Source organism: Paenibacillus sp. FSL H7-0942 (assembly GCF_045040715.1).
In the GTDB taxonomy this organism is placed as follows: domain Bacteria; phylum Bacillota; class Bacilli; order Paenibacillales; family Paenibacillaceae; genus Paenibacillus; species Paenibacillus amylolyticus.
Genome location: NZ_CP150279.1, coordinates 3,402,611 through 3,517,953, shown reverse-complemented (window position 1 = coordinate 3,517,953; position 115,343 = coordinate 3,402,611). Strand labels below are relative to the sequence as shown.

The window sequence follows — 115,343 nt, the reverse complement described above, 5'->3', positions numbered from 1 at the left end:
GAAGCAACTGCGTACCAATTCCCTTGCCTTGGTGCTGTGGATGTACAACCAGATCTTCCACATAACATTCGCCTAATGTAGGAGTATGCTTCAGCAGATGTAAACCAGTTATTAACTGAAGCAGTTTCCACATGCCAACTCTATTGCACTGGCTCCACCAATGAGGATTGGCACGAACGCTTGTTATTGCTGCTCTGTTATCTGCTTCCTTCCATTTCAAGCACATGGTGCCAACAATCTCCTCATTTTCACGAGCAATGATACGAAGAGTACTTTGTTCCATGGGCGGATGATTGAGCAACTGTTCAAATACGTAAGCCAGATCAGTTATGGACAATGAAGTGATCTTTTGAAATTTGTGTCCAAAACCATAAGCCATGAGTTCAGCAACAGCTTGATGAAACTGGGGACAAACGGGTTCTATCTGAATGGAAGTTGTCACTGTGTGCCTCCCCTAATCGATCATTTGTAACAACAGCTCATAATGAAGCTTTTCTGGTGTAAATAAAGATAAATAAGATTTTTCTACCATAATAAGTGGACCGTGATAGGGATAGCCCTGGTGTTCTGCATAAGCATAGAATTCGTTGATATGTTCTTTGAGTTCAGCTTCAATTTGTACATATACATGACGAGAAAGGTATTTTCCTCTAGGCAAAACTAAATCGTTTGCTCCCTCCTTTTGTGTATAAATTCCTACGGTGTCCGTCTCATCGTACGCATAATGGATGTCGGCTTCAAATAAATTGGGAATGTTTTCTTTAAGTTGGATCAGTTGCCTTGCTTGCAAGTACTCTTGCGCTTCCATATGGAACCACAGGGATAAGTGAATCTCCTCACGAGTATCAATATAATAAGTCACTTGATCCTCAAGCGGAATATGCTCTTGCTCATGCAACAACTTGCTGATAAGGTGCTTTGTTTGCTGAAGCTGAGTGATGGCTGCTTCCGTGTCTGCCAACGCTTGGCGAAATAATGATGTGATTTGAACGGTTGTCAGATTACTCAAACATTCCTTGATCATTTGAACAGACAGTCCCATTTTGCGAAGCAACAAAATATGAGATAGACGGTAAATTTCATCTACCCCATACATCCTGTATTGGTTTTCTGCAATATAAGCAGGGGCCAACACCCCTTTTTCTTCGAAGTATCGAATTTGATGTACAGAGACTTTCATCAGCTTTGCCAGCTCACTAATCGTAATTTCATCACTCAACCAATTCACCACCTTTGCTGTTTTTCATATTACAAGCATAAACCTTAGGTCTGACCTAAGGTCAAGTTTTTATTTTAGCCTCTCCTGATAACAAAAAAACCACGGCACCAGATTCGGTACCGCAGTTTATTAATCAATCATGCTATTGGATTTGTTTCATGTAAGATTTGAATTCCTCGGCAATTTCTTTGTATTTCGTATGATGCAGGTAATGTGAACCTTCCATTGGGATCATTTTGCCCTGCGCGGATTGTTTGGCTTGTGCTTCATGTAACGGAATCCACTGCGGGTTTTTCTCGTTATTGGATTGAACAAAGAGAAGCACTGGCAGATCACTAGGATACGTGAGTTTTTCTCCATTTTTGAAATTGGAACCCAGATGTTTAAGCTCATTTACTAATGTCGGATTTGTTGAGACTTGATTCGAAATCAACTTCATCTGTTCTTTGGTATGTTCATCATAGTCAAGTGATGCATATGAATCACCACTCACTTTATTGAGTACTCTCATTAAGCCTGATTTTTGAAAGAATTTCATTAAGTTCAAAGGTAATTTAACATCCATGCCAGGTTGATTCGGAACACTGCTATCGATCCCGACAAAAGCAGAGACTTCATCCGGATACGTGTTCACATAAGTCGCCGCGTACAGTCCCGTGATGGAATGCCCCATCAGAATATAACGATCTATACCGAGCTGCTGTACAGCTTCATGAATTTCACTAACAATATTCTCGGTGGTTCTCTCCGTTTCGGTTTGGTCACTTAACCCATAACCGAAAGGCTCAATCGCCACAACTTTGTAATCGGAAGTTAATTCATCGATTAACAATTTGAAATCAAGTACTGGTGACGGTGTTCCTTGTCCGGGAAGTAACACGATGGTTTGTTCGCCGCTACCTTGAATGGATACATTCATATTCTTCCCATCAACATTGACATGTTGGCCGTACGATTCGATTTTCTTTTTCTCGGCCCCATTACTTATCGTATGAACGACAAACGTGATGCCCATGAACAGCACCAGCGCGCCGACAATACCACCTATTATTTTCAACCATAAGTACCGTTTTTTACGGCCCTTAGTCCCCGTTGTTGTTACATCCACTGCTTCTGCCATTTCCATCTTCTCCTGTCGTTTATATCTGTAGAGCCGCTCTTGCGACATAGGTATAGTGTAACCATGGAAGATGTCCCCTTCGTGACGGGAATATGAACGGAGTATGAACTACATAAAAAAAGAGAGCTGCTTGTTGAGAGCAGTTCTCCATAGGATAAGACAGTTTTAGTGGTCCAGGAACACAAGCTGAATGAAGAACAATACCGCAAAAATGTAGAAGATTGGATGAACATCTTTACCTTTTCCACGAAGCAGCTTGAGTACCGGATAAAAGATGAAACCTACGCCGATGCCTGTTGCAATACTATGCGTCAATGGAGTAAGAATGATAATCAGGAAGGCAGGAAATGCTTCTTCGAGATCATCCCATTTGATTTTGCTGATAACGTTAATCATAAAGTATCCAACAATAATCAGTGCCGGAGAAGTAATCGCCGGAATGCTTGATATTACACTTACGATTGGTGTGAAGAACAAGGTCAGCGCAAGCAGCACACTTACCGTTACCGCTGTCAGTCCCGTTCTTCCTCCTGCAGCTACCCCTGTGCTGGATTCGATGTAAGCCGATGTTGGACTTGTTCCGAGCAAAGCACCTGAGGTTGTTCCTACGGCATCTGCCAATAATGCGCCACGCGAGCGTGGGAATTTACCATCCTTAAGCAATCCTGCTTGTTCAGCAACGCCGAGCATCGTGCCTGTCGTATCAAACAGCGTGATCAACAAGAAGGTAAATATGATTGTATATAAACCATTCGAGAATACACCTGCCAGATCCAGTTGCAAAGCCGTTGACGCGAGGCCTTGCGGCATGGATACAATCGATTCCGGCATTTGGAATAGTCCCATGATCCAGGCAAGTATCGCTGTTACCACCATTCCGATGAACAGGTAACCTTTCACATTATAAGCCATCAGCACAACGGTAATAATCAATCCGATAATGGTCAGATAAGCCATTGGCTCAGCCAAGTTTCCGATCGTAATCAAATTCGATTCTGAATCGGCAATAATCCCGGCATTTTGCAAACCTACCGTTGTAATAAACAATCCGATCCCTGCGGTTATGGCATGTTTTAAGCTAGCAGGAATTGCATCTAGCAACATGTAACGGAATGAAGTCAGTGATAAAATAATAAACAAAATCCCTGCTATAAATACGGCTCCCAATGCAACCTGCCAAGATACGCCATACCCGGCAACTACGCTATAGGCAAAGAATGCATTCAGGCCCATACCCGGCGCAATGACGATTGGATAATTGGACCATATTCCCATAATCAGAGTTCCCACAATACTTGCAAGTACCGTTGCTATGAATACTCCGTTAAAGTCCATGCCTGTGCTGCTGAGTATTCCTGGGTTTACGATAACTATGTATACCATTGTGAAAAATGTTGTAACCCCTGCAATAATTTCTGTGGGGATAGTCGTGCCTCGTTCTTTAAGTTTGAACCATTTGTCCATGGTAAAGCCAGCCTCCAACTTTCAAATTATACTCCAAAGCTAAAAACAAAAAATCCTAATCTTCATATAGGATTGTAATATTCGCGCTCCTATATTCGTTGTTAGGATTTAAAGATTCAACAGCTAAGCTCTAAACTAAACATAAAGATACTCATATCTGTTTTCAACCTGAAGTCCATTTCGTATTCTAATTAAAATTACATGCAATGTCAATGAATTAACGATTTGTTCACAGTTATTTACGAACTATACAGACATTATCTCTTTTGTTCATTCGTTTTTAGGATAGAGTAAGTACGTATCGCTCAATGTCTGCGATATATGAAGAAAAGACTGCCAGCAATGTTCACTGACAGTCTCTTGCTTAATTCGTAGTAGGTTTCTCTTCATATTCGCTGGATAATTTTTTTAGCGATTTGATTTTGCCATGGGGATGCTGTTCTTGCTTTCGTGACTTCCAGGCAGCTTCTTTTCTTTTCTTCTGGTCAGCCATACAAGATATCCTCCTCTGGAAACTGAGATGTATACTACTTCTTTATGATGTCATTCCTGAACAACTTTATTCTGCTTGTATAGGTAATAAGAGAATTAGGCAAGCATATAAGACAAATTATAGAGAATTCAAAAGCTAATTGGCAGGACCCAGATTAATCAAGCTGACCTCGGATAATGAGACGGTTGTGTTGCCATCTTGCTCACCATCAATGTTACCCAGATCAAATGAAATTCGAGTATTCGCATAGCTGTCTTCTGTTGCATCAAATGTAAACGTGAACTCCTGTTCTTCTGGGGTCAAATCAACTCGTGCCCCAAAGAACCCATGCCATTCATAGTTGGCAGCTGCATCGACCCATCCAATCCCCAAACCCAATTTCCTGGACTTCTCCGCTTTGGCTTTAAACGTTAATTTATATTTAAAACCTTGCTGTATGCCGAATCCTTCATTGATGACTTGACGATCCCATGGATGCTGTCCTGCATGACCAATCTTGGCTTGAAGCTGTTGATTGCTAACTTGCATCTCAAGGTCCGCTGCATTACCGTCCGCATGGGTAAACCAACCTTCCTTACCTTTGGAGAAGTCTCCATTAGGAATAAGATTAACATGAGCAGGCTGCCCTCCTTGATCTGCATTCGGATTAACTTCATATAATTGGACGTTATTGATGTGAATCGAGTGTTCACCTGTAGAAAGCGGATATCCTAATCCAAATGCAAGCATAGCTGCCGAATCTGAGGTATCTCCCATGGTGAAGGTATAACTATACGACTTTTGATCTGCGGTTAATTCCACTTCTTCTTCAAAATACTTCACAAAATCCCCTGCATTCTGAGAAAGAACCGCTTGCATGGATTTAGGACTGGAAGCAGATCCCTCGAAGGTAAGTCGGTACGTTTTGTTTGCATCCAGTTTGATCTGACCTTGTTGCAACAAAGCATCCCACCAATGTTCACTTGTACCAGGCAATTTAACCATTAATCCTTCACCCTCGTCATGTGAGGCTGTCAGATCATTAGGAGTTAGCTCCCAATGATTCAGATCAGCTGTTAGCTCACTGTTCTGAATTTTGTTTTGTGAAATATCCACCCAACGTGTATTATAATCTGCTCCTTCAAAATTCACATAATAGGGTTTGCCTGCTGTCAAGTTGACCCCTGGAAAATACACCGTTTTATATGCTTGCCATCCACCCGTGTCTCCGAGACTCAGGTCTGATTGTGCAACGGTTGTACCTTGTTCATCCTGAATGCTGAACTGAACCTTGGAATCACTTTTTCCACTGGCCATTCGGGCAGACAGAACATATACTCCGTCGTGAGCTACATCGATTTTATATTGCAGCAGATCTCCCTGATCCATGTAACTGACATGTTTTCCTCCTTCTACGGAGTCCTCCAGTTGTAAGCCCTGCATCATCCAGGCTTCGGTTGCAGGAACATGTGCGTAGCCATTCACTGACAGAGGTTTGCCGCGTTTCGTCAGACGAACATTGTCCACATATACCTTACCTTTAGAACTGCCGAATAACAGTTTTAGCTCGGATTGTGCGATTGATGCTCCATCTCCAATGATGATTTCTCCGGTGTATGTTTTCATTTCTTGGTTCAAGGAGAGGTTTTGTCCTTGATGAACCTGTACCGTATGCCCATTACTGCTGACAACATCAATGTCGATACTTCGCGGTGTGTCTGCCTTGGCATCTAAGGAGAAACCATACGTTGTATTCGCTTCCAGTTTCAAATCCGGTTGGTTCACCGAAACTTGTTGTGGGTCATTATTCGTTTGAGTAACATCAACAACCAGCTGACGCTCCATAATTGGGAATTTCGAAAAGTTATTTACACTTATATTGGCTGCCGCACTGTCCTGAATGCTGCTTGACCAGAATCCCAGACGCTCCTTGCCTTGATCGAATGTGCCATTGTAAATAAAGTTGCCATCAGGTAGCGCGTTTCGTTCGACAGTTAACGGATCAGCTTCACCCACCTCGATCAGCCTGACATTGGCAAACCAAACGGTTGTATCATCCAACCCCAGATTAAATTCGAATCTGGCATTGTTATCCGTGCCATCCCGCATATTGAAGGTATAGTCATAGGATTGCCAATCTGTCGTGAGTGCAAAGGTGTTATCACCCGAATAATTGGTCCAACTTTTTTCGAATTGGTTCAGTTTGGACATGATCGTACGGTTAGCAGATGCTTTCGCATCAAATTGTATCTTGTACTTTTTGTTTTTCTTGATGTACATCGGCATCTGAGTGAGTTGAACCGAGTAGTTTTCAGTACCCGATGCATCAATGGTAACTTCTGCTGCTTTCCCTTTCTGCTCATCCGTTACAACTTTGACACTGCCAGCTCCATCAGCATTTGTGATGAATTTCCACTGAAGAGGCACTCCATTGTCTTCAGACCCTTCCGCAAAACGTTCATTGTATATTTGATTGCCATCGGCTTGTGGGTCACGCTGTTGCACAGGCTCGATGGGATTTGTTGTTACATCAGGCCATGTGTCTAGATTTTTGTAAGAATATACTCGCACAAAATCAACATTCATCTTTTCGGAAGTGAAGTTGCTTTCAGGTGCCCCCGGCCAGTCTCCTCCAACTGCCAGATTCAGAATCAGATAGAATGGACGATCAAATGGTGCAGGGAACGTATAATACTCGGGTTGGCCGGCGGCCTTCGTTTGCCAGTTGGTCACTTCATGATGCAGCTTTCCATCCACATAGAAACGAATCATACCCGGCAACCATTCCACCTGGAAATCGTGATAATCGTCAGCGAAAGTTTCTCCCTTCGGAAGAGTAAGACTTCCCTGATCATGTCCATGGGAGCCGTCAGGCTTCACACTGTCATAATGCAATGTGCTATATACCTTGTTATTACTCTCTTTGCCACCAATTAGCTCCATAATATCGATTTCTCCAGAGGCAGGCCATCCACCATAATGTGCTTCATCTGTTGGCATCATCCATATGGCAGGCCACATGCCTTTTTCAATAGGAAGCTTCGCACGTACAACTACTTTACCGTAGGTCCAGTCGCCTTTTCCCATGGAGATCAGTTTGCCAGAGCTGTAATCTTTACCGTTTTTCGGACCCTTTTTTGCTTCAATCTGCAACACGCTTCGATTCTGATCTTTTGTAATGCGAGTGTTATCGGGGCTATAATATTGCATTTCATTGTTATAAACGAGTCCTGTATCCTGCACGGTCCATTTGGAAGCATCAATCGAAGGCCCGTTAAACTCATCATTCCAGACCAGCTCCCATTGATCATGCGGAATCGTTGTTGCTGGAACCGGTTTTTCGCCCGCAGGATTGCTTGGTGTTGATGGTGTAGACGGTGATTGCCCGTCTGGAGAAGATGGTGTGGGTGTACTTGTCACATTTGTTGAACCACCAGGCTGCGATGAAGCAGGTGGTTGGGCTTCACCCACCATGGATGTGCGCAATCCTTGTTTTACTTTCTCTCCGTTGATCACAACATCATCGGCATCTACACTCAATTTTTGGATCGTACCTTTGGTATCCATTCGAGTCTGACTCGCTTCTGCATGAATATTCATGGAATCAATCAGGCTGTTTGAAGAGATCTCCAGAATGGATTTCTGCTTTACATGCATCTCCTGAATGTTACTTTCTTCCGTAATGGAGATTCTGACGGGTTCCCCACGTTTGTCAACGACTACTCGCTTCAGCTTGGAGTTGTTAATGTTGATGGAATGACTGCCTCCACCTTTAATGATGACACTTCCTGTGACAGTTACGCCCTGAAGAACAACAGATCCCTCGCCAATGCCTTCTGCCAGCAGCAGATTTCCATTAACAACCATATTTTTTAACGTGATATCCGTTGATTTAATAATCAAGTTGCCATCTACCCGGGACTCATATGTTCCAGGAGTGCTTTTTACATCTGTAATCATCGCTGACAGTAACTCTGCCGTCTCCGCTCGTGTAATCGGGGCTTTGGGATTTAATTTGCCTTGGAAACCTTTAAGAATATTTTCGTTCACCAGAAAGGTAAGCGCTTTCTTTGCATAACTAGAAATATCATCTGCATCCTGAAATTTCAATTGTTCACTATCTTCATTTGCAGCGGCTGAAAGTTGAAAAGCTCGATCTACCATAACCGCTGCATCTTGGCGTGTAATCGGTTGTTGTGGTGACAGATGTTCACGGTCTGTCCCTTCGATGATGCCAGAACCATTCGCTCGTACCATCACGTCATAGTACCAATCGTCTGAAGTCATATCCGCATATGAACCAGTCGCCGCATTACCGGTGAAACCAAAGGCCCGATCCAGAATCATGACGAATTCAGCTCGGCTAATGACCTGACTGGGCTTGAACGTACCGTCCGTATAACCTTTCAATAAATTCAAGTCTTGCAAACGTGTAACTGCAGATTGTGACCAATGCCCCGTCAGGTCTGTATAGGGAACAGAGAAGTGCAGGCTTTTCGCCTGCACATTTCCCACCTCCGCTTGACCCTGTACACTTTCTGCTCCAGCAGTTGCTGGATAAACGAGAGAAGCCATTAAACTCCATGCCACCATACATGCCAGTCCTTTTCTCATCCTTCTTCCTCCCTCAGCTCAGTTATCCTTGCATTTGCATAGCCTATTCCTTAACTGCTCCAATAACGATCCCCTTAACGAAGAAACGTTGTAAAAACGGGTATACCATCAGGATCGGAAGCGCGCCGATAAAGATCTGTGCTGCGCGTACGGTTCGCTGCGAGATATTCTCCAACATGGAAGGATCGACGTTGATTTTACTGAGATCTTGCTGAACAATAATGGTCTGTAATAGAGAAGCAAGTGGATAATTTTTAATATCAGACATATAGATCATGCCGTCGAACCAGGAGTTCCACTGATATACCATCGTAAATAAGGACAAGGTTGCGATAGCTGGAAGTGAAAGCGGTACGTAGACCAGAATCAACGTTTTGATATGACCTGCTCCATCCAAATAAGCTGCTTCCTCAAGTTCTTTGGGCAGACCGCGGAAGAAGTTCATCATGAGAATAACGTTCCACACGGACAGTGCGCCAGGCAGAATAAGCGCCCAGATTGTATTCATCAAGCCAAGCTTCTGGATCAGAATGTAACTTGGAATCAAACCTCCGCTGAACAAAATGGTAAATACGAAAAACCACGTATATAAGGAGCGACCTTTAAAACTGATATCTTCCTTCGACAACGGAAATGCGGTTAAGAGCATGATGACCATACCAATGATCGTCGCAATTACAGTCCGTTTAAGTGATACGATCAAGGAGTTGATGAAGTTTGAATTCCCGAATGTTTTCACATATGCGTCCGTTGTGAACCCGATGGGCCAGAAGGTAACCAGGTTTGATGATGCTGGCGCCATACTGCTGAATGAAACAGCCAATATATGAATAATTGGTAAAATGCAGAGTATCGATAATATCCCAAGAAAAGTATAGTTAGCGATGCTGAATATGCGGTATCCTTTTGTTTTATAATACAAGCCCTTTTCTCCTCTCTAGAAAACTCGATAATTAGCTAGTTTGTAAGCCATTCTGTAAGATATAACAATCAAAATGGTAGCAACCACAGATTTGAACAACCCTACTGCTGTGGCAAAACTCATCTTCCCGTTCAGAATCCCGAGTCGATATACAAAGGTGTCAATGATGTCGCCTTTGTCATACACAAGCGGATTGTACAAGTTGAACACCTGATCAAAACCGGCGTTCAGGATATTGCCGATAGAGAGTGTCATCAGTACGATTGTAATCGGCATTAATGCCGGAATCGTAATGTGCAGCGTCTGTTTAAATCGGTTGGCCCCATCCACCTCGGCAGCCTCGTAGAGCGCAGGATTAATTCCTGAGAGAGAAGCCAGAAATACGATCGTACCAAAACCAAATTCTTTCCACACATCACTGAGGATCAGCGTTATCCGGAACCATGTACCGTCTCCCAGGAAGAAGATCGGTTCTCCTCCAAAGGCTACGACAAGCTGGTTGACCATGCCGCCCTGAGGAGACAGGATATCGAGCAGAATACCACCGAGAATAACCCATGATAGGAAATGCGGTAGATACACAAGCGTTTGACTTACTCTCTTGAATGCCGTCAAGCGTACTTCATTGAGCAAAATGGCAAACAGGAATGGAGCGAATAGTCCTGCGATGATTTTGAAAAATGCAATGACCAGCGTATTCCAGATCACCTGACCTACGTCCGGATATAAGAATAAATATCGGAAATTGTCCCAACCCACCCATTTGGATTCAGAAAATCCCAAGTATGGTTTGAAATCCTGAAAAGCAATTACAATGCCGCCCATCGGTATGTACTGAAACACCAGTGCCAGCAATACAGCTGGAATGAGCATCATATGCAAGGTCCAGTTCCGTTGCATATTCCAGCGCTGTTTAACCCTGGTGGAGCGCCGTTTATGCGGCGTTTCTAACGTATGTTCCTTCACTCCTGCATCCCCCATGTTCTAAATTTTGTATTTTACAAGTCATCGTGAACTTGTATATTAAAATTATAGCAATGGAAATTTGTGATCTATATCCTAATATTGCAACAACGATATCAATATTTTAATAAGATTAAGGAGGTTGGACTTTGTTCACACGCTTGAATGTCTTTACCAAAATTACACTGTTGTTTGTGATGCTGCTTATTCTGGTGCTGTTTCTCTATACATACTCGAACCGGGAAAGCGTGCGTGTTATCGAACACGAGATTCAAAACAATACGATGAATCATCTCTCAACATTTGCTGATTCAGTAGAATCCAATATTTACCAACTGTCATTGTATGGGATGTCTATTGGGCAAGATTCGAGTATTCAGGAATATCAACGTCCCGACTACAAGGACATTCCCTATGAACGTGTGAAAGTTGGAAGCGCCATTCTGGAGAAAATGAATCTGTACAACGCAGCAAGCAAATGGCATTCGACCATCACACTATACTTCCCAAGGATGCAAAAAGTGATATCAACGGATTATTATGCTTACATTCCGTACAGGGATGATGAATTTAAGGAGCCTCTCTCGCAATCCTGGACCTATGCCGACAATCAGTTTATCTGGTACACCACCGATCCAACGACAGCGATGGCGAGACCTGGCAAAGCCAGATTGATTACCAAAATCAGTTTTCCAGTTCATCACTTAACTGCACTTCTTAATCAAAACAAGTTAAATAATAAAGGTGACCCGTTCATGTTCCATCCCGATTATGGATTAATTAGCAATAGTTCTGGAAAGGAAACCTTGAACGCAATCCTGCCTTCCCTGAAAGAAGCAAAACTGCAGGCCAGCGGTGGATTCAGTACAACGTTGAACAAAACGGAATATTACGTCTCTTATATTCAATCCAAGAGCCTCGGCTGGTATTATGTTGACTATGTGCCTATGCAGCAAATTTTGAAACCGATTACGAGCAGCCGGAATCTCTTTTACGCTTCAATTGCCGTTCTGATCGTGATGAGTGTTGTTGTATTATATACACTCTACCGAAGTGTGCAGCTTCCACTTTTACAGTTGGTTAAGGGGACAAATCGCTTGTCCACCGGGGACTTTTCCGTTCGGCTTCATCATTCTGCACGCAATGAGTTCAGCCTGTTATTTGCACGTTTCAACATCATGGCTCAACGAATTCAAGAATTAATCGAGAATGTATATGAGGAGAAATTAAGAAGTCGGGAAGCCACGCTCAAACAGTTGCAATCGCAGATTAATCCGCATTTTCTATATAACTGTCTGTTCTATATCAAGAACATGGCCCGAATGAAAAATGAAAAGGCCGTGGTAGCCATGGCACTGAATCTGGGGGAGTATTACCGATACATAACCAGGTCCGAAAAGGATCAAGCCACGCTTCGTGAAGAGCTGACAATGGTCAAAAATTATTTGGAAATCCAGTCACTTCGTCTGGAACGAATGCATTTTACAATCGACGTGCCCCATGATATTTTAGATAAAACAGTTCCCAGACTAACCCTCCAGCCTATTATTGAGAACGCTATTATTCATGGTCTGGAGCCCAAATCGGTAGATGGTGAGATTAAAATCTATGCGGACTGCGAGGATGATGTGTACACAATTATCGTGGAGGACAGCGGGCTTGGCATGTCTGAGAAACAACTTGATCATCTGAGAGATAATCTTCTTAAACCGCTGGATGAGAATATGGGATGTGGTACATGGAATGTCCATCAGCGTTTATCTTTTCTGTACGGTGAAGGATCTGGACTATCTTATGATCATTCTTCAATGGGTGGGATTAAAGTTAACATCACGTGGCACGACAATACAGACAAGTAGGTGAACGACCCATGCTGCAAATATTATTAGTTGACGATGAACGTTCCGTCGTGGAAACGCTGGCAGAGACCATTCCGTGGGAAAGCTGCGGGATCGGTACAGTTCATGAAGCCTTATCCGGTGCAGTAGCGCTGGAAATTATGGACAACCACGACATTGACATTGTAATTACGGATATACGTATGCCCGAAATGTCAGGTATTGCACTGATTACAGCGATTCATGAAAAGTGGCCTCATGTGCAGACAATTCTGTTATCAGGTCACGCCGACTTTGAATATGCGAAACAGGCCATTGCGCAGGAAAGCTTTGATTACTTGCTGAAACCCGTTAGTGATGAAGATCTGATCGAATCCGTGCAACGTCTTGTTCATCGAATTAAAGAAAAGTGGGAAACCGCAGCATCTCATCAAAGAGCCTTACACGCCTTTCAGGATCATCTGCCATTGCTTCAATCCACGATGCTGCATGAGTTGCTGACTGGAAAAGTCTATGATCAGAAGACGCTGGCAGACAAGCTTGATCTGCTGGAGCTTCCCTACTCCGTAGGAGAAGATCTCGGCATGCTGATTATTCGTATGGAGAAACATCTATCCGATATGGCACACGGCGACCTGGCCCTAATGGAATATGCGATATGTAATATCATAAGTGAAGTGATGCATAATCATTTTCATATCTGGCATACACGTGACGTTCATGATTACATTGTTGTTCTGGTAAGCATGAAACATTCCACAACGATGAGTTATAGCAGGAGTGAGACGCCTCAGACATTGCTTGAGCAGTATGCTGCCCAGATTCAAACCAATGTTCAGTTATACCTGAAAGGTGCAATCTCCATTTCCGTCTCCAGTTGGGGCAAGTTTCCCCACGAAATTGGAGAACTCTATGAGCGAACGGTTATGTCCATGCGTAAACGGATGGGTCAGGTGCAAGGTTTGTTTGTCACCGCTTCCGATGAAACGGATGCCAACCCTCTACATACGATCAGGTCGCTGTATCAGCCACCAACGTTGATTAGCCTGCTCGAAGCTGGTCGCTTTGAGGATGTGGAACAGAAAATCGAGCACATTTTTGAGGAACTGCTGCATTCCAATGAACATCATGATATTGCTGAGTCAACTTTTGAGGTGTATTTTGCTATTGCGGGCGCGTTTGCGTACATCATTCATAAAAATGGCAAACAAATCTCTTCTTTGATACCAGCAGAGTCCTATCGTTACTTTCAAGCTCCCAGCTATTCCACTGCGCAGCAGCTACAGGACTGGTCTGTGCGTACACTTCATTACATACGAGATGATGCTGAACAAGAGCTTAGAGACAATCACAGCACCATTGTGCGCAGCGTCAAAAGTTTTGTCGACCTTCATCTGGCTGGAGATGTATCACTGCCTGCAATTGCCGACCATGTGCATCTGCACCCAGTCTACTTGTCCAAGGTATACAAGGCGGAGACAGGTGAAGCACTTACTGCCTATGTGTACCGGTTAAGAATGGAGAAAGCAGCCTATCATTTGCGAACATCAACCGCCAAAGTGTTTGAGATTGCAGAACTTGTCGGTTACAACAATACCGCATATTTCATCCGAGTTTTCAAGAAATTTTATGATCTTACACCGCAAGAATATCGGGAAAATCTGCCGGTTTAAGAAAGCACACAGACTAGACTTGACGTTCTGGTATTTCTCTGGTTTCCCCTACTCCATATCAAATACAAAAAGGCATTGCCGGAGATCTTCTCCTGCAATGCCTTTTTGGTGCTTATGTGGCCGCGATGATTCAATTCAGCCAGCCCTGCGTCATCCTATTTTCCGCTTTTCACGGAATCATACCACTCGTTAACTTCTTTCGTAATCTGATCTCCACCTGAAGACTTCCACTTCTCAACAAATGAGTCGAACGCGTCCACAGAGGTTTTGCCATACACAATTTGAGAGAAGGTGTCTTTCTCCATCTTTGTCAAAATGTCATTGTTCATCTGCATCGTCATTGAAGGTGCACCGGTAAACATTTGATTGAACACGATATCTTTTTGATCCAAAACAATCTTGGCTGCATCAAGCATAGGTACTGGTACACCTGATTTGATTTTTTTCTCAAATGGTGTAGTTGCTTCTTCACCACTTGCCAGCTTGGCAAGTGTTGTCATACTTAGATTGGGAATACGCGCTCCATCAAAAGTCAACGTGTACTTCTCGGGAGCATAACCCCCCGTAAGACTTGCATCGGTTGATGGTTTCCCATCTACCATAACCCAATCGTATCCTTCCGCAAATCCATGCTCAAACTCATCGCCCTCTTTAGGATTTGCATAGTGATCAAAGAGATAGTTCTGATAGGTGAAAAAGGCTTCCGGATTTTTCATGTCTTTGTTAATTAGAACTACGCCATTTCCGTTTGACGTACCATGTCTTCCTGCTTGACCATTTGGACCAGAAGGAATTGGATACGCCTTGTATTCAGCCTCCGGATTGTTTTTCTTCACATCCTCCAGCGGCCAGGATGGCATCCAGTGAGGACCAACCACAATACCTGCTTTTCCGGCAGTAAATTCTTCAGCTGCTTTTGTCTCATCATACACGCCGGCTTCTTCCGGGATATACCCTTTGCTCATCCAGCTCTGTAATTTGGCCAAAGCCTGTTTTGCACCAGGTGTAACGGAACCGTATTCAAGTTTTCCGTCTGCCGTCAGATTCCATTGGTTTGGCATTGTACCATAAGCGCCAAATACCCACCCAGCTTCAGACATCCATGTGTTCAGCCAGTTCTTGAAGCCAATGGTGAGTCCGTAAGTGTCCTGCTTCCCATTGCCATCCGGATCTTGATTCGTAAACGTTTCCATAATGACTTCAAGATCATCTATCGTTTTAGGTGCTTCCAGATTGAATTTCTTCATCCAGTCTTCACGGATCCACATGACAGGATCACCATTATAGGAATAGTCCAGAATCGGAATACCGATCTTTTTGCCATCTTGCATGTATGGATACCATACGGAAGGATCTTCGTTTACGGCTGCTTTCCATGTGTCGCTGGCATATTTGTCAAACAACTCGCCCGCATCAACAAATTTTCCGGACTCAATCAATTCACGCACCAGATTGAATTCGCCGCGATATGAAATAATGTCTGGCATGTCTGCATTGGAAGCCAGTGACAGGCGCAGTTTCGTCTCAAATGCATTATTGGTAGAAGGAGATATCCACTGGTTTTTCAACTCAATTCCGAGTTTCTCCTTGGCCCATTTTGTATGGACATTATTATCCTGATCCTCGCCTGACTTAAACTTCACGTCTGGACCCCATGGTCGTAAATACGTAATGGATACTGGTGGATCATACTTTCCATCTTTGAGCTCCAACGTTGTCGCTGCTGTACTCGATTCTGTTTTCTTGTCGCTCCCGTTACTACACCCACTCAGGGCTGCAGATAGAGCCAATACACCGATCATGACCAAACTGCCTACTCGTCTCTTTTTACTTGTGTCCAACTTCGTTCCCCCAGTCTATGTAATGTTGCTTACAGGTTAATCATAATGAATTTTTGATATTTATGCCCATACTAATATTGCAACATTTATTGCATTAATTTAGGATATTGGATATTGAATACATATATTGAATAAATACAATGCCAGAATATAGAAAAAAGCAGCCGCTAACGGCTGCTTCAGTCTGCTTAATTACTCGTATATTTGACCCAATCGTACTCTGCATAGAGCGGATTGGCCCCGTTGTAAGGACCGAGCCAGCTATCTACTCCTGTTCCATTCCACAGGTTCATCATGATTTTTCCGGGTGTTTTAGGAATATTGCTGGTTGCCGTATGTTTCAATACACCATCAACATACCATTTGATATGTCCCGGCTGCCAGTCAAATGCGTACGTATGGAAGCCCTGGGATGCATCAAACCCTAGATTGATAATCTTCTCATGATTACCAACCCCATTGGTATAATAATTAAACTGCACTTTGGTTGTGTCTTTTCCTAAAAATTCGATATCAATCTCATCCCATTGGGTGCCATGTGCAGGGCCTGTGTATGTGAAAAATGAGGAAACTACACCTGTGTTCTTGGCAGGTTTCATACTGACTTCATACAAGCCGTACCCATACGTATTCGTGGTACGATACTCTCCGCAATCAAACTTGTTCTGTGCAGAGCTGGTCAAACCAAGCTTAAGCTTGCCGTCACTTGTAAAATTAACATTGTTAGCCCTCCACGTACAGTTAAACATGTTCCCATTGGAATACCCATCCGCTTTTTGCCACGTACTTGCGTTAAAATAGGTTAGAGGTTCCCAGAAAACATAACCAGCGAAAGCGCTTACCGAAAAAAACAAAGAGATGACACCAGTTACCGCCAAAGTATACCAAGACTTCCTCTTCATCATACACCTCCATGAATGATTCCAACATGTATAAGCAGCGCAATAATAGATAACGCTTACATGGTTGGTATTTCCATTTTATCTGGAAGTATAGTGGTACACTATAGCAAACTTCAAAGCAGAGATATTCAATTTTTAAGATCCTCGTTCTCGTATCTAATCATGTCATGTTAAGACTAAGCCAGTTTCATACACGTAAGATGGATTGAATGAAGCGCCTGCCCTTCAGCATAGAAGGAATCAGGCGCTCCATGAAAACCATTTTTACATATATCTCAACATGTTTGTTAATTTATTCACCCTAAAAGGGTTTTATTTCGCACCAGCTTGTACCAAAATGTCTTCAATTTCTTTAAAACCATTATTCTTCGCATGACTGAGCGGTGATACGCCATCACGATCCGGTATGTTCACGTCTGCTCCATGATCAATGAGTAATTGTATCGTCTCCTGCTGCCGAGCATTGCCATCGTTAAGAATGATCGCTTCGAGTAGTGCTGTCCATCCCAATTGATTCACATGGTCCACATCCACCGAAGTTTGAGTCAGTAGTTCTTGCACTACATCCACATATCCATGCTCCGAAGCTGGAATAAGTGCTGTCCCTCCATATCGATTCGTTATCGCTGGGTCCGCTCCCGCCTCGATTGTCAGCTTCAAAATATCCAAGTATCCTTCAGCGCCAGCATACAGAAACGGGGTATTTTGCATATCGTCCTGTATATTCACATCTGCCCCCGCTTCAATTAACACTTTAGCCGATGTTGGATCATTATTGTAAGTTGCAATCATTGTAGCGGTTCGTCCACTCTGATCTTGAGCATTGATATTGGCACCTGCTTGAATCATTTGTTCGATGCGTTCAGTATCGCTGTCCTCTACTGCCTTGAACAGCTGTTCATCTGCTGAAGTCATGGCCTTTACCTCCTCGTTAGAGTCGTTTCTCATTTCAGGCACGCAACCTTGAACGATCAACATACTGCTTATCAGGACAACGATGATCAGCGTTTTACTCATACTGCCTCCTTTACTTCAGTGTCAAGGTGACCGAAGAAGCGATACTCCAATCCCCAACTGGATTTATTGTATACGTAGTACCTGCAGTCAACTTCCCATCATTTGTTAGGTCAAATACACCCGTCGCACCTTTTCGACTTGAATATTTATAAGTGGCCGTCAGAACATCCCCGCTAGGTGAAGTTAACGTTACACTTCGACCAGAGAACAGTTCATCCCCAGGGTCCTGGTCAAGTGTAACTTCAATGGAGGTTTCGCTCACTGCTTGAGCACTTGCAACCACTAGTGGATCAAACGATTTCGCCGTAAATGAAGCATTTTCGATGTTGGCCCAATCCGAAGAAACCGTATATGTGACACCTGATTTCAGCGTTTGTCCCTCAGGCAAACGGAACTTCGGTTCTTGTTTACCGTCTGTGGATTGCGTGAACGGAACATATCTGGCAACGATAGGCTCGCCACCTTCTGGCGTAATTACAACTTGTCTTGCCTGCATGGAAGAGATGATCTGATACGTTTTGCCTCCTGCTTGCTCTTGATCATTCAGCACAAATGCATTAGCTCCTCGACCACCACTGTAAGCCGAAATGATGTAACCATAATCCACGACACTGTTCACTTGCAATGCTTTAATCTCGAATGTATCATTCGTTACTTGACTAACCGTTGTCATGTTTATTTTCGTACCACTGCCTTCAAAGGAACCAGCGTCTTGGCCTTTGTAAGTCAGGTTGTACACTTCACCAGCATCTTGTACGGACGTTGGAACGATGTAAGTCGCGATTGACCCTGTTTTCAAACGGGGCATATTGGTTAACGTCAACCCGCCACTAAACGCAAAGTCCGTTTGTGCCTTGGCAAAAGCTTCATTCGCTGCTGTCAGCGGCTTGTCAAAAGTTACAATTAACGTAATGGCATTCAGTGATCTAACGCTCTTGATTTGAGCTTGCTCCGAAGGAATAGCTTGGTGTGCAGTTTGCAACAGCACTGCTGTTTCGCCGCGCGTTGCTGTACCGTTCTCGGAGTAGAACTCGCTCATCCAATGGTGAACGGACTTTACATCACGTTGCATCGCTTTGGATACGACCTGTTCGAGTTCAGCATCCGACACTTGAGTTTGCGGATTGAATTGTCCATCGTTAGCCTGCATGATGCCAAGTTCAACAAGCTTTGACGCATATGGCGCATACCATGCATTCGGATTCACATCCGTCAATTCTACGGTTTCTCCCGTCTTGCTCTCCAAATTAAACGTTTTGAAAACCAATGAAGCTAACTCCGCACGGGTAATTGCTCGATGTTCACCCATAGATTGATCTGCATACCCGTTCATGATCCCCAAGCTATTCAGATCCTTGATAGCAGCTTCAATCTGTTGTTGATTAAGCTGTGTGGTTGTTGCCGCAATGTTAGTAACGTATGTAGCTGCATGTACTTGATTCGCAGTTAACGGGAACACTGCTGTACCTAATGCAGTTATGGTTAGAAATGTAGCGATTTTGCGGGTTGTAGAATTCATGGTTGAATTCCTCCTCTATAGGTTGTAATTGCCTGTATCTATAGAATAGAGGACAAAAAGAAACTCCCAAGGCTAAAGTTATTAACAAAATATAAACTGGCTCTAAATTTTCACGAAACTTATGCAGTAAACCGGTAGCCTGCACCCCAGACGGTTTCAATATACTCCGGATTTTTGGGGTCTGTCTCCAGCTTGCCGCGCAGTTTGCGAATATGGACAGTAACCGTTGCAATGTCTCCGGTGGAATCCATGCCCCAGATCCGCTCGAACAGATCGGATTTGCTGAATACACGGTTGGGATGACTCGCAAGAAATACAAGTAACTCGAACTCCTTGGTTGTAATCGCCACCTCTTCTCCATTAACAAAAACGCGCCGTGATCCTTTATCAATGTGAAGCCCGCGAATGTGGATTTCATCCTGCTCAGCTGGTTTGTTTTTGCCAAGTAGTCTCTCGTATCGGGTCAAATGAGCCTTTGCTCGTGCAACCAACTCACTTGGGCTAAACGGTTTTGTAATAAAATCATCCACTCCCAGATTAAATGTCCGGATCTTATCGATTTCTTCCTTTTTTGCGGAAACAACAAGGATGGGCACCTCTTTTACCTCGCGAATGCGCCTGCAACATTCGAATCCGTCAAGTCCCGGAAGCATCAGATCAACAATGATCAGATTATAGTCCCCCTCCAGTGCCTGCTTCAGACCTTCATCTCCAGTATGGCAGAGATCCACGGAAAATCCGTTGAGCTCAAAATAATCCCGTTCCAGTTCCGCAATCGTTGTTTCGTCTTCAATGATCAAAATGTTTGCCATTACTCATTAGTTCCTCTCTTCATTCAGCCGTTTCAGCTTGATATATATACTCGTGCCATCATTGGGCTGGCTTTCTGCCCAGATAAAGCCCCCATGTCCATCAATGATTTGGCGGGCAATTGCTAGCCCGAGCCCACTTCCTCCCGTTGAGGAATTCCGGGATTGTTCTGCACGATAGAAGCGTTCAAATATATAAGGCAGTGCCTCTTCAGGTATTCCCCTGCCATTATCTTTAAACGCCATCGTAATCCAGTTCTCATCAGCTTGAAGTGTAATCTCGAATCGTTTATGTTCATTCTCCATGTATTTGAGTGCATTATCCACCACATTAACAACGGTACGTTTTAACTTCTCCGGATCCACAGCAGCCATGGCGGGACCAGACACCTGGTTAATCCAATCCAGGGCAACACCTTTATCCTCCAGATCATATCTCAGCTCTTCAATGCTATCTTCAAGGAAATCAGCGAGATCAACTGACTTGAACAGGAAAGGCTCTTGGTTCAAGTCGAGCTTGGAATACAAAAACAGTTCATCCACCAGCTTATCCATGCTAACTGCTTTGGAGTGAATGATATTAACGTAACTCTCCATTTTCTCCGGAGTATTAGCCACGCCGTCACGAATACCCTCAATATACCCTTTGATATTGGTAATCGGCGTACGGAGATCATGCGAAATGTTGGAGATAAGCTCTTTGCGGTTCACTTCGTCCTGCTGACGTAACGCATAAGAGAGCTGTAATTGATTCCGCATGCTCTCAAACGCTTCGCTGAGTTGACCAACCTCGTCATTGGAGTTTAGCTGAAGTTTAAAGGATAGATTGCCATCCTTAATATGTTCGGCTGAACTTCGTAGTTGATTCAATGGTTTAATGAAGCTGCGCGTGATCCAGCGGAACAAGAGCAGATTTGCAATGATGAGGACGCCAATAAGCAGGAATGACATTACAGGCAGCAACTTGCGAGTAAGCTCCGCAAAGGGACTTCTCTCACGAATGACAAAGATACTCCCCCGTTCCCCGTCTGAATATTGAAAATCAAATTTTGCATACGCGTAAAATCGCTCACCAATATTGAAGGTGCTCCGAATCTGATAATTGTTAAGATCATAGGCAGGAAGTGCTTGCTTCAGTTCTGGCTGGTTGAAGGTCAGTGATTCGAAGATCTGACTATTCTCTCGTCTGATGTAGAGCCCTGACTTCTCAGCTCGAAGCTTCATGTCATATTCACGCAGCAAAACCTTGTTCTGCAGGTCGTCGGGGTCATTTTTGGCCAGGAACTTCATTTCTTGAAAGATCGATTCTCCCTGCTCAGTCAGGGGGTTGATCTGATAATGTACCTTGTATATATCACGGAAACTCTGTAGATCCCCCGTAGCCGCAATCGTATACAGACTTGCCGTAAGCAGGATGAACAGTAGACTTATAACAAGCATGCCCGTGAAGGACAGCAGCATTTTTATTCGAATTGACATGGGTTCCCCTTCTCAAGCAAACAATTGGATTAGTTAGTGCACATGTTAACACAAGATGGATTCTATTGCCCATATGTAAAAAAGAGCTTTCTTTTTCATTATATATGTTGACAGTGATAATCGTTATCAATAATGTTGGAGTAAGGTGCATAACGATTTATCTTAGAATGACCGGCAAACACTTTTGAAATGAGGTACGTAATGTGAAAGTAGACGTTAATCAGTTAGCAGCGCATTTTGCACACATTCCTTTTCAAGTTGAAGGCGTATATCGATATGCTAGAAATCCAGGGGTTCCCCAGGCTGACTATACCGATTCTTTTCCTGGATTTGTATTTCCTCTTACAGGAAAAATACAATTTCAATTTGATGGTACACCCTATATTTTTTCACCAGGAAAAGTTGTACATGGGGGCGCGAAAATGAAACTGGATCAAACCGTGTTTCATAGAACGGACTGGGAATATATCCTCGTTTTATACCGGATATGTAGTTCGGACCTCGAAGAGACAAGCTTTTCCCATCAGCATTTTGAATTATCAACGGGTCAGTCCCCACGTCTGATCGAATTAATCACGCGTCTTTGGCATGTGTATAATCAGCACGGAGGTATTTCAAAGTTTCAGACCGAGATGTTGTTTCGCGATGTACTGAATGAGACTTTAATATGTGTTGATCATAGGCAAAATAGTTGTGAATCAGATGTTTTATTCGAACGGGTCTCTACCTATATCCAAGAATACTATGATCAAAGTCTGACTGTCGCATCGCTTGCAGAACAAAATAATGTTAATCGAAATCGACTTTCCTACGTGTTTAGAAGACATGCAGGTATGGGGCCAGCAGAATATGTATTGAAATATCGTATAAACATGGCACAGCAAATGTTATTGGCAAGTGATGCGTCTGTACAACAGATTGCTGAGAGCGTTGGCATTGCTGACCCCTTTTATTTTAGCAGAGTGTTCAAGAAACAATGTGGTATTTCTCCTACGGAGTATCGTCTGAAGTTCATCAATAATCCATCCTGATTTCAATAGGCATCCATGTTATACCAGTGCTTAGATCAGTATACTGAACATATAGGATTAATACACAGGAGGAATGACGATGCACTATCAAGCTATTAAATTAAATGAGGAATTTTCGAAATTAAACGATCTTTGGTCTCCGAAACTCATTGGTGAAATGAATGATTATCAATTTAAGATCGTTAAGATTGCTGGAGATTTTGAGTGGCATGTTCATGAGGAGACCGATAAGTTATTTTTTGTGCTCGAGGGGGAAATGATAATTGATTTTCGTGATGGGCAAGTGAAGATTTCCAAGGGCGAGATGTATATTGTGCCTAAAGGAGTCGAGATCAAGCCTTCCGCCGAAAAGGAATGTCATATCATGTTGATGGAGCCTGGAAGCAAGTAAACACTGGCGGGACTAAGGCCGAATAAGCGTCAATTATTTGAACCAGGAAGTTAATTTGCAATATCAGAGAGCCGATAACCGCGTAATAGGGGTTATCGGCTCTGCGTTTGTACGGCTAGCTCATTGATATAAATTAATTGACATATATTAATCAGTAGTCTCTCGGTTATGTCACTTGTTGCTAGTCTTCCTGATCAATTCCACACCATCGTATGCCAGACTTTCCACACTTGTTGCCTTCTGCAGTATGTAATGATCAAAAAAGTTCTTCGCATAGTCTGTAACAAGATTTCGCATCTCCATAGCATCCCGTTCGCCTCTGTGTTCCTTATTAACACTGGTAAACACGATGTCACAGTAATCCAAATGTGCAACACGATCAACTGAGAAATAATAGGTTTCCATGCTATTGTTAGCGCCAATAACCGCATTCATATTATAGTTAGGTTCACAAAACAGGAACAAGAAGGGTTTCTTAAGATCGCTGTCAAGAAGTCCAAACGCACTGCTATCCAAGCCAATCCCGCAGGCGAACCGGTCGTCATCCCGGCAAACCATCGCCGTCGTAGGCCCTCCATAAGAATGTCCGACTATACCCATGCCGATGTCAAGCAGTAATCTGCCCTTAAAGATGGAATTCAGCTCTCCAGAGTCCAGTTTGTAAAGATAATCGGCTACATACCTTACATCTTCTGCCTGTGATTCACTATACTCTGTTATCTTGGAAAGTATCGGTAGTGCAAGCACGTTACGGCACATCTCAATGGCAGTTTCATCGTCAGGACGCATCTCCATCTTACCAGCCAACGCCAGCATCTCCGGATCTTCACCAAACGCTGTAATGACATCCGAAAAATCCTTGGATACATTAAACAGGCGCCCATCTTTACGTTTATACATCGTGCTATTCTGATGGCCGATGCTTACCACAACATACCCCATGCTTGCCAAGTCTGTACAAAGCACTGTACCCCATTCTGGAGATCCGCCCCCGCCGCAAATATAGAATAACACTGGATAGCGCTTTTCCTTCCCGGAAAGAGCAAGGTCGTCGTAACACTGGGTCTTGATATCTATAGAGAAAACATCCTTCAACGCGGTGACAAGTGGCTGCTCATTAAACATCTCGTAGACTTCAGGAAACATGTACGTTGATGTAGTCTTACCTTCGCTACTGTCAGACGGATAGTACACAAAAGCGGTCAGTTCTCTTTTGGAGTAATCTGATGCCGTGTACTCAAAATCCATCTGGGTTCGACCGACAGTATGGCCGCCAATTGGTTCTGGAAATGCATTATAGGTTTTCATTTTCTTTCCCCCTTGAGATCGCTAACCATTTCAGAATATTTATGATCTTCAAGCAGCCCATGACCCATAAATTCAGCAAAGTACTTGCTGATCTTATGTTGCAGCTCAGAGTCCTTAATATCGAATTCCCTAAAAAACAAGATTAAATTAAGCTGCATTGACTCAAACATAAAAGAAATCAGGTCGTCGTCAACATCCGGTCGGAGATATCCATCAACCCTCATTCGGCGTAAAATGTCTTTGATCATGGGGAATGACTCGCCCTTTAAGACATTCACATATACTTTCAGCAAAATGTCCTCAGGAATATATGAAAATGTTTTAGTCAGTTTGATTTCCAACTCATTCAGTGGCTCGGTCACCATGCCATTAACGTTACCAAATAAGCCAGTAAGGAAATAGCTGTAAAGGGAATCTTCATTACTGTTACTGAAGTATGCAGCTCTTTTCTGGGTCACATTACGTATTAAGTGACAATAAAGGTCATCTTTGTCTTCAAAATACCGATAAAATGTTCCGGGGTGCATGGACAAACTATCCAAAACCATCTTCATAGTTATATCCTCGTAAAGATTATCAACAAAAAGATGCATTGCGCTATTCGATATTTCCTCGCGCCTTGCTTCGTCTAAACGAAAGAAAGTATTTTTTGGCATAGACTACTCCTTAATGTATAGTGTGAACTGATTCACACTATACTGATAATTCATTCACAAGTCAAGCTATCTTGTTAGTTTAATATCATTATAAAAATTTAAAACCACTGTATTTAGATTTACAAAAGTTAGCCTAACTATTTTTGGTTTTGAAAAGATTCGGGAAGAAATATGCAAGAGCCGCTGATCACTCTGATCAGCGGCTCTTTGAGATGTTTGTATTAAAATCAGTTGGTGAGGGATGTAATTCATGAATATCGGATCAGATATCTATTCAACGAGAAAGGACTTCAAGTACTTTACCACTTTCATCTTCAATAATACGTATACTGTTGTCATCGATGAGTTGAATGGTACTATCTGAATTCAAAATTTCCTGCTGGCCCGTTACCCCGTGAGCAATGGATTTGCGAATCAGACCTTTATTTTTGAATACCAAGGTGTAAAGATCGTAGTCTTCCGTTTTTCGATTAGTGTGTTCAATGATGACAATAAGTAGATTTTGGGGACTCCTCTTAAAATTTATTTTAAGATCATGAGTATTCACATTCATGTCCTTTATCCCTAAGGGAATCGAACTCTTTTGTCCAGTAGAAGCATTCGTAATCTCAAGATCTCCTTTTGCAGTGCGAATGACATAGGTGTAACCCATGTTGCTGCCATAAAAAGTATCAGTATAATTGCTCAATCCAGTCACGGTTACCTTGTTCGTTTTCATATCTTGATGAGTCACTTCCCCGTCCAAAGCAGATGCAAGAAATCCTATAGGTACATAAAGGTGACTAATATACCACACAGGTTCTCTGCCCATATCTACTTTTTGACCATCAACCTCGGCAATGCTGCTTCCCAAGTGCACAACAATATGCTTCTGACTGCTCTTCAGTACGGCGGTATTATCATCTTCCATCCCCCACACTAGGCCTGCCTTAATACCCAGTGAGAAAAAACTTCCGTAAGTGACTCCATCCTTGATTAACGTCTGAACATGGTTAATTCGACCGTCTGCCCACTGAATTTCCAAATCAACATATTTGGATGCTGCTTCAGATTTTTGAGCCCCCAATGGTAATAACACCGACATCACTAATGCAACGACAACTACTTTTTTTAAGTGCTTCATTCTCACAGCGACTCACCCACTTCATGTAATTTTTAATCTTACAATAATAACGTTATATCCCAATAAAAGTTTGATCAGCTTTAGAAAGGAATTTGGTCCCTGATAAACAAAAAAAGCCGCTAAAATAGCGACTTTCATTGGTACTATGCTCTTGGCCCATGAAACGATCTTGAGGCACGAATGGTCATTAAGCCGAAATTTTCATTACAAGCCTAGATCATCAGCAAGTCCTTCAACGCCTGTGAAGATGGAATCTCCGTATCCCCAGAAGTTGTTGAAATCAATAATGTAGATTTTCTTGTTTTTAACTGCGTTAATGTTTTGCACCTGCTTGTTGGCAAGCAGCTTTTTAATCGTTTCTTCTGGATCAATACCACCTGCATACCTCGAAATAATCATTGCATCCGGATTAATCTCGATTAACTTCTCCAGGCTGAGTGTGCCAGTTTCATTAATCAGCATATTATGCATATTGATTAATGACATTGCACTTTCAATAAACGTATCACCATTTCCGTTGTAGATTCCAATGGTTCCATCACCATTATCCGAAAAGGATGCATAGTTGATCGTTTCAGCGCTAGCTCGGGCCGACAAGGCATTCTCGCGTGCTTTAAGCGTCTCAATATATGCCGCTGCATTGGCTTGTACGTTAAATATCTCACCTAATTCAGTAATATCTTGATACAGACTATCTAACGATGCATCAGGAACACTGGTGCTTTGTACATATGTTTTGATCCCCATATCATTCAAGCTGCTTACTGTACCAACACCCCAGTCCGCATCCTCAAACAATCCACCACGACCAACAACCAGGTCAGGCGTAGCCCCTATTGTCACTTCCTTGCCTACATAGCCTTCAGCTAGCACAGGAATTTGTTTAAACTCGTCCGCAATATCTTCAGGTACACTACCAAACAACGCAGCTACACCTACAAGTTTGTCTGTCAAACCAAGGCGAATCATCAGCTCGGCTGCACCTTGGGTATTGGCAACTACTCGTTCAGGTGCCTTGTCAAACGTTTGATCCTTCTTCACCCATGTGCCGTTCTCTGTTGTATAATTTGAAACGGTTACCGGGTAGGTTGTTTCGGCAGGTGCTGAAGCGTCTGCGTCGGTTTGTTCCCCATTTGTTGCTTCATTCGTGGCACTGCTCTCCGCAGCCTGCTGTGAGCTGCCATTTGCATCTTTGCTGCCACCATTGTTGCTTGAACACGCTGCGAGCACCAAAATCATTGCAGTAATTAAACAAAGAAACATCCCTTTTTTAACGGATACCAACATGTAAATAATCTCTCCCTTTTCAATTCTCTCTTGTCTTTTATACCAATATGTAAAATAACTATTGTCAGTATACAGTAATTGTCGAAGCGTGTAAATGAGAACAATAATCAATATCATTAGTCTGATGAATAAAAGGAAACCCTCATATGGTGCCTCAATTCATCGGATTATCGTAAAATTCATCTGTGACAGGTTCAAAGGCCATTCAGGTGTACCTGCCGTGATCAAGATGTCTTCAAACCAACTGTCTTTTGCGGTATCTTGGTTCGAAGGTTACGTTTCCTAACGATATATCCCGAAACGTTAGAAAAACCAAGTTCATGTCCTTTGGTTAGGATTGAACTTGGCTTTTCTTTTACTTAACTATTCATTACGTGCCTGATTAACCTTGGCGATAAGTTCATTAATAATTTCATCAGGTGAACGTTCATTCATCCATTGTTGACCGAACATTTGGAATACTTTGATCATTGGGAAATCTGCCCAGAATCCCACAAACTCCTCGTTAAGATATACCTTGTCCGTAACGTGCTCGTTCATTTCATTCAGGCAATGCTCCAATTCCTTTTTCGCTACAGGATCACTCATCCACTCACTGAGCAGACTGAATTTGTGGAACGTGATTTCTTCCTTACCAAAGTTACAATGCAGACGTTCCGTAATTCGGATATCTTTGGACGAGCTGCCAAGTGAAATTTGGAAAAACCCGGTCTCAGCCACCCAACGGTTATACTTGGTGTTGTAGTATGAAAAGTCTCTCTCTTCCAGTTCAAAAGTAATCTTGCGTTTTTCACCCGGCTCTAGTTCAACTTTAGCAAAAGCTTTCAATTCTTTCTCTGGACGGGTCCATGTGCACTCTTCATCGTGAACATACAATTGAACAACTTCTTTCCCCTTGCGCTTTCCGGTATTTTTCAATTGGAAGGAGACAGTAACACCGGTGTGGGTCTGAGACACTTCCAGATCCGTATAGGAGAACGATGTGTAAGACAATCCGTGTCCAAACGGGAATTGAGGTGCCAGTTCTTTCCGGTCATAATATCGATAACCCACGAACAGGCCTTCGCGATAATACAGCTTGCCGTTCTCTCCGCGAATTCGCATATGTGAAGGGTTGTCCGACAGTTTGACAGGGAATGTCTCAGACAGTTTGCCCGAAGGATTCGTCTGTCCGAATAATACATCTGCAATCACTTTACCCATGCCTTGACCAGACAACCAAGAATGAATCACACCAGGTACATGCTGTACCCATGGGCGCATCGCCAGTGCGGAGCCGCTGCTCGTTACGACAATACACTTGGGTTGAACTGCGGCAACCGCGAGAATCAATTTCACTTGATGCTCGGGAAGATCAATGCCTTGCAAATCATGCATCTCCGATTCCGCATATTCCGGTTGGCCAACAAACAGTACAGCAACATCGGAATTCATCGCTAATGAGACGCTTTCCTTAATTAGCTCATCATTGATGGAGTCATCCTCCGGGTACCCTTCTGCATAATTCATGGTCATGGCATCGCCAGCCAGATTTTTTATCTCATCCCATGGAATATCGACATTTGTAGGCGTTACCTTTGCACTGCCCGCTCCCTGAATTCTTGGTTTTTTGGCAAACCGTCCGATCACGGCAATCGACGAAATGGACTCCTGCCCTAGCGGGAGAATCGCGTTCTCATTTTTCAGAAGCACAATACTCTCGGCCGCCGCTTTACGTGCGAGTGCATGATAGTCCGAACTTGGAGAAGAATCCATGTCTTTCTTGCCCGTTACGCGCTCTACCAGCTTCAAAATCCGTCCCACGCTGCGATCCAACTGTTCTTCGGAAAGGCTTCCGTTCTGAACCGCTTCAATGATCGCCTTCGCATTGTAATTGGCGGGACCCGGCATCTCCAGATCAAGCCCGGCCTTCAGACCGCGTATGCGATCATTGACAGCTGTCCAGTCGGATAGAACAACACCTTCATAACCCCACTCTTCTCTCAAAATGTCATGCAGCAAATGTTCGTTCTCACTTGTATACGTTCCATTCAATAAATTATAAGAACACATCACCGTCCAAGGGTCGGATTTCTTAATAATACGTTCAAAGGTGCTCAGGTAAATCTCGCGAAGCGTTCGCTCGTCGATTTCCGAACTGGTTACCATCTTTTCAAACTCCTGGTTATTTCCTGCAAAGTGTTTGACAGAAGCGCCCACGCCTTCGCTTTGGATCCCGTTTATAAACGCCGCCCCAAGTTCCCCTGTCAAGTATGGGTCTTCCGAGTAGTATTCGAAGTTTCTTCCGCCAAGCGGTGTTCTTTTCATATTGACACCCGGTCCAAGCAGCAGCTCAACGTCCATGGTTTTTGATTCACGTCCCAGTGCCACACCAACTTCATATAACAATTCCGTATTCCACGAAGAACCGATGGCTGAACCCGTAGGGTAACAGGTTGCGGGTACATTTTCCGTTGTAATCCCCATTTCTTCATCGCTGTTTGTTTTACGAATGCCGTTTGTCCCATCATACATATGAACTGGCGGAATGTTTAACCGCTCGATTCCTTTTGTCATCCACATATTCAATCCTGCGCAGAGTGAAGCTTTCTCGGCCAGCGTCAATGCCGACAACAATTCATTGATTGATTTATCCATAGTACTCACCCTTCTGATATCAATTTTGTTCTTGTTCTTTCTTCAGTTCCTGTGCATCGTACAGTTTGAAAAACGGAAACCAGACAATAAATACAATCACCAGGACGACTGCCAGCAAGATAAGCCCATTGAATCCGGACATAATGTAGGTGGACAGGCCGATCGGCGTGTACCATAGCTGGAAGATCTGGCTCGGAATCCGCACCCAACCCCAGTCGAGAGCCAAGTACACAATCACCGGCGTGATAAGTGAGTTAATCCACATCGGTACCATGAGTAATGGATTAAAGGCAATCGGTGCTCCGTACACGACGGGTTCATTGATGTTAAACAAGGATGGGATAATAGTCGCCTTGCCGACTGATTTCAGTTTTTTCGAACGTGCCATCAGGAACCAAACAACTAACGGCAAGGTCGCTCCCATTCCTCCAATACCCAGCCATCCGGAGAAAAAGGTTTCAAACGTGTTGATATTGACGGGATCTTGTCCCGCTGCCACAAGAGCTGCATTTTCTTCGATTGCAGGTATCCAGATCGCGTACCAGATCGGTGTCATAACCCACGGGCTTACGCCGAAAGAATACAGTACAACACCAATGAAATTGAACAATAAAAATCCGGTTAAACTTTGCCCTACGGCATTGATCGGCTCAAATACGTTCACGATCAGTCCAAAAATATCAAAATGAAGCTGATATACAAGTAACCATCCTGTTGTTAATACCAGGGCGATCGGGACGAGAAAATCGAACCAGTCCATAATGAATTCGGGAAGTGAAGACCCCTTTTTGAAGAACGAAAATTTGTTGCACATGATCATTACAAGAGCGACAAATACACCTACCAGGAGTGCTGTAATCATCCCCGAGGGTCCAAATCGTTCAAGGATGAACTGAATGGTACCGTCTTCGTTTACCGTCGGGTTAAGCAGCATGACGAACAGAGATATCCCTGTCATTCCCGCTAGCAACTTGATTTTGTGTCGTTCTCTTTTTTCCATCACGACATAAGGTGTCAGAAAAGCAATAAACAACCCAAGCAAACCAAAACTGAATGTCGTGATAGGTGTCAGGTCCGGCATTCCCGGAATGAAATCCTGCAAAATCGAAATCAATGTAATAATCGAACCGATGAAAATCATCGGAATGGCGACCATGATGGCTTCTTGAATCGAAGAAACCCAAATATTATTCGTAAACGCCTCCAATCTTGGCGCAAACGAATCTGTCATCCATTTCATGAAACGCTTCATCCAAAACTCCCCCTGTCTTCCTCTAAGCTGCCACAACCATAGTATATCGATTTGTGTTAACGCTTTCTTGTTGGAACTTGCCGCATCATGGTTCGTTTTTTGCCCAATCCATCGCTATAGTTCTAGCTTGCCAGCCTGAACAAGAAATAAACAACAAAAAACATCCCTTCAAACTGAAAGGATGTCTTAAATGCACTTTTTTTTAATATTGTCTATCCAAAATGAGCAGCATTACCCCATGCGGTGGAAGCAAAATCTCTCTGCGCCAACTTTCATCTCTTACCATCTCTGTCCCCATCACGGGTCCACTCATCAAATACCGATCCATGCTCCCGATCCAGTTGATAACTGGTGCATTTATAAGGACCCTCGAGATTGCTCAGGGTAAGTTCATAAGCTTTGCTACCTTTTTCCTCAAATACGTCATAGCGGGTTGAGCTGGATAATTCCGACCAATCTCCACTTGCAAACAGCTGATCTACATGAACATAGTGATAGAACAAAAATTGCATGCTTCCATCCCTTTTTCGGGTTCCAACATAACCGTCTCCCTTGACCATCAGCTCATCCCCAAGCTTTTGCATAAGCTCAAATGCATAATAGCTGGGTTTCTTCAGCCCATCGCGGTTAATCAGGCCAAAACCTCCGTAGAAAGGAGAAGCGGGAACGATACTTTCTTCGAATACATCGGTAAAGGACCAGAAAGCCATCGCTTTCACGTCACCGAGTGTGTTCATGGTGTGGTAAATGACAAACGGAGCCATGAACATGGTATCGTGCAGTAAGTTCCGGTCATACAGCGAAAAGTTCCACTCAGTGACATGAAGTTCAACATGACCGTACGATGACGTATTCATTTTTTGCCGCATAAGCGCAATACTCTCTTTATAGAAAGCAGGCGGCATGATCCGGGTTAAACGATCGTCTTCAACTTTTAGCTTGGGATACTCCGAATAGATGTGAAACGAATAAAAGTCGAGAGCCACTTCACGCTTGCGGCAATAGGACAAAAATTCCTCAGCCCAGGTATCGTTCCAGAGAGAACCGTAACCCATAGCTGGCCCCCCCACCTTCAGTTCCGGCAAAATCGATTTGATGGCATGAACGGTCGATTCGTAAAACGCAAAGTATTCTTCCTTGCTTCCTGCCCAACAAACACCCGCCAGGTCAGGCTCGTTCCATACTTCGAAATACCACTGCCTCACTTCTTCCGCACCATAACGATTCAAACAATGGCGAACAAATTCACCAACAAGCGTCTGCCACTTGGCAGGGTCGGATGGCGGGCTAATATTCCCTCTCCACCAAAACAGCGTTTCTTTGGATCTCGCCAGCTGGCTCGGCATAAAGCTTAATTCCACAAATGGCCGAACGCCCTGATCCAGCAAGAAATCATATAATTTGTCCACATAAGACCAATTATAGAGGGGAGTGCCCTGCTCATTCTCGCTGTACACCATCATCTCGTCATTAAAGATGCCGTGAAATCGAATATATTGAAAAGGGATTTTTCCTTTCAGCGCGGAGAGCTGCTTCCGCCAATCTTCACGTAAACCTTCAATGGCTCTCCCTGCCGTCATGGTCATATTCCAGTGCTTTTCGTAGACAGACGACGTCTGATCCGCACGAATCTCAATATAAGTTTGGTCTGACAGATGTACAGACGGTACAGGAAGCGTGTCCTGATCGGCGTCAACCTTAACATCCAGATATCGATACAGTAAACCAATCGCATTCAGCGTTTCCATCTCGTAATAATCTCCGCTTGAAGATTCCTCATATGTTTTGGGTTTGCGGTTTACATTCATCTGATGGAGTTCCGGTGTACGAGAAGCTTCCCGATAGGAACCGGGCGTACAGCCGTACTTTTCCTTGAAGTATTTGTTAAACAGCTTCACATTGGCAAATCCGCAATCCAGCGCGATCTCCGAGATGTTTTTATCGTTGGCTGCCAGCTGAGCTTGAGCCTTCTCCAAACGAATGAGCGTCAAATACTTTTGGAAAGGTATCCCGATTTTGTCGGTGAAGAAGTGAGAAAAATAATGCAAACTTAAATGTTCGGAATGCGCCATATCCTGCAGTGTAATCTTTTCATTGTAGTGTAAATCAATATATGTGAGGACCCTGTTCAGTCTTTTATAGTCATAATCCCTGCTACCGTCTTCCAATGCGGAATTCGTTCCAATGGAAAAATACCTCTGCAGGCATCCGCATAACATCTGTAATCTGCCCATTGTGAAATTTTGATAACCTGGCGTTTTTTTGTTGATCTCCCATACCATTTGCGCAAGATATTGTTTAATAATTTGCAGGCGAGGAGCGTTTTGTTCCACGTTCATAGCAGAGTTACAGGAGATAAACGCATTATTGTTCATTAACTCGGGACCGAACTGCAATGTTAATAACACATTGTCCTGATTGGTTCGTTCGATCTTGTGGACGGACATACTGTTAACCACGATCACATCATCTTCATGCAGTGTATATTGCTGCTGGTCCAGATACATGATGATTGAACCGTGGAGAACATATACAACTTCCACTTCCTTGTGCCAATGAAAATCAATATGTTTTACCGAGTTCACGAAGAGTTTCATAGGCAGATCGTCCTGATGTTGAATAAACTCATATAGATAGCGAATTGTCTGCACCTTCCTTCATACCGATTATTATAGCCACAGCATTTTGAAGATATCAACAAGCTAAACAGTAAGAACAAAAAAGCCGATCAATTAAGGTTCAATTGATCGGCTCTTCTATATAAATGTTCAAACTACCTATTCAACTAAATGCACTGTTATCTTACCAACCGCGGTTGGACATGCGCTCTTCTGGAGCCAATTTAGAAATTTCAATCCCTTTCATCGGGGCGCCCAAGTTTTTGGATACTTCGGCAATCAGTTTGTAATCCGTGTAATGTGTTGTAGCTTCAACGATTGCACGAGCGAATTTCTCAGGGCTATCGGATTTGAAAATACCTGATCCTACAAACACACCGTCTGCTCCCAGGTGCATCATTAATGCTGCGTCCGCCGGAGTAGCTACACCGCCTGCTGCAAAGTTAACGACAGGAAGTTTTCCATTTTCATGAACTTCGCGCAGCAACTCATAAGCTACACCCAGATTTTTGGCTTCAGCGTACAGCTCGTCTTTGGACATGTTTTGCACTTTGCGGAGCTGGCTGTTAATTAGACGCATATGACGAACTGCCTCAACAATGTTGCCCGTTCCAGGCTCACCTTTTGTACGAATCATCGATGCACCCTCACCAATACGGCGAAGAGCTTCTCCCAAATCTTTGGCTCCACATACAAATGGTACAGTAAACTCATGTTTATCGATATGGAACACTTCGTCTGCAGGCGTAAGAACTTCACTTTCATCGAGATAGTCCACACCTAGGGATTCAAGCACTTTGGCTTCTATGTAATGACCGATACGTGCTTTGGCCATAACTGGGATAGATACAACCTTCATAACCTCTTCAACGATGGTTGGATCTGCCATACGAGCTACACCGCCAGCAGCGCGAATATCGGAAGGTACCCGTTCAAGAGCCATAACAGCTGTTGCCCCTGCCGCCTCAGCAATTTTAGCTTGCTCTGCATTCATAACGTCCATGATGACGCCACCTTTTTGCATTTCAGCCATTCCTCTTTTTACACGATCTGTACCTGTTTGCATGATTGTAGTCCTCCTAATTAACTTTTGGGTGATTTTCAATAAAGGCATCGCTCTAATCTATCATTTAGTATAGAATGAGAATGGTCATATAAAAAGATCCAATATTTTTGGTTTTTATTGTACCACTTCATTTATAAATCTGGAGGTCCTATGCAATTTCATGTAGCTTACAGTTCATATTTGAACCGAAAATATACGAAGATGAAGGCTCTCTATCATGCCATTCGTGATGCAATTCATGAAGGTAATCTTATACATGGCGAGAAGTTACCCTCTACTCGAGAGTTAGCCGCGACGTATCACATTTCCAGAGGAACCGTGAATCAGGTCTATGATACGTTGACTGCACAAGGTTACATTCATTCAGAGCATGGAAGAGGAACCTTTGTTGCTTACCAGTTGGATTTGAACAATAATGCGTCCACCGAGAAAGCTTGTACGCATCACTTATCCGCCTGGGGGAATCGTATTCAGCAGTTTGAACAGCAGTCGATTCAAAGAAATACACCAGCCAATGCTCATACACATGATTCCAGAATGAATAGCGACGAAGTGATCGACTTCAGCAAATATCAACCTGATTTCTCCAAGTTTCCTTACGATGAATGGAATAATCGATTGTATGCAGAGATAAGACACCGTGAGCATCACCTGAAAACAACCTCTGCCATGGTTAGTTCAACCGGGGATCCAAAATTGAGAGAAGCTATTGCTGCCTATCTGCGGAGGATGCGGGGCATTCAAGTCGATCCGGATCATATTGCAGTAACTGCAGGCTCCATGCAAGCTATAGCTCTACTCACTCAATTACTTGCAGATCCTGGGGATTATGTAGTGACAGAGAGTCCTTGTTATGTCGGGATTTCTAAAGCCATATTGGCTGCGGGTGCAAAGTTGATTGAAGCTAATCTCGATGGTCAGGGCGTTGTGCCCCAGGACTGGGAAGCACGTATGTTGTTTGTCACGCCGTCACGACAATTTCCTACTGGTGAAATGCTCAGTCTGGAACGCAGACAAACCTTGCTGGACTGGGCACAGCGAAATGATGCCATGATTGTTGAGGATGATTATGATAGTGAATTCCGATATCGCGGAATGCATGTTGAACCACTGAAAACACTCGATAAAGCAGGACGTGTAATCTACCTGGGTAGCTTTACCAAAACCTTGCCTTTAGAAGTACGACTTGGTTATGTGGTTCTTCCCCCTACCTTGGCTGACACCTTTAGAAAGGCACAAGCATTATACGAGCCAAGACCCGTCAACCTGATCGAACAACGGGCATTAGCCGCATTCATGACAAGTGGTCAATATGAACGTCATCTGCGCAGAATGAATCGATTATACAGTCGGAAATTCCATCTGTTACTCAAACTTTTGAACAAGCAGCTCTCTACATGGTTTGATTGGGTGGAGAATGAAGCGGGTCTACACGTGTTTGGTTGGTGGCGAGGTAATGTGACCACTTATGAGGCCTTTAGGGAATCAGCTCGGTCACAAGGTGTGGTATACTCAGAAGTCAGCAGTTCAACGTCTGTTGGTACGAAGTATGGTATCTATTTGTCTTTTGCACATTTGTCAGATGAACAATTACAGGAAGGCGTATCCAGATTAAAAAATGCCGTTACAACTACATTGTGAGGTAAATCGTCTCCAAAGTAAGTACAAGAAGATCATCATTCGGAAGAGAGGCGATCGTTATGAATTGGTTAAATGAACTGTACAAAATTAATAAACAGGAACCGGACAAGGAAATCGAACGTTCTTTGGTTAACGCCATCTTCCGAATATATGACCGGTTCCCCCGAATTGGCCTTAGAGAGCGAATTGGACAGCAAGAAATGTCTCTCGATATCGCCGATGCTTATATCCATGGGCATAATGCCATGATTGAAGCTGGTGTCGGAATCGGTAAGTCTTTTGCGTACCTGATCCCAAGTCTGCTCACGAATCAAATGTCTCAGAAACCAGTCATTATAGCGACATCCTCCATTCAGCTCTCGGAACAGATACATAAAGATTTAAGGATTATTGGTAGCCGGTTGGGATTCTCAACGGTTCGCTCCGTGGTGGGAAAAGGCATGGGGCAGTATGCCTGCCGAAGTAGAGCAGCGGAATGGATCAATCTTGATGATGCAAACTCCTCCGTATCTACCCTCGCACAGCGCATATTAGATTATGAAATTGATGAAAGAGCCGATATTAAAGCTGGAGTTAGTGATGCCGAATGGTCCCACGTTTCCGTGAATGATTGCAAATTTGAACGTTGTCATCACAAAACTGCATGTTTGTTTTACGATATGAGAGCGAAATTAAATGCAAAAGCTCACGAGATTGATTTTATTATCGTGAACCAGGACTTGCTCATACGGGATCTGATGAAGAAAAAAGAAGGAACCAAGAGCATCATCTCAGAACAGCCTGCTCTGATCGTCATTGATGAAGCGCATAATCTGGAAGCAAAAGTTCGGGATGCCAGAACACTTGAGTTCACTTATCGGGGAATTTGCCGCATTCTGGATACCACGGTGCAGCTTCTAACGAAGCAGTCCGGGGATAAAAGTCTCTTCTCACAATCCAAGTTCATCAAAAACTGCGCTGAGCGCATCTTCAAACAGGTAAACGCGGATCTGCTCCACCATGCCAAGCAGGATAACGACCGAATCAAAGTGTCGGAGATCAAAGGAATACCGTTAAACCAAGTCTTAAACAATTTAAAAGATCTCAGTCTGCGCCTTTCCATTTTGACCTCACGCCACGAGCGGGAGATCGATGACGCTTTTGAAGCCATCAACGGGCTAATTACCCTTATTAGTGTCTTATCTGAAATAGAGGACAACTATCTTTTATGGGCAAGCAGTCCCCTTAGAGTAACCACAATCAGCATCTGTCCCAAAGATATAAGCCAATTTCTGAAATACGCTTTATTTAATGGTAAGGTACCTGTAATCCTAACATCAGCAACGCTGTGCCAAGGCGGGGATACACTGGAGGAACAATATTCTTATATGACGCACTCCCTTGGTTATAAGGGAGGTTTCTTAGAGCGCCAACCCTCCCCTTTTGACTACACCAACCATGCCATGATGTATATTTCGAACAAAGTTCCCTATTACCACCACGATCAGGGCGAAAACTATCTTGAAGCAGCGTACAACGAAGTGGTTCAACTCTGTAATCTAACTCAGGGAAGAACAATCGTCCTTTTTTCAGCAAAAGAGGACATGAAGTACATTCACAAAAAGTTGATCTCAAAGGCTAATGAATACACATGGGCAGTCCATGTTCAAAAAGAAGGATCTTCCCAGGACAGTGTCATCGCTGATTTCAGGAAAAGCAAAGGTGTCCTCCTGGGTACTGGTGTATTCTGGGAAGGTGTGAATATCGAGGGGTCTGACCTGTCACAGGTCATTATTTTCCGGCTGCCCTTCCCTGTTCCATCGGATCCTGTTTATGAATATAAGGCATCTGTAACAGAGAATCCGTTCATGGAGGTGTTTGTACCGGACATGCTTCTTCGATTACGGCAAGGAACTGGACGCTTGATCCGCAGTGAAACGGACCTTGGCATACTCAGCATACTTGACTCCCGTCTCAGCACAACGGCTAAAAAGAGTTACCGGGAACAGGTGTTGGACACGTTGCCGTTCAAAAAAGTGACGGAGGATTTTGAGGTTTTAGAGAGATTTGTTCAAAATAAAAGGATACGACGTACGGATTAGAAGTGGTACACCCAAACGCTATAAACTGTTCAAATCAAATCACATGAAGAAGCCCTTCCACACATCAAGCGGAAGGGCCAATTTTAATGCTGGAAGTAAGATTTATGCTACAATATATTCCAGATCTACGAATCCCAAAGGAGGCATTACCATGGTTGAAAGACCAACTACAGAGGAATATGCAGCTTATTATGAAGGGTACATCCAGCTTGTTCCTGAAGGGAACATCATCGAACGCTTAGAGCTGCAAGCCAACATCGTACCAACTTTGCTCACTTCATTGACAGAGGAGCAAGCAAATTATCGGTACGCCGAAGGCAAATGGAGCGTGAAAGAGGTCATCGGTCACCTTTTGGATAACGAACGCATCATGAGTAGCCGATTGCTTCGCATCGCCAGAGGTGACCAAGCGAATCATCCCGGCTACGATCAGGACGTGCTTATGCAGACCCACCCTTTTAAAGCGTATACCCTGGCCGATTTGAGCGAAGAATATGCCGTCACACGCCGCTCAACCATTCTTATGCTTCGTCGCCTCACCCCGGAAGCATGGCTCTGTAGAGGGATCGTCAGTGATAACACTGCTTCAGCTCGATCGATTGCATTTGTTATGGCTGGACATGAGCTCCACCATTTATCAGTACTTCGCGATCGTTATTCGTTGGATTTGAAATTATAAATTTCATTCAAAAAGACTTTGAACCTGCATTCGCTGTAGGAACAAAGTCTTTTCTCATCAGTCGTTTTATCGTTCAAATTATCGTTCAAAATGAATCAGATGTGCGTCCTCTCGCAAAGATAATGTGGAATAATCATTTAGAATCAGAATGTGCCCATTGAATTCAATGGGCAGTACCACATAGCTGGACTGAAAATAATCCGATCCGTTCCAGCGATCCGAAAAGTATAGGTACTCCTCTTCTGATCGCTTAAGTACAAATGCTGGTTGCGTTTGGTACGTCGTTTCATCGCCAAAATCGCTTAGCATCCCCCATGGTCCATCCATCGTATTAGCCATCGCGTATTTCCCTTGATTTGGAGCCCAACCCGTGCAAAATGAGGTCACCATATAATACTTCCCTTTCCGTTTGAAGACGGCTGGCGCCTCCCGATATTCCCCCTGCCACAGCTTTCCGACAAGACTTTCAACATTAAGGTAATCTCCCTGCAGGCGATAGATGTGCAGGTCCGCATTGTCTCTGGCAGCTGAAATAAAATACGCTGTCCCGTCATCATCCTGAAAGAGCGTGCAGTCACGCGACATATACCCGTACGGATTAAAGCTGCCATGATACACGAAATGACTATCCGGAGAATCCGATGTGGCAATGGCGCATGCGGCATCGTTGTAATTGTTACCATTCTCATAGTGAGCCCAGAGTACAAACTTTTTGGTCACCGCGTTGAAAAGCACTTTAGGCCGTTCGAGATTTACTTTTCCACCTTTATCGTTCACTAATGCCAGATTTGTCCGAACTCGAATGGGTGCAGCTGGTGTAGAGGTGGTCAAGATATGGTTTCGAAACTCCCAGTTGAATAGATCTTTGGAACGGTAACAACTCACATATATATCGTCTCTCCGATCTTCGCCATACCAGTAATAATAGTCGTCATGGAATAACATATGTCCACCATGGGCATGGATCGGATTACCGCTTGAATCATTCCAGATGCCACCATTAGTTAATTGATTATTCACACCGTTACCTCTCTTCTTATAGGAACATCGTTAATTGGTGTCCGATCCAAATACCTTCACTTCCCATAGTCTTGGCGTGTACCAATTGTTGGGGTTGTTATGAAGTGCCGCATTTTGCATATTAATTCGTACATACCTGGCAGCAGTGCTCGATAGCGTATCTGATGTGAAACCGTAAGATGTATTATTGGTTCGATCCAATGCCACGGTCCAGTTTACATTATCCGTACTGGTCTCGATTTTGTATTTGTAATAACCTTCGGAGCCTTTTTGCATCCACCAGGAGATTTGCACATTATTCAACTGTTGAACAGAGCCGAGATCGACCTTCCACCAATGTGGCCAAGAACTGCCTGTGCCTACCCATTCGGTTTGATAGTTACCATCATTAGCATAACTTGCCGGGTTTGTTCCAGTAGCCGTTTGGGCTGTTGCAGGTTTACCTTGCGACAGCAGTTTTCCATTCTGAACGGGAACGACAACATCATCGCTTGTGTTGTACAGGACTTGATCAAAATAATCATAAAATGCGTAACCATCAGAGAACCAAACGGGAAGCAAACGTTCCTCCGTTGTTCCATTTTGCGTGCCTGCCCAGCCGAACATCCAGCGATACGCAACCATAACCACGTTGTTACCCGTATCTGGCTTCACCCGCATGACGGAACCCGACTGCGCCGAGAAGGTTGACGTGTTACCAATCGTCCGTAATTCAGACCAATCTCCGTCAATGCTTGTTGCTGATGAATACAAGGGTATGCTCGGGTACCAACCTGCCGCTTGGGAAGAGAACAAATAATAAATGCCATCTTTTTTGATCATCTTGGGCAGTTCCCTGTGTTGACTTTGATAAATAACTGAAACTTGATGATCCACATCCAACCAATCGGGGGTTAACTTATATAAGATGGTGTCCGAATTATTATTGGCCGTAGAGATCAGATACGCCGAATCATCATCATCTTTGAAAATGGAGATATCCCGGGATTGGTTCCCTTCCGGCCGAAAGCTTTTGTGAAAGGTAAAGTCTTCTCCAGGCGTGGCCGAAGCCACCGATACCCTCGCAAGTGTGTAGTCTGTACTGTTTTCATAGTGAGCCCAAAAAACAAATTTGTTCGTGGGTGCATGATAGAAGATATTGATCCCCTCAAATTTAGAATCCGCCAGATCGGGATGATCCGTGTAGGACAGGACCACTTTGTCGTTACCGTAGGAGATGTCATCCGTTGACGTCTGTTGAATCATTTCGCCAAAACCGCCTGATGACTTTTGCACAAAGTTAAATCTGTAGTAGGTGTCTCCAACTTTAAGCTCATTGGGGAGCATAAGCGTTGATTGCGTTGTGTTATCAAAAGTTGTGAGGTTCTCTGGAAGGCTGTAAGGGGTATATTCTGGTGAGACAGCGGAGGTTAACAAGGAAGTTCCGCCATATGCCTTCACTTGATACTTGTATGTGTTGCCTATATTGAGTTCATAATCATCCGTCGTTGTACCTGTTAAGGTCTGTAATAACGTATAAGGCGCATTGTTCTCTGATCTGTATAACTCGTATGCAGTCGCTCCCTGGACAGGTGCCCAATGAATTTTGGCATTGGATACTTCGGATTCATTCTTCAGCACAAACAGTGTTGCAGCAATATGGGTCTCTTCACCAGCAGCGTGAACGGTTTGAGCTGAGGACGTTAAATGAACTATTAACAACATCAATGCAATGACGATAGCCATCCACGATTTACCTTTGATCATGTCTCATCATCTCCTTTTTTAGAAGACCAACCTTCCTGTTGCCGGAAGGCTGGTTCAGGTGAAACTAGACTTTATTTCAAATTCATCAGTGTCATTACATCCGTCTCACTGGCTTGGTTGTACCATTCGTTAACTTCTTCGATCACGGTGTCTCCGCCTTTTTCATGCCACTGTTTCACAAAGGTATCAAATGCTTCAAGCGGCTCATTGCCATATATGATTTTGGTGAACGTCTCCTGTTCCATAGTGGTCAACTGTTCCCACACATTTTGCATCGTTGGCGTTGGTGGACCGTTAAACTCATTTGGCAGTAAAACATCTCTGTTTTCATACGAAATCCGGTATCCGTCCTGCGTCGTTTGATCCTTCGAGGCGCTCTGAATGAGGACACCCGTGTCGGCTTTAACTCCATTCGCCAGATCGTAGTAGGATTGGCCGGGACCATCAACACTCGGCGTATTTTTGGTAAATGCCATTTTCCCAACGCCCTGCACAGCCTCTAATGGCGTATTAAATTTCGTTGGATCAAAAGTGACTTCGTCGTTAACGATATCGTAATCGTATCCTTGAGCGTAGCCGTATTTGAACTCTCCCGTGCTGAACGCTGCGTCGTACATTTTATCGTAGTACAGGAAGAAGGCTTCCATGTTCTGAAAATCCTTGTTAAACATGAACACACCATCGTTCAACTGGGCGGATTGGTAGGTCTTATCACCGTTCACACCTTGAATGGTCGGATAAGCACTAATTTTTGCACCATCCACATTTTTCTCTACGTCCTTCACACTGTCGTACAGCCAAGGACGACCAATGATGATACCAGCTTTCCCCTCCGTAAAATCGGACAGAGCATCCCAGGCCCCTTGGGTGGCCAATTCTTTGTTCAAGTACCCTTGTGCATACCAATCGCGTAACTTGGCAAGTGCCTCTTTGTTGCCAGGAGCCACAGATCCATAGGTTAGTTTGCCATTGTCGTTATGCCATTGCCTTGGAAGATGTTTGCCCGTGTATGCGCTGAATATCATGACTGGATCGCTGACCCAGCCCGTGTTGTAGGAATCTTTCCCTGAAAAAGTAAAGCCGTATGTGTCTTTCTTGCCGTTCCCATCTGGGTCCTCATTAGTGAACGCCGCGATGACTTGTTCAAACTCATCAATCGTTGTTGGCGCTTTCAAATTTAACCTGTCTAACCAGTCCTGGCGGATCAACATGACTTCGCCTTCCGTCAGATTCGGCGCAATCGCCATCCCGTAGACCTTGCCCTCCCTAACCACTGGATTGAAGGTGGTTGGGTATTGTTTGTATATTTCTTTTATCCGGTCAGGCATGTAGGCTGAGATGTCTTCCGTTATCTCTTTGACTTGCCCCGAATCGATCAGATCATTGACCAGCATGGTGTCATAGACGGGCAGAACGTCGGGCAACTTCTCGGAACCTGTCAACGCCAACCGTAGCTTGGTATTATATTGTGAAGCATCACCTCCCAGCAGGGTGGTTTGGATTTTGATACCCAGATTTTGTTCGCCCCAGCGAGTCAATACATTGTCATTCAACGTCTCACCGTTGATGTACTTTCCAGCATTTTCATCCTGTTGTTTGGCGATGGTGATCGTAAACGGTGGATCATATTTTCCGTCTTTAAGCACCGATGCCGGTGCGGTCTCGGAAGCACTCTCCCCTTTGCTACAGCCAGCCACAAGAACAGCCGACAGCATAACCATACTTACCATTTTCCATAAATCAGTTCTTTTCTTCATGGAAACATGCTCCCTTCACTCATACTCAATTTGTTTTCTATATAAGTTCAACTAATTGCCTATTTACACTGGCACTCCGATGACAGAACAACCTTCCGATCGCTGTTATTCCCAGAATTTTTGATTCACTTTTACAAAGGTGAAATTCTGGAATAAAGGCGAACGCTCCGCTTCTTCAGGTCTCTTCTGTCCTCTACGTTATCGTGTAAATGTTTAGTTGAACATATATAGCGATCCAATTTTTCGTCATCCTAACTATTCTTTGACGGCTCCTAGTACAATTCCCTTCACGAAATATCTTTGTAAAAAAGGATAGACCAAAATGATCGGCAGCGTACTGACAAAAATTTGCGCTGCCTTGATGCTCTGTTCAGACATGGCTGCCACCTCAGACTGGCTCATCGCCATATTTTGCATATTGCTCTGCACGACAACGGTCTGTAAGAACGAAGCCAGCGGATACTTACTTGCATCCGACATGTACAATATCCCGTCAAACCAGGAGTTCCAGTGCCCCACCATAATGAACAAGGATACGGTCGCTATGCCAGGCAGAGATAATGGTAAATATATTTTGCTGAGAATTACGAAAAAGGAAGCTCCGTCAATGAAAGCTGCTTCTTCCAGGGCTTTTGGAATCGTTTTGAAAAAATTGACGAGAAGAATCAAATTATAAGCACCAAAAGCGCCCGGTAACACAAGAGCCCATATGGTATCCTTTAATCCAAGGGCTGTGATCAATATGTAAGAAGGTATCAATCCCCCCGAGAAGAGCATGGTAAAGATAAAAAACCACATGAGCACATTGCGTCCCCGGAATTCCTTGGACAAGGCATATCCTGCACAGGTAAGAATAAACATGCTGATGGTTGTACCCAATACGGTTCGAGTGATGGATGTCAGCATGGCACCGTTGAAATTAGAATTGTTGAACGTTTTTACATAGGCATCCACGTTGAACCCCACCGGCCAAAATGAAACCATATTACCGCTAATGGCCGCTTTGCTGCTTAGAGATTGCGCCAACAGATGAAGCAGTGGAAGAAAACACGCCAGACCCGCCAGTATCATGAACGCGTAATTAAAATAGGAGAATACTCTATAACCTGTCGTTTTATGGTACATGATCCCTCCCCCTCCTTGTTAGAATATTTTGTAATTGGCATACTTATAGGCCAGCCTGTAAGAGACAACGATCAAGATCAAGCTAATTCCCGATTTGAACAGTCCTACAGCGGTCCCGAAGCCGTATTGCCCGTTTAACAAGGATGAACGGTAGACATAGGTGTCAATGATATCTCCCGTACTGTAGACAAGCGGATTGTACAGATTGAAGACCTGATCAAAGCCCGCGTCCAGAATATTGCCCAGACTCAGCGTAGAAATGACGATAATCATAGGCAACATGCTAGGCAAGGTGACGTATCGAATTTGCTGCCGGCGTGTGGCACCATCGATCTCGGCCGCTTCGTAATAAGAAGGATTAATTCCCGCAATGGTCGCCAGATAAACAATCATGCCAAAGCCAAAGCTCTTCCACACATCGCTGATCACAACCGTGAATCGAAACAGATCAGGATCACCCAAGAAGTAAATGGGATCGTTCCCGAAAATACGTGTCAAGATGTGATTGATTCCTCCGTCTAATCCGAGAATGTCGATCATCAACCCTGCCACAGTAACCCAGGACAAGAAATGCGGCAGATACACCAGTGTCTGAACACTTTTCTTAATGCCCATATTTCGGATCTCGCTCAGCAGAATAGCCATGACGATTGGAACGATAATGCCAACGATAATTTTAGAAACGGCGATAATTAACGTATTAACAATCGCTTGTGTGGCTTCTTTGTACTGGAAAATTCGTTCGAAATTATCTAACCCGATCCACCGTGAACCTGTGATGCCCAGCCATGGTTTGTAGTCCTGAAATGCCATGAGCAAACCTACCATCGGGCCATAAGAAAAGATGCAGACAAACACAAATGCGGGAATACAAAGTACGTACAAAGGCCAGCTTTTCTTAATTTCCTTTTTGAATGAAGTCCGCTGGGAAAGCTTTGTTTTTGTTTTTTTAGCGGATCTGACGGGCACAATCTCGTTAATGTTGCATACCTCCTCTATGATGGCTTTTCGAAAGCGATCCTTGAAGATAAGCTTAACAAAAGCGCTTTCACTCCAAAATGCCAAAATTTCAAGATCATCACCCCGCCCTGAAGCATTTTAAAACCGCTTTCATTTATCGTTGATGCTGCCCTTCCGCTTTTACAAGGTTTGGCTTATATTAAAGTTAATCCAATCTGGAGTTTAAACTTCTACGTTTAGCGAAATGAAAGGAAACACATATGATCAGAAAAATGTATATGAAGCGATTCATCTATTTCTTTGTTTTTTTTCTGCTGCTGACGTTAAGTTTGTTTTTCGTGATGAACCGATTAAGCTCCAAGACACTTGAAGAAAATCTGATTGGAGCTTCCAAAAACCAGCTTGATTATGTGAAAGGCATTCTGGACGGGATTATATACGAGGCTAACATGTACGGAGTTCAATATGCAGCTGACAGTGATGTCCGATTTTATCAGAGGCATGTTATCGAGCTGAGCAATTACGATTCCCAAATGAAAAAAAACGATATCGTTGATCGCCTGCGGCAAACGCTCCTATCCAGTCGATCGATTGAATCGATCGGCATTTACTGGAAGTCTGAAGAAACGTTTCTGTCCACCAACAGTACGCCGGAGGCGAGACTTCCGTTCAAGGATGTTCATGAGCGGGGATGGCAAATTGTCGGCAATAGCTTGTATTACTTTGCCCTCTACCCTTACATCCAAAAATCCGGACAAAACGAACCAACTCAGTACGTAGTTGGAGTAAAGCTGAATACCGAATATTTGAAAAATCTGCTGAAAAAGGCTGTGAACAACGACAGCTCAAACGCTTTTTTTTGGTTTAACCCCCAGCAGTTATGGAGTGAAAAGGAAGTTGATAACGATCTCTTGAAAGCGGTTACTGATATGCTTTCTCCACAGCCGGAGGTCACTTTAAAATATGATTATCATACCAATTCGGACGATTACTATGTTCTTTCCCGATATATTGAATCAATTGACGCCTACCTGATTACATATACACAGACGAATGATTTCCTGCAACCGATTGACCGTAACCGTAAAGTATTTTTTGCCAGCATTTTAGCCGTTTTCACGCTTGGTTTGGTTGTAATCTTTACGTTTTACCGGAACTATTACCGTAATATTCGTTTGTTGGAAAGGAAGTTTTCACAGGTCGAACAAGGCAATCACAATACACGTATTACCGAAAATACGGATAGAGAGTTTTACAGCTTGTTTAGAAGTTTTAATCATATGGTTACCGAGATCCAGGATCTATTCGTATCTTTGAAAACCGAAACGGAACTAAGACGAAGTGCGGAACTTCAACAACTTCAAGCTCAGATTAATCCTCATTTTTTGTACAACAGTTTGTTTTTCATCATGTCGGTGGCTCAGTTTTCACCTGATTCTGTCATGCGCATGAGCAAACATCTGGCTGAATATTATCGTTATTTAACCAAGTTGGACCGGCATGAAGTTACGCTGGAAAGCGAGCTTCAGTTTGCGGAACATTTCCTGATTATTATGGCTCTCAGCAAAAAAATGGAGTACAGCATTGATCTGCCACCAGAACTGGCCTCGCTTCCCCTCATGCCGTTGATCATCCAGCCAGTGGTGGAAAATGCGATTCAACATGGAATTGAAGGACAGCAAGGTGCGCATCGGGTAACAATTGATGTCAAACAGACAGAGACTGCGATAACGATCAAGGTCTCCGATGACGGAAAAGGTCTTTCGCTCGATAATATCCACAGCCTGGAGGCTCGGCTTGAGAGTGATACCCCGCCTGAAGGAATTAAAGGCGTAGGGCTCTGGAATGTAAATCAACGTCTGAAAAATACGTACGGCGAACGTAGCGGGTTACATTTTACTACTAATGATTGGGGCGGCTTGTCCGTCCTGCTGCTCATCAGCATTCCCGAGGTGAAAGGAGATAACTAATGCGATTATTGATTGTGGATGACGGACATTATGTCGTTGAATATATGAAACACTTGCTCGATTGGAACACCTTTGGCATTGATCAGATCGAGACGATGACCAATTCGATTGAAGCCCGAGACATGTTGACTCAAAACCACATCGATATTCTGATCACTGACATCCGAATGCCTGAGGTTTCCGGCATTGATCTGCTTCAACATATCCATCAACATAACTTGCCAACCAAAGTGATCATCCTTTCCGGCTACTCTGAGTTCGAATACGCGCAACAAGGAATTCGTTTAGGTGCGCTCGACTACTTGCTCAAACCTGTCGACAAAGATGATGTGGAGAAAGCCATGTCCAAAGCCATCAACAATATTACAAAGACACGGCCCGCTCAATCTGTTGCATGGGAGAACTTCGATGGATTGGAGTACCTGCTTTCCTTGCTTGGTCACAATGAGACATTAAGGAAGCAATATGATGCTTATACTGAATTTTTAGGTGAACGCCATTTGTGCTGCTTCAAGCTGGAGGGTTTTACACAGGAACATGAGGATGTTATAAAACACGCTGTCGGAGACAAATTGGATCGTCTCGTTTGGAATGCGGGAACGGGACTGTTCGGTCTTGTTCCGGAAGAAGCTGCTGCAGAACTGACCATCAAACTGGAGCAATCAGTCGCGTCTCCTCCCTTTTCATTGACCGACCGAAACGTGACCCGGCAGATGTTCTACAGGTTCTTTCTTAATGAGGACGTATACTTAGAAGACTTCAATGGCATATTCAACCATTCTCCGTCATGCGGTGATTGGGAGTCGGCGGGAAATATCATTAAAAAATATGATCAAATCCATATCCAAAAGCAAAAAATAATATTTCTCATGGAGACCATTCTATATGTATATCTGACGGATAAGGATCGCGATCCCTCTGAAACCGTGGAGTGGATATTTCACCAGTTACGGTATCCTGATGAACTATCCTCAACTCTCATGGATCGGGTCAGTCGGATTAGAAACAACAAACAGATGTCCATTCAAACCATCGTTGACAAAGTACAAACGTATATCGAAGACCATCTGTCACATGGCCTTAGCCTGGATGAACTGGGGAAAGTTGCACATCTCCATCCCGTCTACTTTTCCAAACTGTTTAAACAGGAGACGGGGGAAAATGTGTCAAACTACATTTCCAAGAAAAGGTTGGAGAAGGCTTCTCAACTGCTGCAAGATTCGAAACTCCGTGTAGCCGATATAGCACAGATGGTTGGTTACCGAAAAAATCAATATTTTATCCAGTTGTTCAAAGTGGAATACGGAGTTACGCCCTACCAGTACCGCAGAAATATGATCCATCAATGACTTCGGTTGAATATGTTACATAAATGATATATCCAATGCAGTACCGAAAAAGCCCAACTTCCACTCTTCAGTTTAAAGTGTGAGTTGGGTCTTTTTGGTGCAATTAATGGGTTAGGTCGATCATCTTATCAAAACAATATGAATCTCTGTCATAGCCGTTATGTTCATAGAAAGCATGAGCGTTGGTTCGCTTCATTCCGCTACATAAAATAATACTTGATATTCCCAGTTCTTTAGCATAATTTTCAGTCTGTCTTAGTAGTTTTGTACCTAATCCTCTATGTTGCAGATCCCTTTTAACAGCAAGAGCTTGAATATGTAGATAACCAATTGGAACTCCTACGGATAATGCCTGTACAATAGTTACAAAACCGACCACATTATTTTCTATCAATGCGACAAATGTTTTGTAATTCCCGGCCTTATTCATCTCTTCCATAGTCACTCGGAAGTTTGCATCATTAACATTACGAATTTCAAGTACATCATTCCATAAAAGAACAACTTCAGCATAATCATATCTGATATAATTTCTCGAATTTTAATCTCCATACTAACTCCCTCAAGATAAAAAATGTAGGCGTGCCCGTGAACTTGAATCCTAAATTGAACTGAATGCAAACATGATTTCAGATTCACAAACCAGTTCATTGTTTACTGTGGCGAAACCTTTCCCTTTGACGATCTGTCCCTTGATGCGAGTTACCTCGAATGTAAGTAGAAGTTGGTCTCCAGGTTTTACTTGCCGTTTGAATCGACAATTATCAATACCAGTCAATAAACCTATTTCATGATTATTACTCCCTCTTTTAGACATAACGATACCACCGACCTGTGCCAGCGCTTCAACAATCGCGACTCCAGGCATTACCGGATGGACGGGAAAATGACCAATGAAATGAGGCTCATTGATTGTCACATTTTTAATTCCGACAGCTTTCTTACCCTCATCAATTTCCAAGATTTTATCAACCAAAAGAAATGGATATCTATGAGGAATTACCTCTTTTATTCTTTCAATATCAAACATGGATTGCCTCCTCCTTAGCTCAAAGTGTCTCAAGCAAATTTTGGGTCATATTTAATATTCGTGACCTAGTAACTAGATCCCTTTCCCAGAGGTCCCTACATCTAGGTAAAGGCTCCCCACTATAGAGGCTATGTTAATTCTTTAAATCACACACTCACCGGCACTCTCCCACTTTACCAACAACGATTTTTTCGCCATCATTTGTGATACGGTTCACCGCGCAGTCTGTAATGGCAAGTTAAAGGACCATCCTTTGTCGGGATGACCCTTTATTAATCTAAATTTGTTCAGTTTTCATCTTCGTTAACGCCTGCAATTCGCTCGCATAAGAGGGTTATTTTTTCTTCACTGGTATCCAGATTTCTCCTGAACCATTCCCATGCCGTGCCATTCCATAATACATTTCGAAAGTAGGGCCCTCAACCTGTTCGTATTCAGATGTCGGAAACCACTCAGAATAGATTCGTTCCCATAGTTTTTGCATATCACACTGCGGCTCCGGGAAGACCGCCCACGTTAATGTTGGGATAGCAAGTTTTGTGAATCTCTCCGGAATCTCAAGCCCCTTAGGTACATGATAACAGATCATGTATTTGAAAGATTCTTTAGTGTGATCATAAAGGGCGGCGTGTAACATGGTGTCACCAAAACGTCCCAGTAAGTCGTTCATCATATCAACGCTGCCATCATCATCACATTTTATACGGAATAGAGGAACTTCAGAGAACGCTGTTTTCTGGTCTGCATTTATAATTCCATATACTCCAAACATCTCAAAAGAATCTCTTTGCTCAATACGGTAATTCATTTCGACATCCCCTTTTATTGAAATATGAAAGGACATTCGAGGATAGGCTTTTAGAGAAACGCCTGTATCACGCGCGGATATAGGCATAATACCATGAAGATTCTTAAAGGCGCGTGCAAACGCCTCCGGCGAATCATATCCATATTTCATAGCTACATCAATAACCTTTGAGCCTGTTGTCTGCAGTTCGAATGCCGCCAATGTCAACCGTCGACGTCGAATGTATTCCGATAACGTTACGCCAGTAATAAATGGAAACATTCTTTGAAAATGATAGGTAGAGCAACAGGCTCTATGTGCTATTTCATCATATGAAATAGTGTCCGCTAAATTTGTTTCGATATATTCCATGGCACTATTCATCCTGACCAACCAATCCATCGTACTCCCTCCCTTCAAGGTAATTTTATGGGAAATAAATAATGAATACCTTGCAATTTCTGCACGAAAAAGTCAGTAAAAAACTTGCCGTTATTTATGATACGGTTCACCGGGTCATCACTGGAGTAATCAAAAACAGAGTTGACATGAGCGAATCATCTGGAAGTACGACGATGGGACTTGTTTTCCCGGCGTATCTTAATAGGACGCTAGCGCAATCCATATAGCGAAGTATATCGATAAAAAACTTTCCATTTAGTGATACCACAAATTCTTCCCCACACATCTCTAATAGTGGAATTTCATTCTGAATATCTCCAACATCGGCTGTTTTGGACAATAGTTTTAATGTGTCTGTATTAGCTACTAATCTAATCACTTGTTCACTAGCCATCACAGTTACACATTCAACTGCTTTCAACAAACATGCTGTATCAACTGCGATTTCACACAAATAAGATTGAGGGATTACATTCTTTATGGATGGGAACGTCCCTTCAATAAGAGCAGACTCCACTTTCAGTCCAGTTGTCACGAATTTAACTCGATTATTACTCACTTCAATTTCAGTTGTGTCATCTGTTTTGTTTAATATTTTCGATAATTCATAGAGATTTTTTGCTGGAATAACAGCGTTCAAACTGTTGTGGGTAGCATCTTCTAAATGCAAAGCGCGGTATGCAAGCCGCACTCCATCTGTAGCAATTAAGTTAAGACAATCATTACTGCATTCCAAAGAAACTCCTGTTAATATGGGGCTGGTCTCGGACGTTGATGCTACGATTGCTAGCTGTTTAATGGTCGAACGAAGTAAGGAAGTATTAATGGGTAGTTTAGTAGAAGGGAACGCTTCTCCATCATCAATGGAAGGAAATTCTGTAGGGTCCATGCCGCATAAACGTAATTGAGAATGACCGGATACAATCGAAAGAATCATTGGCTCTTTAATTTCAAGTATAACTTTGTCATCATTAAATTTACGAATAATATCGTGAAAATAACGCGATGGTATAACAATAGCCCCTGTTCTTTTTACAGTCAGAGAAACACCATCTTGAGCAATCATAGACTGTATCGTCATACTTGTATTACTTGCCGTAAAAGTAACGCCATCTGCACCTGCTTGAATATGTATTCCTTGAAGAATAGGTATTGAACTATTTGCTGCTACTGCCTTTATCACATATTGTATGGCATTCATAAGAGAATTTTTTGTTATCTCTACCAGCAAAGACCTCACCTACCTCGAATAAAAAAATTATTTTGTATAGAATGACTCAATGATGTTACGTATAGCCTCCGAACGAGAAAGTTTATACTCTGTGCAATGGTTTTCGATTTTCCCCCACATGTCCTCTGTTAGAGTTAAAGATATTTTTTTAGTCACACCTATACTCTTTCTCCCGGAACCTTCTCGCAGACCACCTCTCGAAAAGACAAAACCTAACTGGCCTTCTTTATTAGAGACACCAACTTTAATGTTATTGTTGTTCAATATAATAACACTCCCGAATTTTGATTTAGGTAACCTCATTCAAATGGATCTATACTCATCTTATCATAGCTCTATATAGATTTACAATATTTTCAAATCGAACACTGAGAACAAGGAATGAAATGTAAAGATGGGACTACCTCAAAAAGGATTCCCCCTTCGCTTCAAGCGCTAACGAACCTACCGCACTCTAAGCGGCGGACTCTTAAGGAATGCAGCATGTAACGAACCTCAGTAACTTTATTCCAATGTAAACCGCCTAAACATCATATAAAAGGACCAACTCGATGAAACAACATCTCTATGATTCGTTAGAATTCAAACCTATGCAAATGGGAGCAAATAGCGTGTGCTAGATCCGTTAGAACTATATAACCCTGACAAAGGGCTGTACCCGGTCATGCTCATGACTCACAGGACAGCCCCAATAAAACAATTACGTATAGACGCCTTTTTTATATACTCAACTGGACTTCGGGAATCGAAGTGTTGCTTTATGTTCGGGAAGAAAGAAGCTTTTGGGGAACGACCACCAAATTTGAGTATTCGGTTGTTCAAAATCGAATTATGATCCATCAATGAGAACGAATAAATAACTTCATCAAATTGATATAAAACGGGTTGACCATGTAGCCATTTGGACTTACGGAATATCTCTTACCCGTGTCCAACCCTCGTATTTGTTCCATTTCCTTCTCACTCAACTCAAAGTCGAATATTTCATTGTTCTCTTTTATCCTTTGAGGATTCGATGATTTGGGGATGACAATAATTCCACGTTGCAAATGCCAGCGCAAAATGACTTGCGCAACCGATTTCTGGTGGCAAAGGGCAATTTCCGCCAGCTTCGGATGCTCCAGCAGCTCTTTGCTTCCCTGCCCCAACGGTCCCCAAGCCTCATGCAGAATCCGATGCCGAACCATATAATCATGCAATTCGTGTTGCGGAAATTCCGGATGGGTCTCGATCTGATTTACCAACGGCGAAATCCGGGAATGTTTCTTCAGATGCTCCAGATGCCGGATCTCGAAATTGGCTACACCTATAACTTTGATTTTACCTGCGTCGTATAACTCTTCCATCGCCTTCCAGGCGTTCACGTATTGAGGACCGGCAAAATGAATCAAATACATATCGAGATATGTCACATTCAGCTTCTGGCAAGTCTTCTCGAACGCCTTTTTCGTCGCACGGTACCCCAGGTCTGTCGTCCATACCTTGGAGGTAATGAAGAACTCCTCTCTGGGAATGCCGCTGTTTTGGATGATCCGACCTAGCGCCGCTTCATTACCGTAAATTTTGGCCGTATCGAAATGGCGATAACCCATTCGAATAGCCTCCTCGACAGTCCTCTCGAAGGTCCCCCCGTCTTTGATCTTATATAGGCCGAACCCGAGTTGAGGAATGTCCACTCCGTTTGCCGCTGCGACTGTCTGATTCATTCGCAACTCCCCCTCCCCGTTTTTTCTAATTGTTGTTCCGATGCTTGTTCTTCACATTGCGTTAGCAACTTTTCTATCTCGTTCACCAGGTTTTTCAACAATTTCAACTTGCTACCGGAGTCAAGGCTGTAATAGTTGAGAGTTCCTTCTTTACGAACACTTATTATCTGTGATTCTTTCAATATTTTCAGATGATGTGATACGGTCGGTCGGGAAAGATGAGTTTTCATCCTGATCTCTCCTACGCGCATGCCGGGTTTTTGCGGCCCTTGAATCAAGGCTATGAGGATGGCTTGCCGGGTCTCGTCTCCGATCGCATTCAACACCTTCTGATTGTTCTTAAATTCAATAGCAATCGTGGTCGCAAGTTCCTGATCCAGGTAAATCATCCCCTTCCATTTAGAATGTGTAATACTTTTGTAGATACAGCCTATCACAATCTCGGATTCGGCTGTACATCGGGAAAGAAATTCAAGAACCTATTTTTCCCATGTCTTAAGACAAAGGATATATGTCCAGAGGATTACCTAATCACAAATCGAGATGATGGCCTCTACCTTGTAAACAATTAAAATCGTGCTATCCTTAATGATGAGGTGGATCAGATGGCAAATATTCAAGAGATTGCACGTCTTGCAGGCGTTTCTACAGCAACCGTTTCAAGGGTAATTAATCGACATCCTTATGTAAGCGATTTAACAAGAGAAAAAGTCTTGAACATCATTGAGCAATTGGATTATGTCCCTAATTCAAATGCAAAGTCCTTAAAAAATGGAGCGACAAAAGTCATCGGTGTTATGGGTGTTACTTACAATCCCCTTTTGATGTCACTTGTCCGTTCATTCCACATGATATCCCAAAAATACGGATTCAACATTATGCTTTTTATGACAGACGGAGATCGTGATAAGGAGCTTGTAGCGCTTGAAATGTTACGCAGTAAACAGGTGGATGCCCTTCTTTGTCTGGTACGGACGATTGAGTGGGATATCATCGAATCCTATACGAAATATGGGCCAATTGTAACATGGCAGCGTCTTACCAGCGACACCATACCGTCCGTATTTATGGACCAATATCAAGGTTATACGCTGGGTCTCGAATATCTGTATGCCAGAGGTTATCGTAAAATTTTGAACGTGTATTCGTCCAAAGGACAGAATACCTTGGAGCGTATAAGAGCTTATGAGGATTTTGTACAGAAGCATGGGTTGAAGAACACTGGCTTTCCGCAATTTCATAATAAAGTCACCATTCATGATGGTGAGGAAATAGCGCGATGGTGGATAGAACAAACGGACAAGCCGGATGCCATTTCCTGTTCGACTGATGAGGTAGCAGCAGGTATTTTAACGGAGATTCAACGCTCGGGGTTTTCGGTTCCGGATGATGTGGGAATCATGGGATTTGATAATACAGACAGCGCTCACCTGCTGGATCTGACAACGATCCATTACCCCGTGGATAAACAAGCAGAGAATGCCTTTAATATTATTATGAGTATGCTGGAAAATTCGGCATCCAATCTTCATCCTCTTCAGTTTAGACTGATTGAACGAAAATCTACATAAAACAACATCCATCCTTTTAAAAGAAGAAAAGAGCCCATTTGAGATCATGAGTTCTTTTCTCTTCCATCCCGTTAAACTTCATGAACGAACAACATTCAGGCCTGTCCCTATATGAGGGATAGGCCTGAATGACTTCAATCTCTAAACAAATTATTTGTGAAATTGCGGAAGATGTTCTTTATGCGCTTCCAACATTTCATCTAAAACTACCTTAGCAATGTCACCGCTGGTAACGAGTGGATTAAGTGTGAATGCTTGTAGAGCGGTTGCATAATCTCCTGTGACCGCTGCTTCGATCGTCAGTTCCTCCATTGCCTTCATCACCTGCAATAGCCCTTTTTGTGCGGACGGGAATGCGCCAAAGTGAACAGGCTCTGCACCATGGGCTGTAATGATACTTGTAACTTCGATGGCACTGTTATATGGTAGATCGCTAATTGCTCCGCGGTTCTGCGTGTTGACTACCATATGCGTTCCCTTGTTGTTATATACAGAATTAATAACTTCACAAGCTGCGTCGCTGTAATAAGCTCCTCCGCGTTTCTCCAATTCCTTAGGCTTGTAATTCAGGTTAGGATCTTTATAAAGTTCAAACAAACTTTCCTCCAGGCGTTTCACAACCTGCCCGCGAGTTCCTTCGCCATTGACCGCTTCTACTTCCTCTTCAAGCATGCTGTCGGTCATGTAATAGTACCGGTGATAAGGACAAGGCAGCATACCCAGTTGGAGAATTTGCTCATACAAGAAACGCATGCTTTTTATATTTTCTACCATTTTTTCTGGCTCGGCATCAGGACCGTAGAGCTTTTCGATGGCCTGTTTAGTTAGCTCTTTACCATCTCGGTCATAAATTTTGTGCCAGTGAAGGTGATTAATACCGGCAAATTTGAAGAACAGTTCCTCTTCATTTTTTTCCAGAACAGCAGCTTCATTCTTGGAGGAAATAATCGGAACATTGCACAAACCAATGACCTTCTCCCATTTACCATATTGGAGCACAGCTTCCGTTACCATTCCCGCAGGGTTCGTGAAATTGATTAACCAAGCATCTGGGCAAAGTTCCTTCATGTCCTCAACAATTCCAAGAACGACCGGAATGGTACGGAATGCTTTGAACATCCCACCTGCTCCGTTGGTTTCCTGACCAATCATCCCATGGCTAATCGGAATCGTTTCGTCCTTAATACGGGCTTCCAAAAGGCCGACCCGGAATTGGGTGGTGACAAAATCGGCATCGGCCAACGCTTCTCTTCGATTAAGCGTCAAGTGAATATCACAGTCGATTCCCGCCGCTTTTACCATCCGTTTAGCCATGGCTCCTACAATTTCAAGTTTCTCTCTTCCTGCTTCAATATCTACAAGCCATAATTCACGTATTGGAAGTTCATGATGCCGTTTGATAAAACCTTCGATCAATTCTGGGGTGTAACTCGATCCGCCGCCAATCGTCACAATTTTTAATCCCTTTTTCATTTTGAAGTCCTCCTTGTTCTATTGTGTTCTCAATTTGGACTCTATCTTGTGTAATGCATTACATGTCAATAACTTTTTTAATGGAATTAAATGGGATTAATTTGTAACTTGAAACCGCTTTATCACTTATGCTATAGTTACCTCAAATAAGGATTGTGACCGTTGATTCGGGCAATACCTAAGAAAGTTTGAATGCCGTTAACCAATTGGCGGCGTTTGAACTATCTTAGGTTTTTTTTATGCATATTGCAGAAAACAAGGAGCCGATGCACATGATTATTGAAAAAGTATTAAACAATAACCTTCTGCTGACCCGCAATACAAAGGGGAAGGAAGTCATCGTTATGGGTAAAGGCATCTCCTTCCAAAAAAGTGCAGGTGATGTGGTCGATGAACACAAGATCGATAAAATCTTCCATTTAGCCGAGCATGCATTTGCTGTAAAAATGGCTGAACTGATACATGAATTACCCGCCGTTCATTTCGAAGTTGTGAACGAGATCGTAAAACACGCCAACCATGTACTTGGTACTGAACTCAGCGACAATATTTATCTGTCGTTAACCGACCATATTAGTTTTGCCATCCAACGTAAGAACAAAGGTATGGAGATTAAAAATGCCATGCTGTTCGAAATTAAACGTTTCTATAAAACGGAATTCAGTATCGGATTGGATGCTCTGCAGTTAATCAGCGACATGATTGGAGTTTCGCTCGGGGAAGATGAGGCTGGGTTTATCGCCTTACATGTCGTCAATGCCCGACTTGACGGCACTGAAATGAAATTGACGATAAAGATGACTGAAATCGTCAACGAAATTTTGAAAATCGTCACGTACCATTACGGCACTGTTCTTGATGAATCGAGCTTAAATTATTCGCGTTTCTTAACACACCTTCAATATTTCGCCATGCGCTTATTGCGCCACGAGATTCACCAAAGCGGCGAAGATTTTTTATATCAGCAGGTGAAAAAGACTTATGTCAAAGCCTTTTCCTGCACTTGCAAGATCAACGAGTACTTAGAAAAAACGTATGTACAGTCCTTAAACAAAGATGAATTCGTTTACTTAACCATTCATATCCAGCGGCTTACTGAACGAAGCACTTTATAGTCCTATTTCTTTCAAGCTATAACTTCATATACAACACATTAGATAAAGGATTGTGACTGGTAAAGCAGGCAAAACCTGGACTGATGGCAAAATGATTTTTCTTTTTATTTTGCCACGAGTTCAGGTTTTGCTGCTTTTTGGAAGTGAAACGATGTAAGCCGGCACATCAGGAACGAACAGCTCACAACCTGAGATCAATTACCCATCATGAAGGAGGCAATATGCTATGAGTAATAAAGACAAAGAACTGTCCATACGTGTTATTGAACTTGTTGGCGGTGAATCTAATGTGAATGATGTATATCACTGTGCAACCAGGCTTAGATTCACCCTGAAAGATCATACAAAAGCGAATGAACAGGCGTTGAAAAATACAGTTGGAGTCATCACCGTTGTGAAAAGCGGCGGTCAATTTCAAGTCGTTATCGGTAATAACGTGTCCAAGGTTTATGAAGGAATCATAGAGCACACCAACCTTCAAGATGGCGGCAGCAAAACGGATTCTAAAGAGAATGCAGAAAAAACAGGAATATTTGGAAAAACCGTAGATCTTATTTCCAGTGTTTTTTCCCCGCTGCTCAGTGCGCTAGCTGGAGCTGGATTGCTCAAAGGTCTGGTTGTTTTGTCTGTCGCGCTCGGGTGGCTAGATGACACCTCCGGAACTTATCTAATTTTAAACGCGGCATCAAGCAGTGTATTCACCTTTTTGCCCATATTTTTGGCAGTTACTGCCGCAAGGAAATTCAAAGCTAATATGAACGTATCCTTGGCTATTGCAGGAGCCCTGGTCTTTCCGACCATTTCCGCTGCGTTTAATAGCGGTCAAACTTATGATTTCTTAGGCATCCCCATTGTGCTTGTGATGTACACTTCCACCGTGTTTCCAATCCTTCTGGCGGTGTGGGTTCAATCTCATATAGAAAAATGGTTCAACTCGATTATTCACCAGTCTATCCGCAATATTCTTGTGCCGATGCTGTCGCTTCTAATTGTCGTCCCGCTTACCATTCTTGCTTTTGGACCGATCGGCAACAGTGTTAGTCAGGGGTTAGCTAGCGGTTTTACCTCACTCATGCAATTCAGCCCAATGTTGGCAGGAGCAGTCACTGGTGGTTTCTGGCAGGTCATTGTTATCTTCGGACTTCACTGGGCTTTTCTTCCAATTACACTTAATAATCTGGCGACAATAGGCTATGACTTAATGCGGCCTATGTTGACCGCAGCCGTGCTGGCTCAAGCCGGTACTTTGCTCGCCGTTATGCTGAAAACCCGCAATTCACAGCTTAAAACCCTTTCCGGATCTGCTACGATTACTGCGATTTTCGGAATCACGGAACCAGGCATTTACGGAGTTACTTTACGATTAAAAAAACCGTTCATTTACGCATGTATTTCCGCAGCGATCGGGGGCGCAATTATCGGAGTCGGGGGTGGTCGGGCAGTCGCTTACTCACTTCCCAGCCTGCTCGCTTTTCCTACTTACGTGACAACGGGGTTGGCCTCGGTTGTGATCGGTGTTTCCGTATCTTTTGTCCTGGCTTTTCTACTCACGTTGCTGCTTGGATTCAAGGATCTTGAGGCTACTGTTGAGGAGCCGCAGATTGAAACTTCTGGACAGGAAAAACAAGCGATTGAGCCAAGTGAATCTCGGTTAAACAAGGAAATCATTGTGAGTCCGCTTAAAGGCAGTGTTCAGCTACTTGAAGATTTGCCCGATCCCGCCTTCTCTTCAGGTGCCATGGGACAGGGGCTTGTCATTGAACCCACTGATGGAATTTTGGTATCGCCAATCAATGGTGTCGTAACCACCGTATTCCCTACCGGTCATGCGCTCGGTCTGACCACGGACAGTGGCATGGAGCTTCTGATCCATATTGGAGTGAATACGGTAAAGCTAAAAGGACAATTTTTTGAGAAAAAAGTTAAAGAGGGCGATCGGGTTTCTTGCGGGCAACTGCTTGTAGAGTTTGACGCGGAGCAAATCCGGACAGCCGGTTACATCACTGCCACCTCAGTCATCGTTACCAACTCCGCCAACTACTTGGACGTGTTAAAAACTACTGAACAGGAAGTGAAGCAAGGCGATTATCTAATGTCGGCGGTAGTCTAACGATTGGAGATGGATTACCTGTCGGTAATTGAACTATTTTCAGGTTATATAACTGTCTACTAATTCACTTATTCCGTGTGATCCAAAGAAGCCACTCCGGCAAAGGAGTGGTTTTTCTCTGGATAGCACTTTCCGTTTATTTATCAGCTACAATTGTAAATTCCCATGGAAGTTTTCGGTTTGCCAATCACGATGTCGGATGAAACTCTTGGACCAGTAGGCATCTCTGACTCCACGCTTAACTAGATAATACCAAACGCCTTGTTTCATGAAGACGAAGCAGTTTTGTTGTGATTTTTTACATTTCTAATCTATATGAGCGATTAGCTAAAATTGCTCAAGTATATATAATCATCAGTACATCTACCAATTTTCAAAAACTCTCTTTTAGTTTTTTAGAATTGGCATATCCTTAAGTAAATTTTTTAAGTTTATAGCATCCCATGGAAGATGTTCTGTGATACCTAGTCCAACAACCGTAGTTAACAAGCTAACTTCTTGTATTAAAGTTATCAGCTCTGTAAGTTGCATCGTACCCATACGAGTATGAATTTTGTCAGACAGCGGCTTAGCAAATGACAATGACCTGAAAATCTTCGGATCAAGTACATCCAAATCCAAATGAATTACTACGTATTTGATTTGATTTTCTGAAATCCAGTCCAATATTGGTTTATTATTATCCTTTAATTCGGCGCTAGTTGCTGAACTAATAGATAACCTAGAAATAAGTTCCGATTCATGTTCAGTTGTTTGAACAAGTCCCGCTAACATAACGTTCTTCGGTAAGAAAGGCTTTTTAACCTTTTGAGAAAATTCTGGCGCTCCCTCACCTAACAGATTTCCTAATATATGAGCATGCCCGTTGGGCGTCACCTCTGGGGTTGCCACGTCAGGATGTGCATCGATCCATAATAGTCCAACTTCACTATTATAACGCTCATTTAAATAGGCGAATGGCGCTTGTTCAACCAAACAATCCCCGCCAAACATAACTATTCGATCGGGTTTATAAGCTTCAATTAAATGAGTTGCTGCATCCAGTTGATTCAACAATTGGTTCTTACCTACGATTCCTCCTAAAATACCTTCCTCTGTGTGGAGAGTCATATCTTCACTATAGGATACAGGTACTTTAACTGTCGTATGATTATTGTTTTCTGGAGCTAACCATGCTAGGAGCTCAGCTCCAAGAATATAACTTGGTTTGTTTCCTCCCTGCCACTGGGGCATTAGCATGCGTAACGTTTTAACAGTTTTATTATGAGTCACTTGTTTGTTCTCCTATCTAATACAGATGTAGTTCTTATGAATGCTACTAAGGAGACTAACTATATGAAGAAAGTGCTTCTGTTCCTTAATATCGATGGTCCCTTTCATTAAGCGCATACTTTTGAAGCATTAGCATCTTAATCGTTAAGGATAGGCATTTTCTGAAGTAGTTGTTTTAAGTTTATTGCATCCCATGGAAGATGTTCGGTTATCCCGAGACCAACTACATCAGTGACATCACTAACTTCATTGATCAATTTTGCTACCTCAAAAAGTTGCATTTTCCCCATAGGAAAATCAATCTCTAAGTCTGATAACGGATTTGCAAAGAGCAATGATCTGAAAATTTTCGGGTCAAGAACGTCCAGATCCAAATGAATCACCAAATATTTAATCCTATTCGTTTCGATCCAATCCAGCACAGTTTTGCTACTTTCTTTTAATTGAGAACTGGACGCTGATTTAATTGATAATCTTGAAATTAGTTCCGATTCTTGGCCAGTCGGTTGATCTATTCCCGCAATCATTACGTTCTCTGGACGAAAAGGCTTATCTACTTTAGCAGCGAATTCAGGAGCTCCCTCACCTAATAGATTACCCAATACATAAGTATGACCATTGTAGTATTCTTTTGGTGTTGTTATATCAGGATGCGCATCAATCCAAAGTAATCCCAACTCACCACTGTAACGTTCGTTTAAATAAGCGAATGGGGCTTGCTCCACTAAACAGTCTCCTCCAAACATGACAATTCGGTCTGGTTGATATGCTTTGATTAAATGATTTGCCGCATCAAGTTGATTTAATAATTGCTCTTTTCCCACAATATCACCTATAATACCTTCCTCTTTTTCCAAGGGGGTATCATCACTCATTGAAACAGGTACTTTAACGGTTATATGCTTGTTATTCTCTGGAGCTAGCCATTCAAGAAGCTCAGCTCCAAAGGAGTAATTAGGATTATCTCCCCCTTGCCATTGAGGCATTAACATACGCAACGTTGTCGAATTTTCTTTGCTTTTCATGATCTTTTCTCCTTTACATCGAGGTACAATTTAGTATACATGAGTCACATATTATGAATAGTACGCACTTTTATGATAGGTACTTTCCAAAAAGATAGTGTGTAACTTATAGATGAATTCCACAGGCGGTATCAAAGATTCAGGCATCTTTCGTTGTTATCTGAATAAGAACGTTAAAATCACTTTGAAATGGATATTTCCCAATATTAATTAGTATATAATTGCAACCCACTAATTGAATGTCTGTTTTCTACCTTAATTGCCACAGGTCATCCGTTTAAAACGACCTATGGCAATACTATTATTGCTCAATAAGTTCTGAAAGCCATTTATTTGGTGTCGAGAATGCATACCACTGATTGAGAGCTCTACACAGATAGTATGACATCCTCAGTTTGAAATAATTGAGTAAAATACTTTTGTCTGTTCCCATTAAAGGATTTCAAAATTTTTGATCGTTGCATCTGGTCGCAGTATCTTATCCTCTCTCATCTCAGCTAGTAGCTTACCTTCTTTAACTTTAGTAACCCAATCGTGGTTAGCTAGAGCTCCCTTTCCTAATGTCACGAGATCAGCCTTATCATCAGTGATGATTTCAGATGCTTTTAATGGATCTTCAAGTTGACCGTTGGCAATGACAATTTTACCTGAAAATCTTTTAGCTAGTTGTACCAATGAAGGCCCATTCTCTTCGAAAGCAGGCTTCCATGCCTTATATTCAGTCACATGAATGTAATCAAGCCCGGTTTGCCCTAATCCACCGAAAATGACTTTAGCATCTGCTTCACCTCCACCCCATTTATGGATATAGTCATTGACTTTGGCTTGAGAAATTCGAATACCTACTGTAAAATTCGGTCCAACGGCTTTACGGACTGCAGATGAAACTTCAATTAAAAGCCGTACCCGATTTTCGGTCAAACCGCCATACTCATCTGATCGTTCATTAGTGTAGTCGGTCAAGAATTGATCAAGCAAGTAACCATTGGCTCCATGAATTTCAACACCATCAAACCCTACTGCTTTTGCCCGGATTGCTGATTCCACAAATCCCTGAATCACTTGTTCGATATCTTGCTTTGTTGCAGCTATCGGAGTAGGAAATTTATCAACTCCACCATAGAACGCCAAAGGATCTCCTTTAGGTTGCACTTCTGAAGGAGCTAGGTTATGGGAACTGAAGCGATTTCCTTGAGAAAGTGCTCCTGCATGCTCAAGCTGAACTATAATTGCAGCATCCGCTTCATGTACAGTATCCACGACTTTTTTCCAAGCAATAGCTTGTTCTTCATTTATCAAGCCAGGTTGGTTAAAGTAACATTGACTGTATAATTGATCTGTGTATGTTCCTTCTGTAATGACAAATCCAAAACCTCCACGAGCAAAAGACGCATAATATTCAGCCATCTGCTCCGTGGCAAGACCTTCCGGAGTAGCACTCGTACGAGTCATTGGAGCTACTCCTACACGATTTTTTAGAAAGTTATAACCAACGTTGACAGGTTCAAACAATTTATTTTTTTGTACCAATTTAACCATCCACCTTTAACAATTATGTTTATATATCTTTCAGAATATGAACATTATAAAATGAATGAAATGAACAGTAAAATTGATGTTATTGAATCTTTAGTTCATTAAAAATGAACTCACTTTAGGAGGGTATCTATGGAACTCCGCCATTTGATTACATTAAAAACTATTGTTGAAAAAGGAGGATTTAAGAAAGCAGCTGAACATCTCGGTTATGCTCAATCTTCTGTCACGACACATATTAAAGAATTGGAGGAAGAGTTCGGTAAGCCTATTTTTGATCGCTTAGGTAAACAAGTTGTGCTCACACAATACGGACATCAATTTCTGCCGTATGCTCATAAAATTATTGAGTTGTATACGCAAGCACTTACTTCAAATGATGAGCCCTCGGGAAATTTGACACTAGGTATTTCGGAATCCTTAATGATCTGTCGCATCCCTTCTTTATTGGTTGAGTATGGTGAGAAATATCCGCAAGTTAACCTTTCGCTCAAATCACTTGACTACCAAGATGTCTCTCAAGCTGTTCAAAATGGTGAGATTGACCTTCTTGTTGCCTTAGAAAAAGAGGGATGGGGGGCTCCCGAACTACACTGCGAACGTTTGGTGAGAGAAAAAATGGTCCTTATTAGTCCCCCTCATGAGAAAAACCATGCAAAAGGAACTGTGTTATATACGGAACGTAGCTGCAGTTACAAATCTGTATTCAAGGATTACATCAATTATAAAAAAGTCGATGTTATGAACAGTATAGAGTTCCAAAGTATCGAAGCGATTAAGCAATGTGTGAAAAACGGACTAGGCATTTCGATGGTTCCTTACTTTTCTGTCAAAGAAGAATTAAAATCCAAAAAATTTCAAGGCGAAGAAGTTGGGTCTGACCGCCCTACAATATCCACATATTTGGCATATCACAAAGATAAGTGGATTTCACCTGCAATGAAACAGATGATTAATCTAATTCAAAAACACGCAGCTAATTGGGAATAGCTCACTTTTGAATAAAAAGAAAGTCAGCTATTAAATATAATAGCTGACTTATTATTATGTGCATAATAGAAACTCCTTACTCAAAAAATCTTGGGATATCTACTAAAAATAAGTGTTTCATCTTTCACATTTTTGTTAAATATCAACGACGATAGAACATTTATTAGCGCTGGGGCTCAAATCCTCAGGTAAATGTATCAACTTATCTAATAGGAACAAATATACGAATCATAAAATCATCCAGGGCATATTCAAGAAAGTGGTCAACCACGCTTCAATCTAATCCGAAATGACACAATGTTCTTGTCCCTCGACATCAACTCATAATATATGGTATCGACCGAACCATTAAAGGTTACGATGACATCAGGTCTCGCATCCATAATCTTTTCCAGATTCGCTGAGTCACTACCCAAGTCAATAATCTGGGCAGGACAGGCGTAAGGCTGTAATGTAGCAAACTCCTTCATTGCTTCCACCCCACTGGTTGATGCGAGTGGAGGCCTATTCAAAGCAAAAATTATCTAATCGATCATTGAAATAAGTTCTTTCCCCTCAATCTTTTAGATAGGCAATTACATGAATAAACAAAAAAAGCCGCTGCTTTAGCGACTTTGAATGATATTATAAAACCAACGATTTAAACTCTTGAATACCTAATCTCCAGCAGAGTATCCTATGAAAAATATTTCCCTGAGTGCAGATCTTCTATTTCTTGAGAAAGTCTTTTAGTATGTAACTTCATAATTCTCCAACCTCCATACTTACACATAATCACTGTTCTTTTCGTTTAAAAAACATCTTGCCAACCATAAGTCCCATAGCCGATGAACAGATCAGATACCCAAAGAACAAGAAAAGTAAATAAATAACATGAAGATCTGCAGGAATCTGTTTCAAACCTTCAAACCAAGCAAAACGAAAAGGATAAAAGATGACTACCCAAATGATCAGCAAGAAAAGAAGAAAATTAATTATTTTTAGCACTATAATGATCCTTTCAAGCTTGAGTGGAAACAGTTGAATGTATATGCTTCATCTTTCATTTCGCATTACCTTACCACTGCCCGCACTATATTAGTTAGCTTATGTATTAGGGTTGATATGTTGAAACTATAAATAATTACTAATTATAACAGGAAACATTAGGGAGATGATCGTTACGGCATAAAGAAGCCCTTTCTTTTGGTGGAACGAGCTTCTTTTTGCGTTTCACGATAACACTTTATGCTTACTGAACACCAGGCGCGTTTTCATTCGTAGTTAAATTCGATCTTTTCTTCTTTCTTGGCTGCCCTTTCCAGGACAGATAAGTCCAAATCCGTAGGATATACTCGACAGGTCCATTGCTAAATTTCTTAAGATATAGCGGACTGAGCCACAATTGAATACCGTAGACAGCAAGCGCAATAATTGCTCCGATAAACACGCCAGCACTTCCAAACAGTCCCAGGCCATATCCATAGAAAATTGTTGTACAGATTACGCTCTGCATCAGATAATTCGTCAACGAGAGACGGCCGACCGCCTCGAACCTGCCCATCAGGCTGAAACGGCGGTTTCCAGCATACAACAGCGCGAATGCGTATATGTATCCGAGTGCAAGCAACGCTCCTCCAAGCGTCCCCCCGATTCCGATTCCGAGCCAACCTTCCGCACCCAATTGTGGCGCCAATACACCGTATGCTTTGAGTATCAAACCTACCGGAATCAATAATGATGCCCGGCGAAGATATATAGCTCGCATCGTTCGGGGATCGCTAAACGTGCCTATTCTGGCAGCGTGCATGCCGAGCAGGAACATCGGCACCGTCATGAGTGGTGCTAACATCAGGGCTATCAGGGCAAATGACAGCTCCAAATCCCCGCCGAATGGATCGCCGTTATTACTGAAATTCCTGATTTCCGCGTATGTGCCGTTGCCGTATACATCCTGACTTTGAATGATGTAGTTCTCCATATGAATGGACTCAATCGCCAGCGGGTTCATCGGATTAGATGCCGGGAGACCAAGTATGCCCGCTCCCATGAGTAGCAGTACCGCCCATATAAGTAGCGTTTTGGGCTTCCGATTAAGGAACATGAGCAAGAAGAAACCGAGTACACCATAAAATGTAAGGATATCCCCTTCCCATAGATAGATGATGTGCAGTAATCCGATTCCAAACAGTAGTAGAAAACGGCGTGCCAGATGACACTTTGGTCGTAAATCTCGTGATTTTAGGCTTTCCGAGAGCTTAACCATTCCAAAGCCAAACATAAATGCAAAAATCGGCATAAAACTGCCCACCACAGTGATCAGCAGGAATGAGAGGAAAGCCTGATCTGCTCCGCCAATCCCGAACAGTTGGGGTTTGCTCTGGCCATACATTCCATATTGGAAAGCCAGCATATTCGCCAGTACAATGCCGACCAGACTGAATCCACGCAGTCCATCAATGACTTGAACGCGCTTTTTTGTTGTGCTCAATCAATCACCTCTGTCTATAACATAAAGATCAGATCTAAATATACGTTAAATCCTTCCATAATTTCAACATAAATTAATAAGCGAACGTTTATATTTTGATTTACTTTGACGTACCAATAAAACAAAAACAAAAAAAGTCGCTAAATTTAGCGACTTTCAGTTTGAACACCTTAAAGAGTGACAATAATCGGACCATTTTTAGTAAGGATAATGGTATGTTCTATTTGAGCTACATAGCTGTTTTTAGTAACAAAGGTCCAGCCATCTCCAGTTTGGACTACTTCTTCTTCTGAAGTTGAAATAAATGGCTCGAATGCGATAACCATACCTTCTTTTAACAATTCATCATCCGATGGATCATTATAATTATAGATGTGGTCAGGTGCTTCGTGTATTCCACGTCCAACACCATGTCCTGTAAGGTTTTTGATAACCGTTAATTCATGCTGTCTAGCAGTTTGGAATACGGCTTTTCCGATCCCGCTTTTTTTGGAGCCCGGTTTTGCTTTTTTTAGACCTGCTTCAAATGCCAATTTAACAACGTCGCATATTTTCGTTAACACTCCTGCACCTTCGCCTACGACAAACGAGAGTCCCGTATCTGCAAAATAACTGTTCTTGGAGCCCGACACATCAATATTGACGATGTCCCCTTCTTGAATAACCCGATCTCCCGGAATACCATGTGCCACTTCTTCATTAACACTAATACAAGTAAATCCCGGGAAATTATATTCACTTTTTGGAGCAGAAACTGCGCCAGCTTTCTCAAAAAGCTCTCCTGCCAAATCATCAAGTTCTTTAGTCGTTATGCCTGGGACGGTTCTTTGAACCAATTCATCTCGAATAGAAGCTACAATTTTGCCAATTTCCTTCAAGCCATTAAAATCTTCTTCTGTTCTTGCGATCATTTTTTCTTACCTCACTATCTTTTATCATTAATTGATTACATAAGTGTTATCTTTGATTGCACATTAGATAATCATATCCAAAGCAGCAAAGCTTCGCAACTTTTTTATCAACATTATGAGTGTGGTTATTCTCTTGTACCTTCGTATTATTGAAGTTCAATTCTCCATCCCTTCATATATTCTGCGCCATAAGTGAGGGTATAGTTTTGAAGTAGTCCTTGTATGGTGGTTATCTGTTCTGAAATAGCGTTACTACTAGTCCTGACGATAAATACAGGCAAGATATCGTTTTCCCTGAATTGGTTAAGCAGCCATGTCAAAACTTGAAAATCGTCACGGTTTGCATTATCCAAAGTTTCTTCAAATCTAAAAATGTTGTTGGGGCTTACGTTATTTTCCTGAAGGATCTTCTTAAGATACGCATGTGAATCACCTTTTACTAATTCAGATAGCTTGATCAAATATGGAGAAGTTGAATTTTGTTCATCATGTCCAAATATATCGATGTGAATCCATTTATTTAGTTCGCTGTTTATCGTCTCAGGAATTTCAAATAATCTACGATGTCTTGCAAAAACTAATGCTGGATCAATGATTTCCCTACAGTGATCTTTCATCTCCTGTTTCTTTTTATGTTGTTCACGAAATGCTTTCGGTCCTTCCGGGAAAATCTTATTAAATCGTTGATAAAAATATCTGGGTGAAGAAAAACCACTCTCAATTGATATTTCTACCAGACTTCGATCTGTCGTCAATAATTGTTTGATTGCGTGCTCAATGCGCAAGTAATGAAGCAAGTTTTGCAGCGTATCTCCTATTAATAACTTGAATTGTGATGATAAATAATCCAAATTCAAATATTCCTCTGTGTGCTTGGCGATATCATTCAAAGATGCCTTGTTAATAAACCCCCTATTATTGAATAAGTAATCATATATTCTTCCTATTCGTTGCAGCTTGGTTGGGTTCCCTTCGAACATTCTTTTCGCATCAAAATTCATAATAAGCAGGTCCAATAACTGTTTGACTGTATTCTTTAACGTGAAAAATGGCATCTCACTCTTAGTTACAATTGGAGTTATTAACATGCATATGGCCTCAATGATTCCTTCTGCTCGTTCTAAACCTAGATATGCTCCAGGGGTAAATTCATGCGCAAACCAGACATAGGATAAATCAGGGTAATATTCCTTTGCAAATGCAGCATCGATATTTATTTGGAGGACGACATTGTTTTCATCGGTCTGCCATAGACGGTGAACTTGATTGATATTGAAAATTTCTATTGTACCAGCACCTAATGTTTTTTTCTCATCTGCAATGGCAACATGAATGCTACCTTCCAATATAATCACCACTTCAATGGAATTATGCCATCGGAACGGTTCATCTTTGAACTTTAGAAACTGTACGTTCATGGGAGAACTGTCGGTGAAATAACCCCTACCACTCATCTTGTGATCTCCTCCTTCCACTCCAATCCAACGAGTCGCAAGCAACATACAAAGGAAATCTAAGAAATGAACCCACAACTCAAAGAAATGTGAATTGTCCACGCTTCTGCATTTTAGGAAAATAAATGATAGAACATCAACAAAATCTTAAATGAAGGATTGGGGAGATATGAATGAACCAAATTCAAATCACACAGCAACTTAATGCACAACAACAAGAACAAGTTGCTCATTTATTTTACGAAGCTTTTCCATTGAAAGTAACACATCTTTGGTTTTATGCAAAAACGAAAAAACAAGCAGTAGAACTATTAGCTCAGTCTATTCAATTTGAACAGGGCATTTACGCATTAAGATATGATGAAGTAGTAGGATTTCTCGGTTACAATTTAGGAAAAAAAGCGTTCACACCTGCCAATTATGCAGCTTTTCGGAACGTGTACTCCCCAGTGGTAGCGACTTGGCGATTTTTATTTTATGCGTTTTATTTGAAATTTCATTTGTATCACGAACATGTATTGCATATTGACCCTATTGCCGTATCTGAAGAAGCACGTGGTCATGGCATAGGTAAATTGCTATTAAGTAAGTTGGAGCAAGTCGCAAGAAATAAGCAAATTACTATAATCAATCTAGAGGTCGTCGATACGAATCCTTCAGCACAAAAATTATATGAGCGGTTCGGTTATATGCTTAAAAAAGAACTGAAATCGGGCCCGTTCACTGCGAAGGCAGGCTTCAAAAAAGTGATATTTATGCAAAAATGCTTATCGAGCACCCATTCATCAATCAAATCAGAATAAAGGAGGCCAAGCGGATCTTGTGTCCACGTTAATAGCAGCAACCATTTCTTCTAAACGCTCTGATGACAACATACCGATTTCTTGCTCAACACGCTTACCATCTTTGAATAAAATGGTTGCAGAAATGCTCATAATCTGAAAACGTGACGGGATTTCCACTTTGTCATCCAAGTTAACTTTAACAATAACAACTTTAACATCTTCCGTGTTTTCCTTAGCTTAAACATGTTCCCTCCTTTCATTAGTGTGATGGAAACATGGGAATGGATTATAAGAAGCTTAATGAGGATACTTCGAACGATACAGACGAATAGGATTAGGACAGTAGAAAACGAGCGCATCCATGTTTAGGATGCGCTCTGAACTAGCTGTTCATGGAGATGCTTTTGGCCCATTCAGTGACTCTTCGACTACTTTCTTCTTCCGATAAATCTTCAATCCGGGTAAGAATAGACCAGCGTACGCCAAAAGGGTCTAGTATACTTCCGAATCGATCACCAGACGCAAAGTTAATAATCTCTTCTCTTACTTTCGCCCCTCTGGATACGGCGGTTGCAATGGTTTCATCCACATTAATGACATAAATCCCTAAAGAATAACATGCATGATCTTGATCTGGGGGCAAAGCCAATTGATATGCCGGGTTTGCAGCCCCCAGCTGTAAAAAACCATTTCCAAAATCTAATTCGGCATGAACAATAATCTTATTACGATTTCCATCTGGATGCTCAGTGATATCTTTCACCCTTGCATTGAAAACAACTTTGTAGAACTCTATTGCTTCAGAAGGGTCTTTCACTGTTATAAATGGGGTAATCGATGTAACGCCGTTAGGTGTACCCTTGTTAGTATATTTTCCTGATACTGCCTTGTGTTTTGTCTGTTCACTCATATGTTTACTCCGCCTTCCTTTTTAGTAATCCGAGATTGTCAACATTATAAAACAACTTCACTGACATCTACTGTCAGTGAAGTTGTTAAAGTTGATAGTATTCCATTAACTCGGATACAACAGCAACAAGTCTGTCCTTCAAACGCTGTGGTTCGATGACTTGAATGGACTTCCCATAGGATAGGAGAAAATAGGGGACGTATGTATCAATTGATTTTTCATCAAATAAAAAGATGGCTTGATTAGAAGTCCGCTCTTTCAGATAATGTCCCATAAACCAGTGCAGCCCCAAGTCATCCAATGCCTCGAATCGGCCTTTGATAACCAAGGAAATTACCCCCTCTTCCCCCCCTACATCAGGTAACAAATTTTGCAGAAAAAATTCACGAGCAGAAAAAGCTTCCGAACGCTTAAAACGGAGCGGGGTAAGCTTGATTCGCAGAATACGATCTGCCCGAAAGCTGCGGAATTCATTCCTCAAGTGGCAAAACGCAATGGTATACCATTTATTATTCCAGTAAACCATTCCATACGGGTCTATTACTCTATTCCTGGGTTGTTCATCTCGGCTTCTGCGATAATCAATTTCGACAGAGCAATCATTAGCCACGGCTTGCTCCAATTCCGCCAAGATCAGCTGAACGGATGGATCTCCCATGCGATTGATAACGTTAAACCCGGCTAAATGACGGCGAAGTGTGTGTTCCTGATCCTGATTTGTATACATTTTCAATTTGGATGTTGCATTGTCCAATGCCTCACTCAAAGGGTATCCAGCTTCTTTTGCAAACACAGCAGCTTGGAGAAGTGCCTTTTTTTCATCAATATCAAATAACAGAGGTGCTTTGATATGCTGATTCAGCAAGCTATACCCGCCGTTGTGACCTGTATCGGAAATGATCGGTACTCCACTGGCACATAATGCATCAATATATCGATATACGGTTCTTATATTGATTTCTAACTTTTCGGACATCTGTTTTGCAGTTACTTTGGTGCCTGAATTCAGCATCCATAGAATGGCTAACATATTATCGTTCTTTGGCATAACCTGCATCCTCATCTTCAATTCATTATTGAATATCTCTACATTATATCAGTACAGCTTATTTTACATAAAACAACTGCGTTGGGCGATACTACCTAGAAATATATTCTCCGGTTTGGAGCGAAGGCCAATGAAGCAATCCACATCTAATATTAATACCTCCGAGGTAATTATTGTAGTTATCAATTCAATACTCGGAGCTGGAATTCTAACACTCCCTCGCACAATTAGTAAAGCAGTAGGGACACCAGATGTATGGATTTCTGTCATTTTATCAGGATTAATTGTAACCACAATCAGCATCCTCCTTGTAACCTTGTGTCGTAGATTCCCCGGTAAAACGGTATTCGAATTTATACCCGAAATCACAGGTCAGTGGATTGCTTATCTATTGGGACTTTTAATTATCGTGTATTTTGTTGTTCTTTGTTCATTCGAAGTTAGAGTCATGGCCGAAATTACAAGTATGTACATCCTTGAGCGCACGCCTACTTGGGTCACCATTATGGTCAGTTTGTGGATTGGTATTTATATGTTAACGGGTGGTCTTAAGGTCATCATCCGGGTCTTTTCAATCGTGTTGCCCGTTACGCTTGTGTTGTTAGCCCTGGTTTTCCTTTTAAGCAGCAAGATGTTTGAAATTAATAACCTCAGACCACTCCTGGGCGATGGATTCATGCCTGTGTTGAAAGGTCTTAAACCTTCGTGTCTTTCCTATTCTGGATATGAAGTTTTACTCATCATCACAGCTTACATGGTAGACGTGAAAGCAAGCAATAAAGCTGCTATATACAGCATACTTAGTTGTACGATCATCTATTTGGTCACGATTGTTACCGTTGTAGGAAACTTATCTTTGCCAGGAATTCAAACACGAATGTGGCCAACGTTCGACATGGTTCGAAGTTTTGAAATTGAGGGGTTTCTTTTTGAGCGTTATGAATCGCTGTTCATTGTGTTTTGGCTGATGCAGATCTTTGCAACCTATGCTTTTAAACACTATTTTGCAGCAATCGGGATCCGAGATTTGTTTCGTCTCAAAAATATTACGAGCATACAATTCGCGATGTTGCCAGTCTTGTATGTAATTGCTTACTTGCCTAAAAACTTGGAGGAAACGTTAGCTTTGGGTGATTTTCTTGGCAATATGTCCATTTTTTTATTTGGCTTGTTACCACTGCTACTGTTGATCATTAGTTTTGTTCGTAAAAAAGGCGGGAAGCAGGCTTCTAGTGAAGCACTTAAGACAAGCTGAATGTTTGGTTCTTATTGTATGTAGACAGTAAAAAAAGAAAAAAGCCGCTAAAATAGCGACCTTAATGGGAGTATATTTTCTTCATTATTTATTAAAAGTAACCTTTTCTGTACCACCCTCAAAAATGATGGATGTGTCCCGCGGCTTCGATTCCGCAATTTTACGGCCGCCTCTGTAGGAATAAAGTACGCCAGCTTGTTTGCGAACAGCCTCATATTCGTTCTCTGCTTCAAGTACGATGAAGTTAGCAGGTTTACCTTCTTCAATACCGTATACATCCTCAATGTGTAACGTTCTTGCGCTGTTTTTTGTAATGAGGTCGATCGAATTCACGATCTGGTCGTAACCAAGCAACTGCGAAGCATGAATCCCCATGTGCAGTACTTGCAGCATGTTGCCTGTACCGAGCGGATACCATGGATCGAAGATGTCATCGTGACCAAAGCACACATTCAGACCTGCTTCCTGCAACTCTTTGACACGCGTCAGCCCTCTTCTTTTTGGATACGTGTCGAAGCGTCCTTGCAGGTGAATATTAACCAACGGATTGGAGACAAAGTTCAGATCGGCCATCTTCAGCAAACGGAACAACTTGTACGTATAAGCGTCATTGTATGACCCCATCGCGGTTGTATGACTTGCCGTTGTGCGTGAACCCAGTCCGCGTTCGTAAGCTTCCTTGGCAACAACTTCAACAAAACGGGATTGCTCGTCATCGATTTCATCACAATGGATATCGATCAGACGGTCGTATTTTTCGGCCAGATCAAACGCAACTTTCATTGAATCAACGCCGTATTCCCGTGTGAATTCGAAGTGTGGAATGCCGCCGACCACGTCAACGCCCATTTTCAGTGACTCTTCCAGCAATTCTGCCCCGTTTGGATAAGAGTGAATGCCTTCCTGTGGGAAAGCAACAAGCTGAATGTCCATATATGGAGCCATTTCTTCTTTTACTTCAAGCATCGCTTTAACAGCAATCAAGCTTGGATCGGTAACGTCCACATGGGTCCGTACATGCTGGATACCTTGTGCCAATTGCCATTTCAGTGCCGTTTTGGAACGTGTTTTGACATCTTCATGTGTCAAGAAAGCTTTGCGCTCTGACCAGCGTTGGATGCCTTCGAACAGCGTTCCGCTTAGATTCCACTCCGGCTCGCCTGCTGTGAGCGTTGTATCGAGATGAATATGCGGCTCAATGAACGGTGGCAGCACAAGCGATCCGTTGACATCCAGCATCTCTTCATTTTCGGTCACTTCCAGCGATTGTGTAATTCGTTCAAACTTTCCATCTTTCACAAAGATATTCCATAGTCCTTCTTTACCCCGCAATTTTGCGTTCTGTATAATCATTTATTTTCCCCATTTCTTTGGTTTCTTTCGCAGGAACAATCAGCATCAAGACGATATAGGCCACTGCTGTACCAAGCAGTGCGTTCAATGGTGTTACGCCAGGAGCCAGTTGGGCGAATCCAACGCCGATGGCCCAAGCCACCATCGCTACCCAGTTTACATTTTTGAATGACATGTCGGCAAATGGCTTATAGTTTCTACGTTTCACAATGAAGTAATCTGCGATAATAATAGCCCCGATGGATGGTACCGCCGCGCCCAGTACGTTTAGGAAGCTGACGAAGTTGTTGTACATCCACATGGCGAATACGGTACCCACGATACCGTTTACGACGACGAAGAATTTCTTTGAGATTTTGGTGATGTTCGCAAAACCAAGACCCGAAGCGTACAGTGCATTATCGTTGGTTGTCCAGATATTCAAGCCTAGAACGATGATTGCCGGGATGATCAATCCTTGCAGGAACATGACCTCCGAGATATCGGCCAAGTTATAGGCCATTGCACCAACTGCACCAAACAGAAACATGAGTGAGTTACCCAGGAAGAATGCAATCACTGTTGCGGTAACTGCCTGTTTCGATGTCCGGGAAAACCGGGCAAAATCGGGTGTCAGCGTTCCGCCGCTTATGAATGATCCGATACAGATCGTTAATGCTGCCGCCGCGGTAAGCGACTGAGTCGGCGTGTAATCAAGCAACCCTTGCAGACCGCCCAGCGAACCTGCACCTTCGAACATGGAGTAACCACCGAGAATGGCAATCGCAGGAACCGCGATATATCCGAGAATGACGAGTGACTTCATGCCGAAAATGGCTGATGCTGTCATGGCAAGTCCGAACACGATAATCAACAGGTACACGTTCCAGTCCATGGCTTTGGCGACCGGAATCGCGAACATGGCTACGCCTACTCCGAACCATCCGACTTGTGTGAAGCCTAGCAGGAATGAAGGCAGATACGACCCTTTTGCACCGAACGCATATTTAGCGAGCAAATGTGTGGACAGGCCCGTTTTGGCGGCGATATGTGCCAATGCCCCTGTGTAGATACCGAGCACCAGATTGCCTGCAAGCACGATGCCAATGAACTCCATGAACGTCAAGCTTACTCCCAACGTGCCTCCTGCCAGCATGCTTGCTGAGAAAAATGTGAAACCGAGCATGACGGATAACGTCTTCCAAAAGTGGTTTCTTTGTGATTTCGGTACAGCTTGCCATGAAAACTCTTGATCTTGTTTGCTCATCAGAATACCCCCAACGTAAAGTGTATCTGATACCAAAAAAAGCAGAAAAAAGAGGCTACTCGTCAAGTTATACACTGACAAGTAGCCTCTTTTTGCATCATAATCCGCGCGAAGACACAGAGCATCCCATGACGGGATAAGCCCTGATTCTCGCGTGATTATGAAATCCGCTGCCCTTGCCAGCCTCTCTGGACTGAATTAAAGGTACCAGTATTCAATTACATACTATTATTTTGGAAAAACCTGCAGTTGTCAATGTCATTATTATCCAAAGGTTATTAATTCCTTATACAGCAAGCTGTTTTTGATCACGCATACTCCGATGACAACACACCTGCGGATTGAAAACAAAGCAACGAACAAATAGATGCACGCATTGACATTTGTACAAATAAATTCACTGCGTTTTTTTCATTGTAAGCCGCTGAAAAGGCACCTATAATTACGTTGTAATTGATAATGGTTATCAATGAGAAAAAGAGAACTCAGGGGGAAACAATGATGAACAGTACAATTAAGAAACACCTATTCATATGGGGAGCATGCTTCCTTCTTCTATCCGTCCTTGCAGCATGCAGCCGTTCGGAAAGCGCCCCTTCACAAGAAGCTGTGAAGATCAACGAACAAACGACAAAAAGCTATACAACCCAAACAGGCGAAGTGATTGTAATACCCACTCAGCCGCAACGGGTGATCTATCTTGGTTCAACACTTGGAGATCTCCTGGCCATGGATATTTCCGTCGTTGGAGCCAATCTGATTCATGCTTCCGAAAGCTATATTGTAGACCGATTAGAAGGTATTGATGATGTCGGAAATCCTGGTGATTTGGAGGCAATAACAGCCTTGCAGCCTGACTTGATTTTGAATGGTTATAACCAAGATGCTGACCGAAACACCGCTTTTTCGAAGATTGCGCCTACCATTCCGTTCAACTCGGCGTTACCATTTACGGAACGCGTACGCGAACTTGGCAACATTTTTGGCAAACAGGATGAGGCAGAGCAATGGATCAGCAGATTTGATACAAAAGCGGAAGCGATGCGGGACAAGCTGAATGTGGCAGAGGGCGAGACAGCGACCATCTTCTTGCAGTTGGGTAAACAGCTCTATGTGATGGGCAATCGTTCATTGGGTGTAGTCTTGTATCAAGAGCACGGATTTGCAATTCCACCAGCAATTCAGCAAAACATTATCGACAAGGAGCTAACATTCGTCGAACTTTCGGAAGAACTAATGCCGGACTATGCAGGAGATCATCTCTTTGTCCTAACGCTGGATAATGACGAAAGTCGAGCTGAATCTGATCGGTTGTTACAGAGCACACTATGGAAAACATTGCCGGCCGTTCAGCAAGGACACGTTTACAAAGCATCAGCCGATTGGAATACCGACAACCTACTGGCACTGGAGCAATTGCTTGATGAACTACCGAAATGGATGAATCAATAATATCGCATAGATAACGTCAAAAATCCTCCAACCTCTTTGGTTATGGAGGATTTTTGGATTCTGTAAACTTCAGCATCGTGTAATAAGGTCTGCAACGAAACATTCTCTAACGTGTAAAATGTGGTAAACTAGTAATTGAGAATTATTATCACTAGATCGGAGTGCTCCAGAATGAAAATGGCTTCCCTATACATCCAACTGCAGCAGCATGATCTGCTTCAGCTCACACCACTGCAGGAAACCAATCATCATAATCCATCAACCAAGAGCAAGGCTGCCAATGAATATACATTGCTTATTGCTCTGGATCATGGAATTCGGCTGTTAACAAACAACATCTCCCAAGATCTGAGCCAAGGCAGTTGTATTCTGCTCCCTACTCAGCAATCCTACATTCTCAAAACGATAAAAGAGCAAGCGCATGTAGCCCGGTTGACCTTTCTTTCTTTTCAAGTGGATCAGTTGACTCTGCTTCCGGCTTGCCCTCCTCTTATTCTGGGATTTCCTTACAGGCTGTCTCTTTCTACTATAAAACTTGCGTTGGCAAGTGAAGACTGGATTTCTCCGCTGCCTTTGCAATCCAACAAGCAAAATCGGTTGCAGGAGAAGAAATTTACGCCTACGCATCATTCAAAATCAGCAGTTACTCAGGCCCGGCTGCAACTGATACTTAGCCTGATGGCTCAGCTAGAAAGCGCTGCTCCGCCAGTGCAAAATGATCAAGCGGTACAGCGTACACTCAGCTATATGGAGCAGCACTACAACGAAGATCTGACCGTAGAGCTTTTGGCGGAAATGGCCGGCATGGTTCGATGGCAATATAGCAAATTGTTTAAAGTGATTACTGGCAAGAAGCCGACGGACTACCTAACAGAGCTTAGGGTCCAACACGCTAAAAGACTACTGTCCAGTTCTACCGAGACCTTACGTGAAATATCCCGACAAGTCGGTTTTAAGGATGAGTATTATTTCAGTCGACGCTTTCATCAGCTCACAGGACACCCTCCCCGGGAATACGCCAATATACTAAGACGTACCAGGCAAAGAACGATCACCGATTCCCTCGGCAGGCAGATTTCCCTCCCTGATGTGGCTATACGAATCGTGGCCACAGGTACCAATACCCTTGGTGAGTTGCTTGCTATCGGTATCCGTCCAGTCGGTGCGGGTATAACTACAATGAAATCACAAGTCATATATCGAAACAAACTGCATCACATCCCGGATATTGGCCTGCAAGGAGCACCGGAACAAGTCTCCCTACTGAAGCCTGATCTTATCCTGCTAGGCAACTATAGTGAGCAGCAGTTACCTCGACTGGATGCCATTGCACCTACCATCGTTTATCGCGAATCAACCAGCACTTTTGAGCGTCTTCGTTATATTGCGGATCTTTTCGGTCGAAGCAGAACGGCTGAACAGTGGATCGACCGCTATGAGGAAAGTGTCAGGAGGATACGGCGACAATTGGCGGATGATTATATTGCAGGAGAACGAGCAACTGTCTATCTGGTGCTGGGTAAGAACATATATGTTATGGGACAGACGGGATTTGCTGCTACCGTGTATGAATCACTTGGCTTTCGACCCAACGAATCCATAAATCAACTGATCATTAATGGCAGACCTTGGATACAAATTGATCACAATAAAATCACACAATACGGTGGAGACCGAAACTTCGTGATGGTACCTCAGGAGGAGATGAATGTAAATATACCTTCTCCGCTCCAAAGTTTGGTTGGCATGTTGTTACCCAGTAAAGTACATATAGTAGAAGCTGGCTGGAACTACGATGATCCCCTTACCCGTGAGAGGTTATTGACGATTCTACCCTCTATTTTTGCTAAGGATGGACTCACACCTCTGCTAGTAAATGAAAAAAAATAAACCGTGAAGCACGGTTTATTTTTTCAAAACATTTTCACCATCTTACGATATGTGTCCAACAACCTCTGGTAATACTCTTTCGTATTCCTTATATAACGATTAACACCTCTGGAAGAGTTAAGTGCTTCATGCGCGTGCTGAATAGCGATATCACGGTTTTCTGCTTTAAGTTCAATACCCGCGAGCAATGTTGATCGCATCCACTGTTTTTTAATGGATTGAAGTCTTTCACGCGCATCTTCACTTTTCCCGTCTTCCAAGAGTAGAATGGTTTCGTAATATGTACGGTAGTCCGATAAGCCGATATGAGGTACAGCTTGCCGAATGGCAAACATATCCTTGCGATATAATCCGTAAGCTGCCTTGAACTGTGCTTGTGTTGTTCTTCGCTTATATTTCTGCATAATTTGCTCCATAACTAGTTCTACCTCATCATCAAGTCTGTTTGCAAGAACATAAATAATGTATGTCCCATACAACCAAATAAAACCCGAATTACCCCCAAGATTTCCTCATATGTATCTCCTTCGAATAGAAAAATAACCAGCAAGTCTATATTATATCAAATTTAATTCCCCTTTTTGTATAATATTAGGAAAAAAAATCACGAAGAATATTCTATCTGTAGCAAAATCAAGCCTGATTAGATTTACTGATACAACAAAAAAGCCGCTATATTAGCGACTTTCAGTTGAAATAATTGAATTTATTATTGTCCACTTAATAGTTCTTCAAAAGCTTTTATGTTCGTGTCAAAATCAGGAACGGTAAGAGTTTCTTCAGCAGATTTGACCAGTTTTACAACTAAATCATTATAAGGTGTCGCAATTCCGGTACCTTCTGCCCTGATTGAAACAACCCCGTTAATATAATCAATCTCCGTTTTGCGGTTTTTCTCTAGATCTTGAAGCATGCTTGCTTTGAGCAGTCTGGAGGGCTCCATCACGTAACGTAATGTTTTCACCCGTTCAGGGATATCTTCTTCGCTGTTCAGTTCGAGTGAAGCGATGTCGAATCCATTCATTTTAACCAAGGTAACCCCATTGGCGCGAGCAACTTTAATCGTCTCGTCCGCAATATGAGCTGCACTCACAATGCCGGCTTCATGATCGATAATGTCTCCGTATTCCCCATTCAATGCAGCCGATAAACCACTAAATGCATTGTTGATCAGCAATTTGGACCATTTGGTTCCAACCAGGTTATCGGAAATATGAGTTCCACCCACAAGGTCCAACACCGATTTTACGCGTTGAATTCGTTCGGTAATTTCACCATTTAATTCGCCAATCTGAAAAGCATACTGCTTAAATTGAGTGTACTCGGTAGTCAGACTTGATACACCTGGTTCAATGAACGTAGCGCCGAATTCAACGGAGCCAGCAATGACACGTTTTTCACCCACAATGGACGCCACTTTTTCTTCCGGAATCCCGTTCTGCAACGAACACACCATACTTTCTTCTTTCAAGAATGGAAGTAATTCCTGAAGAATGGAATCGTTGTAGAGTTGTTTGGTTAAAAGTAAAACAAGGTCATACTGTCCTGATTTCTGATCAGGAGTAATTGCTTTTACTTTGGCCTGAAACTCTGTGGTACCCGTCACTTTAGCACCCGTCTGATTTAAAGCATCTACATGTTCTTGATATGCATCAATTAACTCAACGTCAAGTCCACCATCCGCAAGGTATGCACCCACGATGGTTCCCAAAGATCCTGCTCCTACAATTGCAATTCTCATTTTATTTTTCCTCCTTATTTCTCTTCCAGGTAGTTATATACAGGTTGTGCTGCGTTTAAGGTTAGGTTGGTAAGGATATGAGAAGCGGACAACACTTCCAGCACAGGCAGATCTGCAAGAGGTGCCAACGCATGTTCGAACAGTTGAAGCCGGGCAGGTCCTGTCCAGGCCTCCTTCACTTCGATGTCCGTAATTTGAGTACGGATCAGATCACATATTCTTAAATTCCCGGTATAGTCGGTAGCAATCTTAATCATAAAATTAGGTCGGCATATTTCACGTTTCGCGAACTCTTTATCCAACTCCACATGTTTATAGCCCATCGTTGCCGTGGCTACACGCAGCGTTCCATAATCAAGTGTGCCAACAAGTGTATCCGAATCGGTATACAACTTGGGTGCGCCCAGCTTTTTCGGATAGGCCGTGAGCTCTCGACCACTCGCAATCGCGGGGAAATTGTCTACGTACATCGAATGCACATAATCGCCTTCCTCCCCATTGAATTGCACAGGAATGACTTGTCCAGCTTCTGTATATGCACCCAGTCCAGAAACATCTGGCATCCACATCACTTCGAATTTAACCAAAGGTTCCGTAATTGCCAGAGGCTCTGGTACGGCTGCCCGCAACGCTTTTTCATCGGTCCGGTAAATAATATTCAAATATTCACGATTCACGAATTTGTACGGTGGCATTGGATATGCCGGAGCCGTTAGGGGTGTATTCAGATTTTTAGCTATGTTATTCACATCGATTTTCATCAAAGACACCTACCTTATAAATTTAGTTGAATTTTGTTATTTAAAATTTGATCTGTATCTCATAAAAAAATTCTACATCAATATTTAAATTTAATATAATACATAATAAGTACTATATATATTTATCAGAATAAATAAGGAGTGCAGATAAATGGAATTGCTTCAGCTAAAATACTTTCAGACCGTTGCCTATACTGAACATATCTCCAAGGCAGCTGCCCAATTGAATATTGCTCAACCTTCCCTAAGCTTAACGATTAAAAGACTTGAGGATGAACTGGGTACCCCCTTATTCCACAGGAGAGGAAGAAACATTCAATTGAATTCCTCAGGTGAGATTTTATTGAAGCATGTAAACCGGATTTTTATTGAAATTGAAAATGCAGAGATGGAGATTAAAGCGGAGGAACAGCAAATATCCAATACAATCAGGATCTCGATTACGAATACTCGGTTCCTCACAGGTCTCATTAGTGACTATATCAACGGTTCCCCTGAAACCAAGCTTCATCAGGGTATTGGGACCCGCAGTGAAATTATTACAGGTTTGAAGAAAAATGACATGCATCTGGGCATTACGGGGCATCCGATTCAGGATGAGGAGATTGAGAGTGTTGTTCTTGTTGAGGAGGACATTGTTCTTGTTGTGCCCACGGATCATGCATACGGCGGAGAAACAAGCATTTCATTAAGTGTTGTTGCAAATGAGCCCTTTATTTCCCTTGCCGATAATAAGGAGTACAGCCGCTTTACAACTATGCTCTGTGAAAAAGCAGGTTTCCTCCCCAATCATGCATTTGAGGTCGATTCTCATACCCTGCTTGAAATTATCAGCCTTAATCAAGGTGTTGCATTAATTCCGATCTCCGTATGTAGAGCACTGGGGTTACGTTATGTAAAAATTGCTGATGATTCAGCCATATATCCCATTAGCCTATCCTGGGTCAAACAAAAATGGTTATCTCCTATTGTTCGAGAATTTCGTGATTTTATTACTTCGTACTATGAAGACCATGCTAGCTTGTTTAAAGTGGAGTAGGATTTCTTGATACATGACAAAAGATAAAAACAAAGACCACGTTAGTCCCATGGAAGGAACCGACGTGGTCTTTGATCGTTATCGTTCTTAGTTATACTGCAGTCTGTCCTTATACCAAATGTCCGGAATCATCTTACGCTCCAGCTCCAACAATTCATGGATGATCTTGTCCGCGTCACTGATGGAACTCACGAGCGGGTCGGTGAGCATCGCCCTTCTCAGCTTCTCGTAGCTCTGTTCCAGAACAGCTTCAACCGTAAGCTCATGCGTATCCAGTACAAGTTCTTGCATCCCTCTTATCCCACGCGGCATCTCGCCTACATGGAGTGGTTTCGACCCATCCATATCTACATCGCATAGTAGTTCCAGGAACGAATCGTTATTCATATTGGTTACCGCACCTTGATTGAGCGTATTGATGAAGAACTTTTTGCCCAAGTTCCCCACCATATTTTCGATGATATCTGTCGCATGATCTGGTCCGAAGGTGCTCATATAATCGGCAATCGGAATGTTCCCCGCAAGGAAGTCATCCACCTGCTTCCACATTTCGTCATGACGCTGATATCTGTCCTCTGTCTCCCAGATCGATAATGGAGGAATGGTATCTGCAGTTTTTCCAAGACCCTGCCAATACCGAACGTATTCCTTTGTATGCGCCGTACAAGTAGGAATGATTCCGAAAATATCATACAGTTCATAGGTAATCGCATCGTTAAAAAGAGCTTTTGCGCCGCGATCACCGCCGTTATTCTCATCACCTGCCAGCTTGCGCATGGCTTCTGCAATTGTGGGCATCACATTTTTTCCTTCATACTCGGCTTTGAGCAGCCAAGTGAAATGATTGACACCCGCGATGCGAAAATCGAATTTCTGGTCTATTTCTGCGGTGAACTGGCTTGTATTTGCAATGATTCCGGCTCGTACAGCGTAATAGGCTTTTTTATGCGGCATATGATGACTATCGCACAGCGCAAACGATTTAAGCTTCGGAGCATATCGATGTAATGCGATGCCATGAACGGTAGACGGGTTAATATAATTGATCACCCACGCATCTGGACACAGCTCCTCTATGTCTTTGGCGCATTCCATAATAACCGGCAGTTCCCGCATCGCGCGAAAGATCCCGCCCGGGCCAATCGTATCACCGGAACACATGCGAATCCCATACTTTAGAGAAACCTGGCAGTCGATGCCCCGATATTTCACCGATTCTTCCGCAAAGCTGAGTACAACGAAATCGGCTCCAGGAAGCACCTGTCTTCGGTCCACCGAGCCCTCAATCTTTAGGGATACGTTGTTCTCCTTGGCGACCATTTCCGCTAGTTTTACCATTTTTGAGAGCCGTTCCTCGTTCGTATCCACCAAAGCCAGCGTTCCCTGATTCAAATATGGGGAGTGTACCATCTGCCAGATGGACTGACGACCAAAAAACAGGCTACCCGCCCCAATAACAACTACCTTTGGATGTTGTGTACTTGTAGCATTCATCAATACCCCCTCCTCTTAACGATATAAGTTCATTATAGGTGAGTGAGCTGGAATCGGAATGTGTGATAGTTTTCAAAACATGTCATATCGTACGATAGTTAACAAGAGATAAATCCTTTGTTATGATAGTAAAATATAAAGGATGTCATAAAGTCGAGAGGATTAGGTTGGATTAGATGCACACAGGAACTGTAAATATGAGTATAATCGACGAACTTTCGGAGTATATCACACTTCGCATGAGCTCTTATTTGGAACAAACGCACGACAGTAATTGGACGGAGCACAAGGCTCATTCCGATTATGATCTGTGGTTCATTACAGCAGGCTCCGTCCAGATTACCATCGATGGAATCGAGCATATCGCAGGCCCGGGTGACGTGGTGTTTTTTTATCCGGATATGCCCTATATTGCTTCCACGACCGGAGAGATGTGCCGATTCGTATACATGCACTTTGATTTCAGCATCGCTGAGCAAAAGCGAATTCTCGGCGAGTTTCAGCTCCCGGGCATCGTACCTGGCAATCTGATTCAAGAGGAATCAACGCTATTCACCTCGTCCTATCGAAGATTCAAGCAGAGTGGCGGCGCTTCCGCCAGTCCACTTTATTTGAAAGCCTCTCTACTTCTCGTCATCGCCAAAATTTTAGAATTACACGGGCAAGGCCTGTATCACGGTGAGTTTCTGAAAGACCGAAAACCGAAGAAGATCGAAGGAAGTCTGGAAGTTCTGCAAAATGTCTTCCCATACGTGGATGCGAATCTGCATCGTGCCATCCGAGTTAACGAACTTGCAGACATTGCTGGCGTCTCTGAGAAATATTTTATTTCTTTGTTCAAAAAAATTCTCGGTATTACACCGGGGCAGTATATCAATCAGATCAAAATGAACCGGGCCAGAGACTATCTGTACGAGAAAAAATATACGATCCAGCAAATTGCCGGATTTCTGGGTTATCCCGATCCCTTTACGTTCTCCAAAGCATTCAAAAAATTCTACAACGTGCCCCCTTCCAAATTTGAATAACATACCGCAGACAAACAAAGAGGCAACCGGTCGATCCGGCTGCCTCCGCACTTGATGAATCCTTGGTTATTCAGGGTTTAGTTTACGTACAGGTCCCTTCAGCGTCCCTCGTACTCAAAAGGAGCTTCAGTGGAATACATCTCATGGAAAAATCCTTTATACGGTATATCCTCTTCCAGACATTTAATGAGATACAACAGTTCTTCGTTAGCTTCCGGTTCTTCGCCAGCACGCTGCATTTCCTCAAATTGACCTAGAATATTCTCCAAGAGAGTGACTTGAATAAATAAAGGCAGCTTCTCCAGCATCGAATCTTCGATCTTGGTTTCGGAAGTATATCCAGCGAGGGCGGTTTGGAAATAGTCATCCATGAACTGTTTGCGTTTATCCGCATCCGGCTCAAATTGTATCCAGCCCATACCATGTGACCATAGATCAGCCAAATCATACATATACCAACCGAAGCATGAATTATCAAAATCATACACGGTGATCTCACCGGTATCAAAATCGATCGAGTAATTTCCATCGTTATAATCAAAATGGATCATGCCGAATGTCTCTTGGTTTGTATCCAAACCTTGTAAGGTATTCAGGAGCTCAACCATCTTCTCCTTAAGCAGAGGGAATGATTCAGGTACCAGGTTATCAATATATTCACCGCTGTAATTGTCAATCAAATGATGCCGGCGATGGACGGGAGTGTACCCTTTCGATAGTTGATGCATCCTGCCCAGAACTTTTCCGCTATTATAATAGTATTCGCTAAGTGGGACCCCTTCACGGTACTGATAATGGTTTTCTACCAGCAACTTCCCCTTGGCTTTTACAAACATACAGATAAAGAACGTATGCTCATTATAAGTGATCTCTTCTAACAGATGACCCTTTTTCGAGCTAACTACATTCGAGACACTTGCACCGTGCTCAAACAGATACCGGACATACTCCAGTTCGGCAATGTAATCTTCCCGCTTTCTGTCAGGCAAAAAAGACACCCGTAGAATTAGCGATTCACGCCCCTCTTGCTCGCAAGTGTAAACGACATTACGTCCACCCTCATGAGGCGGAATAAGCTGAATATTGTAACCCTCCAGATGAAACAACTCGGGTACCAGCGTCAGTACATGTGTATTGCTGATGTTAACAGCTTCGTTAAAATTAATAATAATCTCCTCCAGTAAACATTGTTTGGACGGTTTCCCGCAGTGCAATGTCCACAAAAGGAATCTCTGTAATGCAAATATCCTTCTGTGAACCTAAAGCAAAATCACCTTGTTAGACATTTAAAAACGCTCCTTTTTGTTCAGATGGTTACATCTTATCCTAATATTCCACATTTTACTAGCCAAATTTATAACTCAGCAGCCTCGTAATAGTACCGTATCAAAATGTCCTGATCGTAGTTGCCAAACCCTTTCCCGAACAACGTAAGTCCGCCTCGACCGGGCACCCCTTCTTCCGGTCTTAATCCAAACGTCCAGTAAGTGGATGAATCCAGCTCCAGATCATGGATACGCACATCTGAGATGCGCTGGCTATCCATAAACGTCCCTTCTCCGTTAATACGCAGCACCTTCAGTACACCATACTGGTTGACGTCCAATTTCCACCATAACGGTGTATGTTTGCCCTTCCGATCTCCAAAATCCCCTGGGCTTGTCCAGGTTCCGAGGTGATGACCATTAAGGGAAAAACGGATGTCAGAAGGCCAGTTTTCATTAACTTGGGGTGCTTCCGAACTGAGTTCGAGTGAAATTTCAATTTCCTGGAGATGCTGTTCTGTATTCAGATAATTGGGGATCTTATATTCCAGAAAACCTTGTGCAAACCAAAGAATACCTGCATTGACCCGATCCGGGTCCATAAAGCAGGCAGGCGTGTCGTACTGTCCAATCATCTGCGTAGTTGTCGCAATCCCGCAGGTCGGCCATGCTTCATAATCTGTATATTGACCTACCGGAATAGAGACTTCATGATAAGGAGCATCAACTGGTTCAGGGGAGAGATTGATAGTCATAAATTCTTGCAGAATAAAGCAGTATTTATACGTTCCACCGTTCTCACGCTTCATGCGGCTGCCTACGATGCCCGCTTTCTGCAATTTGCTCACATGTGTACTAACGATGGCTTTGCTCAGATACAGCTCTTTGGCAAGCGCATTGATATGCATTTCCCTGTTTTGCAATAATAAGCGAACGATATTTAAACGGACCTCGCTGGCGAGCGCCTCATATATGATCAAGGATGTGGCATCCGTGCCAAGCATCATGAACTTCACTTCCCTATCTCTATAGAATCCATATATTATTGATTTAGAATTCGTTATTTAGCGAACCCTGCGAAATAAACTTGCTCAACATAATAGCATTATGATACACATTAGATAACAAATCAATCTGTTGATTTTGCTTTTATGCGAACTCATCTTGAAATAAAGTTTATTACACACCTAAAATTAATTCTATGGAGGTTTTCCCATTGCTTACATCCAAAATGCTTATCGATAAAGATTTTCAGATTGCTGAAGTAGATCCGCGTGTCTATGGTTCATTTATAGAACATCTGGGACGGGCCGTATACGGCGGAATTTATGATCCAGGTCATCCCACGGCAGATGCTCAAGGTTTCCGTCAGGATGCCATTGAAGCGATTAAAGCTTTGAATGTGCCAATTGTTCGTTATCCGGGCGGCAATTTCGTATCCGGTTACAATTGGGAGGACGGCGTTGGTCCGGTAGCGGAGCGTAAACGCAGACTTGAACTCGCTTGGTGGACGATTGAAACAAATGCGGTAGGAACAAACGAATTTGCAGATTGGGCCAAACTGGTTGGAACCGAAGTCATGATGGCTGTAAACCTGGGTACTCGCGGCATTGATGCGGCCAGAAACCTGATCGAATACTGCAACCACCCATCTGGCACATACTGGAGTGATCTGCGTATCTCTCACGGTTACAAGGACCCGCATAAATTCAAAACCTGGTGTCTAGGCAACGAGATGGACGGCCCTTGGCAGATTGGTGCAATGACTGCATATGAATATGGCCGTATTGCCAATGAGACCGCTAAAGCGATGAAATGGGTAGACCCGGAAATTGAGCTTGTGGCTTGCGGAAGTTCCAGCCGTGACATGAGTACATTTGCAGATTGGGAAGCAACCGTGCTGGATCTCACCTATGAAAATGTGGACTACTTGTCCCTGCATCAGTACTACAACAATAATAAAGACAACACGTATGACTTCCTGGCGACATCGCTGGATCTGGATCAATTTATTGATAGTGTGGCTTCGATCTGTGATTTTGTACAAGCCAAGAAACGCAGCAAAAAGAAATTAATGCTGTCTCTGGATGAATGGAATGTCTGGAAATCCATCGGCACAAGCCGTATGGAGGAACGGTGGCAGATTGCACCTCCAGAGTTTGAAGATGTGTATACACATGAAGATGCTCTAGCTGTGGGCTGTTACCTGATTACCATACTCAAGCATGCCGACCGTGTAAAAATGGCTTGTCTTGCTCAGTTGATTAACACCATTGCACCAATCATGACGGAAAATAACGGAGCAATCTGGTTCCAGACGACGTATTTCCCATTCATGCATGCATCCAACTTCGGTCGTGGTACGGTGTTGCGATCCATCACAACTTCACCTAAATATGATTCCAAAGACTTTACAGATGTGCCTTATCTCGAAGCGATCAGTGTGCATGATGAAGAGAACGGCACGATCACAATCTTTGCGGTGAACAGACATCTGGATGAGAAGTTGGAACTGAATGTGGATCTGCGCTCCTTCGGAGAAACGACATTTGTGGAGCATATTGTATTGGAGAACAACGACTTGAAAGCCACCAATACTAAAGAAAACCCACGTAACGTTGTTCCTCACAACGGCGGATATACAACGGTTGACGAGGGTAAAGTGCAAGCAGTCTTGAACAAAGCATCATGGAACGTGATTCGCCTCAAAACCAAACAGGCTTAATAAGAGCGGGATAGAGTTTTCTCCTACTCTGCAACATCAGCATTGTTTTTCGCACCGCGTGTAGCTCCCTGCGCGCGGTGCTTTTTGCTGTATGATGGCAAACGGCCCAACTACATAGTTCCAAAGTTAGAAGTGTGGCGCGTATTTGAAACCTCATTTTTTATTCCTCGCAACGAACGAATTTAACGAACACAGGGAGTCTTATTTAACCCGTTTCGGGCGAATTTTAATTCTAACGAACACAGGAGAAGCTATGCTGCAGAATCAGCCCCTTTTCCACACTATATCTTACATTTTGCAGCAAATAGGGTGTGTCATGTTCGTTAGAATTTTAATAGCTTGATATTGACCCGAATACGGTTTCTGAGGTTCGTTAGCGCTGAGCAAGCATGCGAAATCGAGCTGGTTCGAACCTCATATACAGCATAAGCAAATAAGCCACCCTCCGTTTGGCGTACGGAGAGCAGCTTGCAGTGAAGCATCTAGCGAAGAAGCTGAAACAGAACAGAGAGAAGATAAGGAACAGAACAGATCAGAAAGAGATCAAATCACCCAACACACTAGCAATGCTTCCTTCCCAAATGCAACGAAGGTTGTGTTCTAATTCACGATTTTCATTTCAAGTATTATCCTTGTTGTGCTTCCTCTTCACCTTCGGTTTCAGCCTGAGCTGCTTGGCTTGCTGGAGTCATCAGCCCTTGAACTGCCCCCATAAATGGCTGAATCTGCTTAATCATGCCATACCCCATTTTGACCACAGGTGTAAACCGCTGGATCATGCCAAACAACCGCATACCCCCGCCTAACATACCTCCAATCGAGCCTGCACCGCCAAAGCCACCTAACAATGAGCCTAGCATAGGCATGAAAGATGATACCTGGGCTTGCCTAGACGCTGAGCGAGACATCGACCGGGATCGTATTTGCGACTTACGTGTGCTGTTCACCCGTTTACGGTTTCGAGAGGATGCTGTTTTTCTCGTAGCCCCTGCTTTAGGTTTGGTTTTGCGAGCACTGCCTTCAGATGAGGGTGCTGTGATTGCGGCCTGAGTAAGCTTTCCGCCCCCGGTAAGCACTACGCCTTCGCTGTTAACACCAGAGATGTACCCGACGTACGTCTCGCCATTATGAAGAGTCACGCAGACTGGGCGATCCTTGAGCCGTTTCACCCGGACGTGTATTTCATTGGTTTTAGCCATGGAATTCACCTCACTTGACTTGATCTACTTCAGTCTACGCAATGGGTGGACGACTTGCCTGTGCGAATAACACATCCGTGTGCCGAAAGCAGGAAGATTCTAACACGGCTCCTGCCTCAGATATGCTCAATATACATCTCATCCAAAATATGACCCATACGATATGTGTGCTCTGCCAATTCAGATTTCACATATGATTCAATATCACTCTTTTCGATATTGTACAAGACCTCAATTTCTTTAGAAAAAAGAAGGTGTCCTTCATTGATTTTCTGCTCCAACGAGGTTATCTGTTTGGGTTTCAGATCACTACCGAGCACCTGCTGAAGTGCTTGCACATATGTTTCAAGAGAACGCGCTCCGACAATTTTCATACCCTGGTTCTCTTCATTCACAATGATAATGGATGGGAAACCTCTAACTCCCAAACTAGCCACACTCTCAAAGTCTTCCTCTAATAACTCTTGTGCAGATTGCTCTGCAGCCGCCTCAACTATTTCTTTTCCATTCAAGCCCAGTTGATTGACGATATCCGTCAGCACATCATCTTCTCCAATATTTCGATTAAATGCAAACACGGCTTCACGCGCACGTCTTAAAAAGTCCTGCTCTTTACCAGGGTGTGTACTCTGAATGACCTTAAATACGCGAGATGGCGGATAGGAAGAAAGTATTGGATTATCATGCCATAAGGAACCGTCGATGGGCATGCGTGAATGTTCACCCACTTCCTTCCAATGCTCTGCAACGTCCGAAGGTTTCTGAATCCCGTTAGCGCCATCCGAGAAACCATTCCAGTTAGCCAATAGCCCACCCATTTTGATTTGCAACGTAAAATAATGGCCGTATTCCTCAATAAACCGATGAAGCACAGGCTCAAGCGCCCAGCAGTGAGAGCAGATCGGATCTGTTGCGTAATATAGAGTTATCCTTTTCTCAACTTGATTCAGATTGATTTCTTGCATCGCCTCTTCCTCATTCACACCACATACGCCTGTTTCCAGATCACACATCATAGATTCGTTACTCACGTGTATCCCGCCTTTATATTGTCTTATGAATTGATTTTCTTGTGTTAGTTTGATTATAATGTCTACAATCTTCTGAACAAGTACGATTCTTTTTCTGACTTAGTATCAAAAAGTATACTATTGGAGGGTATCAAGTGAAATACGAGTTTAATTTTGATCAGTTATGTCCAGCGACTTATGCATTTCAGGTCATTGGAGGCAAGTGGAATCTTCCGATCCTGGCAATCCTCAGTGAAAATGACTGTATACGTTACAATGAATTAAAAAGAAGACTGCCTGGCATTACCGGAACGATGTTAACGAACTGTTTGAAAGATTTGATTCATTCCGGCATCGTGCATCGGGAGCAATATAACGAGGTGCCACCGAGAGTGGAGTATTCGCTCACAGAATCAGGCAAGGAATTGGTTCCTTTAATTGAATCCATGGTAATATGGGGTCAGAAAAATATGACAGCAGGCGTGAAGCAACAAGAACTATAACTCCTGGCCTAGTGTAACCCCTTATCATAGATGTTCATTTTTGAATCGCTCTGTACACTTTGTTCAACGACAAAAAGGCTATTTCACTGGATCATCGTGTCCTTTGAAATAGCCTTTCCTTTATAAATACAAGACGGTCACTTGTTTACGACGTGTACACATCTAACTATTCAGGTCGTCATCTTCCTCATTTCCTAAATACATAACCGTTTTTTCTCCCTCAACCAATCTAATGATCTGCTTTCGTAATTTTGAAGGAAATAAAGGTAGTTCGTATATATCTTTAATTTCGAGCCATTCATATTCCGCTTGGTTTTCGTCACTTGGCAGAATAGAACTATCTTGGTCTATCAAACCTATGTACTCGCATAAAAAAACAAAATCTACACGATGAAGAGCTTCACCGTATACCCCTTCAATTACGAATTCCAGTGATAACGGTTCTACATCTATTCCGATTTCTTCCGCAACTTCACGCTTCACCGCATCCGTCAGGGTTTCACCTGCATTCTGGCTCCCACCAGGCAGAATGTAGATGACTTCATCATTATCATCCTGCTTCATTGCAAGCATTCTCCCGTCTTTAATGATCAATGCTTTTGCAGAATTTCTAATCTTTCTCTCCATTGCTAATCCCCCATATATATCTGTATCATGTTGTTGAAGGTTGATTCCATTTAACCTCACGATCTCCATGAAGAATATTTTAACACATACATCTAAACAAATTCTGAACAATCAAATCAACTCACTCTTGGCGACCTCCATGAAAGCAGCCATAGACGGAGAGATCCATTTTTCCCGATGCCAGAGCATTTGCGCAGAAAAGGATACATCTGATAAATCCCACGGTAGTGCAACCACTTCCCCATCGCTCAACTCTTTCTTCAAAGCCATTTCAGGTAATAAAGCGATCCCTAGACCAGCCGCAACACATTGTTTAATGGCTTCTACACTATGAAACTCCAGCTGTGTCAGAGCATCCACACCTTTCTTCGTTATGGATTGGTCAAAATAAGTGCGATACGAACAGTTCTTTTCGGTCAGCAAAAAATGCTGTTTGTGGAAGTCATCAATGACCAACGCGGAACGCGATGCTAACATATGATCGGGAGAAACCACCATTTGAAAGGTCTCATCCTTTAATAACTCTGACTGAAGGTCTTTAGAATTAATAGGCTCATCCAATACAAAAACGACATCGGCATGCCCTTCTCTCAGACTCGATTTGAGCTCTTGCCCAGACAAGGGGCGGAACAATAACCGCACACCAGGATAGTCCGCTCGGAAGCGTTTGAACAAGGCTGGAAGAAGATATGCACACAGCACTTCGTCTGCTCCGATCACAACCGTTCCCGCCAATTCTCCGTGCTGACTAGATATGCACTTTGCTTCCTCTACATCGTTTAAAATCTTAGTGGCGTACGGCAGAAACTGTTGGCCAGCATCTGTTAACACAACCTTTTTGCCTAATCGATCCAGCAATTTCACCCCAAGCTCTTCTTCCAGCGATTTGATTTGCATGGTTATGGTAGACGGTACATAGCTCAATAATTCAGCAGTTTGACTAAAGCTGCACGTCGATGCAAGTGTCCAAAAGGTTTTTAGCTGGCGTATTTCCATGAGTCAGGTACCTCCTAAGTTCAAAATAAATGAATGATATGTTCGATAACGTTTCGTTGAATTGATAATAGACGTATTGTAGAGTGAAATCAAGTTATTACTATTTTATAAGGAGAATCAATCTATGAACGATTATGAAACATATAACCTTGGAGATACATTACTTCAATCGGGACAACAGCTCCCTCAAGCCTTTATCGCTTACAAGACCTATGGAAACTTAAACGCGGCAAAGGACAATGTTATTGTTGTCCCAACATGGTTTGCTGGAATTCACACAGATAATGAATGGTTAATTGGAACGGACAAAGCACTGGACCCCAGTCGTTATTTTATCGTTGTGCCCAATATGTTGGGTAACGGGTTATCGTCTTCTCCAAGTAATACCCCTGCCCCATATGATAAGAACAACTTCCCTATGATCTCCATGTATGACAATGTACATGCCCAACATCAACTCATCACTCAAAAATTCGGTATCTCCAAAATCAAACTTGTTGTGGGCTGGTCTCTGGGAGCCATGCAGGTTTATCAATGGGGAACCAGTTATCCTGAGATGGTTGAGCGTATTGCCCCCTTTGGCGGAACGGCAAAGAGCAGACCCCATACACAGTTGGTATTCGAAGCAATGATCGCGGCGTTACAGACAGATTCAGTTTATAAAAATGGTAGATATGAACGCCCTCCGGTTGCCGGTCTCGCAGCGATGGGAAGAGCTTATGCTCCATGGGGGTTCTCGCAGACGTATTATTTGGAGAAATTGTACCAATCTGAGGGTTTCGACTCCTTGAAATCTTATGTAGAAGATTACTGGGATCAGGTATTTCTTCCCTTCGATGCTAACGACTTGATTACCATGTTGCGTACAGGAATCTATGGAGACATTAGCGATAATCCCGTAGATGACGGCAACTTCGAACAGGCGTTAAGCAAGATCACTGCTCCTGCACTCGTTATGCCAGGATCAAGTGACTTGTTTTTCACGCCAGAAGACAGTTCGTATGATGCTCAGCATATGCCAAACGCGGTGTATCAACCTATAGAGTCCAAGTGGGGACACTGCTTTGGAATCGGAGCAAACGAAGAGGATTCACTCGTTATCGATCGTCATCTAAAGCAATTTTTGGAGTCATGAGTAAAAAAAGAAGGAGCACAAAGTAAAAAAAGTGCACAAAGCTCATTATTCTTTTCTCCGCTACAACTCAAAAGTAAAAAAAGATACCAGTTCTCGTCAATAACCTTTATATCCCGTTCCCCCTTTCTCGTTTAGAATATTTTCAAGTAAGCGTTATTGAAATATGACTGATAAGGGGGAAAAGAAATGAACAAGAAAACGAAAGCCTTAGTCTTGTCTGTGTGCATGTCAACCTTATTACTCGCAGCCTGTAGCAATGGAAGCGGTGCCGATAAAGGTTCAACGACGGACACGGATTCCAACGAGGCTGGAACGACCACCATTCATACCGTAACATCAGAATACTCTTCTGCAAAATATCCAAAGGGCGACGATATCACCAACAATGTATGGATTAAGCGATACAAAGAGAAGTTTAATATTGATGTCAAAACAGACTGGGTTAGCGATGAATACGATACAAAACTCAATTTGGCTATCGCATCGAACGATCTTCCTGACGTATTCAGAGTTAATCCATCCCAACTGAGACAGTTAGTCGAAGCAGATATGGTCATGGACCTTTCCGAGGTCTTTGATCAACACGCTTCAGATCGCCTCAAAGGTTACATGGAAGCAGATGCGGACAGTTATGAGTCTGCAAAGAAGGACGGTAAGCTGTACGGGATACCACAGATGCACTGGGGATTAATTGAACAACCAGACTTCATCTGGATCCGGAACGACTGGAAAGAAGAATTGGGAGTCCAAGATCCGAAATCTGTGGAAGACATCAAAAATATCGCACTCAAATTCATGGAAAAGCACGGTGGTTATGGTATAGCGGTAGACCAATCGTTGGATTACCTCAACCTGCTCGCCATTGCATGGAATGCGCATCCGGATATGTGGATGGAGGATAGCACTGGAAAACTCGTGTACGGCTCCGTGCAGCCTGAGATGAAAAATGCGCTGGCTGAGTGGTCAGAATGGTACAAGCGAGGCATCATTGATCCGGAATTTGCAATCAAAGACTTTAATGCGATGAACGCGGACATTGTAGCCGGCAAAGTGGGAATGCAGCCTTATTACCAATGGTGGGGTTATAATCCGGGTGTCGACACAGTATCCAATCTGGGTAAGGACGCTATCTTCTACCCTTATATCATCCCTACCGTTGATGGAAAAGAAGCCAAACAATCCATTTTCTTCGCCAACAACAATTATATCGTTATGAAAAAGGGATTTAAGAGCCCTGAAGAAGTGATCAAAATTTTGAACGACTACGCTTATATTGTGGATGAAGGCAATGGCAAGGAATCCACAGAAACGTTATCCGCCTTGCTGGACAACGATATTGCCCATGTTGTTGGAGCGTTCCGTGTACTTAATCCGAATTCCGATTACGAGCAATTTGAGGCGGTCTCCGCTGCCCTTCAATCCAAGGATACCAGTGGACTCACAACTTCGGGTATGTGGCAAAAATATAACAACAGTGTGGAATTCATGGAGAATGCAACCCCAGGAGCAGTTGGTGATTATTTGCAACAAGGGGCTCCAAAGAATGCGTATGGTCTTGCCAAGAAAGTACTGGACAGCGAGAACTATACAAAGACGGCCTTATGGGGTGTTACGCCAGAAATACTTTCAAGCTACGGAACAACCTTGGATGATATCCTGACCGAAGGTTTCACCAAGATCATTATGGGTAGCGAAAGTATCGATTATTTCGATGTTATTGTCCAGAATTGGCTTGCAGCCGGGGGCGATGACGCAACTCAGGCAGTTAATGAAGCCTACGGGAAGAAATAATTTCGTTTGTCACAAAGAGGGGATGAGGGTCATCCCTCCCCTTTATTTGATAGCGATTACATTTGGCGTACGATGAACGGAGGAATATGTATGTTGAGAAAATGGAAGCAGCAGAGTCCTTACCATCTCATGTTGATTCCAAGCCTGGTCTTGGTCTTCATCTTTTGTTACATCCCTTTCTACGGACTTATTATTGCGTTTCAGAAGTACAATCCGGGCCTCGGATTCAACTCGCCATGGGTAGGATGGGATAATTTTACCCACATATTTAATCAGCCGAACTTCGTAAGAACGATCTGGAATACATTGTACATGTCTGTCTTTAAGATTATCGGTGGTATAATCGTACCCGTAATTTTCGCATTACTGCTTAACGAGGTATTGCACAGTGGAATCAAACGTACATTTCAAACCCTTGTCTACATTCCGAACTTCCTCTCTTGGGTCATTATGGCCGGCATCATGCTGGATATCCTTAGCTCCGACGGCATTATCAATACATTTCTAAGTGTATTTGGGATTGCACCGATCTCCTTTCTTGGCACACCCTCAATTTTTCCTTGGACGATGATTGTCAGTGATATATGGAAGGGTTTCGGCTTTGGCACAGTTGTTTATTTAGCAGCCTTAACTAGCATTGACCCGGGACTTTACGAGGCCGCGGTGATCGACGGAGCGAAACGGTGGAAACAAACCATCTACATTACGTTGCCTCTACTCATGCCAACCATTGTTTTAATGACCGTACTTTCACTTGGGAACGTACTCAATGCTGGCTTTGACCAAATCTATAATCTCTACTCCCCTGTTGTCTATCAGACCGGTGATATTATTGATACCTATGTCTACCGTTTAGGAATTCAACAAGCACAGTATTCAATTGGTACCGCTGTTGGGTTATTCAAATCGATCATTTCCAGTGTCCTCGTTGCTGTATCGTACATCCTGGCTTACAGAGTGGCTGGTTATCGTATCTTCTAAGAAGGAGGAACTCACATTATGATCTATGATAAAAGTATGAGCAGACGTGTGTTTCTTATCTTAAACTACACCATACTGCTTCTAATCTCTCTCCTATGTATTCTGCCGTTTATCAACCTGCTGGCTGTTTCATTCAGCAGCAGCGCAGCTGTATCTGCGGGGAGTGTTACGTTCTGGCCTGTGGAATTTACGACAAAAGCCTATGAATTTGCATTAACTGGAGGATCATTTTTCTCCTCTCTCTGGGTAGCCATTCAACGAACTGTTATCGGAACGGTGGTGAATCTGGTTCTGATCGTACTCACGGCTTATCCCCTCTCCAAATCCAAACAAAAATTGATGGGGCGTAATATCTATATGGGATTTTTCATAATAACCATGTTATTCAGTGGAGGACTAATTCCAACCTATCTCGTGGTCGTCAAAATGGGACTGATCGATTCCATCTGGTCTCTGATCCTGCCTGGGGTCCTCCCCGTATTCAGCATGATTATCCTCATGAATTTCATTCGGGGGCTGCCCGAAGAGATTGAAGAATCAGCCATTATCGATGGTGCTGGGCCTGTACAGGTATTGCTTCGTATTCTACTCCCACTTCTCAAGCCCGCTCTCGCTACGGTTGGTTTGTTCAGTATCGTTGCCCACTGGAATTCGTGGTTCGATGGCATTATCTATATGAACAATCCAGACAATTATCCATTACAAAGTTACCTTCAGACCCTGCTGCAAAGCTTTGAGCAAATCATGCTGAAATCTGGGTCAGACTATACGCAGCTGTTGTCCATGATGAACGCCAGAACGGGGCGCGCCGCTCAGATGTTCTTGGGTGCCATTCCGATTTTACTCGTGTATCCGTTTTTACAGAAATATTTCACCAAAGGTTTGGTGCTAGGTAGCGTCAAAGGGTGAACAAAAGGGCTTGCAGTTCATACTGCGAGCCCTTTGTTTATATCTAAACTTATTTTTACGATCGCTGTATCGCATTATGAGATGCATAAATGAAAGCATGTATGACTATTTGGCTTCTAGGATGGCAGGCAGCAGAATGGAGAAAATGGTACCTTCACCCATTTTACTCTCCACCTGTATTCCATAGGGTTTACCAAAATGAAGTTGAATCCGCCGCTGCACATTATGCAATCCAATCCCATTCGTTCCCGTACTTGCACCGGGCTTCTCTTCCAATAGATTCTGCATCGTTTGATGATCCATACCAACACCATTATCGCAGACCTCGATCACAACTTCATCCAGTTGTGATTGAATTCGAATGGTGATGATTCCGTCTTCTTCCAGTTCAGCCAGACCATGAAAAATCGCATTCTCCACAATCGGCTGCAGGATCATTTTGGGCATGCGATAATCCAGCAGTCTATCCTCAACCTCATATCTCATTTGAATACAATCGTAGTACCTGACATTCTGGATCGTTACGTAATTCGTTATATTATCAAGTTCCTCACGAATGGTTACGAGGGTTCCATCGGATTTTGTTGCATAGCGGAGCATCGAGATTAAGGCATCGGTCATTTCCACGATTTTATCAGCCTGCTGCATCGAGGCAATCCATTTCACCGACCCAAGGGTATTATACAGAAAATGAGGCTTGATCTGGTCATGGAGCGCACGCATCTCGGCCTTGGCTTTCTCTATTTCTTCCTGCTGTATCCGTTCGACCAACCGCTTCAATTCATGCGACATTCTGTTAAATCGAATGGATAAATGTCCAATCTCATCTCTGGAGCCAATAGGTTCAACTTGTTCAAACTGACCTTTCTCGACTAAAGCAATATTCCGTAGCAGTTTTTTAATGGGAGTTGTGATCACGTGAGATAAAAAGATGGATATGACGGCAGCAAAAAGAACAATGACAATGGCAAGCGTCACCAGATTACGGCCCAATATTTTGCCATCAGCAGTGAGCTCATCCAAAGGCATATATAAGTAAGTTGTCCATTTTTGCTGACTAAGGGGACTGGTCACCACGACATTTAGTGATTCAGGCGGACGAACGTTGTCCCGAAACAGTGTCCCGATTAATCGTTCGTTCACGTTATATACGATCTTGTCATCCTCATCAACGATCATGAATCTGGAGCGCAGCCCTTCCTGCAAGTTTCGATTGACGATTTCGATGAATTTGATATCAATGCTGACAACAATCACGCCAAGCAGTTTTCCACTAGTCACATCATGAATTTTGCGAGCGTGTGACACTGCCAGTATTTTATTCTCCAATTGCTCGTCGATTCGTGTTGTAAGGGTAATGGTTCGATCTTTATCATGCATGAACTTTTTAAACCACAATTCGTTTGCTACTTTGAAGTTTGGATCAATGGGTTGATGTGGACTGACAAAAAGGTCTTGCCCCCCGTTCATATTGTAGAGGTAGATGGAGAATACGCGATCTTTCATCATGATATAATTCATCAGAATATTGTATGCGGCAATCTCATGTTGTTCATCCCCCTCTCGCAGGAAATCCTGGATCGGAAAACTCCCTTCATGAGTCGCAGACAGATTGTCACTAAGCCCATTGCTGGCGAGCAACGAAATTTTCTCAATCTCCTTGAGGAACTCATCAATGCGAATATTCGTCTGTTTGGCCAGATCGTTTAGCAACGTTGTATAGTTCTGTGCCAACAACCGCTCGGAGGAGTAATACGAATTGATTGTCATCACCAATACCGGAAGGATAATGACCGTCATACAGATCACCATAATTTTGTACTTGATTCGGAAGGGCCGAACATGCTTCATATGCTGCACCTCTATTCACCGATTACATTCATCCCTGCTGTAATTCTCGATATTCCTCAGGAGTGACACCTACCGATTTTTTGAAAATCTTACTGAAGTACGTGTAATTATGGTAGCCCACCTTTTCTGCGATTTCATACACTCTCATTCCTCTACTCAATAGATACGCCTTGGCATGTTCAATTCGAACTCGGGTCAAGTACGTGATAAAGTTCTCTCCTCGTTCCTGTTTGAACACACGGCTGAGATACGACGGATTCACACTAATTTGGCTAGCGATACTTTGCAGTGAGATATCTTCCGCATAATACTTGTCGATCAATTCAGTGGCGAGATCGGTGTAAGTGCTCTCCTGTTTGATTTGGGAATCGGTTTGGAAGTAATACGCAATATGAGCAAGCATATCTTGGTGGATATCCTCCCAATACTCCCCCTTTAGAACGATTTCATAGGGTGATTTTTCTGTTAAAGAAGGTGCACCTCTTTCCGTAGCTCGGGATAGATGAGAATGTATCGTTTCCATTACCATGATATATTGCTTGCGAATGCTATTCTCATCCGCTCGTAGCTGTTCCAGATTGGATCGGATTCCTTCAAGGAACTCTTCCGCCTTTTTGTTGTCTTTGCTTACCCATAACTTCAACAAATCTCGTTCTTGTTGCGAGCTTAAAGCCCCCTTAACTTCATGTCGATCTGGGGATTGAACCATATCATCGTAATACAACACCTGGTTGCTTCCTGTGAAGAAACTCTGTTGTAGAGCCGTTTCTGCCTCTTGGCAGGCCTTCCTGATGTGAAGGAAACCGGAAGTCATTCTACTTACCCCAGCCGTGAGCGATAGATTCATAAAATCCTTGATCGAAGACAGCAATTTATTACATAGTTTATTCAAGTCGGCGTGTACAGATTGGCTCTCAGGAAGTACATTGACGATCACCCAATATTCAGAGGAACTTTCAACAAAAATCTCTTTCTCCCACTTCGATGGAATGATCTCTTCCATAATATTAAGAATCGAAAATCGGAGCAACTTTTCCCCCTTCTCTACATATTTCCGCTTTGCATCCTCGTAATAGTTCACGATGAATTTCATGACAACCAACTGGTCCGAACGTATACGAAAATGCAGTTCTTCCGCTTTGGTGACGATATCCTCCTCACTAATGAATCCGCTTACAATATCTTGGAAGAAACTATCCTTTAGATATCTTAGGCTCTTGGAATAGTCCTGTGTTATAGAGGGTGTGTTGGTTGGGTGAACATGTTCACTTTGCAGTTTCTGTCCAACCGTGCTCAGGAGGTCAATAAGGGAGGATTCGGTGATCTCACTTTTAATCAAGTAATCTGAAGCGCCAAGTTTTAGCGCCTCTTTCACATAATGAAATTCGTCAAAATTACTCAGGATGACATACTTACATGTTTTCAGTACGCAGGAGGCCTCTTGTATAAGCTGTAGCCCATCCATAATCGGCATCTTAATATCTGTAATAATTAGATCAGGCATCACTTCAAGCGCAAGGCTTAATGCCTCTTTTCCATTTCCCGCCTCACCAACAACATAGAAATTGTACTCTTCCCAATTCAGCATGGAACGAATTCCAACCCGCATGAGCAATTCATCATCTACGATCATCAGTTTATACATGCGTATCCCCCAACATGAACCATTTTTAGATATTTTACCATTAAACGGACTCTTGCAAAGATGTCTAGCGAACCTTATTGAATTGCGGGTATCATAAATAACACTTTTACAGAACATACGTTCCTGTTATAATCAGATTATCGTATTTGGTGTAACATAACATGCCCGTCTGGAAAGGATACATATCATGAATTTATACAAGTTTGAATTAACGGTGAACGGATATCTATTACGTGTTCATTTCAGTGCATCTGAAGAAAGTGGTTTGAAATGGTGCAAACGAATTGCTTCTGAATTCCAGAATAACGTTGCCAATCTGGAGATCAAGGTTGATATACATAAAAAGCAGAAACAAAAGCATGCACGGGATTATCACGGAAAACCATATTTGTATGATAGGACACTAAGGAAAAAGCCGCTTGCGAAGAAAAATAAGGCGTCTGAATCATCTGCTATTATGTAAAGGTTACTAAAAGATGCTAAGATTCTCATCATATAGGCTAATTGGTTGGAGAGAATTTAATTCGGGTGTTCTCCACTATGCCGAACAGTTTAGCGCCTCTGTATACTCTTGTCCTTCCTGTCCTTCCTTTAATACCAAAGATAAAAGCTTGCTCCTATGTGGAACAAGCTTTTGTCCGTGTCAATTGTACTATATGCCAAGAAAGATTGTTGTTCACCGTTTGAGACACGCCCTAGTATCTCTCTGATTCCTTAAATATCATATAACGATGGACACCTCTGACAGCATGCATTGCTTCCTGTAATAGCTGAATCGCAGTTTCGCGTTGTCCCGCTTTTAGTTCGATCGCTGCAAGAAGCGAAGATCTCATCCAGACCTTGTTAATGGATTTCAAGTGTTCCCTCGCCTGCTCACTTCTTCCTTCTTCCATAAGCAAATACGTTTCATAATATGTACGATAATCCGATCTACGCATATTTTGCACCGCAGTACGAACAGCTACCAAGTCGTTGCGATAGATGCCATAGGCTGCATTATAGACTGCTTGGGTCCTTTTATTTGTGTCCTCATTTCTGATGCGCTCTATTGTGTGTTCCAATTCATCATCAAGTCTGTTTGCAAGAGCGTAATAGATATAAAGCTTTGGGGTATTCTCCTGTCTGCGTAGAAAAGCCTCGACGCGCTCCATGCGTGTTTCCCAACCCAGAGGATAAAAAATACGAATGGTAAACATGATCAGAGTAGCGGTGAGAACGACCCCAAGTATCCAAAACAGAGATTGGTCATTCATCTTCATGTACACAACAAATAAAAATACGGCCAAATAAAAAACAATATCCCACTTATACTTTCCCATCTCCATCTCCATCTCCATCTCCTTCATAGACATAAAAAAACTATTATATCAAAACAAACCCCAAGGAGTATATGCACTGCATCCTTTGGGGTTTAGTTAGATTTATAAAAATTGATTTATTGAAATTTTCTTCATTAACGACAACCGACAGTATTATCAACTCAATAGACTAGATTCTCACGCCCCGGCGTCTCCAATCATTTGTCGTTCAATTTGTTTCATTTCATAAAAATAGCCTTTTTGCTCCATCAGCTCACGGAAAGAACCTGATTCCACGATCTTGCCTTGGTCCATGACCACAATCCGATCCATCTCTTCCAATCCCGTCAGCCGATGGCAGATCAGAAGAAATGTATCTTCGGATGCTTGTGCAAGAAGATGCTGGAGCACATGTTTCTCTGTGACGTAATCTAACGAAGAAGTTGGTTCGTCCAGAAGCCATAACCGTCCTTTGCGCAGCATGGCCCGTGCGAGAGCCAGCCGCTGCTTCTCACCATCCGACAGGTTCTCCCCTTTTTCATAGACCATGTCGGTCAACAACTTATTCGGCAGTTGGACTTTATCCAGCACAGCCGACAGTTGTTCATCCGAATGTTCTTCTCCATTCAGCAACAGGTTGTCCCGGATGGTTCCCCGGAAGAAGTGGCTTTGCTGCAACACGACATTCGTCCCTTGCCAAATGCTCTCTTCATTCAGTTCCTTCACCGAAACATCGTTTAATCGTATATCGCCAGACGTTGGTGCGCGCAGCTTGAGTAACAAATCGATAATCGTTGACTTGCCTGACCCGCTCGGCCCGACAATCGCTGTTTTGGAGCCTGCTGCAAGTTGCAGAGATAGCTCCCTCAGCGCCGGTCTCCATTCCCCTTCATATTGGAAGTTAACAACGGATAGGTCAATCGAAACCGCCTGATCGGCTGAAACTTCACCGCTTGGCTGTACAGGTTGTACATCGGAGGTTGGCACCGTTTCCGCCAGTCGCTGAGCGGCGTGTTCGCTGTCCTGCTTATATAGAGGCAATATAGCCATTGCGGCAGCTTCTTCGAACACGGTCTGCGTGGCCAGGATCAGCATGGCAAGAAATACACCGGCAAATGCTCCATTCACAATTAAGAAAGCGCTGAGTGCTAGCACTCCCCATGTAACGAGATACGTCACAAAAACGTGCATGGACTGCCCGCGCAACAGGTGCGAAGCGGCTTGTTTCTGCTCCGTTGCCAATGCAGCGGAAGCCTGCTGAAGCTGTTGCTCACGCTGTTCCAATTGGCCGTATACTTTCAAATCCCTGAAACCATACAACACTTCGGTCACTTCCGTGGACAGCAAGGCCCGTTGCTGGCGGACACGTCCGTTTATTTTTCGCTGACCTAACAAGACAATACCTGGTACAACAAATGCCGTAATTAGCATACCTAGTACTAACAAACACGCAATCCAGATCGAAAAGGCCGAAGTGAACAGCATGGTAGCCAAAAACACCATAACGACCATGATGGGTGGATACGCGACTCGCAAAAAGTAATTTTGCAAACTTTCCACATCACCCACGATCCGCGCAAGCAGATCCCCGCTTCGGTTTTTGTTCAATATACCTGGCGTTACCGGGATCAGTTTGGCAAAAAAGGACGTCCGCAAACGGCTCAGCATGGAGAATGTCGCCCTGTGCGAATACAAGCGTTCCCCGTAGCGACTTGCCGCTCGAAGGAAACCAAGTAGTTTGACCATGGAGGTGAGTACAATTAAGGTGTACAGCGGTGGCGCAAATACTGTTTGAGATATCATATAACCACTCGCGGAAAAGAGAGCTACCCCTGCTATGCCGGCGATAAATCCGCCCAATATCGAAAGCAAGATATCCTTGCGCTCCTGAATCATCGCTTTTGACAGAATCGTCAGCTCATTCATGCTAACCCTCCTTTCCGTTGTACATCAACCATCTCCGCATATTGAGGCAGGCGCGCCAGAAGTGCTTCATGATGTCCTGAATCCACTAATACCCCACTATCCATAAACAAAATGTTGTCCGCATGTTGAATTGTATATAAACGGTGTGCCACCGTAATCATCGTTGCCGTTTTGGCAAATGCCGCAATGGATTGTTGCAATACCTGCTCGGTGTGTAGATCCAGTCCTACGGTGGGTTCGTCGAACAAAATGACGGATGGTCTCTTCAGAAAAGCACGTGCTAAGGCAAGTCGTTGCTTTTCCCCACCAGACAGCCCCCGGCCACCTTCACCAACAAACGTATCCAAGCCCTGCTCCAATTGTGCAACAACGCCAGTAAGTCCTGCTTCATCTGCCGCCTGCTCAATTTCAGCTCTGGAGACGTTCCGACCCGCGCCAATCGCGATATTTTCGGCAAGTGTACCTGCAAAAATATACGGATGCTGTGTAATATAGCTAACACGTTCAAACCATGCAGCCTCATCATGTTGCGAAAGCTGGCTTCCGTTAACCAGAACCGCTCCCGAATCTGGTTTCAGTAAACCGGCAATGAGATGAAGCAGCGTGGTTTTACCTGAGCCACTTTTGCCTACAATAGCAATCTGTTCTCCTGGTCCAATTGAGATCTGTCCTGTCTCAAGTCCAAAGGAATCAGGTGTGTACTGGAATCGGACATCGTTCAGTTCAATGGTTGGTGGCATTCTTATCGACTCTGTACGAGCTGTACGAAGCTCTTCCGTCTTTGCAATTGCATCGACATCGGTTAATTGGCTTTGATCCGATCCTTCTTCAGGCTCCGTTTGTGTGCTCTTGATACTTGTTTCCTCAAGCATTTGTTCCACCTTACGAATGGCCCCCATACTGGTTCGCCCGCTGTGAAAAGCCGTTCCTGTATTCTTCAACAGACTGTAAAACTCAGGGACGAGTAACAACACAAGAAAGGCTGTGTGGAAGCTCATCGATTTGAAAACCAGTAATTGAATAGCCAGTTCAAGCGCGACAATACCAATGCTTAACATCACGATCGATTCCAGCATAAACGTATTTGTAAATGCAATCTTCAAAATTCCCATGGTGGCATCACGATACCCCAGACTGCTACGTTCAATTTCCTGCTGCTGACGTTTAGCCCGTCCGAATATTTTTAACGTAACCAGCCCTTGAAGCGAATCCAGAAACGTACCGGAAAACTCAGCCAGTTGCGCGTATTTTTCTTCTGATTTGTTCTTTGTCTTGAGCCCAACCAAGATCATGAACAGCGGGATAAACGGTGCCGTAAACAGCATAATCCAGGCTGTGTTAGAGTGCTGCGTAAACGTAACAACCAGAATCAGAATCGGGATCATCGCAGCTTCCATCATACGCGGCATGTACTGACTGAAATAACTGTCGGCCTCATCCACAGCATCCAAAGCAACACTGACCTTTCCTCCCGTCTGTCCACTCAGGGTTGAAGGCATGGAAGCGCGGGTCAGGTTCTGCAACACAGATGCTCGCATATTCGTCTTGGCGCGTGCTGCCATATGCAAGCCCACTTTCCCATTGCCATACGACAACAGTGAGCGTACAGCCATAACAACCAGTAATAGGACAAGCAACAGCATCACTGATGAAAAGGAAGCTTTCTCTACAAAGATTCGCTGGACTGCTTCAGCCACCAAAGTGGCCTGGCTTATAATAGCTACACCAAGGGCCAGCGAAATGATCGCAAGGAGAAGTCTGTTTTTTCGTTGTAAAGACATTTGCTGCGAGATCAGATTGGATTTGCCTCTCCTTTTCATTGAACGCTCCTCCTTTATTTTTTCCCTTTCACATAATCCGCATCAAACAGGAACAGTTTGAAGACCAGGATTAGAGAAGGAATTAACAAGCACAGACCACCGATAAACACAACGACGAGTGCAAAGCCCATTGCAGGTGATGTGGCGCTACTCTGAATGGTGATGTATGGATCGAGAATGTAAGGATATTGCCCAATCCCGTAAGCGAAAAAGGCTGTGAGAAATTGCAGCATGATGCATATAAAAGCTAAACCATAACGGCGTCCGTTATATAACAGCCACATGGCAATCATGAAAAACGCAACGGAAAGCGCCAGCAGCCACCATAAATCCATCATATTTTGAAAATGACGCTCATTGTGTTGACCCAAATATATAAATGCAGTCAGCGCGAGAATAATGGTCGGTGTGCTCCAGAACAAAGCATAGTTCCGCATCAGCTTCAATGCCGAATGGTCCTCTGCGCGAGAAGCGTAAAATGTGAGAAATGACCCACTAATGAACAATACGGACACGATGGCTAGTCCAACAATGCTCCACGATAATGGATTCGTAAATAGTGCCCAGTAATCCAGGGAAACGGTATCTCCCTGCTTCAAAATAAAGCCACCTTCAGACAGGGTCAGTGCCACTGACAATGACGCTGGAATAAGTAGACCCGTAGCTCCGTATAAGAACAAATACACGATACTTTTTTTGGAACCATAATTTTCGAAAGCATAGAATGAACCACGAATGGCAAGTAAAATGACGGCAATACTTCCCGGAACAAGTAGCGCGGAGCCATAATAGTAAGCAGTATCCGGAAAGAATCCAACGATGCCAATATAGAAAAAGACAAAAAATACATTGGTGATCTCCCAGACCGGTGATAGATAACGGGAGATCAGACGATTAATCAGGTGATCCTGCTTTGTCAGGCGTGCATAAAAGGCGAAGAAACCTGCTCCAAAATCAATGGAAGCTACAATAAGATAGCCGTACAAGAACAGCCAGAGTACCGAAATACCAATTAATTCATAACTCATTATGCCTGGCCCCCTTTCTCGGCTGATTGATCATGCTTCTCCTTCAACCATTTCTCCATCTCGAGTTCAGCAGGATTGTTATTGAACAACCGTCTCAGTACGACGACACACATAACGCCTAGCAGGATGTAGAGAAGCAAGAAGACGAAAAATAAAATTCTCACACTCGGTGAAGAAGTAGCGGCCTCTTCTACCCGCATATAACCTCGGATGATCCATGGCTGCCGCCCGATCTCTGCATAGAACCAACCCATCTCAACGGCCAGAAAAGCAAGCGGTGCACTCAGTGCAACCATACGAAGCATCCACTTGTTAAACTGATTACGTTTCTTCCAGAATACAAACAGGAAGTACAGACTTGATATAGCAAGCAGAGCGAATCCAATACCAGCCATTAGATCAAATAAATAATGCACAAGTAAGGGCGGGTGTTCATCTGGTGGAAATTCGTTCAGCCCGGTTACCTCGGCGTTAAAGTCTCCAAAGGCAAGGAAACTGAGCAGTTTCGGCAAATGAAGAGCGCCTATAATTTCATGTTCTGCATTCAGCCATCCCAAAAAAATCAAATCCGCGCCGCTTTCCGTCTCGAAATGCCACTCGGCAGCTGCGAGCTTCTCCGGCTGATGCTCAGCCAAAAATTTGGCAGACACATCTCCAGCTAAGGAATTTAATAAACTGAATACCAGCACAACGGCCATCATGAGATTCAAGCCTTTTTTGTGGTAGGCCGACACCCCTTTTCTCAGCATCGCAAAGGCTGCTATTCCTGCCAACAGGGCAGCTCCTGTCAGATAAGCCGAGCTTAATACGTGGAATACTTTGGAGAAGGTCGCCGTATTCAGCATCGCTTGTACGGGGTTCACTGCCATGAATTGACCTGCTTCCATGACAAAACCTTCAGGCTGGTTCATGAATCCGTTCACTGTTGTAATAAAAACAGCAGACATGCCTGCCCCGGCGACAATTGGGATGGTCAGCAACCAGTGGATATATGGATTTTTGAACCGATCCCACGTGTACAGATAAATACCCAGGAATATTGCTTCAAAAAAGAATGCAAATACTTCCATAAATAGTGGCAGTGCAATGACATTCCCGGCCAGCTTCATAAAATTCGGCCATACCAGGGCCAACTGCAGTGATATCGCTGTACCTGTCACAACACCAACAGCCACAGAAATGACAAACCCTCTGGACCACCTCTTTGCCATAAGTATGTAATGGTGATCCTTCTTCCGAATGCCGATGAACTCTGCAATAGCAATCATCAAAGGTACACCGACACCAAGCGTTGCAAAAATCACGTGGAACCCGAGCGTCAAACCAGTCACCAGCCTGCTCCATAAAACCGTATCAATAGCCATTCTTTGTGTTGCCTCCTTTCAAACTCTGTTCAATTTAGAAACATTCAATATCAGATTTGGCCAAGCTCAATGCAGAATTGCGAAAAATTTCACAAAGTTAGGTATGACGATATCTTGCCACACCTATAATGCGTTTACTCCTGTAGGCCCCCGATAATAACAATCATTGGATGCCTATTAAAATCTGATATTGATGCACTTAATGTACTAACCAAGCCTATTAATCAAAATTATTATATCTTTATTTTTACCTAATTCAATCAAAGACACGTCTTCTACCCTAAACGTTCAAGAAAGGATCAACTCTTTCTGACAACTTGGTGAAAATCAAAAAATACACCCAATGGAGCTATTGATTCATTGGGTGTAAACGTGTTATTGCACGGAAGATTCTCTATTTTACTTTCTCCGGACTCACCGCACCTGCCTCGCGACGTACGCTCATGATGATCAGTGATGCAGCTAATACCGTAAGGATGATTCCAAGCATCTGAAATCCTGTCACATTGAATGTATCCCCCATAACAATTCCAATCAATAACGACGATAAAATGGTCCCCAGGTAGCGTGATGTATTAAAAATACCCGATGCGACTCCAATCATTTCTTTCGGTGTGCTTTTAAACAGTGCTGCTTGCATACCGACCGCGTTTAGGCCGTTACTTATGCCAAATAAAGCTAAGGCAACAATGATTATGAAGATTGGAGAAGTTTCATTCATAACAACGATCAATATAGATCCAAATGTCATTAAAGAAGCGGATACGATCAGAGCTGGCCGTGATCCTGATCTGTCAATCCAGCGTCCTGCGATCGGAGCAATAATGACTGAGCATAACCCCAAAGCTAGCATGCTCATTCCTGTATGAACTTCGTTGAGATGACGTACCTGCTTCAAATACGTAGGAACTCCAAAAAAAAGTGCGTAAAACAGGATGTTCACCAGCATGTATTGCACATTCACCCAAGTCATCTCGGGATATGAGGCAAACGTTCGCAGAGGGATAAAAGGCGTGGCTGCTTTTAATTCATGTCGGATGAACATGACGAGTGCGATTAACCCGATCCCCCCTGTCAGCAGATGCCATGTTGAAATATCTCCTGTGGAATTTACTGATAGTAAACCGATGAGCAGAGTCACCAAAGCTACCGTAAACATCAGGATACCTGGTGCGTCAATTAACGCAAGCCATGGCCGAATGGACATGTGACCAGAGATAGACGGAGATTGCTCGTCCTTCGGGATTGTTTTCCAGGCGAACCAAAAACTCACCAAGACAAACGGAATATTAACGAAGAATATGCTGTGCCAGTCCCACCAATGAATCAATACTCCACCAATAAAAGGTCCAATTGCAGCCGCTCCAGAAAGGAATATAGCCAAGGTGGACAAGGCGGAGGCTTGTTTTTCAGTCACGTTCATTCTGACAATCGCCATTCCGACGGCCACCATCATACTTGTGCCAAATGATTGAACAATCCGGAATACGATGAGCCATGAAAAACTGGGAGACCACGGAGCTAACATGGACGATACAAAAACAATAACAAGACCCATGAGGAAGATCTTCCTGCGGCCAAACAAATCACTACACTTGCCCATGACGGGTTGAGCGACAGCACTGGCAATGTAAAATGATAAAATAATCCACGAAACGGCTGTAAAATTAAGTTGATACACTTGTTGTAGCCTGGAGATTGCCACCGAAATCATGGAGGAATTCAACGGATTCAACATAATTCCGAGTCCAACAGCTAACATCAATCCTTTATTTCGAACGTTCATTGGTGCACCTCTCTCTCTTCTGCTGTTATCTTACTTGAACGTATTCATTTATTCCAACGCATTATATGTTATGATTTGATGAACTAGAAGGAATGAAGGAATGGTGTAAATGGAACTTCTTCAACTAAAATATTTCCTGACAGTGGCCCGATGCGAACATGTTACGGAAGCTGCGGGAAAGCTGCATGTCACGCAATCCTCCCTGAGCAAAACGATACAACGATTAGAGGACGACTTGGGAGTCCCTTTATTTGATCGAATCGGGAGAAAGCTGCGACTAAACGACTTTGGAAGAACATTTCTTCAGCGAACTGAAAAAGCCTTATTTGAATTGGAACAAGGAAAGCGGGAAATCGCTGACCTCTCCAACCCGGATCAGGGTACACTGCAATTGGCGGTGACTACGGCGAGCACATTGCCAGGTATACTGCGGGAATTCCGGAAAAACAAGCCGGATATTCAGTTCCATGTGCAAATGGTCTCGTTAGAAAACATGTCCAGACTTCTGCATCGGGGCGAGGTGGACTTTTGTCTCTCCTCCCCTCCGATTGAAGGTGACGATATCGAATGTCAGATACTATATGACGACCCGATTGTAGTCGCTGTTCCTATGGGTCATCGATATGCAGACCGAAGCAGCATTCAATTAACCGAGCTTAAGGACGAGTGGTTTGTTGGGGTGAAGCAAGGGTATGGGGTTCGTGATATGGTAGATTCCGTATGTCAATCCGCTGGTTTCCTACCGAAGTATGTATATGAAGGTGATGAGCCTGCAAGATTAACCGCCCTTGTGGAGGCGGAGATCGGTCTCGCGTTTATACCTAGCACAGCCAGAAACCCGCATGAGCGCATTAAATATCTTCAGGTAGAGGAACATCAACTCGTACGGGAAATCGCTCTACTTTCGCACAAAAACAGGTATATTTCCAAAGCCGCTTTAGAGTTTCGCAGCGTGGTTATGGACTATTTCAGTGCTATGCCCAGAGCATAAATTCAATCCAGAGGAGTCCCTTTAAACATCTGAAATTCCACCGCATAGAAGCTCATATTAATGTGGATAACACCCCTTCCATGAAACTGGCAGAGAGTGTTGGTATGGAATTCGAATGCCTTCGTAAAGGGTTTATACACGAAAATAATGAATGGACCGATCACTTGGTGTATTACAAAAATTCTAATTAAAAAGTTCATACAACTCAATCTAAAACAAGGGAACTTCATCTCAAGAAGTTCCCTGTTTTCTATGTTTATTGAATATTCTTCTTTTTGCGATGAAGGGTTACTACTCCCAAACTAACTGCCGAAATCCATAATAGAATTATTGCATTACTTGAGACTAATGATTGCACTGTATCTAGTCGTAATAATTGCGTAATTAACCTTCCTTCATACGGTGAAAGTGTGGCTCCCAAGTTATACGCGATCAGAACAATGGTCGTACCCAGCTTTGCCATTTTGGCGATTTGTTGTGCAAAAGTATGCAATAAATAGGGCATTATACAGCGGAATGAAAACCCGATGATCATTGAGCAAACGGTAGTAAGCATGATACTTTGCGAGATCGTCGTAACGAACATCGAGCTTCCAAGTAACAGAATTGATAATGGAACGATATAGTTACCGAGTGATTTGTATACTTTTCCAAAAGAAAAACCGGCAACAAAAGCTCCCAAACCTATAAATGCAATCATGTTGCTTCCGTTTGTCGCAGTTCCGATATTTTTTTCCAAAATCAAAGGAGTAATCTGTAAATTATAATTGATGAAAATAGCTACTATTACAAATAATAAGAGACCATAGCCAATCATGACTTGAAGGGCTTTTTTATTATTAGTGTGGCTTGGATTCGTTGTGACCTCTTCTCTTCTATTAAGCTCTTTTTTATCAGAAGGAACGAAAATCAGGAATGCAATGAAAATAGGAAGTGCCAGGGCGTAGACATAAAATGATGTGTGCCAGCCCATTTTCAATAGTTGACCAACGAGTAGTGTTAGACAAATGCCTCCTAATCCCTCAAAGGCACTTTCTAAGCCAATTACGGTTGCTTGTTTACCTGGATTTTTATGATACATATCACTGATCATCTGAATGATGAGCCGGTTAAATAAACCTACACCTAACCCAAACAAACAGCGAGAAATGAACAGCAACGAAAAAAGGTCATGATACAATGCAGGGAATACTCCCGCAATGAGAACAAGTCCTAATCCAGTTAGTATAGTTGCTTTCTTCCCAATAAGAAGTTCAAGTCGATTAGCAATTAACACACCAAGAATGACAAATAATGAAGGTATGGTCGTTAATAATCCTACGTGTGTTACCGATATCTCTGGAAAATCATTGGTTATTGCAGGAATGTTAGCGGCAATCACTGGACCTGAAGAAATTAATAACGCAACGGACAATAACGAATATGTTCTAAGCTGCTCCATGGATATTATAAAAAACCAACTCCTAACTGTTTGTTTTTGCTCCATATGGCCAGTAGTTAGCCTTGATGTTGCGATAAATGGATAAAGCAGTAACACATAAGTCGATGACTTCATACGTTACTGCTCAGTCGATTAGAGTTCTTTGCCGTTACTTTGAATAACTTTTTTGAACCATTCAAAGGATTTTTTCTTGCTGCGTTTCAACGTACCATTTCCATCGTCATCTTTGTCGACATGTATGAAACCGTATCGTTTACTCATCTCTCCAGAACTTGAGCTTACTAGATCAATGCAACCCCAGGACGTGTAACCCAACAACTCTACGCCATCTTCTTCCACTGCTGTTATGAAAGCTTGGATGTGTTGACGCAGATACTCGATTCTATAATCATCCGCAATATATCCCGTCTCATCAGGA

The 115,343-nt window shown here is 43.0% G+C and carries 91 protein-coding genes and 3 pseudogenes (2 of these 94 running past the window's edge); 28 read left to right on the top strand and 66 right to left on the bottom strand.

Features of this window, described 5'->3' with window-relative positions; all coding sequences use genetic code 11:
• The 8 genes from MHI48_RS15675 to MHI48_RS15640 all read right to left on the bottom strand — a co-directional run.
• A protein-coding gene (locus tag MHI48_RS15675; protein WP_036671314.1) for a GNAT family N-acetyltransferase crosses the window boundary here: on the bottom strand, nt 1-442 show its 5' portion. 203 nt of this gene lie to the left of the window's left edge; 442 of the gene's 645 nt are visible here — the first part of the coding sequence; it begins with the start codon at nt 440-442; the stop codon falls past the left edge of the window.
• Between the two features lie 12 nt (nt 443-454).
• Nucleotides 455-1,219 carry a MerR family transcriptional regulator gene (locus MHI48_RS15670; protein WP_036671313.1) on the bottom strand — a complete coding sequence of 255 codons (765 nt, stop codon included), beginning with the start codon at nt 1,217-1,219 and terminating at the stop codon, nt 455-457.
• A 142-nt stretch (nt 1,220-1,361) separates the two neighbouring features.
• Complete coding sequence (locus tag MHI48_RS15665) at nt 1,362-2,339, bottom strand: alpha/beta hydrolase (protein WP_036671311.1); 978 nt, start codon at nt 2,337-2,339, stop codon at nt 1,362-1,364.
• 165 nt (nt 2,340-2,504) lie between these two features.
• Complete coding sequence (locus MHI48_RS15660; RefSeq protein ID WP_017688352.1) at nt 2,505-3,803, bottom strand: NCS2 family permease; 1,299 nt, start codon at nt 3,801-3,803, stop codon at nt 2,505-2,507.
• A gap of 364 nt (nt 3,804-4,167) precedes the next feature.
• Nucleotides 4,168-4,296 (bottom strand): DUF6254 family protein, encoded by a 129-nt coding sequence (locus MHI48_RS15655; protein ID WP_235193827.1) that lies wholly within the window; start codon nt 4,294-4,296, stop codon nt 4,168-4,170.
• 135 nt (nt 4,297-4,431) lie between these two features.
• A complete protein-coding gene (locus tag MHI48_RS15650) occupies nt 4,432-8,889 on the bottom strand; it encodes a carbohydrate binding domain-containing protein (protein WP_076327552.1) in 4,458 nt (1,485 codons plus the stop codon).
• Between the two features lie 43 nt (nt 8,890-8,932).
• Nucleotides 8,933-9,811: a carbohydrate ABC transporter permease gene (locus MHI48_RS15645; protein ID WP_017688354.1), complete on the bottom strand. Its 879-nt coding sequence runs from the start codon at nt 9,809-9,811 to the stop codon at nt 8,933-8,935.
• Nucleotides 9,812-9,826: 15 nt separating this feature from the next.
• On the bottom strand, nt 9,827-10,777 hold the full coding sequence (locus tag MHI48_RS15640) for a sugar ABC transporter permease (RefSeq protein ID WP_017688355.1): 951 nt from the start codon (nt 10,775-10,777) through the stop codon (nt 9,827-9,829).
• 146 nt (nt 10,778-10,923) lie between these two features.
• Between MHI48_RS15640 and MHI48_RS15635 the strand changes: the two genes are divergently transcribed.
• A complete protein-coding gene (locus MHI48_RS15635; protein ID WP_083669649.1) occupies nt 10,924-12,633 on the top strand; it encodes a sensor histidine kinase in 1,710 nt (569 codons plus the stop codon).
• Nucleotides 12,634-12,644: 11 nt separating this feature from the next.
• A complete protein-coding gene (locus MHI48_RS15630) occupies nt 12,645-14,285 on the top strand; it encodes a response regulator (RefSeq protein ID WP_017688357.1) in 1,641 nt (546 codons plus the stop codon).
• 155 nt (nt 14,286-14,440) lie between these two features.
• Here the strand turns inward: MHI48_RS15630 and MHI48_RS15625 are convergent, their stop codons facing one another.
• The 6 genes from MHI48_RS15625 to MHI48_RS15600 form a co-directional block, all read right to left on the bottom strand.
• Nucleotides 14,441-16,087, bottom strand: a complete 1,647-nt coding sequence (locus tag MHI48_RS15625) for an extracellular solute-binding protein (protein ID WP_076327910.1) — start codon at nt 16,085-16,087, stop codon at nt 14,441-14,443.
• Between the two features lie 227 nt (nt 16,088-16,314).
• Nucleotides 16,315-17,028: a glycoside hydrolase family 16 protein gene (locus tag MHI48_RS15620; RefSeq protein WP_036615630.1), complete on the bottom strand. Its 714-nt coding sequence runs from the start codon at nt 17,026-17,028 to the stop codon at nt 16,315-16,317.
• A gap of 312 nt (nt 17,029-17,340) precedes the next feature.
• The gene (locus tag MHI48_RS15615; protein ID WP_076327553.1) at nt 17,341-18,045 is read right to left on the bottom strand and encodes an ankyrin repeat domain-containing protein; all 705 of its coding nucleotides are present in this window, start codon (nt 18,043-18,045) and stop codon (nt 17,341-17,343) included.
• A 10-nt stretch (nt 18,046-18,055) separates the two neighbouring features.
• Nucleotides 18,056-19,564 carry an S-layer homology domain-containing protein gene (locus MHI48_RS15610; RefSeq protein ID WP_036671301.1) on the bottom strand — a complete coding sequence of 503 codons (1,509 nt, stop codon included), beginning with the start codon at nt 19,562-19,564 and terminating at the stop codon, nt 18,056-18,058.
• 119 nt (nt 19,565-19,683) lie between these two features.
• Nucleotides 19,684-20,376 carry a response regulator transcription factor gene (locus tag MHI48_RS15605; RefSeq protein ID WP_047843050.1) on the bottom strand — a complete coding sequence of 231 codons (693 nt, stop codon included), beginning with the start codon at nt 20,374-20,376 and terminating at the stop codon, nt 19,684-19,686.
• A gap of 6 nt (nt 20,377-20,382) precedes the next feature.
• Entirely contained in the window at nt 20,383-21,852 is a 1,470-nt protein-coding gene (locus tag MHI48_RS15600; RefSeq protein ID WP_076327554.1) for a HAMP domain-containing sensor histidine kinase, read from the bottom strand.
• Between the two features lie 203 nt (nt 21,853-22,055).
• Here MHI48_RS15600 and MHI48_RS15595 point away from each other — a divergent pair, with 203 nt between their 5' ends.
• The gene (locus MHI48_RS15595; RefSeq protein ID WP_036671293.1) at nt 22,056-22,883 is read left to right on the top strand and encodes an AraC family transcriptional regulator; all 828 of its coding nucleotides are present in this window, start codon (nt 22,056-22,058) and stop codon (nt 22,881-22,883) included.
• A gap of 79 nt (nt 22,884-22,962) precedes the next feature.
• Nucleotides 22,963-23,300 (top strand): annotated as a pseudogene (locus MHI48_RS15590) (cupin domain-containing protein).
• Nucleotides 23,301-23,445: 145 nt separating this feature from the next.
• On the opposite strand, the gene MHI48_RS15585 reads toward MHI48_RS15590, so the two are convergent.
• The 8 genes from MHI48_RS15585 to pdxS form a co-directional block, all read right to left on the bottom strand.
• Nucleotides 23,446-24,582: a choline esterase gene (locus tag MHI48_RS15585; RefSeq protein ID WP_036671290.1), complete on the bottom strand. Its 1,137-nt coding sequence runs from the start codon at nt 24,580-24,582 to the stop codon at nt 23,446-23,448.
• The gene (locus tag MHI48_RS15580) at nt 24,579-25,238 is read right to left on the bottom strand and encodes a TetR/AcrR family transcriptional regulator (protein ID WP_036671287.1); all 660 of its coding nucleotides are present in this window, start codon (nt 25,236-25,238) and stop codon (nt 24,579-24,581) included. The genes MHI48_RS15585 and MHI48_RS15580 overlap by 4 nt, the downstream gene beginning before the upstream one ends.
• A gap of 274 nt (nt 25,239-25,512) precedes the next feature.
• Nucleotides 25,513-26,361, bottom strand: coding sequence for a stalk domain-containing protein (locus tag MHI48_RS15575; protein WP_143781403.1), 849 nt, complete (start codon nt 26,359-26,361; stop codon nt 25,513-25,515).
• A 204-nt stretch (nt 26,362-26,565) separates the two neighbouring features.
• Nucleotides 26,566-27,648, bottom strand: a complete 1,083-nt coding sequence (locus MHI48_RS15570) for an ABC transporter substrate-binding protein (protein WP_036671283.1) — start codon at nt 27,646-27,648, stop codon at nt 26,566-26,568.
• Between the two features lie 363 nt (nt 27,649-28,011).
• Nucleotides 28,012-30,285, bottom strand: coding sequence for a glycoside hydrolase family 3 C-terminal domain-containing protein (locus tag MHI48_RS15565; RefSeq protein WP_405144566.1), 2,274 nt, complete (start codon nt 30,283-30,285; stop codon nt 28,012-28,014).
• 19 nt (nt 30,286-30,304) lie between these two features.
• Nucleotides 30,305-31,537 (bottom strand): PTS sugar transporter subunit IIC, encoded by a 1,233-nt coding sequence (locus MHI48_RS15560; protein WP_036671279.1) that lies wholly within the window; start codon nt 31,535-31,537, stop codon nt 30,305-30,307.
• Nucleotides 31,538-31,809: 272 nt separating this feature from the next.
• The gene (locus MHI48_RS15555; RefSeq protein WP_405144565.1) at nt 31,810-34,188 is read right to left on the bottom strand and encodes a GH39 family glycosyl hydrolase; all 2,379 of its coding nucleotides are present in this window, start codon (nt 34,186-34,188) and stop codon (nt 31,810-31,812) included.
• A gap of 151 nt (nt 34,189-34,339) precedes the next feature.
• Nucleotides 34,340-35,224 carry a pyridoxal 5'-phosphate synthase lyase subunit PdxS gene (pdxS, locus tag MHI48_RS15550; protein ID WP_200869424.1) on the bottom strand — a complete coding sequence of 295 codons (885 nt, stop codon included), beginning with the start codon at nt 35,222-35,224 and terminating at the stop codon, nt 34,340-34,342.
• Between the two features lie 147 nt (nt 35,225-35,371).
• On the opposite strand from pdxS, the gene MHI48_RS15545 reads away from it, so the two are divergent.
• The 3 genes from MHI48_RS15545 to MHI48_RS15535 all read left to right on the top strand — a co-directional run bounded on the left by MHI48_RS15545 (nt 35,372) and on the right by MHI48_RS15535 (nt 39,622).
• Entirely contained in the window at nt 35,372-36,862 is a 1,491-nt protein-coding gene (locus MHI48_RS15545) for a PLP-dependent aminotransferase family protein (RefSeq protein WP_036671275.1), read from the top strand.
• Between the two features lie 59 nt (nt 36,863-36,921).
• Nucleotides 36,922-38,943 carry an ATP-dependent DNA helicase gene (locus MHI48_RS15540; protein ID WP_036671273.1) on the top strand — a complete coding sequence of 674 codons (2,022 nt, stop codon included), beginning with the start codon at nt 36,922-36,924 and terminating at the stop codon, nt 38,941-38,943.
• Between the two features lie 151 nt (nt 38,944-39,094).
• A complete protein-coding gene (locus MHI48_RS15535) occupies nt 39,095-39,622 on the top strand; it encodes a DinB family protein (protein WP_036671272.1) in 528 nt (175 codons plus the stop codon).
• A gap of 78 nt (nt 39,623-39,700) precedes the next feature.
• On the opposite strand, the gene MHI48_RS15530 is transcribed toward MHI48_RS15535, so the two are convergent.
• The 5 genes from MHI48_RS15530 to MHI48_RS15510 all read right to left on the bottom strand — a co-directional run bounded on the left by MHI48_RS15530 (nt 39,701) and on the right by MHI48_RS15510 (nt 46,173).
• On the bottom strand, nt 39,701-40,642 hold the full coding sequence (locus tag MHI48_RS15530; protein ID WP_076327555.1) for a family 43 glycosylhydrolase: 942 nt from the start codon (nt 40,640-40,642) through the stop codon (nt 39,701-39,703).
• A 30-nt stretch (nt 40,643-40,672) separates the two neighbouring features.
• On the bottom strand, nt 40,673-42,388 hold the full coding sequence (locus tag MHI48_RS15525) for a discoidin domain-containing protein (protein ID WP_051449762.1): 1,716 nt from the start codon (nt 42,386-42,388) through the stop codon (nt 40,673-40,675).
• A gap of 71 nt (nt 42,389-42,459) precedes the next feature.
• Nucleotides 42,460-44,145, bottom strand: a complete 1,686-nt coding sequence (locus MHI48_RS15520) for a hypothetical protein (protein ID WP_036671271.1) — start codon at nt 44,143-44,145, stop codon at nt 42,460-42,462.
• Between the two features lie 255 nt (nt 44,146-44,400).
• Complete coding sequence (locus MHI48_RS15515; RefSeq protein WP_017688372.1) at nt 44,401-45,270, bottom strand: carbohydrate ABC transporter permease; 870 nt, start codon at nt 45,268-45,270, stop codon at nt 44,401-44,403.
• Between the two features lie 18 nt (nt 45,271-45,288).
• Nucleotides 45,289-46,173, bottom strand: coding sequence for a sugar ABC transporter permease (locus MHI48_RS15510; RefSeq protein WP_036616097.1), 885 nt, complete (start codon nt 46,171-46,173; stop codon nt 45,289-45,291).
• Between the two features lie 317 nt (nt 46,174-46,490).
• Here MHI48_RS15510 and MHI48_RS15505 point away from each other — a divergent pair, with 317 nt between their 5' ends.
• Complete coding sequence (locus MHI48_RS15505; RefSeq protein ID WP_036671270.1) at nt 46,491-48,200, top strand: sensor histidine kinase; 1,710 nt, start codon at nt 46,491-46,493, stop codon at nt 48,198-48,200.
• Nucleotides 48,200-49,549, top strand: a complete 1,350-nt coding sequence (locus MHI48_RS15500; RefSeq protein WP_036671267.1) for a response regulator — start codon at nt 48,200-48,202, stop codon at nt 49,547-49,549. Before MHI48_RS15505 ends, MHI48_RS15500 begins: the two co-directional genes overlap by 1 nt.
• A 103-nt stretch (nt 49,550-49,652) precedes the next feature.
• Here MHI48_RS15500 and MHI48_RS15495 read toward each other — a convergent pair whose 3' ends face one another.
• The 6 genes from MHI48_RS15495 to MHI48_RS15470 all read right to left on the bottom strand — a co-directional run bounded on the left by MHI48_RS15495 (nt 49,653) and on the right by MHI48_RS15470 (nt 55,094).
• Nucleotides 49,653-49,988 (bottom strand): GNAT family N-acetyltransferase, encoded by a 336-nt coding sequence (locus tag MHI48_RS15495; protein ID WP_405144665.1) that lies wholly within the window; start codon nt 49,986-49,988, stop codon nt 49,653-49,655.
• 162 nt (nt 49,989-50,150) lie between these two features.
• Nucleotides 50,151-50,579, bottom strand: a complete 429-nt coding sequence (gene fabZ, locus MHI48_RS15490; protein ID WP_036671263.1) for a 3-hydroxyacyl-ACP dehydratase FabZ — start codon at nt 50,577-50,579, stop codon at nt 50,151-50,153.
• A 334-nt stretch (nt 50,580-50,913) separates the two neighbouring features.
• Entirely contained in the window at nt 50,914-51,768 is an 855-nt protein-coding gene (locus MHI48_RS15485; RefSeq protein WP_036671261.1) for an AraC family transcriptional regulator, read from the bottom strand.
• 106 nt (nt 51,769-51,874) lie between these two features.
• On the bottom strand, nt 51,875-53,008 hold the full coding sequence (dnaN, locus tag MHI48_RS15480; RefSeq protein WP_268745228.1) for a DNA polymerase III subunit beta: 1,134 nt from the start codon (nt 53,006-53,008) through the stop codon (nt 51,875-51,877).
• Between the two features lie 830 nt (nt 53,009-53,838).
• Nucleotides 53,839-54,705, bottom strand: coding sequence for an aldo/keto reductase (locus MHI48_RS15475; RefSeq protein WP_047843024.1), 867 nt, complete (start codon nt 54,703-54,705; stop codon nt 53,839-53,841).
• Nucleotides 54,702-55,094 carry a helix-turn-helix transcriptional regulator gene (locus tag MHI48_RS15470; protein WP_047843023.1) on the bottom strand — a complete coding sequence of 131 codons (393 nt, stop codon included), beginning with the start codon at nt 55,092-55,094 and terminating at the stop codon, nt 54,702-54,704. Before MHI48_RS15470 ends, MHI48_RS15475 begins: the two co-directional genes overlap by 4 nt.
• Nucleotides 55,095-55,310: 216 nt before the next feature.
• Here MHI48_RS15470 and MHI48_RS15465 point away from each other — a divergent pair, with 216 nt between their 5' ends.
• Complete coding sequence (locus tag MHI48_RS15465; RefSeq protein WP_076253108.1) at nt 55,311-56,276, top strand: LacI family DNA-binding transcriptional regulator; 966 nt, start codon at nt 55,311-55,313, stop codon at nt 56,274-56,276.
• A 150-nt stretch (nt 56,277-56,426) separates the two neighbouring features.
• Here MHI48_RS15465 and MHI48_RS15460 read toward each other — a convergent pair whose 3' ends face one another.
• On the bottom strand, nt 56,427-57,749 hold the full coding sequence (locus MHI48_RS15460; protein ID WP_076253107.1) for a 6-phospho-beta-glucosidase: 1,323 nt from the start codon (nt 57,747-57,749) through the stop codon (nt 56,427-56,429).
• Nucleotides 57,750-58,021: 272 nt separating this feature from the next.
• Here MHI48_RS15460 and licT point away from each other — a divergent pair, with 272 nt between their 5' ends.
• A complete protein-coding gene (gene licT / locus MHI48_RS15455; RefSeq protein ID WP_405144564.1) occupies nt 58,022-58,864 on the top strand; it encodes a BglG family transcription antiterminator LicT in 843 nt (280 codons plus the stop codon).
• 226 nt (nt 58,865-59,090) lie between these two features.
• Nucleotides 59,091-60,974, top strand: coding sequence for a beta-glucoside-specific PTS transporter subunit IIABC (locus MHI48_RS15450; RefSeq protein ID WP_076327557.1), 1,884 nt, complete (start codon nt 59,091-59,093; stop codon nt 60,972-60,974).
• A gap of 387 nt (nt 60,975-61,361) precedes the next feature.
• Here MHI48_RS15450 and MHI48_RS15445 read toward each other — a convergent pair whose 3' ends face one another.
• The 3 genes from MHI48_RS15445 to MHI48_RS15435 form a co-directional block, all read right to left on the bottom strand.
• Nucleotides 61,362-62,213, bottom strand: coding sequence for an arginase family protein (locus MHI48_RS15445; protein WP_036616104.1), 852 nt, complete (start codon nt 62,211-62,213; stop codon nt 61,362-61,364).
• A 170-nt stretch (nt 62,214-62,383) separates the two neighbouring features.
• Entirely contained in the window at nt 62,384-63,271 is an 888-nt protein-coding gene (locus MHI48_RS15440) for an arginase family protein (RefSeq protein WP_036671243.1), read from the bottom strand.
• A gap of 432 nt (nt 63,272-63,703) precedes the next feature.
• A complete protein-coding gene (locus tag MHI48_RS15435; protein ID WP_076327558.1) occupies nt 63,704-64,810 on the bottom strand; it encodes an NADH:flavin oxidoreductase in 1,107 nt (368 codons plus the stop codon).
• A gap of 129 nt (nt 64,811-64,939) precedes the next feature.
• Between MHI48_RS15435 and MHI48_RS15430 the strand changes: the two genes are divergently transcribed.
• A complete protein-coding gene (locus MHI48_RS15430; RefSeq protein WP_036615694.1) occupies nt 64,940-65,797 on the top strand; it encodes a LysR family transcriptional regulator in 858 nt (285 codons plus the stop codon).
• A gap of 263 nt (nt 65,798-66,060) precedes the next feature.
• Here the strand turns inward: MHI48_RS15430 and MHI48_RS15425 are convergent, their stop codons facing one another.
• From MHI48_RS15425 to MHI48_RS15410, 4 genes are all read right to left on the bottom strand, one after another.
• Nucleotides 66,061-66,276, bottom strand: a complete 216-nt coding sequence (locus MHI48_RS15425; protein WP_405144563.1) for a hypothetical protein — start codon at nt 66,274-66,276, stop codon at nt 66,061-66,063.
• A gap of 752 nt (nt 66,277-67,028) precedes the next feature.
• The gene (locus MHI48_RS15420) at nt 67,029-68,267 is read right to left on the bottom strand and encodes a DUF418 domain-containing protein (RefSeq protein WP_076327560.1); all 1,239 of its coding nucleotides are present in this window, start codon (nt 68,265-68,267) and stop codon (nt 67,029-67,031) included.
• A 170-nt stretch (nt 68,268-68,437) separates the two neighbouring features.
• Complete coding sequence (gene map / locus MHI48_RS15415; protein ID WP_405144562.1) at nt 68,438-69,178, bottom strand: type I methionyl aminopeptidase; 741 nt, start codon at nt 69,176-69,178, stop codon at nt 68,438-68,440.
• A 146-nt stretch (nt 69,179-69,324) separates the two neighbouring features.
• Complete coding sequence (locus tag MHI48_RS15410) at nt 69,325-70,632, bottom strand: AraC family transcriptional regulator (RefSeq protein WP_405144561.1); 1,308 nt, start codon at nt 70,630-70,632, stop codon at nt 69,325-69,327.
• 173 nt (nt 70,633-70,805) lie between these two features.
• On the opposite strand from MHI48_RS15410, the gene MHI48_RS15405 reads away from it, so the two are divergent.
• Nucleotides 70,806-71,435 (top strand): GNAT family N-acetyltransferase, encoded by a 630-nt coding sequence (locus MHI48_RS15405; protein ID WP_101313815.1) that lies wholly within the window; start codon nt 70,806-70,808, stop codon nt 71,433-71,435.
• Here MHI48_RS15405 and MHI48_RS15400 read toward each other — a convergent pair.
• The 3 genes and pseudogenes from MHI48_RS15400 to MHI48_RS15390 all read right to left on the bottom strand — a co-directional run.
• A pseudogene (locus tag MHI48_RS15400) lies at nt 71,427-71,633 on the bottom strand (thioredoxin family protein); the annotation flags it as partial. The gene MHI48_RS15405 and the pseudogene MHI48_RS15400 sit on opposite strands and share 9 nt — an antisense overlap.
• Nucleotides 71,634-71,799: 166 nt before the next feature.
• Nucleotides 71,800-72,327 (bottom strand): glyoxalase/bleomycin resistance/extradiol dioxygenase family protein, encoded by a 528-nt coding sequence (locus MHI48_RS15395; protein WP_036671230.1) that lies wholly within the window; start codon nt 72,325-72,327, stop codon nt 71,800-71,802.
• Between the two features lie 85 nt (nt 72,328-72,412).
• A complete protein-coding gene (locus MHI48_RS15390) occupies nt 72,413-73,375 on the bottom strand; it encodes a helix-turn-helix transcriptional regulator (RefSeq protein WP_405144560.1) in 963 nt (320 codons plus the stop codon).
• A 130-nt stretch (nt 73,376-73,505) separates the two neighbouring features.
• Between MHI48_RS15390 and MHI48_RS15385 the strand changes: the two genes are divergently transcribed.
• Nucleotides 73,506-74,630 carry a GerAB/ArcD/ProY family transporter gene (locus MHI48_RS15385; protein ID WP_338706022.1) on the top strand — a complete coding sequence of 375 codons (1,125 nt, stop codon included), beginning with the start codon at nt 73,506-73,508 and terminating at the stop codon, nt 74,628-74,630.
• A gap of 84 nt (nt 74,631-74,714) precedes the next feature.
• Here the strand turns inward: MHI48_RS15385 and MHI48_RS15380 are convergent, their stop codons facing one another.
• Together MHI48_RS15380 and codB are read right to left on the bottom strand one after the other, a co-directional pair.
• Nucleotides 74,715-75,983: a cytosine deaminase gene (locus MHI48_RS15380; RefSeq protein WP_405144559.1), complete on the bottom strand. Its 1,269-nt coding sequence runs from the start codon at nt 75,981-75,983 to the stop codon at nt 74,715-74,717.
• The gene (codB, locus tag MHI48_RS15375) at nt 75,952-77,229 is read right to left on the bottom strand and encodes a cytosine permease (protein ID WP_036615717.1); all 1,278 of its coding nucleotides are present in this window, start codon (nt 77,227-77,229) and stop codon (nt 75,952-75,954) included. Before codB ends, MHI48_RS15380 begins: the two co-directional genes overlap by 32 nt.
• Before the next feature lie 498 nt (nt 77,230-77,727).
• Here codB and MHI48_RS15370 point away from each other — a divergent pair, with 498 nt between their 5' ends.
• Entirely contained in the window at nt 77,728-78,681 is a 954-nt protein-coding gene (locus MHI48_RS15370) for an ABC transporter substrate-binding protein (protein ID WP_405144558.1), read from the top strand.
• A 171-nt stretch (nt 78,682-78,852) separates the two neighbouring features.
• Nucleotides 78,853-80,571, top strand: a complete 1,719-nt coding sequence (locus tag MHI48_RS15365) for a helix-turn-helix domain-containing protein (protein ID WP_405144557.1) — start codon at nt 78,853-78,855, stop codon at nt 80,569-80,571.
• A 23-nt stretch (nt 80,572-80,594) separates the two neighbouring features.
• On the opposite strand, the gene MHI48_RS15360 is transcribed toward MHI48_RS15365, so the two are convergent.
• The 3 genes from MHI48_RS15360 to MHI48_RS15350 form a co-directional block, all read right to left on the bottom strand.
• Nucleotides 80,595-80,987 (bottom strand): hypothetical protein, encoded by a 393-nt coding sequence (locus tag MHI48_RS15360; RefSeq protein WP_405144556.1) that lies wholly within the window; start codon nt 80,985-80,987, stop codon nt 80,595-80,597.
• A gap of 293 nt (nt 80,988-81,280) precedes the next feature.
• Entirely contained in the window at nt 81,281-82,312 is a 1,032-nt protein-coding gene (locus MHI48_RS15355; protein WP_405144555.1) for a ketopantoate reductase family protein, read from the bottom strand.
• Between the two features lie 14 nt (nt 82,313-82,326).
• A complete protein-coding gene (locus tag MHI48_RS15350; RefSeq protein ID WP_340982517.1) occupies nt 82,327-83,073 on the bottom strand; it encodes an acetoacetate decarboxylase in 747 nt (248 codons plus the stop codon).
• Between the two features lie 151 nt (nt 83,074-83,224).
• Here MHI48_RS15350 and MHI48_RS15345 point away from each other — a divergent pair, with 151 nt between their 5' ends.
• A complete protein-coding gene (locus MHI48_RS15345; RefSeq protein WP_036615729.1) occupies nt 83,225-84,112 on the top strand; it encodes a LysR family transcriptional regulator in 888 nt (295 codons plus the stop codon).
• An 87-nt stretch (nt 84,113-84,199) separates the two neighbouring features.
• Here MHI48_RS15345 and MHI48_RS15340 read toward each other — a convergent pair whose 3' ends face one another.
• Nucleotides 84,200-85,606: a glycoside hydrolase family 4 gene (locus MHI48_RS15340; RefSeq protein ID WP_405144554.1), complete on the bottom strand. Its 1,407-nt coding sequence runs from the start codon at nt 85,604-85,606 to the stop codon at nt 84,200-84,202.
• Between the two features lie 176 nt (nt 85,607-85,782).
• Between MHI48_RS15340 and MHI48_RS15335 the strand changes: the two genes are divergently transcribed.
• Nucleotides 85,783-86,634 carry an AraC family transcriptional regulator gene (locus MHI48_RS15335; RefSeq protein ID WP_127548602.1) on the top strand — a complete coding sequence of 284 codons (852 nt, stop codon included), beginning with the start codon at nt 85,783-85,785 and terminating at the stop codon, nt 86,632-86,634.
• 98 nt (nt 86,635-86,732) lie between these two features.
• Here the strand turns inward: MHI48_RS15335 and MHI48_RS15330 are convergent, their stop codons facing one another.
• A complete protein-coding gene (locus tag MHI48_RS15330) occupies nt 86,733-87,857 on the bottom strand; it encodes a phosphotransferase enzyme family protein (protein ID WP_255319837.1) in 1,125 nt (374 codons plus the stop codon).
• A gap of 131 nt (nt 87,858-87,988) precedes the next feature.
• Entirely contained in the window at nt 87,989-88,906 is a 918-nt protein-coding gene (locus tag MHI48_RS15325) for an ArsR/SmtB family transcription factor (RefSeq protein WP_405144552.1), read from the bottom strand.
• Between the two features lie 224 nt (nt 88,907-89,130).
• On the opposite strand from MHI48_RS15325, the gene MHI48_RS15320 reads away from it, so the two are divergent.
• On the top strand, nt 89,131-90,624 hold the full coding sequence (locus MHI48_RS15320; protein ID WP_405144663.1) for an alpha-N-arabinofuranosidase: 1,494 nt from the start codon (nt 89,131-89,133) through the stop codon (nt 90,622-90,624).
• A gap of 626 nt (nt 90,625-91,250) precedes the next feature.
• Here MHI48_RS15320 and MHI48_RS15315 read toward each other — a convergent pair.
• Nucleotides 91,251-91,823, bottom strand: coding sequence for a hypothetical protein (locus tag MHI48_RS15315; protein WP_340029448.1), 573 nt, complete (start codon nt 91,821-91,823; stop codon nt 91,251-91,253).
• 116 nt (nt 91,824-91,939) lie between these two features.
• Nucleotides 91,940-92,854 (bottom strand): DsbA family protein, encoded by a 915-nt coding sequence (locus MHI48_RS15310; protein WP_405144550.1) that lies wholly within the window; start codon nt 92,852-92,854, stop codon nt 91,940-91,942.
• 134 nt (nt 92,855-92,988) lie between these two features.
• Between MHI48_RS15310 and MHI48_RS15305 the strand changes: the two genes are divergently transcribed.
• Nucleotides 92,989-93,336, top strand: a complete 348-nt coding sequence (locus MHI48_RS15305) for a helix-turn-helix domain-containing protein (RefSeq protein ID WP_076210744.1) — start codon at nt 92,989-92,991, stop codon at nt 93,334-93,336.
• Nucleotides 93,337-93,498: 162 nt separating this feature from the next.
• Here MHI48_RS15305 and MHI48_RS15300 read toward each other — a convergent pair whose 3' ends face one another.
• The gene (locus tag MHI48_RS15300; RefSeq protein WP_036671529.1) at nt 93,499-93,963 is read right to left on the bottom strand and encodes an NUDIX domain-containing protein; all 465 of its coding nucleotides are present in this window, start codon (nt 93,961-93,963) and stop codon (nt 93,499-93,501) included.
• Between the two features lie 111 nt (nt 93,964-94,074).
• On the bottom strand, nt 94,075-94,959 hold the full coding sequence (locus tag MHI48_RS15295) for a LysR family transcriptional regulator (protein WP_405144548.1): 885 nt from the start codon (nt 94,957-94,959) through the stop codon (nt 94,075-94,077).
• A 124-nt stretch (nt 94,960-95,083) separates the two neighbouring features.
• Here MHI48_RS15295 and MHI48_RS15290 point away from each other — a divergent pair, with 124 nt between their 5' ends.
• The 4 genes from MHI48_RS15290 to MHI48_RS15275 all read left to right on the top strand — a co-directional run bounded on the left by MHI48_RS15290 (nt 95,084) and on the right by MHI48_RS15275 (nt 99,775).
• The gene (locus MHI48_RS15290; RefSeq protein WP_405144546.1) at nt 95,084-96,094 is read left to right on the top strand and encodes an alpha/beta fold hydrolase; all 1,011 of its coding nucleotides are present in this window, start codon (nt 95,084-95,086) and stop codon (nt 96,092-96,094) included.
• Nucleotides 96,095-96,280: 186 nt separating this feature from the next.
• The gene (locus MHI48_RS15285) at nt 96,281-97,885 is read left to right on the top strand and encodes a hypothetical protein (RefSeq protein WP_405144545.1); all 1,605 of its coding nucleotides are present in this window, start codon (nt 96,281-96,283) and stop codon (nt 97,883-97,885) included.
• Nucleotides 97,886-97,975: 90 nt separating this feature from the next.
• Complete coding sequence (locus MHI48_RS15280; protein WP_036615758.1) at nt 97,976-98,866, top strand: sugar ABC transporter permease; 891 nt, start codon at nt 97,976-97,978, stop codon at nt 98,864-98,866.
• A gap of 18 nt (nt 98,867-98,884) precedes the next feature.
• Nucleotides 98,885-99,775 (top strand): carbohydrate ABC transporter permease, encoded by an 891-nt coding sequence (locus MHI48_RS15275; RefSeq protein ID WP_405144543.1) that lies wholly within the window; start codon nt 98,885-98,887, stop codon nt 99,773-99,775.
• A gap of 105 nt (nt 99,776-99,880) precedes the next feature.
• Here the strand turns inward: MHI48_RS15275 and MHI48_RS15270 are convergent, their stop codons facing one another.
• Both MHI48_RS15270 and MHI48_RS15265 read right to left on the bottom strand, forming a co-directional pair.
• A complete protein-coding gene (locus MHI48_RS15270) occupies nt 99,881-101,626 on the bottom strand; it encodes a sensor histidine kinase (protein ID WP_405144541.1) in 1,746 nt (581 codons plus the stop codon).
• A 28-nt stretch (nt 101,627-101,654) separates the two neighbouring features.
• A complete protein-coding gene (locus tag MHI48_RS15265; RefSeq protein ID WP_405144540.1) occupies nt 101,655-103,271 on the bottom strand; it encodes a helix-turn-helix domain-containing protein in 1,617 nt (538 codons plus the stop codon).
• Nucleotides 103,272-103,458: 187 nt separating this feature from the next.
• On the opposite strand from MHI48_RS15265, the gene MHI48_RS15260 reads away from it, so the two are divergent.
• The gene (locus tag MHI48_RS15260; protein WP_405144538.1) at nt 103,459-103,734 is read left to right on the top strand and encodes a hypothetical protein; all 276 of its coding nucleotides are present in this window, start codon (nt 103,459-103,461) and stop codon (nt 103,732-103,734) included.
• Nucleotides 103,735-103,966: 232 nt separating this feature from the next.
• Here MHI48_RS15260 and MHI48_RS15255 read toward each other — a convergent pair whose 3' ends face one another.
• The 6 genes from MHI48_RS15255 to MHI48_RS15230 form a co-directional block, all read right to left on the bottom strand.
• Nucleotides 103,967-104,623, bottom strand: a complete 657-nt coding sequence (locus MHI48_RS15255; RefSeq protein WP_143781405.1) for a hypothetical protein — start codon at nt 104,621-104,623, stop codon at nt 103,967-103,969.
• 144 nt (nt 104,624-104,767) lie between these two features.
• Nucleotides 104,768-106,495 carry a thiol reductant ABC exporter subunit CydC gene (cydC, locus tag MHI48_RS15250; protein ID WP_076327576.1) on the bottom strand — a complete coding sequence of 576 codons (1,728 nt, stop codon included), beginning with the start codon at nt 106,493-106,495 and terminating at the stop codon, nt 104,768-104,770.
• Nucleotides 106,492-108,315, bottom strand: a complete 1,824-nt coding sequence (gene cydD, locus MHI48_RS15245; protein WP_405144537.1) for a thiol reductant ABC exporter subunit CydD — start codon at nt 108,313-108,315, stop codon at nt 106,492-106,494. The genes cydC and cydD overlap by 4 nt, the downstream gene beginning before the upstream one ends.
• 14 nt (nt 108,316-108,329) lie before the next feature.
• Complete coding sequence (locus tag MHI48_RS15240; protein ID WP_179086461.1) at nt 108,330-109,343, bottom strand: cytochrome d ubiquinol oxidase subunit II; 1,014 nt, start codon at nt 109,341-109,343, stop codon at nt 108,330-108,332.
• Nucleotides 109,343-110,707 (bottom strand): cytochrome ubiquinol oxidase subunit I, encoded by a 1,365-nt coding sequence (locus MHI48_RS15235; protein ID WP_047842991.1) that lies wholly within the window; start codon nt 110,705-110,707, stop codon nt 109,343-109,345. Before MHI48_RS15235 ends, MHI48_RS15240 begins: the two co-directional genes overlap by 1 nt.
• A 394-nt stretch (nt 110,708-111,101) precedes the next feature.
• The gene (locus tag MHI48_RS15230) at nt 111,102-112,493 is read right to left on the bottom strand and encodes an MFS transporter (protein ID WP_076253071.1); all 1,392 of its coding nucleotides are present in this window, start codon (nt 112,491-112,493) and stop codon (nt 111,102-111,104) included.
• A 109-nt stretch (nt 112,494-112,602) separates the two neighbouring features.
• Here MHI48_RS15230 and MHI48_RS15225 point away from each other — a divergent pair, with 109 nt between their 5' ends.
• Nucleotides 112,603-113,484 carry a LysR family transcriptional regulator gene (locus MHI48_RS15225; protein WP_076253070.1) on the top strand — a complete coding sequence of 294 codons (882 nt, stop codon included), beginning with the start codon at nt 112,603-112,605 and terminating at the stop codon, nt 113,482-113,484.
• A pseudogene (locus MHI48_RS15220) lies at nt 113,448-113,675 on the top strand (GNAT family N-acetyltransferase); the annotation flags it as partial. The gene MHI48_RS15225 and the pseudogene MHI48_RS15220, both read left to right, overlap by 37 nt.
• Nucleotides 113,676-113,740: 65 nt before the next feature.
• On the opposite strand, the gene MHI48_RS15215 reads toward MHI48_RS15220, so the two are convergent.
• Nucleotides 113,741-114,925 (bottom strand): MFS transporter, encoded by a 1,185-nt coding sequence (locus tag MHI48_RS15215; RefSeq protein WP_083669662.1) that lies wholly within the window; start codon nt 114,923-114,925, stop codon nt 113,741-113,743.
• Nucleotides 114,926-115,057: 132 nt separating this feature from the next.
• On the bottom strand, nt 115,058-115,343 hold the 3' portion of the coding sequence (locus MHI48_RS15210) for a 6-phospho-beta-glucosidase (RefSeq protein WP_076253069.1). Its footprint extends 1,139 nt past the window's final position; only the last 286 of its 1,425 coding nucleotides appear in the window; the start codon falls outside the window, past its right edge; it ends in the stop codon at nt 115,058-115,060.

Bases quoted from the DNA above. Each gene is read 5' to 3' on its own strand.
- MHI48_RS15665 (WP_036671311.1), bottom strand. From the start codon at position 2,339: ATGGCAGAAGCAGTGGATGTAACAACAACGGGGACTAAGGGCCGTAAA.
- MHI48_RS15660 (WP_017688352.1), bottom strand. From the start codon at position 3,803: ATGGACAAATGGTTCAAACTTAAAGAACGAGGCACGACTATCCCCACA.
- MHI48_RS15655 (WP_235193827.1), bottom strand. From the start codon at position 4,296: ATGGCTGACCAGAAGAAAAGAAAAGAAGCTGCCTGGAAGTCACGAAAG.
- MHI48_RS15650 (WP_076327552.1), bottom strand. From the start codon at position 8,889: ATGAGAAAAGGACTGGCATGTATGGTGGCATGGAGTTTAATGGCTTCT.
- MHI48_RS15630 (WP_017688357.1), top strand. From the start codon at position 12,645: ATGCTGCAAATATTATTAGTTGACGATGAACGTTCCGTCGTGGAAACG.
- MHI48_RS15625 (WP_076327910.1), bottom strand. From the start codon at position 16,087: ATGATCGGTGTATTGGCTCTATCTGCAGCCCTGAGTGGGTGTAGTAAC.
- MHI48_RS15620 (WP_036615630.1), bottom strand. From the start codon at position 17,028: ATGAAGAGGAAGTCTTGGTATACTTTGGCGGTAACTGGTGTCATCTCT.
- MHI48_RS15615 (WP_076327553.1), bottom strand. From the start codon at position 18,045: ATGAGTAAAACGCTGATCATCGTTGTCCTGATAAGCAGTATGTTGATC.
- MHI48_RS15610 (WP_036671301.1), bottom strand. From the start codon at position 19,564: ATGAATTCTACAACCCGCAAAATCGCTACATTTCTAACCATAACTGCA.
- MHI48_RS15605 (WP_047843050.1), bottom strand. From the start codon at position 20,376: ATGGCAAACATTTTGATCATTGAAGACGAAACAACGATTGCGGAACTG.
- MHI48_RS15600 (WP_076327554.1), bottom strand. From the start codon at position 21,852: ATGTCAATTCGAATAAAAATGCTGCTGTCCTTCACGGGCATGCTTGTT.
- MHI48_RS15585 (WP_036671290.1), bottom strand. From the start codon at position 24,582: ATGAAAACCTATAATGCATTTCCAGAACCAATTGGCGGCCATACTGTC.
- MHI48_RS15580 (WP_036671287.1), bottom strand. From the start codon at position 25,238: ATGCCAAAAAATACTTTCTTTCGTTTAGACGAAGCAAGGCGCGAGGAA.
- MHI48_RS15575 (WP_143781403.1), bottom strand. From the start codon at position 26,361: ATGAAGCACTTAAAAAAAGTAGTTGTCGTTGCATTAGTGATGTCGGTG.
- MHI48_RS15570 (WP_036671283.1), bottom strand. From the start codon at position 27,648: ATGTTGGTATCCGTTAAAAAAGGGATGTTTCTTTGTTTAATTACTGCA.
- MHI48_RS15565 (WP_405144566.1), bottom strand. From the start codon at position 30,285: ATGGATAAATCAATCAATGAATTGTTGTCGGCATTGACGCTGGCCGAG.
- MHI48_RS15560 (WP_036671279.1), bottom strand. From the start codon at position 31,537: ATGAAGCGTTTCATGAAATGGATGACAGATTCGTTTGCGCCAAGATTG.
- MHI48_RS15545 (WP_036671275.1), top strand. From the start codon at position 35,372: ATGCAATTTCATGTAGCTTACAGTTCATATTTGAACCGAAAATATACG.
- MHI48_RS15540 (WP_036671273.1), top strand. From the start codon at position 36,922: ATGAATTGGTTAAATGAACTGTACAAAATTAATAAACAGGAACCGGAC.
- MHI48_RS15535 (WP_036671272.1), top strand. From the start codon at position 39,095: ATGGTTGAAAGACCAACTACAGAGGAATATGCAGCTTATTATGAAGGG.
- MHI48_RS15525 (WP_051449762.1), bottom strand. From the start codon at position 42,388: ATGATCAAAGGTAAATCGTGGATGGCTATCGTCATTGCATTGATGTTG.
- MHI48_RS15520 (WP_036671271.1), bottom strand. From the start codon at position 44,145: ATGAAGAAAAGAACTGATTTATGGAAAATGGTAAGTATGGTTATGCTG.
- MHI48_RS15515 (WP_017688372.1), bottom strand. From the start codon at position 45,270: ATGTACCATAAAACGACAGGTTATAGAGTATTCTCCTATTTTAATTAC.
- MHI48_RS15505 (WP_036671270.1), top strand. From the start codon at position 46,491: ATGATCAGAAAAATGTATATGAAGCGATTCATCTATTTCTTTGTTTTT.
- MHI48_RS15500 (WP_036671267.1), top strand. From the start codon at position 48,200: ATGCGATTATTGATTGTGGATGACGGACATTATGTCGTTGAATATATG.
- MHI48_RS15495 (WP_405144665.1), bottom strand. From the start codon at position 49,988: ATGGAAGAGATGAATAAGGCCGGGAATTACAAAACATTTGTCGCATTG.
- fabZ (WP_036671263.1), bottom strand. From the start codon at position 50,579: ATGTTTGATATTGAAAGAATAAAAGAGGTAATTCCTCATAGATATCCA.
- MHI48_RS15485 (WP_036671261.1), bottom strand. From the start codon at position 51,768: ATGGATTGGTTGGTCAGGATGAATAGTGCCATGGAATATATCGAAACA.
- MHI48_RS15475 (WP_047843024.1), bottom strand. From the start codon at position 54,705: ATGAATCAGACAGTCGCAGCGGCAAACGGAGTGGACATTCCTCAACTC.
- MHI48_RS15470 (WP_047843023.1), bottom strand. From the start codon at position 55,094: ATGATTTACCTGGATCAGGAACTTGCGACCACGATTGCTATTGAATTT.
- MHI48_RS15465 (WP_076253108.1), top strand. From the start codon at position 55,311: ATGGCAAATATTCAAGAGATTGCACGTCTTGCAGGCGTTTCTACAGCA.
- MHI48_RS15460 (WP_076253107.1), bottom strand. From the start codon at position 57,749: ATGAAAAAGGGATTAAAAATTGTGACGATTGGCGGCGGATCGAGTTAC.
- licT (WP_405144564.1), top strand. From the start codon at position 58,022: ATGATTATTGAAAAAGTATTAAACAATAACCTTCTGCTGACCCGCAAT.
- MHI48_RS15450 (WP_076327557.1), top strand. From the start codon at position 59,091: ATGAGTAATAAAGACAAAGAACTGTCCATACGTGTTATTGAACTTGTT.
- MHI48_RS15445 (WP_036616104.1), bottom strand. From the start codon at position 62,213: ATGCTAATGCCCCAGTGGCAGGGAGGAAACAAACCAAGTTATATTCTT.
- MHI48_RS15440 (WP_036671243.1), bottom strand. From the start codon at position 63,271: ATGAAAAGCAAAGAAAATTCGACAACGTTGCGTATGTTAATGCCTCAA.
- MHI48_RS15435 (WP_076327558.1), bottom strand. From the start codon at position 64,810: ATGGTTAAATTGGTACAAAAAAATAAATTGTTTGAACCTGTCAACGTT.
- MHI48_RS15430 (WP_036615694.1), top strand. From the start codon at position 64,940: ATGGAACTCCGCCATTTGATTACATTAAAAACTATTGTTGAAAAAGGA.
- map (WP_405144562.1), bottom strand. From the start codon at position 69,178: ATGATCGCAAGAACAGAAGAAGATTTTAATGGCTTGAAGGAAATTGGC.
- MHI48_RS15410 (WP_405144561.1), bottom strand. From the start codon at position 70,632: ATGAGTGGTAGGGGTTATTTCACCGACAGTTCTCCCATGAACGTACAG.
- MHI48_RS15405 (WP_101313815.1), top strand. From the start codon at position 70,806: ATGAACCAAATTCAAATCACACAGCAACTTAATGCACAACAACAAGAA.
- MHI48_RS15395 (WP_036671230.1), bottom strand. From the start codon at position 72,327: ATGAGTGAACAGACAAAACACAAGGCAGTATCAGGAAAATATACTAAC.
- MHI48_RS15390 (WP_405144560.1), bottom strand. From the start codon at position 73,375: ATGCCAAAGAACGATAATATGTTAGCCATTCTATGGATGCTGAATTCA.
- MHI48_RS15385 (WP_338706022.1), top strand. From the start codon at position 73,506: ATGAAGCAATCCACATCTAATATTAATACCTCCGAGGTAATTATTGTA.
- MHI48_RS15380 (WP_405144559.1), bottom strand. From the start codon at position 75,983: ATGATTATACAGAACGCAAAATTGCGGGGTAAAGAAGGACTATGGAAT.
- codB (WP_036615717.1), bottom strand. From the start codon at position 77,229: ATGAGCAAACAAGATCAAGAGTTTTCATGGCAAGCTGTACCGAAATCA.
- MHI48_RS15370 (WP_405144558.1), top strand. From the start codon at position 77,728: ATGATGAACAGTACAATTAAGAAACACCTATTCATATGGGGAGCATGC.
- MHI48_RS15365 (WP_405144557.1), top strand. From the start codon at position 78,853: ATGAAAATGGCTTCCCTATACATCCAACTGCAGCAGCATGATCTGCTT.
- MHI48_RS15360 (WP_405144556.1), bottom strand. From the start codon at position 80,987: ATGGAGCAAATTATGCAGAAATATAAGCGAAGAACAACACAAGCACAG.
- MHI48_RS15355 (WP_405144555.1), bottom strand. From the start codon at position 82,312: ATGAGAATTGCAATTGTAGGAGCAGGATCTTTGGGAACCATCGTGGGT.
- MHI48_RS15350 (WP_340982517.1), bottom strand. From the start codon at position 83,073: ATGAAAATCGATGTGAATAACATAGCTAAAAATCTGAATACACCCCTA.
- MHI48_RS15345 (WP_036615729.1), top strand. From the start codon at position 83,225: ATGGAATTGCTTCAGCTAAAATACTTTCAGACCGTTGCCTATACTGAA.
- MHI48_RS15340 (WP_405144554.1), bottom strand. From the start codon at position 85,606: ATGAATGCTACAAGTACACAACATCCAAAGGTAGTTGTTATTGGGGCG.
- MHI48_RS15335 (WP_127548602.1), top strand. From the start codon at position 85,783: ATGCACACAGGAACTGTAAATATGAGTATAATCGACGAACTTTCGGAG.
- MHI48_RS15325 (WP_405144552.1), bottom strand. From the start codon at position 88,906: ATGATGCTTGGCACGGATGCCACATCCTTGATCATATATGAGGCGCTC.
- MHI48_RS15320 (WP_405144663.1), top strand. From the start codon at position 89,131: ATGCTTATCGATAAAGATTTTCAGATTGCTGAAGTAGATCCGCGTGTC.
- MHI48_RS15315 (WP_340029448.1), bottom strand. From the start codon at position 91,823: ATGGCTAAAACCAATGAAATACACGTCCGGGTGAAACGGCTCAAGGAT.
- MHI48_RS15300 (WP_036671529.1), bottom strand. From the start codon at position 93,963: ATGGAGAGAAAGATTAGAAATTCTGCAAAAGCATTGATCATTAAAGAC.
- MHI48_RS15295 (WP_405144548.1), bottom strand. From the start codon at position 94,959: ATGGAAATACGCCAGCTAAAAACCTTTTGGACACTTGCATCGACGTGC.
- MHI48_RS15290 (WP_405144546.1), top strand. From the start codon at position 95,084: ATGAACGATTATGAAACATATAACCTTGGAGATACATTACTTCAATCG.
- MHI48_RS15285 (WP_405144545.1), top strand. From the start codon at position 96,281: ATGAACAAGAAAACGAAAGCCTTAGTCTTGTCTGTGTGCATGTCAACC.
- MHI48_RS15280 (WP_036615758.1), top strand. From the start codon at position 97,976: ATGTTGAGAAAATGGAAGCAGCAGAGTCCTTACCATCTCATGTTGATT.
- MHI48_RS15275 (WP_405144543.1), top strand. From the start codon at position 98,885: ATGATCTATGATAAAAGTATGAGCAGACGTGTGTTTCTTATCTTAAAC.
- MHI48_RS15270 (WP_405144541.1), bottom strand. From the start codon at position 101,626: ATGAAGCATGTTCGGCCCTTCCGAATCAAGTACAAAATTATGGTGATC.
- MHI48_RS15265 (WP_405144540.1), bottom strand. From the start codon at position 103,271: ATGTATAAACTGATGATCGTAGATGATGAATTGCTCATGCGGGTTGGA.
- MHI48_RS15260 (WP_405144538.1), top strand. From the start codon at position 103,459: ATGAATTTATACAAGTTTGAATTAACGGTGAACGGATATCTATTACGT.
- MHI48_RS15255 (WP_143781405.1), bottom strand. From the start codon at position 104,623: ATGTCTATGAAGGAGATGGAGATGGAGATGGAGATGGGAAAGTATAAG.
- cydC (WP_076327576.1), bottom strand. From the start codon at position 106,495: ATGAATGAGCTGACGATTCTGTCAAAAGCGATGATTCAGGAGCGCAAG.
- cydD (WP_405144537.1), bottom strand. From the start codon at position 108,315: ATGAAAAGGAGAGGCAAATCCAATCTGATCTCGCAGCAAATGTCTTTA.
- MHI48_RS15240 (WP_179086461.1), bottom strand. From the start codon at position 109,343: ATGAGTTATGAATTAATTGGTATTTCGGTACTCTGGCTGTTCTTGTAC.
- MHI48_RS15235 (WP_047842991.1), bottom strand. From the start codon at position 110,707: ATGGCTATTGATACGGTTTTATGGAGCAGGCTGGTGACTGGTTTGACG.
- MHI48_RS15230 (WP_076253071.1), bottom strand. From the start codon at position 112,493: ATGAACGTTCGAAATAAAGGATTGATGTTAGCTGTTGGACTCGGAATT.
- MHI48_RS15225 (WP_076253070.1), top strand. From the start codon at position 112,603: ATGGAACTTCTTCAACTAAAATATTTCCTGACAGTGGCCCGATGCGAA.
- MHI48_RS15215 (WP_083669662.1), bottom strand. From the start codon at position 114,925: ATGGAGCAGCTTAGAACATATTCGTTATTGTCCGTTGCGTTATTAATT.